General features: G+C 61.1%; 99 protein-coding genes, 2 tRNA genes and 5 pseudogenes (1 of these 106 running past the window's edge). 55 read left to right on the top strand and 51 right to left on the bottom strand.

What is annotated here, in order from left to right; genetic code table 11:
- The 5 genes from B3361_RS14310 to B3361_RS14290 all read right to left on the bottom strand — a co-directional run.
- On the bottom strand, positions 1-85 hold the 5' end (the start) of the coding sequence (locus B3361_RS14310; RefSeq protein WP_009683376.1) for a sarcosine oxidase subunit gamma. Its footprint begins 548 nt before the window's first position; only the first 85 of its 633 coding nucleotides appear in the window; its start codon is at positions 83-85; its stop codon lies off the left edge, out of view.
- Positions 86-264: 179 nt separating this feature from the next.
- Positions 265-3279 (bottom strand): sarcosine oxidase subunit alpha, encoded by a 3015-nt coding sequence (locus B3361_RS14305; protein ID WP_047150218.1) that lies wholly within the window; start codon positions 3277-3279, stop codon positions 265-267.
- Positions 3276-3611 carry a sarcosine oxidase subunit delta gene (locus tag B3361_RS14300; RefSeq protein WP_009683373.1) on the bottom strand — a complete coding sequence of 112 codons (336 nt, stop codon included), beginning with the start codon at positions 3609-3611 and terminating at the stop codon, positions 3276-3278. The genes B3361_RS14305 and B3361_RS14300 overlap by 4 nt, the downstream gene beginning before the upstream one ends.
- Positions 3612-3625: 14 nt before the next feature.
- On the bottom strand, positions 3626-4876 hold the full coding sequence (locus B3361_RS14295; RefSeq protein WP_003255680.1) for a sarcosine oxidase subunit beta family protein: 1251 nt from the start codon (positions 4874-4876) through the stop codon (positions 3626-3628).
- A gap of 15 nt (positions 4877-4891) precedes the next feature.
- Positions 4892-6145, bottom strand: a complete 1254-nt coding sequence (locus B3361_RS14290; RefSeq protein ID WP_009683372.1) for a serine hydroxymethyltransferase — start codon at positions 6143-6145, stop codon at positions 4892-4894.
- A gap of 342 nt (positions 6146-6487) precedes the next feature.
- Between B3361_RS14290 and B3361_RS14285 the strand changes: the two genes are divergently transcribed.
- Positions 6488-7528, top strand: coding sequence for a threonine aldolase family protein (locus tag B3361_RS14285; RefSeq protein ID WP_054906170.1), 1041 nt, complete (start codon positions 6488-6490; stop codon positions 7526-7528).
- Positions 7529-7634: 106 nt separating this feature from the next.
- Here the strand turns inward: B3361_RS14285 and B3361_RS24110 are convergent, their stop codons facing one another.
- The 4 genes and pseudogenes from B3361_RS24110 to B3361_RS14270 form a co-directional block, all read right to left on the bottom strand.
- Positions 7635-8363 (bottom strand): methyl-accepting chemotaxis protein, encoded by a 729-nt coding sequence (locus tag B3361_RS24110; RefSeq protein WP_371105830.1) that lies wholly within the window; start codon positions 8361-8363, stop codon positions 7635-7637.
- 135 nt (positions 8364-8498) lie between these two features.
- Positions 8499-9527, bottom strand: a pseudogene (locus B3361_RS24105) (HAMP domain-containing protein); the annotation flags it as partial.
- Between the two features lie 247 nt (positions 9528-9774).
- Positions 9775-10077 carry a cell division protein ZapA gene (locus tag B3361_RS14275; protein ID WP_029886391.1) on the bottom strand — a complete coding sequence of 101 codons (303 nt, stop codon included), beginning with the start codon at positions 10075-10077 and terminating at the stop codon, positions 9775-9777.
- On the bottom strand, positions 10074-10304 hold the full coding sequence (locus B3361_RS14270; RefSeq protein WP_009683367.1) for a hypothetical protein: 231 nt from the start codon (positions 10302-10304) through the stop codon (positions 10074-10076). The genes B3361_RS14275 and B3361_RS14270 overlap by 4 nt, the downstream gene beginning before the upstream one ends.
- A gap of 279 nt (positions 10305-10583) precedes the next feature.
- Here B3361_RS14270 and B3361_RS14265 point away from each other — a divergent pair.
- Positions 10584-11063, top strand: a pseudogene (locus B3361_RS14265) (MCP four helix bundle domain-containing protein); the annotation flags it as partial.
- Between the two features lie 115 nt (positions 11064-11178).
- Here B3361_RS14265 and gbcB read toward each other — a convergent pair.
- Complete coding sequence (gene gbcB, locus B3361_RS14260) at positions 11179-12279, bottom strand: glycine-betaine demethylase subunit GbcB (RefSeq protein WP_009682911.1); 1101 nt, start codon at positions 12277-12279, stop codon at positions 11179-11181.
- A gap of 295 nt (positions 12280-12574) precedes the next feature.
- Here gbcB and gbcA point away from each other — a divergent pair, with 295 nt between their 5' ends.
- On the top strand, positions 12575-13867 hold the full coding sequence (gene gbcA / locus B3361_RS14255; protein WP_009682910.1) for a glycine-betaine demethylase subunit GbcA: 1293 nt from the start codon (positions 12575-12577) through the stop codon (positions 13865-13867).
- 79 nt (positions 13868-13946) lie between these two features.
- Here gbcA and B3361_RS14250 read toward each other — a convergent pair whose 3' ends face one another.
- The 7 genes from B3361_RS14250 to B3361_RS14220 form a co-directional block, all read right to left on the bottom strand.
- The gene (locus tag B3361_RS14250) at positions 13947-14783 is read right to left on the bottom strand and encodes an RHS repeat-associated core domain-containing protein (protein WP_154211107.1); all 837 of its coding nucleotides are present in this window, start codon (positions 14781-14783) and stop codon (positions 13947-13949) included.
- A gap of 571 nt (positions 14784-15354) precedes the next feature.
- The gene (locus B3361_RS14245; protein ID WP_054905542.1) at positions 15355-16125 is read right to left on the bottom strand and encodes an electron transfer flavoprotein subunit beta; all 771 of its coding nucleotides are present in this window, start codon (positions 16123-16125) and stop codon (positions 15355-15357) included.
- Positions 16126-16135: 10 nt separating this feature from the next.
- Positions 16136-17368, bottom strand: coding sequence for an electron transfer flavoprotein subunit alpha/FixB family protein (locus B3361_RS14240; protein ID WP_029886396.1), 1233 nt, complete (start codon positions 17366-17368; stop codon positions 16136-16138).
- Positions 17368-19320: a dimethylglycine demethylation protein DgcB gene (gene dgcB / locus B3361_RS14235; protein WP_009682905.1), complete on the bottom strand. Its 1953-nt coding sequence runs from the start codon at positions 19318-19320 to the stop codon at positions 17368-17370. The genes B3361_RS14240 and dgcB overlap by 1 nt, the downstream gene beginning before the upstream one ends.
- Positions 19321-19525: 205 nt before the next feature.
- A complete protein-coding gene (dgcA, locus tag B3361_RS14230) occupies positions 19526-21586 on the bottom strand; it encodes a dimethylglycine demethylation protein DgcA (protein ID WP_019096852.1) in 2061 nt (686 codons plus the stop codon).
- 15 nt (positions 21587-21601) lie between these two features.
- Complete coding sequence (locus B3361_RS14225) at positions 21602-22132, bottom strand: DUF5943 domain-containing protein (protein WP_029886397.1); 531 nt, start codon at positions 22130-22132, stop codon at positions 21602-21604.
- Positions 22133-22209: 77 nt separating this feature from the next.
- Entirely contained in the window at positions 22210-23187 is a 978-nt protein-coding gene (locus B3361_RS14220) for a dipeptidase (protein ID WP_009682902.1), read from the bottom strand.
- Between the two features lie 285 nt (positions 23188-23472).
- Here B3361_RS14220 and B3361_RS14215 point away from each other — a divergent pair, with 285 nt between their 5' ends.
- The 3 genes from B3361_RS14215 to B3361_RS14205 all read left to right on the top strand — a co-directional run bounded on the left by B3361_RS14215 (position 23473) and on the right by B3361_RS14205 (position 25407).
- Positions 23473-23889, top strand: coding sequence for a lysozyme inhibitor LprI family protein (locus B3361_RS14215; protein WP_029886398.1), 417 nt, complete (start codon positions 23473-23475; stop codon positions 23887-23889).
- Between the two features lie 134 nt (positions 23890-24023).
- On the top strand, positions 24024-24716 hold the full coding sequence (locus B3361_RS14210) for a hypothetical protein (RefSeq protein WP_054905541.1): 693 nt from the start codon (positions 24024-24026) through the stop codon (positions 24714-24716).
- Between the two features lie 73 nt (positions 24717-24789).
- Positions 24790-25407 (top strand): hypothetical protein, encoded by a 618-nt coding sequence (locus tag B3361_RS14205; protein WP_054905540.1) that lies wholly within the window; start codon positions 24790-24792, stop codon positions 25405-25407.
- A 3-nt stretch (positions 25408-25410) separates the two neighbouring features.
- On the opposite strand, the gene B3361_RS14200 is transcribed toward B3361_RS14205, so the two are convergent.
- Positions 25411-26358, bottom strand: coding sequence for a GlxA family transcriptional regulator (locus B3361_RS14200; RefSeq protein ID WP_054905539.1), 948 nt, complete (start codon positions 26356-26358; stop codon positions 25411-25413).
- A gap of 142 nt (positions 26359-26500) precedes the next feature.
- Between B3361_RS14200 and choX the strand changes: the two genes are divergently transcribed.
- The 4 genes from choX to B3361_RS14180 all read left to right on the top strand — a co-directional run bounded on the left by choX (position 26501) and on the right by B3361_RS14180 (position 30006).
- Positions 26501-27445 carry a choline ABC transporter substrate-binding protein gene (gene choX, locus B3361_RS14195; RefSeq protein ID WP_054905538.1) on the top strand — a complete coding sequence of 315 codons (945 nt, stop codon included), beginning with the start codon at positions 26501-26503 and terminating at the stop codon, positions 27443-27445.
- Between the two features lie 169 nt (positions 27446-27614).
- Complete coding sequence (locus B3361_RS14190; RefSeq protein WP_054905537.1) at positions 27615-28499, top strand: 3-keto-5-aminohexanoate cleavage protein; 885 nt, start codon at positions 27615-27617, stop codon at positions 28497-28499.
- Positions 28500-28562: 63 nt separating this feature from the next.
- The gene (locus B3361_RS14185; RefSeq protein ID WP_286920257.1) at positions 28563-29528 is read left to right on the top strand and encodes an L-carnitine dehydrogenase; all 966 of its coding nucleotides are present in this window, start codon (positions 28563-28565) and stop codon (positions 29526-29528) included.
- A gap of 10 nt (positions 29529-29538) precedes the next feature.
- Complete coding sequence (locus B3361_RS14180; protein ID WP_029886405.1) at positions 29539-30006, top strand: thioesterase family protein; 468 nt, start codon at positions 29539-29541, stop codon at positions 30004-30006.
- A gap of 91 nt (positions 30007-30097) precedes the next feature.
- Here the strand turns inward: B3361_RS14180 and B3361_RS14175 are convergent, their stop codons facing one another.
- Positions 30098-32044 (bottom strand): zinc-dependent metalloprotease family protein, encoded by a 1947-nt coding sequence (locus tag B3361_RS14175; RefSeq protein WP_247722007.1) that lies wholly within the window; start codon positions 32042-32044, stop codon positions 30098-30100.
- A gap of 379 nt (positions 32045-32423) precedes the next feature.
- Between B3361_RS14175 and B3361_RS14170 the strand changes: the two genes are divergently transcribed.
- On the top strand, positions 32424-32681 hold the full coding sequence (locus tag B3361_RS14170) for a hypothetical protein (protein ID WP_054905534.1): 258 nt from the start codon (positions 32424-32426) through the stop codon (positions 32679-32681).
- Positions 32682-32798: 117 nt separating this feature from the next.
- Here B3361_RS14170 and B3361_RS14165 read toward each other — a convergent pair whose 3' ends face one another.
- The 4 genes from B3361_RS14165 to B3361_RS14150 all read right to left on the bottom strand — a co-directional run bounded on the left by B3361_RS14165 (position 32799) and on the right by B3361_RS14150 (position 40584).
- Positions 32799-34457, bottom strand: coding sequence for an ABC transporter ATP-binding protein/permease (locus B3361_RS14165; RefSeq protein ID WP_054905533.1), 1659 nt, complete (start codon positions 34455-34457; stop codon positions 32799-32801).
- Positions 34454-37237 (bottom strand): M16 family metallopeptidase, encoded by a 2784-nt coding sequence (locus B3361_RS14160; RefSeq protein ID WP_054905532.1) that lies wholly within the window; start codon positions 37235-37237, stop codon positions 34454-34456. The genes B3361_RS14165 and B3361_RS14160 overlap by 4 nt, the downstream gene beginning before the upstream one ends.
- Positions 37238-37264: 27 nt before the next feature.
- Positions 37265-40057, bottom strand: a complete 2793-nt coding sequence (locus B3361_RS14155; RefSeq protein ID WP_238783914.1) for a TonB-dependent receptor — start codon at positions 40055-40057, stop codon at positions 37265-37267.
- 374 nt (positions 40058-40431) lie between these two features.
- On the bottom strand, positions 40432-40584 hold the full coding sequence (locus B3361_RS14150; RefSeq protein ID WP_177331340.1) for a hypothetical protein: 153 nt from the start codon (positions 40582-40584) through the stop codon (positions 40432-40434).
- Positions 40585-40786: 202 nt separating this feature from the next.
- Between B3361_RS14150 and B3361_RS14145 the strand changes: the two genes are divergently transcribed.
- Both B3361_RS14145 and B3361_RS14140 read left to right on the top strand, forming a co-directional pair.
- Positions 40787-42034 (top strand): DUF6861 domain-containing protein, encoded by a 1248-nt coding sequence (locus tag B3361_RS14145; protein ID WP_154211109.1) that lies wholly within the window; start codon positions 40787-40789, stop codon positions 42032-42034.
- Complete coding sequence (locus B3361_RS14140) at positions 42034-42339, top strand: DUF3630 family protein (protein ID WP_054905529.1); 306 nt, start codon at positions 42034-42036, stop codon at positions 42337-42339. Before B3361_RS14145 ends, B3361_RS14140 begins: the two co-directional genes overlap by 1 nt.
- A 96-nt stretch (positions 42340-42435) precedes the next feature.
- Here the strand turns inward: B3361_RS14140 and B3361_RS14135 are convergent, their stop codons facing one another.
- The 4 genes from B3361_RS14135 to B3361_RS14120 form a co-directional block, all read right to left on the bottom strand.
- Positions 42436-43389: a FecR family protein gene (locus B3361_RS14135; RefSeq protein ID WP_054905528.1), complete on the bottom strand. Its 954-nt coding sequence runs from the start codon at positions 43387-43389 to the stop codon at positions 42436-42438.
- 97 nt (positions 43390-43486) lie between these two features.
- Positions 43487-43987 (bottom strand): sigma-70 family RNA polymerase sigma factor, encoded by a 501-nt coding sequence (locus tag B3361_RS14130; RefSeq protein WP_054905527.1) that lies wholly within the window; start codon positions 43985-43987, stop codon positions 43487-43489.
- A gap of 186 nt (positions 43988-44173) precedes the next feature.
- The gene (locus B3361_RS14125; protein WP_009682890.1) at positions 44174-45280 is read right to left on the bottom strand and encodes a GlxA family transcriptional regulator; all 1107 of its coding nucleotides are present in this window, start codon (positions 45278-45280) and stop codon (positions 44174-44176) included.
- A 448-nt stretch (positions 45281-45728) separates the two neighbouring features.
- Positions 45729-47105: an L-serine ammonia-lyase gene (locus tag B3361_RS14120; protein WP_054912522.1), complete on the bottom strand. Its 1377-nt coding sequence runs from the start codon at positions 47103-47105 to the stop codon at positions 45729-45731.
- A gap of 451 nt (positions 47106-47556) precedes the next feature.
- Here B3361_RS14120 and B3361_RS14115 point away from each other — a divergent pair, with 451 nt between their 5' ends.
- From B3361_RS14115 to choV, 3 genes are all read left to right on the top strand, one after another.
- Complete coding sequence (locus B3361_RS14115; protein WP_286920256.1) at positions 47557-48504, top strand: choline ABC transporter substrate-binding protein; 948 nt, start codon at positions 47557-47559, stop codon at positions 48502-48504.
- A gap of 81 nt (positions 48505-48585) precedes the next feature.
- Positions 48586-49434: a choline ABC transporter permease subunit gene (choW, locus tag B3361_RS14110; RefSeq protein ID WP_172828412.1), complete on the top strand. Its 849-nt coding sequence runs from the start codon at positions 48586-48588 to the stop codon at positions 49432-49434.
- Complete coding sequence (gene choV / locus B3361_RS14105) at positions 49431-50609, top strand: choline ABC transporter ATP-binding protein (RefSeq protein WP_009682886.1); 1179 nt, start codon at positions 49431-49433, stop codon at positions 50607-50609. Before choW ends, choV begins: the two co-directional genes overlap by 4 nt.
- Before the next feature lie 103 nt (positions 50610-50712).
- Here the strand turns inward: choV and hisF are convergent, their stop codons facing one another.
- From hisF to B3361_RS14075, 6 genes are all read right to left on the bottom strand, one after another.
- Positions 50713-51483: an imidazole glycerol phosphate synthase subunit HisF gene (gene hisF, locus B3361_RS14100; RefSeq protein WP_054905002.1), complete on the bottom strand. Its 771-nt coding sequence runs from the start codon at positions 51481-51483 to the stop codon at positions 50713-50715.
- Positions 51484-51592: 109 nt separating this feature from the next.
- Positions 51593-52324, bottom strand: coding sequence for a 1-(5-phosphoribosyl)-5-[(5-phosphoribosylamino)methylideneamino]imidazole-4-carboxamide isomerase (gene hisA, locus B3361_RS14095; protein ID WP_009682884.1), 732 nt, complete (start codon positions 52322-52324; stop codon positions 51593-51595).
- 114 nt (positions 52325-52438) lie between these two features.
- Positions 52439-52699 carry a DUF2164 domain-containing protein gene (locus tag B3361_RS14090; RefSeq protein WP_009682883.1) on the bottom strand — a complete coding sequence of 87 codons (261 nt, stop codon included), beginning with the start codon at positions 52697-52699 and terminating at the stop codon, positions 52439-52441.
- Positions 52700-53338, bottom strand: a complete 639-nt coding sequence (gene hisH, locus B3361_RS14085) for an imidazole glycerol phosphate synthase subunit HisH (RefSeq protein ID WP_009682882.1) — start codon at positions 53336-53338, stop codon at positions 52700-52702.
- Positions 53339-53932 carry an imidazoleglycerol-phosphate dehydratase HisB gene (hisB, locus tag B3361_RS14080; protein ID WP_009682881.1) on the bottom strand — a complete coding sequence of 198 codons (594 nt, stop codon included), beginning with the start codon at positions 53930-53932 and terminating at the stop codon, positions 53339-53341.
- Between the two features lie 281 nt (positions 53933-54213).
- Positions 54214-55875 carry an OFA family MFS transporter gene (locus B3361_RS14075; RefSeq protein WP_054905003.1) on the bottom strand — a complete coding sequence of 554 codons (1662 nt, stop codon included), beginning with the start codon at positions 55873-55875 and terminating at the stop codon, positions 54214-54216.
- Between the two features lie 252 nt (positions 55876-56127).
- Here B3361_RS14075 and B3361_RS14070 point away from each other — a divergent pair, with 252 nt between their 5' ends.
- The 5 genes from B3361_RS14070 to B3361_RS14050 all read left to right on the top strand — a co-directional run bounded on the left by B3361_RS14070 (position 56128) and on the right by B3361_RS14050 (position 60498).
- Positions 56128-58374 carry an AsmA family protein gene (locus tag B3361_RS14070; protein ID WP_054905004.1) on the top strand — a complete coding sequence of 749 codons (2247 nt, stop codon included), beginning with the start codon at positions 56128-56130 and terminating at the stop codon, positions 58372-58374.
- Entirely contained in the window at positions 58371-59435 is a 1065-nt protein-coding gene (gene mutY / locus B3361_RS14065; RefSeq protein WP_054905005.1) for an A/G-specific adenine glycosylase, read from the top strand. Before B3361_RS14070 ends, mutY begins: the two co-directional genes overlap by 4 nt.
- A complete protein-coding gene (locus B3361_RS14060; RefSeq protein ID WP_009682876.1) occupies positions 59435-59707 on the top strand; it encodes an oxidative damage protection protein in 273 nt (90 codons plus the stop codon). The genes mutY and B3361_RS14060 overlap by 1 nt, the downstream gene beginning before the upstream one ends.
- Positions 59708-59797: 90 nt before the next feature.
- Positions 59798-59873, top strand: a tRNA-Phe gene (locus B3361_RS14055).
- Between the two features lie 184 nt (positions 59874-60057).
- The gene (locus B3361_RS14050; protein WP_009682874.1) at positions 60058-60498 is read left to right on the top strand and encodes a hypothetical protein; all 441 of its coding nucleotides are present in this window, start codon (positions 60058-60060) and stop codon (positions 60496-60498) included.
- Positions 60499-60678: 180 nt separating this feature from the next.
- Here the strand turns inward: B3361_RS14050 and gabP are convergent, their stop codons facing one another.
- A complete protein-coding gene (gene gabP, locus B3361_RS14045) occupies positions 60679-62064 on the bottom strand; it encodes a GABA permease (protein WP_286920255.1) in 1386 nt (461 codons plus the stop codon).
- Between the two features lie 641 nt (positions 62065-62705).
- On the opposite strand from gabP, the gene B3361_RS14040 reads away from it, so the two are divergent.
- From B3361_RS14040 to B3361_RS14020, 5 genes are all read left to right on the top strand, one after another.
- On the top strand, positions 62706-63479 hold the full coding sequence (locus B3361_RS14040) for an ABC transporter ATP-binding protein (RefSeq protein ID WP_054905007.1): 774 nt from the start codon (positions 62706-62708) through the stop codon (positions 63477-63479).
- An 11-nt stretch (positions 63480-63490) separates the two neighbouring features.
- Entirely contained in the window at positions 63491-64243 is a 753-nt protein-coding gene (locus B3361_RS14035) for an ABC transporter substrate-binding protein (RefSeq protein ID WP_029887658.1), read from the top strand.
- 54 nt (positions 64244-64297) lie between these two features.
- On the top strand, positions 64298-64990 hold the full coding sequence (locus tag B3361_RS14030; RefSeq protein ID WP_029887659.1) for an ABC transporter permease: 693 nt from the start codon (positions 64298-64300) through the stop codon (positions 64988-64990).
- Positions 64990-65679, top strand: coding sequence for an ABC transporter permease (locus B3361_RS14025; protein ID WP_054905008.1), 690 nt, complete (start codon positions 64990-64992; stop codon positions 65677-65679). Before B3361_RS14030 ends, B3361_RS14025 begins: the two co-directional genes overlap by 1 nt.
- A 126-nt stretch (positions 65680-65805) precedes the next feature.
- On the top strand, positions 65806-67011 hold the full coding sequence (locus B3361_RS14020; protein ID WP_054905009.1) for a methyltransferase: 1206 nt from the start codon (positions 65806-65808) through the stop codon (positions 67009-67011).
- Positions 67012-67241: 230 nt separating this feature from the next.
- Here the strand turns inward: B3361_RS14020 and B3361_RS14015 are convergent, their stop codons facing one another.
- Positions 67242-67517, bottom strand: coding sequence for a DUF3077 domain-containing protein (locus B3361_RS14015; RefSeq protein WP_029885296.1), 276 nt, complete (start codon positions 67515-67517; stop codon positions 67242-67244).
- 500 nt (positions 67518-68017) lie between these two features.
- On the opposite strand from B3361_RS14015, the gene B3361_RS14010 reads away from it, so the two are divergent.
- From B3361_RS14010 to B3361_RS13990, 5 genes are all read left to right on the top strand, one after another.
- Positions 68018-68266 carry a hypothetical protein gene (locus B3361_RS14010; protein WP_009682865.1) on the top strand — a complete coding sequence of 83 codons (249 nt, stop codon included), beginning with the start codon at positions 68018-68020 and terminating at the stop codon, positions 68264-68266.
- 98 nt (positions 68267-68364) lie between these two features.
- A tRNA-Thr gene (locus tag B3361_RS14005) sits at positions 68365-68440 on the top strand.
- A 163-nt stretch (positions 68441-68603) separates the two neighbouring features.
- Entirely contained in the window at positions 68604-69923 is a 1320-nt protein-coding gene (locus B3361_RS14000) for a tyrosine-type recombinase/integrase (RefSeq protein ID WP_182336465.1), read from the top strand.
- A gap of 929 nt (positions 69924-70852) precedes the next feature.
- Positions 70853-71833 (top strand): integrase domain-containing protein, encoded by a 981-nt coding sequence (locus B3361_RS13995; protein ID WP_182336463.1) that lies wholly within the window; start codon positions 70853-70855, stop codon positions 71831-71833.
- Positions 71830-72105 carry a hypothetical protein gene (locus B3361_RS13990; protein ID WP_182336461.1) on the top strand — a complete coding sequence of 92 codons (276 nt, stop codon included), beginning with the start codon at positions 71830-71832 and terminating at the stop codon, positions 72103-72105. The genes B3361_RS13995 and B3361_RS13990 overlap by 4 nt, the downstream gene beginning before the upstream one ends.
- 128 nt (positions 72106-72233) lie before the next feature.
- Here the strand turns inward: B3361_RS13990 and B3361_RS13985 are convergent, their stop codons facing one another.
- From B3361_RS13985 to B3361_RS13960, 6 genes are all read right to left on the bottom strand, one after another.
- Positions 72234-73241, bottom strand: coding sequence for a hypothetical protein (locus B3361_RS13985; RefSeq protein ID WP_182336459.1), 1008 nt, complete (start codon positions 73239-73241; stop codon positions 72234-72236).
- A 285-nt stretch (positions 73242-73526) separates the two neighbouring features.
- On the bottom strand, positions 73527-74321 hold the full coding sequence (locus B3361_RS13980; protein ID WP_182336457.1) for an SIR2 family protein: 795 nt from the start codon (positions 74319-74321) through the stop codon (positions 73527-73529).
- Positions 74318-74878, bottom strand: a complete 561-nt coding sequence (locus tag B3361_RS13975; protein ID WP_182336455.1) for a non-canonical purine NTP pyrophosphatase — start codon at positions 74876-74878, stop codon at positions 74318-74320. Before B3361_RS13975 ends, B3361_RS13980 begins: the two co-directional genes overlap by 4 nt.
- Positions 74875-75912, bottom strand: a complete 1038-nt coding sequence (locus tag B3361_RS13970; RefSeq protein WP_182336453.1) for an adenosine deaminase — start codon at positions 75910-75912, stop codon at positions 74875-74877. Before B3361_RS13970 ends, B3361_RS13975 begins: the two co-directional genes overlap by 4 nt.
- A 309-nt stretch (positions 75913-76221) precedes the next feature.
- Positions 76222-76707, bottom strand: coding sequence for a toll/interleukin-1 receptor domain-containing protein (locus B3361_RS13965; protein WP_247722006.1), 486 nt, complete (start codon positions 76705-76707; stop codon positions 76222-76224).
- Positions 76708-76990: 283 nt separating this feature from the next.
- Positions 76991-77137, bottom strand: coding sequence for a hypothetical protein (locus B3361_RS13960; protein WP_177323902.1), 147 nt, complete (start codon positions 77135-77137; stop codon positions 76991-76993).
- Between the two features lie 397 nt (positions 77138-77534).
- Here B3361_RS13960 and B3361_RS13955 point away from each other — a divergent pair, with 397 nt between their 5' ends.
- The gene (locus B3361_RS13955) at positions 77535-78446 is read left to right on the top strand and encodes a helix-turn-helix transcriptional regulator (protein ID WP_182336449.1); all 912 of its coding nucleotides are present in this window, start codon (positions 77535-77537) and stop codon (positions 78444-78446) included.
- A 505-nt stretch (positions 78447-78951) separates the two neighbouring features.
- On the opposite strand, the pseudogene B3361_RS24190 reads toward B3361_RS13955, so the two are convergent.
- Positions 78952-79068: pseudogene (locus B3361_RS24190) on the bottom strand (IS110 family transposase); the annotation flags it as partial.
- 278 nt (positions 79069-79346) lie between these two features.
- On the bottom strand, positions 79347-81644 hold the full coding sequence (locus tag B3361_RS13950; RefSeq protein WP_286920254.1) for a TonB-dependent siderophore receptor: 2298 nt from the start codon (positions 81642-81644) through the stop codon (positions 79347-79349).
- A gap of 139 nt (positions 81645-81783) precedes the next feature.
- On the opposite strand from B3361_RS13950, the gene B3361_RS13945 reads away from it, so the two are divergent.
- Complete coding sequence (locus B3361_RS13945; protein WP_054905024.1) at positions 81784-82506, top strand: response regulator; 723 nt, start codon at positions 81784-81786, stop codon at positions 82504-82506.
- Positions 82499-83875, top strand: a complete 1377-nt coding sequence (locus tag B3361_RS13940) for an ATP-binding protein (RefSeq protein WP_286920253.1) — start codon at positions 82499-82501, stop codon at positions 83873-83875. The genes B3361_RS13945 and B3361_RS13940 overlap by 8 nt, the downstream gene beginning before the upstream one ends.
- 187 nt (positions 83876-84062) lie before the next feature.
- Here the strand turns inward: B3361_RS13940 and B3361_RS13935 are convergent, their stop codons facing one another.
- The 3 genes from B3361_RS13935 to aguA all read right to left on the bottom strand — a co-directional run bounded on the left by B3361_RS13935 (position 84063) and on the right by aguA (position 87294).
- Entirely contained in the window at positions 84063-85382 is a 1320-nt protein-coding gene (locus B3361_RS13935) for an OprD family porin (protein ID WP_029885603.1), read from the bottom strand.
- A gap of 420 nt (positions 85383-85802) precedes the next feature.
- Positions 85803-86000, bottom strand: coding sequence for a hypothetical protein (locus B3361_RS13930; RefSeq protein WP_080709188.1), 198 nt, complete (start codon positions 85998-86000; stop codon positions 85803-85805).
- Positions 86001-86187: 187 nt separating this feature from the next.
- Entirely contained in the window at positions 86188-87294 is a 1107-nt protein-coding gene (gene aguA, locus B3361_RS13925) for an agmatine deiminase (RefSeq protein ID WP_009684781.1), read from the bottom strand.
- A 277-nt stretch (positions 87295-87571) separates the two neighbouring features.
- On the opposite strand from aguA, the gene rfbC reads away from it, so the two are divergent.
- From rfbC to B3361_RS13905, 4 genes are read left to right on the top strand one after another with little or no spacing between them, the layout of a single operon-like run.
- Positions 87572-88117, top strand: a complete 546-nt coding sequence (rfbC, locus tag B3361_RS13920; protein WP_029885604.1) for a dTDP-4-dehydrorhamnose 3,5-epimerase — start codon at positions 87572-87574, stop codon at positions 88115-88117.
- Between the two features lie 42 nt (positions 88118-88159).
- Positions 88160-89974, top strand: coding sequence for a sensor histidine kinase (locus B3361_RS13915; protein WP_009684783.1), 1815 nt, complete (start codon positions 88160-88162; stop codon positions 89972-89974).
- Positions 89971-91377, top strand: coding sequence for a sigma-54-dependent transcriptional regulator (locus tag B3361_RS13910; RefSeq protein ID WP_054905026.1), 1407 nt, complete (start codon positions 89971-89973; stop codon positions 91375-91377). Before B3361_RS13915 ends, B3361_RS13910 begins: the two co-directional genes overlap by 4 nt.
- Positions 91377-91832: a YiiD C-terminal domain-containing protein gene (locus B3361_RS13905; protein ID WP_054905027.1), complete on the top strand. Its 456-nt coding sequence runs from the start codon at positions 91377-91379 to the stop codon at positions 91830-91832. Before B3361_RS13910 ends, B3361_RS13905 begins: the two co-directional genes overlap by 1 nt.
- A 148-nt stretch (positions 91833-91980) precedes the next feature.
- Here the strand turns inward: B3361_RS13905 and cysQ are convergent, their stop codons facing one another.
- Together cysQ and nudE are read right to left on the bottom strand one after the other, a co-directional pair.
- Complete coding sequence (gene cysQ, locus B3361_RS13900) at positions 91981-92799, bottom strand: 3'(2'),5'-bisphosphate nucleotidase CysQ (RefSeq protein ID WP_054905028.1); 819 nt, start codon at positions 92797-92799, stop codon at positions 91981-91983.
- Entirely contained in the window at positions 92796-93362 is a 567-nt protein-coding gene (nudE, locus tag B3361_RS13895; RefSeq protein WP_029885608.1) for an ADP compounds hydrolase NudE, read from the bottom strand. Before nudE ends, cysQ begins: the two co-directional genes overlap by 4 nt.
- Positions 93363-93426: 64 nt before the next feature.
- Here nudE and yrfG point away from each other — a divergent pair, with 64 nt between their 5' ends.
- Entirely contained in the window at positions 93427-94089 is a 663-nt protein-coding gene (gene yrfG, locus B3361_RS13890) for a GMP/IMP nucleotidase (protein ID WP_054905029.1), read from the top strand.
- A 130-nt stretch (positions 94090-94219) separates the two neighbouring features.
- On the opposite strand, the gene lysM is transcribed toward yrfG, so the two are convergent.
- Positions 94220-94660: a peptidoglycan-binding protein LysM gene (gene lysM, locus B3361_RS13885; protein WP_009683781.1), complete on the bottom strand. Its 441-nt coding sequence runs from the start codon at positions 94658-94660 to the stop codon at positions 94220-94222.
- 177 nt (positions 94661-94837) lie between these two features.
- On the opposite strand from lysM, the gene fdhD reads away from it, so the two are divergent.
- The 12 genes and pseudogenes from fdhD to B3361_RS24090 all read left to right on the top strand — a co-directional run bounded on the left by fdhD (position 94838) and on the right by B3361_RS24090 (position 109113).
- Positions 94838-95668 carry a formate dehydrogenase accessory sulfurtransferase FdhD gene (fdhD, locus tag B3361_RS13880; RefSeq protein ID WP_054905030.1) on the top strand — a complete coding sequence of 277 codons (831 nt, stop codon included), beginning with the start codon at positions 94838-94840 and terminating at the stop codon, positions 95666-95668.
- Positions 95669-95673: 5 nt separating this feature from the next.
- Positions 95674-98019 (top strand): FdhF/YdeP family oxidoreductase, encoded by a 2346-nt coding sequence (locus tag B3361_RS13875; protein ID WP_286920252.1) that lies wholly within the window; start codon positions 95674-95676, stop codon positions 98017-98019.
- A 294-nt stretch (positions 98020-98313) separates the two neighbouring features.
- Positions 98314-98792: pseudogene (locus tag B3361_RS13870) on the top strand (glycine zipper domain-containing protein).
- A gap of 552 nt (positions 98793-99344) precedes the next feature.
- Positions 99345-100196, top strand: a complete 852-nt coding sequence (locus B3361_RS13865; RefSeq protein WP_054905951.1) for an STAS domain-containing protein — start codon at positions 99345-99347, stop codon at positions 100194-100196.
- A gap of 4 nt (positions 100197-100200) precedes the next feature.
- Complete coding sequence (locus B3361_RS13860; protein WP_054905950.1) at positions 100201-100563, top strand: STAS domain-containing protein; 363 nt, start codon at positions 100201-100203, stop codon at positions 100561-100563.
- On the top strand, positions 100560-100964 hold the full coding sequence (locus B3361_RS13855) for an anti-sigma regulatory factor (RefSeq protein ID WP_029885914.1): 405 nt from the start codon (positions 100560-100562) through the stop codon (positions 100962-100964). Before B3361_RS13860 ends, B3361_RS13855 begins: the two co-directional genes overlap by 4 nt.
- Entirely contained in the window at positions 100961-101974 is a 1014-nt protein-coding gene (locus tag B3361_RS13850) for an ATP-binding protein (RefSeq protein WP_054905959.1), read from the top strand. The genes B3361_RS13855 and B3361_RS13850 overlap by 4 nt, the downstream gene beginning before the upstream one ends.
- Positions 101967-102815 (top strand): sensor histidine kinase, encoded by an 849-nt coding sequence (locus B3361_RS13845; protein ID WP_144189331.1) that lies wholly within the window; start codon positions 101967-101969, stop codon positions 102813-102815. The genes B3361_RS13850 and B3361_RS13845 overlap by 8 nt, the downstream gene beginning before the upstream one ends.
- Positions 102805-104748 (top strand): response regulator, encoded by a 1944-nt coding sequence (locus B3361_RS13840; protein ID WP_054905948.1) that lies wholly within the window; start codon positions 102805-102807, stop codon positions 104746-104748. Before B3361_RS13845 ends, B3361_RS13840 begins: the two co-directional genes overlap by 11 nt.
- Positions 104749-104864: 116 nt before the next feature.
- Positions 104865-107258, top strand: coding sequence for a TonB-dependent siderophore receptor (locus B3361_RS13835; RefSeq protein ID WP_054905947.1), 2394 nt, complete (start codon positions 104865-104867; stop codon positions 107256-107258).
- Positions 107259-107481: 223 nt separating this feature from the next.
- Positions 107482-108258, top strand: a pseudogene (locus tag B3361_RS24095) (CHASE3 domain-containing protein); the annotation flags it as partial.
- Entirely contained in the window at positions 108250-109113 is an 864-nt protein-coding gene (locus B3361_RS24090; protein ID WP_414703933.1) for a methyl-accepting chemotaxis protein, read from the top strand. The pseudogene B3361_RS24095 and the gene B3361_RS24090, both read left to right, overlap by 9 nt.
- 126 nt (positions 109114-109239) lie before the next feature.
- Here B3361_RS24090 and B3361_RS13825 read toward each other — a convergent pair whose 3' ends face one another.
- Together B3361_RS13825 and B3361_RS13820 are read right to left on the bottom strand one after the other, a co-directional pair.
- Positions 109240-109503 (bottom strand): DUF3077 domain-containing protein, encoded by a 264-nt coding sequence (locus B3361_RS13825; RefSeq protein WP_054905945.1) that lies wholly within the window; start codon positions 109501-109503, stop codon positions 109240-109242.
- 16 nt (positions 109504-109519) lie between these two features.
- Positions 109520-109762 (bottom strand): hypothetical protein, encoded by a 243-nt coding sequence (locus tag B3361_RS13820; RefSeq protein WP_009683501.1) that lies wholly within the window; start codon positions 109760-109762, stop codon positions 109520-109522.
- A gap of 971 nt (positions 109763-110733) precedes the next feature.
- On the opposite strand from B3361_RS13820, the gene B3361_RS13815 reads away from it, so the two are divergent.
- From B3361_RS13815 to B3361_RS13800, 4 genes are all read left to right on the top strand, one after another.
- The gene (locus tag B3361_RS13815) at positions 110734-111006 is read left to right on the top strand and encodes a hypothetical protein (RefSeq protein ID WP_238784013.1); all 273 of its coding nucleotides are present in this window, start codon (positions 110734-110736) and stop codon (positions 111004-111006) included.
- 401 nt (positions 111007-111407) lie between these two features.
- Positions 111408-111983, top strand: coding sequence for a hypothetical protein (locus B3361_RS13810; protein WP_238784012.1), 576 nt, complete (start codon positions 111408-111410; stop codon positions 111981-111983).
- Between the two features lie 705 nt (positions 111984-112688).
- Positions 112689-114764, top strand: coding sequence for a hypothetical protein (locus tag B3361_RS13805; RefSeq protein ID WP_154211861.1), 2076 nt, complete (start codon positions 112689-112691; stop codon positions 114762-114764).
- Positions 114761-115327 (top strand): hypothetical protein, encoded by a 567-nt coding sequence (locus B3361_RS13800; RefSeq protein WP_286920251.1) that lies wholly within the window; start codon positions 114761-114763, stop codon positions 115325-115327. The genes B3361_RS13805 and B3361_RS13800 overlap by 4 nt, the downstream gene beginning before the upstream one ends.
- Positions 115328-115343 lie beyond the last annotated feature (16 nt).

The following is a 115343-nucleotide window of genomic DNA, read 5'->3' as shown; positions in this document are numbered from 1 at the left end:
GGCTGGCCAGGTCGGCGTGGTGCAGTGGCGACTGGGCTTTGGCCTCGGCGCCGGGGTTTTGCTGGAAGACGTTGATAGCGCTCATTTCTTACCTGCCTTGAATTCTGGTTCGTCGATGCGACGCAGCGTTTGTGTTGGGGCTACCGGCCCTGTCGCCGGCAAGCCAGCTCCCACAGGGAACTCACCAACCTTCAAAGCTGCATCGATCCTGTGGGAGCTGGCTTGCCGGCGATTGGGCCTGGCCTGCCCCCACAGGGCCCGGAGTCAAACGTTCTGCCGCTCACCCTTCGGATCGAAGAACACCGAAGACACGATTTCCGCCTCGATCACGCTGCCATCCGCCTGCGGCGAGTAGACGCGCTCGCCCATGCGCTTGAGGCCGCCTTTGACCACGCCCATGGCGAACGAGTAGCCCAGCGAGTTGGACGCATAGCTGGAGGTCACGTGGCCAACCATGTCCATCGGGATCGGCTGCTTGGGATCGAATACCAGCTGGGCGCCTTCGGGCAGCCACTTGGTCGGGTCGATCGGCTTCAGGCCAACCAGCTGCTTGCGGTTTTCACGCACGCAGTCTTCGCGGTTCATGCCACGCAGGCCGATCCACGAGAACGGCTTGTTGCGGCCCACGCACCAGCTCATGTTCAGGTCGTCCGGGTTCATCGAGCCGTCGGTGTCCTGACCGACGATGATGAAGCCCTTCTCGGCGCGCAGAACGTGCATGGTCTCGGTGCCATACGGGGTCAGGTTGTACTTCTTGCCCGCCTCGATGATCTGTTCCAGCACGCCCATGGCGTAGTTGGCCTGCACGTTCACTTCGTACGACAGCTCGCCGGTGAACGAAATACGGAACACCCGGGCCGGTACACCGCCTACGTTGCCTTCCTTCCAGGTCATGAACGGGAAGGCTTCCTTGTCCATGTCGATGTCGGTCAGCTCGCTGAGCAGCTTGCGGCTGTTGGGGCCGGACAGGGTCATGGTGGCCCAGTGGTCGGTGACTGAAGTGAAGTACACCTTCAGCTCTGGCCATTCGGTCTGGTGGTACAGCTCCATCCACTGCAGCACGCGTGCAGCGCCGCCGGTGGTTGTGGTCATGATGAAGTGGTTGTCGCCGACGCAGGCGGTTACGCCATCGTCGAAGACCATGCCGTCTTCCTTGCACATCAGGCCGTAGCGGGCCTTGCCCACGTCGAGCTTGGTCCAGGCGTTGGTGTAGATGCGGTTCAGGAACTCACGGGCATCCGGGCCCTGGATGTCGATCTTGCCCAGGGTGGAGGCGTCCAGCAGGCCCACGCTGTCACGCACGGCCTTGCATTCGCGGGCCACGGCAGCATGGATATCTTCACCTGCCTTGGGGAAGTACCACGGACGCTTCCACTGGCCGACGTCTTCGAACTCGGCGCCGTTCTTCACGTGCCAGGCATGCAGGGCGGTGAAGCGTACGGGCTCGAACAGATGACCACAGTGGCGGCCCGCTACCGCGCCGAAGGTGACCGGCGTGTAGTTGGGGCGGAACATGGTGGTACCCATTTCCGGAATGGTAATGCCGATGGAACGCGCGGCAATGGCCAGGCCGTTGATGTTGCCCAGCTTGCCCTGGTCGGTACCAAAGCCCAGCGCGGTGTAGCGTTTGACGTGCTCGACCGACTCGAAACCTTCACGGGTGGCCAGTTCGATACCGGCGGCGGTCACGTCGTTCTGCTGGTCGACGAACTGCTTCGGCCCTTTGGTGCCCTTGTCGTGCGGTACCAGGAACAGCGCCACGGTGGCCTCTTCCTTGCGTGCAACGGTTTTCGGCAGGGTGCCAACGGTGGCCTTGAAACCGGCTTCGGTGGCCGCGCGAACGCCGCCTTCGAAACCATCGGCAATCACATCGCCCAGGGCGTAGACGCCGTTGATGCCACCCACGCATTCGCGTTTTTGCGGCGCATCGCCCGGTACGAAACCGAGGATGTCGTCACGCCATACCGGGCGACCGCCCAGGTGCGATGCCAGGTGAACGATCGGGCTGTAACCGCCCGACGAAGCGATCAGGTCGCACTCGAGGGTTTCGCCAGGGCTGGTGACCTTGTGCGCCTGCACATCGATCGCCGCCACACGGGCGCCGGTCACGTGCTTGCTGCCCTTGGCCTCGATCACGGCACTGGAGGTAAGGATGCGGATGCCTTTGGCACGCGCTTCTTCAACCAGCGAACCACGCGGGTTGTGGCGGGCATCGGCAATGGCGACCACTTGCAGGCCGGCATCGTGCCAGTCCAGCGCCGCGCGGTAGGCGTGGTCGTTGTTGGTCGACAGCACCAGCTTGCGGCCCGGGGCCACGCCGTAGCGGCGTACGTAGGTGGACACGGCACCGGCCAGCATGTTGCCCGGCACGTCGTTGTTGCCGTACACCAGCGGGCGCTCGTGGGCGCCGGCAGCCAGTACCACGCGCTTGGCGCGCACACGGTGCACGCGGTGGCGTACCTGGCCGATCGGGGCGCGGTCGCCGAGGTGGTCGGTGAGGCGCTCGTGAATGGTCAGGAAGTTATGGTCGTGGTAGCCGTTGACCGTGGCACGTGGCAGCAGGGTCACTTCCGGCAGGCCTTCCAGCTCTTTGACCACGGCGCTGACCCATTCGGCGGCAGGCTTGCCGTCCAGGGTTTCGCGGGTATCGAGCAGGCTGCCGCCGAACTCTTCCTGTTCGTCGGCCAGGATCACCCGGGCACCGCTGCGCGCGGCGGCCAGTGCTGCTGCCAGGCCAGCAGGGCCGGCACCGACGATCAGCACGTCGCAGTGCTGGTTCATGTAGTCGTAGCTGTCCGGGTCGTTCTGCAGCGGTGCACGGCCCAGGCCGGCTGCCTTGCGGATGTACTTCTCGTAAGTCATCCAGAACGATTTGGGGTACATGAAGGTTTTGTAGTAGAAGCCCGGCGGCATCATGCTGCCGCCGACCTTGCCCAGGATGCCCATGACGTCGTTGTTGACGTTCGGCCAGCCGTTGGTGCTGGTGGCGACCAGGCCTGCATACAGCGCCTGCTGGGTGGCACGCACGTTGGGGATCTGGGTGGCTTCGCTGGAGCCGATCTGCAGGATGGCGTTCGGCTCTTCGGTACCGGCGGCGATGATGCCGCGGGGGCGCGAGTACTTGAAGCTGCGGCCAACGATGTCGACGCCGTTGGCCAGCAACGCGGCGGCCAGGCTGTCACCGGCATAACCCTGGTAGGTCTTGCCGTTGAAGGTGAAGTTCAGGACCTTGCTGCGGTCGATACGGCCGCCGCTGGCGAGGCGATAGGTCTGGCTCATACTTTTTCCCCTTGGCCTTTGACGGCGGACGGTGCGCTGGCGGCTTTACCGTTGGCGGTCACTTGCGGCTTTTCGCCAATCTTGTAGGTTTCCAGAATTTCGTAGGTCACGGTGTCGCGGGTGACGTTGAAGTACTGGCGACAGCCGGCAACGTGGTCCCACAGTTCGTGGTGAATACCGCGTGGGTTGTCACGGTAGAACATGTAGGTACCCCACTCCTCGTCGGAGCACGCAGCCGGGTCCAGCGGGCGGGCGATGTGCGCCTGGCCAGAGGCGTGGAACTCTTCTTCGGAGCGCAGCTCGCCGCAGTGGGGACAGAAAATATGCAACATGACGGTGTCTCCGGTTAGTGGGCGACGGCGGCGGCGCCGTGTTCGTCGATCAGTGCGCCGTTGTAGAAGCGGTCCATGGAGAACGGCGCAGCCAGTGGGTGCATTTCGCCCTTGGCCAGGCTCGCGGCAAAGACGTTGCCCGAACCCGGGGTCGCCTTGAAGCCGCCAGTACCCCAACCGCAGTTGAAGAACATGTTCTTGACCGGGGTCTTGGTGATGATCGGGCAGGCGTCCGGCGAGGTATCGACGATGCCGCCCCACTGGCGGTTCATGCGAACGCGCGACAGGTTGGGGAACATTTCGACGATGGCTTGCAGGGTATGCTCGATCACCGGGTACGAACCGCGTTGGCCGTAACCGACCCAGCCGTCGATACCGGCACCGATCACCAGGTCGCCCTTGTCGGACTGGCTGATGTAGCCATGCACGGCGTTGGACATGATCACGCTGTCGATGATTGGCTTGATCGGCTCGGATACCAGGGCTTGCAGCGGGTGCGATTCCAGCGGCAGGCGGAAGCCGGCCAGCTTGGCCATGTGCCCCGAGTTACCGGCGGTGACCACGCCGACGCGCTTGGCGCCGATGAAGCCCTTGTTGGTTTCCACGCCGATGACGGCACCGTTTTCCTTGCGGAAACCGATCACCTCGGTCTGCTGGATCAGGTCCACACCCAGGGCGTCGGCGGCACGGGCAAAGCCCCAGGCCACGGCGTCGTGACGGGCCACGCCGCCGCGGCGCTGCACGGTGGCGCCAAGGATTGGGTAGCGGGTGTTCTTCGAGCAGTCCAGGTAGGGGATTTCGGCCGCGACCTGGGCGGTGTTCAGCAGCTCGCCATCCACGCCGTTCAGGCGGTTGGCCGATACGCGACGCTCGGAGTCACGCATGTCCTGCAGGGTGTGGCACAGGTTGTACACGCCGCGCTGGGAGAACATGACGTTGTAGTTGAGGTCCTGGGACAGGCCCTCCCACAGCTTCATGGCGTGCTCGTACAGGTGGGCCGACTCGTCCCACAGGTAGTTGGAGCGCACGATGGTGGTGTTACGGGCAGTGTTGCCACCGCCCAGGTAGCCTTTTTCGATCACGGCCACGTTGGTGATGCCGTGTTCCTTGGCCAGGTAGTAGGCCGTGGCCAGGCCATGGCCGCCACCGCCAACGATCACCACGTCGTAGACCTTTTTAGGGGTCGGCGTGCGCCACATGCGCTGCCAGTTCTCGTGGTGGCTGAGGGAGTGTTTGAAAAGGCCGAAGCCCGAATAGCGTTGCATTGTCGTTTACTCCACTCAGCGGTAAACAGGGAAATCAGCGCACAGCGCCGCGACGTTCTTCGCCACATCGGCTTCCACGTCTGCGTCACCGAGGTTGTCGAGGATGTCGCAGATCCAGCCGGCCAGGGCCACGCACTGGGTGACCTTGAAGCCGCGGGTGGTGACGGCCGGGGTGCCGATGCGCAGGCCCGAGGTCACGAACGGCGATTGCGGGTCGTTCGGCACGGCGTTCTTGTTGACGGTAATGTGCGCGCGGCCCAGGGCTGCGTCGGCATCCTTGCCGGTGAGGCCCTGACGAATCAGGCTGACCAGGAACAGGTGGTTGTCGGTACCGCCGGACACCACGTCATAGCCACGGTCGATGAACACCTGGGCCATGGCCTGGGCGTTTTCGATCACTTGTTGCTGGTAGGCCTTGAAGCCAGGTTCCAGGGCTTCCTTGAAGCACACGGCCTTGGCGGCGATCACGTGCATCAGCGGGCCGCCCTGGGCGCCCGGGAAGACCGCGGCGTTGAGCTTCTTCTCGATCTCTTCGTTGGCCTTGGCCAGGATCAGGCCACCACGCGGGCCACGCAGGGTCTTGTGGGTGGTGGTGGTGACCACATCGGCGAACGGGATCGGGTTCGGGTACAGGCCAGCGGCGACCAGGCCTGCCACGTGGGCCATGTCGACGAACAGCAGTGCACCCACTTTGTCGGCGATGGCGCGGAAGCGCGGGAAGTCCAGGGTCTTGGAGTAGGCCGAGAAACCGGCAACGATCATTTTCGGCTTGTGCTCGACGGCCAGGCGCTCGACTTCGTCGTAGTCGATCAGGCCAGTATTGGTGTCGATGCCGTATTGCACAGCGTTGTACAGTTTGCCAGAGGACGACACTTTGGCGCCGTGGGTCAGGTGGCCGCCGTGGGCCAGGCTCATGCCGAGGATGGTGTCACCAGCCTGCAGCAGGGCCAGGTAGACAGCGCCGTTGGCCGACGAGCCGGAGTGCGGCTGAACGTTGGCGTAGTCGGCGCCGAACAGTTGCTTGGCGCGCTCGATGGCCAGGGCCTCTACCTTGTCGACGTGCTCGCAGCCGCCGTAGTAGCGCTTGCCTGGGTAGCCTTCGGCGTATTTGTTGGTCAGGCCGCTGCCTTGGGCCTGCATCACGCGCTTGGAGGTGTAGTTTTCCGAGGCGATCAGCTCGATGTGGTCTTCCTGGCGCTGCTCTTCGGCATTCATCGCCGCCAGCAGTGCATCATCGTAACCCTGGATCTGGTCTTGCTTGCTGAACATCGTGTATCTCCCGGCAGCGATCGTTTTTTGTCGTGGGGCACTGCGGCCCTTTGTGGCGATGTTATGACTGGGCGGGGTAGGTCAGATGCCTGCGCACGCCTTGCAATGGCGCGTTTACGACATACGTTTTTTTGCCGTTGCTGCCGGCCCGTTCGCGGGCATGCCCGCTGCCACAGGTATGGCGGTGTTCTGAGGGCTTGAGGTAGCCCTGTGGGAGCGGGCTTGCCCGCGAAGCGGCCAGCACAGGCAACCCAGCAACCGACTGTTGCACAGCTTGTATAGGCAACCGCCGAATCGATGGTTTAGAGTGCTGATCTGCGTCGTTCACAGGACAGTAGTGTCATGACAGACAAGAGCCAACAATTCGCCAGCGACAACTATTCCGGCATCTGCCCCGAAGCCTGGGCGGCGATGGAGAAGGCCAACCACGGCCACGACCGCGCCTATGGCGACGACCAATGGACCGAGCGCGCGGCCGAGTACTTCCGCAAGCTGTTCGAAACCGATTGCGAAGTGTTTTTCGCCTTCAATGGCACTGCCGCCAACTCCCTGGCCCTGGCCTCGTTGTGCCAGAGCTACCACAGCGTGATCTGCTCCGAGACCGCCCACGTCGAAACCGACGAATGCGGCGCACCCGAGTTCTTTTCCAACGGTTCCAAGCTGCTGACCGCAGCCAGCGTGCACGGCAAGCTGACGCCGGCGTCCATCCGCGAAGTGGCGCTCAAGCGCCAGGACATCCATTACCCCAAGCCCCGCGTGGTCACCATCACCCAGGCCACCGAGGTCGGCACGGTCTACCGCCCCGACGAACTCAAGGCCATCAGCGCCACCTGCAAGGAACTGGGCCTTAACCTGCACATGGACGGCGCGCGCTTCACCAATGCCTGCGCGTTCCTGGGCTGCAGCCCGGCGGAGCTGACCTGGAAGGCCGGCGTCGACGTGCTGTGCTTTGGCGGCACCAAGAACGGGATGGCGGTGGGCGAGGCGATCCTGTTCTTCAACCGCCAGCTGGCCGAGGACTTCGGCTACCGCTGCAAGCAGGCGGGGCAACTGGCGTCGAAAATGCGCTTCCTGTCGGCGCCGTGGGTGGGGCTGCTGGAAGGTGGCGCCTGGCTGCGCCATGGCAGCCACGCCAACCAGTGCGCGCAGCTGCTGGCATCTTTGGTGAGTGATTTGCCGGGGGTCGAGCTGATGTTCCCGGTGGAGGCCAACGGGGTGTTCCTGCAGATGCCGGAGCACGCCATTGAAGCACTGCGCGGCAAAGGCTGGCGGTTCTATACCTTTATTGGCAGCGGCGGGGCGCGGTTCATGTGCTCGTGGGATACCGAGCAAGAGCGGGTGCGTGAGCTGGCGGCGGATATCCGCAGCATAATCACCGCCTGACAGATTGCATTCGCGGGCATGCCCGCTCCCACAGGGTTACCGCCGCCTTCGAGCGCTGTGCAGTACCTGTGGGAGCGGGCAAGCCCGCGAAGAGGCCAACCCCAATCTAAAGTTTGAACCCACCCATCTGCCGCGCCAGGTCATCAGCCAAGCTACGCAACGCCTGACATTCCTCCCGGCACCCTTGCACCTCGGCCGCCGTCTCCCGCGCCAGATCGGAAATCCCCTGCACCGTGCGGTTGATTTCCTCGGTCACCGCCGACTGCTCTTCAGTCGCCGTAGCCACCTGGTGGTTCATGTCGCTGATGTGCTCCACCTGATCAGTAATCGCACCCAGCGACGCCCCTGTACGCTGGCTCGCTTCCACACCGGTGCCCGTCGCCTGCTGCCCTGCCTGCATCGAGGTCACCGCAGAACCTGCCCCTTGCTTGAGGCGCTGGATCATCTGCTGCACTTCATCGGTGGACAACTGCGTGCGCCGGGCCAGCGTCCGTACTTCATCGGCGACCACGGCAAAACCGCGACCCATGTCCCCTGCCCGCGCGGCTTCGATGGCAGCATTCAGCGCCAACAGGTTGGTCTGCTCGGAAATACTGCGGATTACCGCCAATACTTCATCGATCGAGGCCACTTCATCAGCCAACTGGCTGACTGCATCGGCGGCCTTGCCAATGTCGCCCGACATGCCCTCGATGCCCCGGACCGACCGCTGCACCACCTCGCGCGCCTGCAATGCCTCATCCCGTGCCGCCTGCGACGCTTGAGCTGCCTGACCGGCGTTGCGCGCAATGTCCTGCACGGTCAGGCCCATCTCGTGCACGGCGGTGGCGACCATTGCGGTCATGTCTTGCTGGCGCCCAGAGCGCTCGGCGGTGTTGTCCACTACCTGCGTCACCTGCTCCACGGCCCGGTGCAGGCGCTCGGAAGTATTCAGTACCTCGCCGATCAGGTCGCGCTGGCTGCCCTGGAAGCGGTTGAAGCCACGGGCCAGGTCGCCCAGCTCATCCGGGCGTGAGTCATCCAGGCGCTGGCTGAGGTCGCCCGCACCGCTGCCAATCTGCACCAGCGCAGCGGTGACGCGCCGCAGCGGCCGCACCAGGCCGCGTGCCAGCAACACCACCAGCAGCAACGATACCAAGGCTACGGCGCCACCAATCAGGCTGGTCAGCCATACCGCCTGTTGCATGGGGGCGTAGATTTCCGCTTCCGGCACTTCGGCGACCAAGGTCCAGTTCAGGTCACGCAAAGGCAAGCCAAAGGCCAGGTATTGTTCGCCGTCACGCTCGAAGCGGCCGCTGCGCAGGCTGGCGCCGCCGCTCAGTACCGCCTTGGCGGCCTGGGCGCCAAGCTGCTCGCCGAGCTGGCGCTTGCCACTTAACGCTGCTTCCGGGTGCACCTGGACAAGGCCATCGTTGCGCACCAGAAATACCTTGCCATGCTCGCCGAAACTGAAGTCGTGGATCAGTTTCGACAGCTCGGTCATTTGCAGGCCCATACCGGCCACGCCGACCAACCGGCCGTTCTTTTCCACGCGGTAGTCGATGAACAGCGCCAGCTCGCCCGTGGAGCCGTCGACATCGATGTTGATGAACCGCTCGGCACCGCTGTCGACGTAGCCGTAGAACCAGCTGTCCTTGGGGTTGCTGCGGTCGAGGGTTCGGTCCAGGCCATTTTCGTTGTAGTAATGGCCGGTTTCGGTCGCCACGAACAGGGTGGTGAACGCCCGGTTGCGCTGCTTGGCTGCCGTGAGGTATTCGAGAAACTGCGGGACCTGGGCGGGGTCTTCACCGGCGGCAAGCCAGTCGCGCAGCAGGGTATTGCCGGCAATGTCCGCCGCTGCCACCAGCGGCTGGCCCAGCATGTGTTCGATTTCGTTGCGGATGGCCTCGATGCTGGCCGGCAGGGCGGTGTCCACCAGGTAACGCTCGGTGAGGCGATTGAGCGCCACGGTGAAGATGATGACCACCACCAGGATGCTCGCCAGCAAGGCACCACCCATGCTGGTTATCAATTGCCACTGGATGCTCTTGCGCCAGAAACCCATGCCCTACCCCCCCGCAACATTATTGTTTTGCGAGAAGTGTATACACTTGAGTATTCAGTTAATCCAGTCGTTGGAGACAATGCACTGGAACTTGGGGCTGCTTTGCAGCCCATCGCGACACAAGGCCGCACCTACGGGGGTCGGGTCAACCTGTAGGTGCGGCCTTGTTTGGCGGAGGGGCGCGCAGCGCCCAAAGGACCGATCAGGACTCTGCGATTGTGCGGACGATGGCATCCACGGTCGCGTCGATCTGCGCCTGGGTGCGCGCCAGGGTTTGCTGGTGTTCTTTCTGCAACTCGACCTGCCTGGAGCAAAGGTTGAGGGCAGCCAGTACCAACAGCTTGTCACCGATCAATGTCGGGTACTGGCGCTTGGTTTCGTTAAGGGCAGTGTTGAGCATCCGTACCGCCTGGGCCAAGGTTTCTTCCTGGCCTTCGGGCGCCTTGATCGAATAGTCGATGCCGAGAATCGACACGACATTGATCGGCTGCTCTTGCAGTCTCATGCGCCGACAACGCCCGCACTGGCGCGCTCAACCAGGGCCTGGATGCGTGCGGCGGTGGCGCCATTCTTTTCTTCCTGCTCCATCAGCGACAGCTGCAGGGTTTCGTTTTCTTCCTTGGCCTGGGCCAGTTCCTGGCCAAGGGCGGTGTTCTGCTCGGCAAGTTGAGCGTTCTTCTGCATCAGGTCGCTGACCAGTTGCTCGATTTGATTCAGGGAAGCTTCCAGCATGGGTCTATCTCAGGTTGTTGCGAGGGGCGCACACGATAAAGAAAACTGCCGCCCATCGCCATTAAATATCGGATTCACAGGGTTGCTGACCCGCAGATTGACAGAGGAACCACCCCCTTGTTCCGACCTGGGTCAACCGCCGGTCAGGAAATGGTTAGCGCCCTCATAATTATTTCGCAGCCGCACTCAAGACTCGGCGGCCACGTCCAATAGCCCGGCAAGCCCCATTTCGTCGCACCTCCAGCACCCCTCCTCTTCCTTGCCTGGAACCCTTCTGCCATGTCTCTACGCAACATGAATATCGCCCCGCGTGCGCTACTTGGCTTCGCGTTGATTGGCCTGTTGATGCTCGGCCTCGGCATCTTTTTGCTGGTCCAAATGGGCAACATCCGCTAGGCAGGCGAGGTCATCGAGCAGGACAACGTACCGAGCATCAAGATTCTGGATGAGCTGAACCTGCGCATGCGCACGCTCTCGTACCGCCTGCTGGTCAACCGCGATGCCCAGACCCAGCGCGATACCCTGAACCTGCTCGACCAGCGCAATGCCCAGATGGACGGCGCCCGCGAGGCCTACGTGCCCATGATCCGCGCCGACGACGAACAGGCAGCCTACGACAAGCTCAGCCAATACCGCCAACTTGAGTCGCGTATGCGCACCCTCAGCCAGGAGAACCGCCTCGATGAACTGAGCGACATGCTGAACCGCGACCTGATGGCCAACTCCGAGCAGATGAACAAGGTCATGGACACCCTGCTACCTGGGGCCGCTTTGCGGCCCATCGCGACACAAGGCCGCTCCTACAAGGGACCGCGATCGCCTGTGGGAGCGGCCTTGTGTCGCGATGGGCTGCGCATCGCCCCCCGATTTCGGATCAGTAATCGATCCGCACATCCCCTTTCGGCACGCTGCAGCACGACAGGATGTAGCCTTCGGCTTCGTCCTCTTCGGTGATGCCGCCGTTGTGCTCCATTTCCACTTCGCCACCCAGCTTGAGCACCTTGCACGTACCGCAAATGCCCATGCCGCAGGCTTTCGGGATCATCAGGCCAACCTTGGCTGCCGCGGCATGCACGGTCTCGCCCGGGGCAATGCGAATGCTCTTCTCGCTGCCGATGAACTCCACCAGGTTGAGGTCGGAGACGTCCAGCTCTGGGGCGTCGGCCGCCTGCTCGGCGTGTTCCACGGCGTCGGCCTTGGCCTCCGGCGGCGTGGCGCCGAACGATTCCTCGTGGTAATTGGCCATGTCGAAGCCGACCGCTTCCAGCAGGCGCTTGACCGCGTTCATGTACGGCGTCGGGCCGCAGCAGAACACCACGCGCTCCATGTAGTCCGGCGCGATCAGCTCCATCAGCCGCTGGTTCAGGTAACCGCGGTAACCCGCCCACGGCTCACCCAGGCCGTGCTTTTCGCAAATGATGTGCAGGCTGAAGTTGGGGATGCGCGAAGCCATCTGCTCCAGCTCGCGGTGGTAGATGATGTCCTTCGGCGAGCGGGCGCTGTGCACGAACACCATGTCGACATTGGCGTTGGTGTCGTAGAACCAGCGCGCCATCGACATCACCGGGGTAATGCCCACGCCGCCCGACAGGTACAGCACCTTGCCCGAAGGGAAGTCGATGGCATTGAACAGGCCCACAGGGCCGTGTACCGGCACCTCGAGGCCTTCGTGCATGGTGTCGTGCAGGAAGTTCGAGACCAGCCCGCCCGGCACGCGCTTGACGGTGATCGAGAAGCTGTACGGCACCGATGGCGAACTGGAGATGGTATAGGAACGCATCACCGGCTTGCCTTCGATCTCCAGCTCCAGGGTGACGAACTGCCCTGGCTTGAAGAAGAACATGATTGGCTGGTCGGCCATGAAGCAGAAGGTGCGCACGTCCCAGGTCTCCTGGATGACCTTGACGCAGCGCACGATGTGGCGGCCATTGGCCCAGGTCTGGGTAGTGACCGGATTGAGGAAGGTATCGGACATGTTCATCTCCAGCGGCCGACTATGGCCCTTTTTATGGCTGCGATAATGCGCAAGCTGAACACGACGCACATTCCTGCCTGCGACATCGACGTGCTTATCGCGACCAGGCCCGTGGCACAAGGCCTGGCGCGTCGTTATTCAATTCGGCCATGTCGCCCATGGATACGGTTCACGACGTCTTCGGACGCACACTCCACGGCAAAACAACATGCTGTTTTTTCAACGACAGCCTTGCGGCACCACCACAACGATTAGCCACCTTTTGCCGGCCGCGCACGGCCCCGAGGAATACACGATGGACGTCACCGCAACCCTGAGCCTGGGCGATCCACTTGAACCTGCACGCAAGGCTACCGCCGAGATGCTGCAGACCCGCGAGCGCACCTACTCGCTGCCCCAGCCGTTCTATACCGACGAGCGTCTGTTCCAGATCGACATGCAGGAAATCTTCCATAAGGAATGGTTGATTGCCGGCATGACCTGCGAGATCCCGGCCAAGGGCAACTACATCACCCTGCAGATCGGCAAGAACCCGATCATCGTGGTGCGCGGTGCCGAAGGCAAGGTGCATGCCTTCCACAACGTCTGCCGCCACCGCGGCTCACGCCTGTGCGTCAGCGAAAAAGGCAAGGTGGCCAAGCTGGTGTGCCCATACCACCAGTGGACCTACGAGCTGGACGGCCGCCTGCTGTTCGCCGGCACCGAGATGGGTGCCGACTTCGACATGAACCAGTATGGCCTCAAGCCCGTGAACGTGAAGGTCGCTGGCGGCTACATCTTCATCAGCCTGGCGCAGAACCCGCCAGCCATCGACGAGTTCCTGGCCACCCTGGACCACTACATGGAACCGTACGACATGGAAAACACCAAGGTGGCGGTGCAGACCACCTTGATGGAAAAGGCCAACTGGAAGCTGGTACTGGAAAACAACCGCGAGTGCTACCACTGCAACGGTTCGCACCCGGAGCTGCTGCAAACCCTGCTGGAATGGGACGACACAAACGACCCGCGCGCCAGCCAGGAATTCAAGGACCACGTGGCCGCCTCTGCCGCCGCCTGGGAAGCCGAGAAGATCCCTTACCTGCACAAGAGCCATGGCCTGCGTAACCGTATCGTGCGCATGCCGCTGCTCAAGGGCACCGTGTCGATGACCATGGACGGCAAGCAGGCCTGCCAGAAACTGATGGGCCGCATCAAGAACCCGGACCTGGGCTCGATGCGCATCCTGCACCTGCCGCACTCGTGGAACCACTGCATGGGCGACCACATGATCGTGTTCACCGTATGGCCGATCAGTGCCCAGGAAACCATGGTCACCACCAAGTGGCTGGTGCACAAGGACGCTGTGGAAGGTGTGGACTACAACCCGGAAAACATGCGCAAGGTGTGGGACGCCACCAACGACCAGGACCGTCGACTGGCCGAAGAGAACCAGCGCGGGATCAACTCCACCGCGTACCAGCCAGGGCCGTACTCGAAGACTTACGAGTTTGGCGTGGTCAACTTCATCGACTGGTACAGCCAGCGGGTGTTGAACAACCTGGGAGCGGAGCCGGCGCCGTACCTGAAGGAAGTGCAGGCGCAGTAAGAATCACCCGCCACCTGACAACGCTCTGCCTGCTTTGGGCGGAGCGCGTCAGGCTTGCCCAAATCACTGTAAATCACTGCTATTCAGGGACGTCATAGGGGCCCGTCCTCCAAGACCTTATGCTGGCCGCAGCTGCTGCAACCCCTCGCCCTACATAAGTAAATGCGCGGCCTACGCTAGATAGCATCTCATCCAACATCGTGACATCCATGACCGTCTCCAGAGCTACTCCTGGGATTTCCCTCGGGTATTGCCACAGGTACTTGACCAGGTCACTGGCTGACACATAGTTGCCAAAGTATCCGCCGCTCAGATTAGTGCCTGCATTGAACAAGCCCAGTACATCCGTTGCCGTCTGAGAGGCCGGGCTCAGACCAGAGATCGCAGCGTACAGCTGCGCTGCAGTACCAGTGCCCCCTGTAAAGAGGAATTGCTGGTTTGCAACCCTGCTGAAATGGGGCAACTCGCTATGAGTAGCGCCACTCTCCATCCCCCGATTGGTAGCTGCTTCCCGAAAAGCGGCTCTGCGCTTCACTACATTTTGACCAGTACGTGCCAACGCCCCACCCAAGGTGGCACCGCTTGACAGGAAGGCGATGGTTCTTAGCACAACGCTCCAGAATGCGCCGCTTGGGTCATGGCGGTTTACCGGATCTGCCCCACAGTACACATACCCATTGATACCTCCCTTGGAAAAGGGGCTGAGTGAGTCGCAAGTCGTGAAGCGCATCAGGGTCGGGCTATAGAAACGATGGCCATTGCCCAACGGGTAGCTGCCCGTGAATGGATCGCGACGCTGGCCAGCAAAAGCCAGGACGGGTGCTGGGCTGGTTTTCCGGAAGCCGTAGGGTGAATAAGCGTGCAGACTTGGCAACACCGAGCACTGTAGATCTGTCGTCAATAAATAAGTTGCCATAGGTTATCCACAGGTATGAGCTGGCAGGAATACCGTAGCGGTCACAGGAAGGTTTGCCTACTGGCATAAATGTCAGGGGAAATGGCTGATCATTTTTTGGTCAAATCCACCAAGGCGCCATGACTGTAGGGCTACAGAAGACTCCGTACACCTTACCCACAGAAACACCAACAGAGTTTGTGGGCAAAACGCGAAAGCGCAGCGATTGGGTTGTGGATAAGCGATTCAAGACCTTGATAAACATGAATCAGAAGGCCACCGATTCAATTTGATTATTTTTTGATCAATTCTTCTCAAGCCACGACCTGCGCGGGTTTCAGATAGTACCGAACAGATTATCCACAGAGCAGCTAACAGTGATTGTGGGCAAAACCCTAAAGAGCCAGGCTCATCCATGACTTATAAGCCGAGTCAGCGCTGATCAAGCCTGCGCGATTCATTGTAGGAGCGGTCTTGTGTCGCGATGGGCTGCGCAGCAGCCCCTGGATTTCGAGCCTGACTCAAGATTGCCGGGGCTGCTGCGCAGCCCATCGCGACGCAAGGCCGCTCCTACAAGGGATCGCGTGAAGCCTTAACGCAGCACGCCCTCTTCCACCAGCAGCTTGAGGATGGCTTCGGCGCCTTCCTGAGGAGAAACGTCCTTCAACACCTTGCCACCGCCGCCACTGGCCTTGGCCGTCGCTGCCTTCATGCGGTCGGCACCGCTCTTGGCCTTGATCACCTTCAACCGCTTGGGCCGTGGGCGGGCCGGTTGCAAGTCGGCCTCGGCCAGCAGTTCGTCTTCGACGATGGCCACGTTACGCGCCGCCAATACGCCCCGGCGTGCCGGGCCAAAGGCACTCTGGCGTGGCTTGGGTGCGGCGTTATCCACAGTCGCCAGCAGCGGCAGGCGAACCTTCAGCCGGCGCCGCTGGCCACGTGGCAGAGCCTGCAGGACCTGGGCGGTGCCGTTGTCGATCGACTCCACCTCGGCCAACCCTACAATCAACGGCCAACCCAGCTTCTCCGCCAGCAGGAACGGTAACATGCCCGACCCCTCGCCGGTCTCGGCCTGGCTGCCGGTCAGCACCAGTTGGGCCCCGGCGTCGCGCAGATAATCGCCCAGCACGCCCAGCACATCGGCACCGGCCGGTTGCTCCAGCACATCGAGGTGGTCCAGGCCCATGCCCAGGTAAGCGCGCAAAGCCTCTTCCTGTGGATCGCCAGCATGCACCACCTGCAAGTTATCCCCAGCCAGCTGCAAACCCAGCTCCACGGCGCGGGCATCCTGTTCGGCGCGGCGGGCGCGGCCGGAGCTGGGGTGGGCACCGATGGAAACCAGGCTGATCACTTTCGTACTCATGCTCGTGCCCTTATGCCGCGTCGCGCTGGCCGCCGCTGCGGTAGTTGTCCACAGCTTCGATCAACGCCTTGAGAATCGCCGAGCTGTCGCCAATTACCGACAGGTCAGCCCGTTTGATCATGTCGCAGCCCGGGTCCATGTTGATCGCCACCACCTTGTCGCAGGCACCGATACCCTGCAGGTGCTGGATCGCGCCCGAGATACCCACAGCCACGTAAACCCGTGCAGTCACCCAGGTACCGGTGGCACCCACCTGACGGTTGCGCGGCATGAAGCCATCGTCCACCGCCACCCGCGAGGCGCCTTCAGTGGCGCCGAGGGCGGCTGTGGCCTTGTGGTACAGGTCCCAGTCCTTGACGCCGTTGCCGCCCGACACGATGAATTCGGCTTCGGCCATGGCGATGGTGGCCGGGTCTACAGCCACCGAGCCAAGGTCCTCGATGCGCGACAGGCTGCGCGCGATGCTTGTGGACAACTCTACCGGCAACGCTTCATGGCGGGTTTCGCTGACCGGCTCGGCACACTCGGCCGCCGCCAGGATCAGCCGTGGCACGGCGCGTTGCAGGTCTTGCTGGCCAGCACCGGCCCGGCCAATGCACTGGCCGTCCTTGACCTGCCAGACCCGCGTCGCCGGGCGCTCGCCCAGGGACGCACCCAGGCGCCGGCCCAGTTCGCCGCCACCGCTGCGGCTGTCGGGCAGCAGCCAGTGGCGCGGGGTGAACTGGTTATCCACAGCGCGCAGGCCCTGCACCAGTTGCTCCGGCGCATAACCTGCGAATTCCTCGCCTTCGAGCACCAGCAGGCGATCGACACCGGCTGTGGAAAAGTTGCTTTCCTTGTGTTCGCCAAACACCACTGCCAGCACGGCGCCGTCGCTGCCGGCCAGGCTATGGGCCAACCCGAGCAGGTCGCGGTCATGGCTGCTCAGGCGGCCGCCGACCATGTCTGGCACCACGGCAATGTAGAACGCCGGCTCAGGCACCTGGTGCAGCGGCAACTTGACCTCGGCCGCCGCGGTGCGTCGGCCGCCCACAGCCGTGCCCTGCTGGGCGCCACTGCGGTCGATACGCTTGAGGCCGGCCGGGCCCACAAAGCCTGCGGCGAGCGCATGTGGGTTCTTGCGGATGATGCCGTTGGGGCCCATCCAGCTGGTCTGTTGCGTCTGCATCGCAGCATGCAGCGGATGCAGACGGTTACGGGCGATCCACTCGGCGCGTGGGTCGCGGCGGACAATGTCGCTCATCAGTGCACCTCCGCAGGTTCACGTTTGGCCGCTTGCGGCTTGGCGGCGGCAGGCGCGTCTTCTTCGATCAACACATCAGCCACCAGCTCGGCCAGGTCCTTGATCTGTGGGCGCGGTTCGACCACGCCTTCGAGCATGGCAGTGCACTGTGGGCAACCCACGGCTACCAGCTCAGCCTTGGTTTCGCGGATGTCGTCCATGCGCATGTCCGGAATACGCTGCTTGCCGGGGATGTCGGTGATCGGCGCACCGCCGCCACCGCCACAGCACCGGGAACGGAAGCCCGAGCGCTCCATTTCGCGCACTTCGATACCCAGCGCCTTGAGCACCGCACGCGGGGCTTCGTACTCGCCGTTGTAACGGCCCAGGTAGCACGGGTCGTGGTACGTGACACTGCCACCCTTGTGCTGGCCCAAATTCAGCTTGTTGGCCGCGATCAGCTCGGCAATGTAAGTGCTGTGGTGCTGCACCTGGTAGTCGCCGCCCAATGCACCGTATTCGTTCTTCAACACATGGAAGCTGTGCGGGTCGCAGGTGACGATACGCTGGAACTTGTACTTGGCCAGGGTCTGGATATTGCGCTTGGCCAGTTGCTGGAAGGTCGCTTCGTCGCCCAGGCGGCGCGCCACGTCGCCGCTGTCGCGTTCTTCCAAGCCAAGCACGGCAAAGTCGACACCCGAGGCCTTGAGCACTTTGACGAACGAGCGCAAGGTGCGCTGGTTGCGCATGTCGAATGCGCCATCGCCCACCCAGAACAGCACCTCGGTGGTTTTCACCTCCGACAGCAGTTGCAGGTTGAGGTCGGCGGCCCAGTTCATACGCCCGCCAGGCGCGAAACCGCCAGGGTTGTCGGTGGCGATCAGGTTGTCCAGCACCTCGGCGCCCTTGTTCGGCGTGGCACCCTTCTCCAGGGTGAGGTGGCGGCGCATGTCGACGATGGCATCGACGTGCTCGATCATCATCGGGCACTCTTCGACACAGGCACGGCAGGTGGTGCACGACCACAGCGTTTCAGCGTCGACCAGGCCATTGACGATTGGCTGGTGCGGGCTGCCGCCGTGCTCGCCAATCGGCTTGCCAGGGTACGGGCTGCCGGCGAACTGGGCGTCGGTGCCACCGGCCAGGCCGATGACCATGTCCTGGATGAGTTTTTTCGGGTTCAACGGCTGGCCAGCGGCAAAGGCCGGGCACATGGCTTCGCACTTGCCGCACTGTACGCAGGCATCGAAGCCAAGCAATTGGTTCCAGGTGAAGTCCACCGGTTTTTCCACGCCCAGCGGCGCGTTGGGGTCTTCCAGGTCCAGTGGCTTGAGGCCGGTGGAGCGGCCACCGCCAAAGCGTTCGGCGCGGCGGTGCCAGGCCAGGTGCAGGGCACCGGCGAAGGCGTGCTTCATCGGGCCGCCCCAGGTCATGCCGAAGAACAGCTCGGACACGCCCCACAGCACGCCCAGGCCAAGGATGCCGACCATCACCCAGCCACCGGTGTTGGCCGGCAGGATGCCAGCAACCGGCAGGGTGGCGATGAAGAAACTCACGGCAAACGCCAGGAGGCTCTTGGGCAGGCGCATCCACGGGCCCTTGGACAGGCGCGAAGGCGGGTTGAGGCGGCGCTTGAAGACAAAGATGGCACCGCTGAACATGATCACCGTGGCGACCAGCAGCGCGTAACCAAGGATCTTGCTCTGCAGGCCAAAGCCGTGCACCAGGATCGCCAGCACGGCCGACAGCACGAAGCCGCCTGCGGTGGCCACGTGGGTCTTGGACATGTACTTGTCGCGCTCGACCACATGGTGCAGGTCCACCAGGTAGCGGCGCGGCATGGCCAGCAGGCCGCCGATCAGGTCGACCTTGGAGGCCCGGCCACGTCGCCACATACGCACCCGGCGCAAGGCGCCGAGCACTGCCAGGCCAAGGGCAGCGAACAGCAGGATGGGTAACAGGGTGTTCAACATGGGAGGCTCCCACAACAGCTGGATTCTTGCGCCACCTCAAGGGCGGCGCGGACCCCTGTAGGAGCGGCCTTGTGTCGCGAAAGGGCCCTGAAGCGGCCCCAGCATTCTCAGCGCTGATGAATTGCTGGGGCCGCTTCGCAGCCCTTTCGCGACACAAGGCCGCTCCTACAGGGGGGCCAGTCCCGTCTCTAGATAGACGGTGCGATCAGAAGTCCTTGCACAGGCGCAAGGCGTCGTAGATCGCCGCATGCACGTTGCGCTGGGCCACGCAGTCACCGATGCGGTACAGCAGGTAGCCTTCGCCCGGCTGGCTGAGGATCGGCTGTGGCTTGATGGCGAACAGCGCCTCCACGTCGATCTGGCCTTTGTTGCGCGAACCTTCCTTCAGCGCGTAATACAGCTGCTCGTCAGGGCGCACGCCGTTTTCCACCACCACCTGGTCAACCACGCGCTCTTCCTTGGCGCCGGTGTACTCGTTCTCCAGCACCGCCACCAGCTTGTCGCCTTCGCGGTAGACCTTTTCCAGCATCATGTCGCCGGTCATGATCACTTCTTTCGGGTACATGCTGCGGTAGTAGGTCGGGAAGGTAGTACCGCCCATGGCGACGCCCGGCTTGATATCGTCGGTGACGATCTCGACCTGGCTGCCCTTGTCGGCGATGAAGTCGGCCACCGACATGCCGGTGAACTCGCAGATGGTGTCGTACACCAGCACGTTCTTGCCCGGCGCAACCTTGCCGTCGAGTACGTCCCAGCTGCTGACCACCAGCCCTTCGGCGGCGCCCCAGTGTTCGTTCTGCTCAAGGAACGAGTGGCCACCTACCGCCAGCACGATCACGTCCGGGCGCAGGTCCTGGATCGTCGCCACGTCGGCGGCGGTGCCCAGGCGCAAGTCGACCTTCAGGCGCGCCAGTTCCAGCTGGTACCAGCGGGTGATACCGGCAATCTGGTCACGTTGCGGTGCCTTGGCGGCGATGGTGATCTGCCCGCCGATCTGGTCCTTCTTCTCGAACAGGGTCACATCGTGGCCACGCTCGGCGGCCACGCGGGCCGCTTCCATGCCCGCCGGGCCGGCACCTACCACCACCACCTTGCGCTTCACGCCAGTGGTCTTCTCGATGATGTGCGGCACGCCCATGTATTCACGGGAGGTGGCGGCGTTCTGGATGCACAGCACATCCAGGCCCTGGTACTGGCGGTCGATGCAATAGTTGGCACCGACGCACTGCTTGATCTGGTCGATCTGGCCCATCTTGATCTTGGCGATCAGGTGCGGGTCGGCCATGTGCGCACGGGTCATGCCAACCATGTCCACGTAGCCGCCTTCGAGAATGCGCGTGGCCTGGTTCGGGTCCTTGATGTTCTGTGCGTGCAGCACGGGGACCTTGACCACTTCCTTGATACCGGCCGCCAGGTGCAGGAACGGCTCTGGCGGGTAGCTCATGTTTGGGATGACGTTGGCCAGGGTGTTGTGGGTGTCGCAACCCGAGCCGACCACACCGATGAAGTCCAGCATGCCGGTCGCGTCGTAGTAGGCCGCGATCTGCTTCATGTCTTCGTGGCTGAGGCCATCGGGGTGGAACTCGTCGCCACAGATACGCATGCCCACGCAGAAATCGTCACCGACTTCGGCGCGCACAGCCTTCAGCACTTCCAGGCCGAACTTCATGCGGCCCTCGAACGTGCCGCCCCATTCGTCGGTACGCTTGTTGACCCGCGGGCTCCAGAACTGGTCGATCATGTGCTGGTGCACTGCCGACAGCTCGACACCGTCCAGGCCGCCCTCTTTGGCGCGACGCGCGGCCTGGGCGTAGTTGCCGATCACCCGCCAGATCTCTTCCACCTCGATGGTCTTGCAGGTGGCGCGGTGCACCGGTTCGCGAATACCCGAAGGCGACATCAGGGTCGGCCAGTTGAAGCCGTCCCAGCGCGAGCGGCGGCCCATGTGGGTAATCTGGATCATGATCTTGGCCCCATGCTTGTGCATGGCGTCGGCCAGGTTCTGGAAGTGCGGGATGATGCGGTCGGTGGAAAGGTTGACCGATGCCCACCATTCCTGGGGGCTGTCGATGGCCACCACCGACGAACCGCCGCAGATCGCCAGGCCGATACCGCCCTTGGCCTTTTCTTCGTAATACTTCACATAGCGGTCGGTCGTCATGCCGCCGTCAGTGGCGTAGACCTCGGCGTGCGCGGTGCTGAGCACGCGGTTGCGGATGGTCAGTTTGCCGATCTGGATCGGCTGGAACATTGCTTCGAATGCCATGACGCTATCTCCGGCTTACAACGGCTTTGTAACGAACAGGCCATCTTCGTGGCCTTCTTCCGACCCGCCATAGACCTGTTCGGCCACAGTGCGGATAGCGCTGCCGCGGGCAGCGAGAATCTGGTCCATGGCGCCGGCGAACCAGCCGGTGAACATGTAGTCGACCTTGCGGCCGCACTTGCCATAGACGTACACGAACGCCGAGTGCTTGAGCTTGACGCTGCAGGTGCCCTTATCCAGGTCGATGTCCTGGATCTCGAACAGGCCCCAGCCACGCTGGCTCAGGCGCTTCATGTAATGCTCGAACACCGCCACGCCTTCCAGGCCATGGCATTCGGCTTCTTTTTCACACCAGTGCCAGGCGGACTTGTAGCCGGCCTTGTAGAGAATCTCGGCGTACTTGTCGGCGCCCAGTACCTCTTCGATACCCATGTGGTTGTTGACGAAGAAATGGCGCGGCACGTACAGCATCGGCAGGGCGTCGCTGGTCCAGACACCGGTCTCGCTGTCGACTTCGATTGGCAATTGCGGGGCGATTTTGGCCATGGAAACTCAACTCCATAAAAATTTTTGTTTGGGTGCCCCGGCGTTGCTGGCAGGGGCATTCAGGCTTGGAGAGCGGCTTATTCGCCCCACACGTCCTTGAGGACGTTGACCCAGTTCTCGCCCATGATCTTGCGCACCACGCGCTCGGAGTGGCCGCGCTTGAGCAAGGTTTCGGTGAGGTTGGGGAATTCACCCACGGTACGGATACCCAGCGGGTTGATGATCTTGCCGAAGTTGGTCAGGCGGCGGGCGTAACCCTTGTCGTGGGTCAGGTACTCGAAGAAGTCCTGGCCGTGGCCTTGGGTAAAGTCGGTACCGATGCCGATCGCGTCTTCACCCACGATGTTCATGGTGTACTCGATGGCTTCGGCGTAGTCGTCGATGGTCGAATCGATACCCTTGGCCAGGAACGGGGCGAACATGGTCACGCCAACGAAGCCGCCGTGGTCGGCGATGAACTTCAGCTCGGCGTCGGACTTGTTGCGCGGGTGCTCCTTGAGGCCCGATGGCAGGCAGTGCGAGTAGCACACCGGCTTTTTCGATTCGAGAATGACTTCTTCGGAGGTTTTGGAGCCGACGTGGGACAGGTCGCACATGATGCCGACGCGGTTCATTTCGGCGACGATCTCGCGACCAAAGCCCGACAGGCCGCCGTCGCGCTCGTAGCAACCGGTGCCCACCAGGTTCTGGGTGTTGTAGCACATCTGCACGATGCCAACGCCCAGTTGCTTGAACACGTCGACGTAGGCGATCTGGTCTTCGAAGGCATGGGCGTTCTGGAAGCCGAAGAGAATGCCGGTCTTGCCCAGTTCCTTGGCCTTGCGGATGTCGGCGGTAGTGCGCACCGGCATTACCAGGTCGCTGTTGTCGCGGATCAGCTTCTGGCTGGCGGCGATCTGGTCGACGGTTGCCTTGAACCCTTCCCACACCGATACCGTGCAGTTGGCCGCAGTGAGCCCGCCTTTGCGCATGTCCTCGAACAGCTCGCGGTTCCACTTGGCAATGATCAGGCCGTCAATGACGATACTGTCGGCGTGAAGTTCGGCTGGGCTCATCAGGCTGTCCCCTTTTATCGAATGGGTTGGCGCCAAACCTTGTGCCGGCGCTTTGGGGCCAGCATATGCCTGTGCCCAAAGGCGCCCCGATGCAAAAACGACAGGGGGTTTGCCGAAAGCGTCAATGCGCGACAACAGGGCATCTGGCGCGCGGGCTGGCGATGCGAGACAGTCTCGACAACGGCATTTGCGGCCACTTCATGAACATTTGGTCAGGTAGCTACCGCCAGAGCGCAGGCTGAGCGAGAATCCCTGCGATTCGACAGCCAGGTGAGGAGAAAAAGGATGAAATCAATGGCATGGCTGGCGCTGCTGGCCGTTGTGAGCGGGGCCCAGGCCAGCGAGGAAGAAAGCACGCCTTGCGACAATGTGGAAACCGACCAGCAAACCTTCGCCTGCGCAGCATTCAACAAGCAGGTCGCCGAGCGTGAGCTGCAGTCGGCCTACGACGAACTCGCCGCACGCATGCGTGACCAGTTCGGCGACGAAGCCGGCCTGATGTCGCGAATAGAGGCAGCCGAGCAACTCTGGCGTCAACTGCGTGATGCAGACTGCAAGGTCGAAACCCACGCTGAACAGCCAGGCAGCAAGGCCTACCAGACTGCCTGGAACAGCTGCATTGCACAGCGCAGCGATGAGCGGGCGGAATACCTGCGCGGCCTGGGCCTGCAAGACGGTGACGAGCCAGCCCCCGAAGATTGATCAGCACCAGAGAAGGACCAACGCCCGAGGAACAACATGCCGCTGATGCTCCCTGCGTCGTTGCTCGATAGTGCCCTCAGACCACGTGCTCAGCATGTGTGTCTTGAAATTCAAAACTATCAAGGAATTACAAAGTGGCTGACATCAAAGTTGAAATGGAAAAAATCCGCAAAGAGGGGCAGGAGCGCGTTGCCGCTACCGGCCAGGCCATCTGCGTTTTCGCTGACAATGTGCCCGCCGACGTTGCCCAAGACATCCTGTCCGGCCTGGGCTTGATGACCGCACTGGCCAACAAGAAGTTCGACAAGGAAACCCAGCAGCGCGAGTGGTACAACTTCTACAACGATGGCCTGATTAAATTCGGCTGGACCATGACAGGTACTGCACATGCCGAAGATGCCATTGATGAGGACAACCTGACCCTGGCAGAGCTGATCACCAAGTCCGTCACCATCAGCGTTGCCGCGGACCCTCGCCGCGCCGCTTGCGCCAGGCGTGCTCTGCAGGTTGTCGTGCAGAAGCCGGAAGTCAAGGCACACCTGGAAAAGCACAGCCATAGCGAATCCGGCAAATCGAGCAACTTCGTGGTAGCCCAGTGCGAAATGACGCCACAAGGCCTGCCCGCCATGTACATGACCAGCTTCCAGGCCAGCTACGACTCGAAGATCGAGCGTGAGGGCGCCCTGACCCGCAAGGTCGACAGAACGTCTACCCGCGTCTACCGCGCTTCGCAACAAGGCACGTTCAGCGTTCGTCACTTCGACGCTGCGCGGGAACTTGTGAACGAGAAAGTCAAAAAAGACCTCGGCGAGTTTTTCACTAGCTGATGAGCGAGGCCGGGTACCAGAAGGTGCTGGTACCCGGTTCTGGTCATGTGCAGCCATCGAGGAACTATGCCACATGAGCGATACAAGCCTGGACACCCGAATATTCGAGGAGCGGCTAAGAATAAAGCCTGCCCCCTGGCTGACACTCGAGACATGGGAAGATTTGCAGCTCTGCCTGCGTCATTCACAAGCATTGGCCAATGAAAGCTACTCGATGGAGACCCAGCCTCGGCAATGGTTCGCGCACGCCCTCGCCACCTTGAAATCATTGAAATTCAGCCTGTGTGAACATACACACAAAACCATTGTGTATGAGCCGCACTTGCTTGCGCTCAGCGATGTATACAATGGCTTTCTACCGCCACTGCGCGTCAAAGGGCCTTGGTTCAAAAGCCTGGAAGAAAATATTCAAAACGCCCTGCAGTCGGCGGGTGCACGTAAATTCACCGTCATGAACGCTTCTTCACACCTAAGTATCGAAATGGACCATGAAGGTGACCAGGTTCCGGTGGCGATCCTGTTTTATACCTACTGCGTTACCGACCCGGTCGAGCCCACCCGAAAGTTGAACCTGACATTCGACCATCTGGGTGCACGCTTCAATGCAGAAGGTTTTGCCCCGCTTCGCAAGGACCTGCAAGCGAGCAACCGGGAAAAACTGAGGGCGATTCTCGAGCGCGAGCTTGAGTGAAGCTCATTTGGGGCCGCCCGGCCGACGTTCCTCCCGCGGGCACCGCCCAAACTTCAGCTTGTAGCGCCGCGTAAAATACGATGGAAGTTCAAACCCGCACGCAATGCTGACCTGGGTCACCGACATGTCGGTCTGGGCCAACAGCTGACGCGCCTTGTCCAGCCGTAACGCGAGATAGAAACTGCTGGGTGTGGTATCCAGGTGTATGCGAAACAACCGCTCCAGTTGACGCCTCGTGACCTTGATCGCGGCTGCCAGATCCAGCGTGGTCAGTGGTGGCTCGAAGTGTTTTTCCATTTCGCCAATGGCATGGATCAGCTTCTTGTTACTGATGCCGTAACGCGCGCCGATCTGCATGCGCTGGTGGTCCTGGCGCTGACGGATACGCCCCAGCACGAACTGCTCGGAAACTTTCACCGCCAGTTCGCTGCCATGAGCCTGGGCAATCAAGTACAGCATCAGATCGATCGAGGCCGTTCCGCCTGCGCAGGTGATGCGGCTGCGGTCAATCTCGAACAGCTCCTGGGTGGCCTGAAGACCTGGATAGCGTTCCTTGAAGGCCTCCAGCGCCTCCCAATGCAACGTCGCCCGGTAACCCTCGAGCAGCCCCGCCTCGGCCAAAACCATCGCACCGGTGTCGATGCCCCCAAGCATGACAGCGTCATGGTTGAGCCGGCGCAGCGCATGCAACAGTTTGGGTGCGACATTGGCAAGTGGTTCGAAGCCCGCAACCACCAGCAGGATGTCGGGCGGCTCGCCCTCCCCCAGAGCGGCATCGGCATTGATGGACATGCCATTGCTCGCCAGCACCGCCTCACCGTTCAGGCTCAGCACCTGCCACCGGTACAACGGCCCGCCAAAACGGTTGGCTACCCGCAGTGGTTCCACCGCGGAAATGAACCCCATGGCGGAAAAACCGGGCACCAACAGAAAGGCAATCGTCTCCATCATCCCCCTCCACAGAAACTGGTCGCCCAGGTGCTAATTCCTGTCGCTAGCGTGCGCTTGGGCAAGATGGCGCCAGCGTAGCGTATTCACACGGCCCAGAGAGACCGAACCCTATAACAATATGCACTGCCGATGGAGAGCCACCATGCACAGCTTGATCCGCCGCAGCCTGTTGACCCTTGCCCTGAGCAGCATCGCCACTTCCCCACTGTTGGCCGCCGAACCCGCGGCCTGCAAGAACGTCCGCCTGGGCGTGGTCAACTGGACCGACGTCATTGCCACCAGCGCCATGGCTCAGGTGCTGCTCGATGGCCTGGGCTACCAGACCAAACAGACCAGCGCTTCGCAGCAGATCATTTTTGCCGGCATCCGCGACAAGCGCCTGGACATGTTCCTGGGTTACTGGAACCCGATCATGACCCAGACCATCACCCCGTTCGTCGACGCCGGGCAGGTCAAGGTGCTCGACAAGCCAAGCCTGGAAGACGCCCGCGCCACCCTCGCCGTGCCGAAATACCTGTATGACAAGGGCCTGAAAACCTTTGCCGATATCCACAAGTTCGAAAAGGAACTGGGCGGCAAGATCTATGGCATCGAGCCAGGCTCGGGGGCCAATACGCAGATCAAGGCCATGATCACCAAGAACCAGTTTGGCCTGGGCAAATTCCAGCTGGTCGAGTCCAGCGAAGCGGGCATGCTCGCCGCGGTCGACCGCGCCGTGCGGCGCAAGGAAGCCGTGGTGTTCTTCGGCTGGGCACCGCACCCGATGAACGTGAACATCGACATGGCCTACCTGGGTGACAGCCAGGACGCCCTCGGCCCCGACGAAGGCCGTGCCACGGTGTGGACGGTGACCGCGCCGGACTACGCCGAACGCTGCCCCAACGCCAACCGCCTGCTGGCCAACCTGAAATTCAGCGCCGAGGACGAGAGCCGCATGATGCAGCCACTGCTCGACCACAAGGACGCACTGGAATCGGCCCGCCAGTGGCTCAAGGACCACCCCGAGGACAAAGCCCGCTGGCTTGAGGGTGTGACCACCTTTGACGGCAAGCCGGCTGCGGACAACCTCAAGCTCACCGCCAACTGATCCGGCCTCTTCGCCTGTAGGAGCGGCCTTGTGTCGCGAAAGGGCTGCGCCAGCAGCCCCAGGATTTGTGCGCGCTGCTGAAATCTGGGGCCGCTTCGCGGCCCTTTCGCGACACAAGGCCGCTCCTACAAGCGAAAGGGCCAGCACAAACAACACAAGGAACAAAGCCATGAACCACGACGTCATCATCACCTGCGCCCTTACCGGTGCCGGTGATACCGCCTCGAAAAGCCACCTTGTCCCCGTCACCCCCCGGCAAATCGCCGACGCTGCCGTAGAGGCTGCCAAGGCGGGCGCCACCGTGGTCCACTGCCACGTGCGCGACCCGCAAACCGGCCGCTTCAGCCGTGACGTGGCGCTGTACCGCGAAGTCATGGAGCGCATTCGTGAAGCCGACGTGGACATCATCGTCAACCTTACCGCCGGCATGGGGGGTGACCTGGAAATCGGCCCGGGTGAAACGCCACTGGAGTTCGGCGCCGGCACCGACCTGATCGGCCCGCTGGAGCGCCTGGCCCACGTCGAAGCCCTGCTGCCGGAAATCTGCACCCTCGACTGCGGCACCCTCAACTTTGGCGACGGCAACTCGATCTACGTGTCCACCCCTGCGCAACTGCGCGCCGGGGCCAAGCGCATCACCGAACTGGGCGTGAAGGCGGAACTGGAAATCTTCGACACCGGCCACCTGTGGTTCGCCAAGCAAATGATGAAGGAGGGCCTGCTGGACGACCCTCTGTTCCAGCTATGCCTGGGCATCCCGTGGGGCGCGCCGGCCGACACCACCACCATGAAAGCCATGGTCGACAACCTGCCGGCCAATGTTACCTGGGCGGGTTTCGGCATCGGCCGCATGCAGATGCCGATGGCAGCGCAGGCCGTATTGCTGGGCGGCAACGTGCGGGTGGGGCTGGAAGACAACCTGTACCTGGACCGAGGCGTGCTGGCCAGCAATGGCCAGCTGGTCGAACGGGCGGTGGAGATCATCTCGCGCCTTGGCGCCCGTGTACTGACCCCGGCCGAGGGCCGGGAAAAAATGAACCTCAAGCGCCGCTGACCCCGCCCGCTCCCCCAAGGACTGGCGCCAATCCAGAGCATTCTTTTAGCCTGAGGACTCGATATGCCCTTCATCAACGAGATCAAGACCTTCGCCGCGCTGGGTAGCGGCGTGATCGGCAGCGGCTGGGTTGCCCGCGCCCTGGCCCACGGCCTGGACGTGATCGCCTGGGACCCTGCACCTGGCGCGGAGCCGGCGCTGCGCAAGCGTATTGCCAATGCCTGGCCAGCGCTTGAGAAGCAGGGGCTGGCGCCCGGCGCGTCACAAGCCCGCCTGAAGTTCGTCGCCACCATCGAGGAATGCGTACGCGGTGCCGATTTCATTCAGGAAAGCGCGCCAGAGCGGCTGGACCTGAAGCTCGACCTGCACGCAAAAATAAGCGCCGCGGCCAAGCCCGAGGCCATCATCGGTTCCAGCACTTCCGGCCTGCTGCCCAGCGAGTTCTACGAGTCTGCCACGCACCCCGAGCGCTGCGTGGTGGGCCACCCGTTCAACCCGGTGTACCTGCTGCCGCTGGTGGAAATCGTCGGTGGCAAACGTACCGCGCCCGAAGCCATCGAGGCGGCGAAGGTCATCTATACCGCCCTGGGCATGCGCCCGCTGCACGTGCGCAAGGAAGTGCCTGGTTTCATTGCCGACCGCCTGCTCGAAGCACTCTGGCGCGAGGCCCTGCACCTGGTGAACGACGGCGTGGCGACCACCGGTGAAATCGACGACGCAATCCGCTTCGGCGCCGGCCTGCGCTGGTCGTTCATGGGCACCTTCCTCACCTACACCCTGGCCGGTGGCGATGCAGGCATGCGCCACTTCATGTCGCAGTTCGGCCCGGCGCTGAAACTGCCGTGGACCTACCTGCCCGCACCGGAACTGACCGACAAACTGATCGACGATGTGGTGGACGGCACCTCGGCGCAACTGGGTGAACGCAGCATTGCCGCACTGGAACGCTATCGTGATGACACCCTGCTTGCAGTGCTTGAAGCCGTAAAGAGCAGCAAGCAAACGCACGGCATGTCGTTCGGCGAATGAGGAGCCCCCAATGCCCGCACTGATCACCTATCGCACCCCAGTCCAGGAGGACTGGGTGGACTACAACGGGCACCTGCGCGATGCCTTTTACCTGCTGATTTTCAGCTATGCCACCGATGCGCTGATGGAGCGCATCGGCCTGGATGCCGACAGCCGGGGGCAGAGTGGGCATTCGCTGTTCACCCTGGAGGCGCACATCAACTACCTGCATGAGGTGAAGCTTGGCACCGAGGTGTGGGTGCAGACGCAGATCGTCGGTTTTGATCAAAAGCGCCTACACATCTACCACAGCCTGCATAGGAAGGGATTCGACGGAGTATTGGCGGCTAGCGAGCAGATGCTGCTGCACGTCGACCTGGCAGGGCCTAAAGCCGCACCGTTCAGCCCAATAAGCATTCAGATACTCCAAGAGCTGCTCCATGACCAACACGACCAGGCGGCAGCTTCCTTCGTAGGCCGCCAAATCACGTTATCTTGAACGGCAGCAGCTACCAAACCAGCGCAGACGGGTTACTATTTGATTTCGTCTGCACTGGTACGACCTCCAAGCAGCGGGTACCCAACCTGGGCTATTGCATGCCGAAGGAGACGCGGTGCACTAAGCCGTTCATGTAACCACCTCCTGCACGAGTGCGAACAAGCCCTGGCGGCAAGCCACTGCCCTCGTCCCAATTTCTGATCTGGAAGTTGCCCTTATAGCTACCTGTGAAGCAAAGACTTCGACGGTCGTCGGCGTTAAGGAAACAAAGCTTGGTATTAGCCCCGGGGAAAGCATACACCTTCGCGGAGCGTGATTTTCCGCCGGCTACTACGTCGCATCCTGGAAAATCTGAAATATTGGCCACCTTGCCTTGGTACAGGCGAAACGTACAGGTATCACCTTGATAGTCTGCGAGAGAATAAAGTTTAATAGTTACGGAAGTGTCCAGAGTGTACACGATGTTTCGAACTTTTCCGATCAACGGTTCATGACCAGGAAGGCTTTCTCGCCCCAGCCCATCAGGCAATGTGCCTGATGCATCAAGGTCCGCCACCTGAAAGTTGCCCGTGTAAGACCCGCGGTAACAGGCATAGTCAAAATCGGTGGCGTAGAAACACAACCTCATTCCAGCTTTGAAATTCTGAACTTTAACCGAATGTACTTCATTGCAGTTGGGGCGTATGTCATTGGGGAGAAACTCTAGGCTGCAATGGCGCCCAGAAAAATTCTTTTCGGGGTAGAATTCCAACTCCATAGGTGGCGCAAGCGGCACGGGATAGAAATTCTCTACCGTTTCCCTGCGTTCGTTAAAGAGGCGCGCGACATCATGATGTGCCTCAGTCCCAAGAGGAATGCCCTGATACGTCAGCCGAGGGTTTGAGTGGTACGCAACGCCCGGGCACGTTGGCGAGCAGCCGTACGACATCTGCGTGCGGAACCTGGGCGATCCTGTATATCGATAGCCATACATATAGGGCGGATCGCCCTCCTCCTTACCTTCCTTCCAGTTATGGCTGGCGCCCAAGTTATGACCGAGTTCGTGAGCAAGCGCGTCGGTACAACTAATGACCGAGTGAGCCCGGGCTTTACTCGACGCAAGCCAGGCCTGACCGCATAGCGCAGTCGCTGTAGAATACATCGACACCATATCCGCTCCCAACGCCTCTCTCCTGCGCAAGACATTCCCCGCGAACGGTTGGGCTAGACGGATATCATTCAGTTGCTGTTTGTAATCTCTTCCGGTTTCGTCGTAAGGCTCATCAAAAAAGCCGGCCAGTTCATATGTGATCTGCACGTCACTGTTTTTCATGTACTGGTTAGCAGTGAAAAGCGCCAGGGCGAGTTCAAGCCGATAGTAGGGGCTTTTGGCCCTTCGTTGATCAGTGGCCAGAAACATCACGCGTATTGTGCTGTGCGCGGACTGCGGAACTTTCCCTTGGGTTTCATCGAGCGCCTGCCCTGCTGGGTCGACGAGGGGTTCGCCTTCCGCAGGAAGCTTGGATTCATCAACCTTGATCAGCACATACTGACCCGAGCCGATTGAATCCAGCCGATAACGCTGCCCTTCGACAATTACGCGGCCCGCCAACTTGTCACCCTCACGCACCAAAGAGAGGTAGTAAAGCGGATCGTTTTCGATCTCCGAAGCAGATGCCGCATGGGCCGCTTTCCATGCCGACGGCTTGTAGCCCACCCAACCGTCAATACCCGGTGTGATGGTGGTGAAATCGCGTAAATGAAACTGCGCGGTTTTACCGTCCGGTAAGCTCACCGCCAAATCCTGCGTTTGCTGGCTGATAAGTGCCGGGTTGATCTTCACCAGCGTAAACTCTGCGTTCGCAGGGTCGGCCAGCAATGTGGCCAGGTTGCCGCTAGCCGTGTCTAGCAGGCCCTTGCGCGTAGGGGTGGGTTCTAGGGTGAACAGTTGGGCTGGGGTACTTGTGGCTGCAGTGACGGTGGGACCAGAGGACGAACAGCCCCCAAAAAACATCACTGTTGAAGCCAGCAGAATCCTGTTCCAGATTGCCGTTTTCACATTGCCGCTCCTGAGGACATTCATCACCCTCAGCAGATCATTACCCCAGCTTTACTGTCACCTGACAGAAATGCCAGGTGGATGGATGTGCAGGAACACGCAGTTGGTTTAAAACAAAAAAATAACCCCGGAAAGCCGTGAGCATCCGGGGCCAAGAGCGAGCAACATCCACTGTGCATGATTGAGGGTGACCAAACCCTCGTGGACCGTGAATGGATGCAGTCTGCTGGCTTCCCGGCACCTGCAATTAGCCGGGAGCGACCTGTTCTTAGCCAAACCAGCCATTGCGACATTCTGCCCTTGCGGGCGTGTCGCTGCAGACACAGAATCGGTCGTAAATCACAGCAGCACTCTCTTAGCGATAAAAGGGACAACAGCCATGATGCATGCGGATTTGATAGACCAGGACGACCTGGCAGACCACCTGCGCGCACGCGGGTTCGACATTCCCGCCGGGGCCAGTGCCGAGCAGGCCTGCGAAGCGGTGGTGCGCGGGCTGACCGAGCCCAATGCGCGGGCGCTCAAGGGCATGGTCGAACAGATGTACACCGGTAGCGCGACGATCTTGCCGGCGGTTCGCCAGGCCATCGACAAGCAGCTGTTGCCGGCGCTGGCCCAGTTCAGCCGCCGCGCCTGATTTCGCCAGTTCCGGCCCTTTCGCGGGGCAAGCCCGCTCCTACAGGGAAATCACCATCCGTGGACGGGTGGATAACCTGTAAGAGCGGGCTTGCCCCGCGAAGAGGCCAGTACAGGCTTACGCAGGTTCGGCCAGTTTCTCCAGCTCAACGGTCCGGTCGAACAACCGTGCCAACCCCTGCTGATGAGTCACCCCCACCACCGTACACCCCGGCAATTCCCGCCTGAGCATCTCCAGCAACGACCGCGCACTCTCGATATCCAGCTGGCTGGTCGCCTCATCCAGGTACAAGGTATCCGGCCGATACACCAGCGCCCGCGCCAGGCTAAGCCGCTGCTGTTCGCCCCCTGAAAACACCCGCTCCCACTCCTGCTCGTCATCCAAGCGGCCACTGAGCCCGACTTTGGACAATGCCTCCAGCAGCAATCGGTCATCCCCAACCACTAACTGTGGATAAGCCAACAACCCACGCAAACTCATGCGCGGCAGGTAAGGCTTCTGCGGCAACAGCAAGCTGCGCCCCGGCGGCAACTGCCACTCGCCTAGGCAGTAAGGCCACAGCCCCTGCAAGGTCCGCAGCAAGGTCGACTTGCCCAGCCCGCTGCGTCCACCCAGGCGCACCCATTCGCCCTGCCCGACGCGCAGGTCGAGTGTTTCCAGCAGCACACCACCATCAGGCTTGCACAGCGTCAGCCCCTGGGTGCACAGGCAGTGCCCCTGTGGCGCCGCAAGCACTTGCTGGCGGCTCGCGGCAATCGCCTGCTCGAACTGCTCCAGCCGCTGCAATGCCGCACTCCAGCGCACCAGCTTGTGATAGAGCTTGATGAACCAGCTGAGCGAGCCGTGCACAGCGTTGAAGGCACTGCGGATCTGCATCAGCCCACCCAGGGTGATGGTCTTGGCCATGAACGCTGGCAACGCGGCGAACACCGGGATGATCAGGCTCAGACGCTCGTAGGAGACGGTGAACAGGCTGAGGTTGCGCTCGCGCCCCATCAGCTGCCGCCAGTTGTCGGCGATGGCGCGAAAGCGCGTGGCCAGGTGCTCGCGCTCGACGGCCTCGCCCCGGTACAGCGCGATCTGCTCGGCATGGTCGCGCTTGCGCAGCAGGCTTGCGCGAAAATCGGCCTCGCGATGCTCACGCTCGTAGTTCAGTGCATGCAGCGGCCTGCCGATCAGGTGCGTCAGCAGGCTGCCGGCCAAGGTGTAGGCCAGAACGATCCACACCAGATAGCCATGCACCGTGAAGGTCTCGCCGAACAGGCTGAAAGTCTGCACACCCGACAGGTTCCACAGGATCAGCATGAACGCGCCAACCTGCGCCAGGTTGATCACCAGGGAGGCCACCAGCTCGATGCTCAGGCCGACCATCAGATCGATGTCCTGGGCGATGCGCTGGTCGGGGTTGTCCGGCTCGCCGGTCAGCCCCAGACGGTAGAACGCCTGGTCGGCGAGCCAGGTGTCGGTCAGGCGCCCGGTCATCGCCTGGCGCCAGCGCAACTCCAGGCCTTTGCGGATGTAGTCCATGGCCACGATGATCAGCACATAGCTGCCCAGGTACAGCGCGTATTCGCCGACCAGGCCATACAGCCCCGCCGTGTCGAACGCGGCCAGGGTGTCATAGAAGGTCTTGCTCCAGCTGTTGATCAGCACATTGATCTGCACCACCAGCAGCCCCAGGCCGATCACCGCTGCCAGCATCAGCCTGGCTGGCCATTGCCGGCGGCTGGCCCAGAACGGGCGGCTCAGGCGATAGAACGTACGCAGGGTTTTCACATCGCCTGCTCCAACGCCGCAGGCGATGGCAGCACGCGCAGTTGCACCTGATTAGCACGAGGGAACAGCTGTTTCGCTTGCTGTTGCAGCGCTGGCAGGCTCAAAGCTTCAGGCAGTTGCGTCTGAGTCTGCAAGTAGCGCGGGTCATGCCAGCGGCGGTCACTCAGGATCAGGCGCTTGAACTGGGTTTGCGGGTCTTCGCGGCGTTTGCTCTCCTGGCGCTGGAACTCGGCGCGCTCACTACGCAGCCATTGGGCATCCGGATGCAGCTCGGCCAACGTCTGCTGGGCCATGGCCCACAGCTCGTCGACCCGCGCCGGGTCGCAGGTGAAGCTCAGGCTGCTCTCGATGCGCTGGGTGTCGGCATTCAGTTCGCTTTCGAACCGCAAGCGATACACGCCGGCAGCCTCACCCCGCAGCTGGGCTTTCAGCCGCTGGTTGGCCAGATCGCGCAGCACCGCTACCCGTGCCGCCGCTTCCGGGCTCCAGGCCTGGGGCTGATAGCTGCTGGCTTGCAGAACGGCACGCGGTTCCAGCGCGATCGCCAGGTCATCACGACGCTGGCCGGGCTGTTGCAAAGCCTGCTGGCTACCCAACGGCGCTGTACGCGGGATGGTCGCGAGCAGTTCACCGACCATTTTCTCCAGCGATTCCGGCGCCGTGTCCGCCATCAGGTAATAGGTCACCGGCGCACCCGCCAGGCGCTTCCAATCGGCACTCAGCTGTTCGGCGCTCAGTTGTTCAAGGGCGTCGATATCCGGTGACCGCCAATGGTCGAGGCCGTACTTGAGCACACGCTGCCGGCTTTCCTGCAGCCCGCGTACGTCATCCGGGCGGCTGCGCAGGCGTTGCAGCAAGGCATCGCGCGTGGTGCTGAACACTTCCGGGTCGATGCTGGCCAGTTGGCTTACCCGATAGCTCTGCATCAGCGCCAGCAGTTGCTCCGGTGCTGCGCCAAGGTTGAGTTGCAGGCGCTGGGGCTGCTGGTCGAAGCCAAGCGTGGCGTGCTGTTCCTGGCGCCAGGTTGCCAGAGCCTGCTGATCCATCCCGGGCAGGCCGCTGTGCATGGCCAGTTGCGCGGCCATCTGCAAGCGCCACGCCGGGGTACCGGCAAGGTGATAGCCAGCGGACGAATCGACCTGCAGTAACCACTTGCCTTCCGGGCCATTACGCTTGAGCCAGACCAGGCGATCACCGTTGCTCAGTTGCCAGTACTCGACCTGCTGTTCAGGGAAAACCTTGCGCTCAACGATGCTGCCAGTACCCACCGCTGGGGGCATGACCAGCCTGGGCGGCGCAAGCGCAACCTTTGCTTGCCGGGCTGGCGCGCTGAGTGCGCGAGCGGCCAGTTCGGCCTGCTGCTGCTCAACCTCGGCGACACTCGGCAACACCACGTCGGCACTGCCTGCGGCGCTGAACTGCAGCACCCGGTCCGGACTGGCGAGCCAACGCCGCAGGCGCGCATCGAGATCAGCGCGCTCGATGCTACCCAGCACCTCAAGATAGCGCTCGGCGACAGCCTGGCGTTCGCTGAGCGCATTGCCCTGCACGGCAGCATTGTTAAGCTGCTCGACCCATTGTTCGAAGGTACGCAGCCCGTGGTTGGCCAGCGTCTTGTCGCCCAGCTTGCGAATGTGTTCGCGCTCGCGCTGCAGATCTGCCTGGGTGAAGCCGTGCTGGCGCAACCGCTCGATCTCGGTCAGCAATTGCTGCAATGCCTGGGCGTGAGCCTGGCCTTGGACACTGGCGGCGACGCCCAGCACACTGGAATGCTCGCCGATCAGGGTCTTCTGCACGATCAGGCTGCCCACACCAGGCTCGCGCGGCTGGCGGCGCAGGCTGTCGAGCATGGCGGCCAGGGTCATGCGGTCGATCAGCCGTTCGCGCAAGGCGGCACGCGTTGTGCCGCGGCTGTCGGGTTCGTGGGCGCGGAACAGCATCGCCACCTGGTTGCTGCCCGACTGCGGGTCCTGCAGGCGGAATACCTTGAGCTTGTCGTCCAGCGGCAACTCACGCTGCTCACGGCTCGGCACTGCACCAGCCTTGGCCGACCCGAAGGCCCGTTCGATCTGCGCCAGCATCACCTGCGGATCGAAGTCGCCCACGGCTGACAGCACCATGTTGTTCGGCAGGTACCAACGCGCCTGATAGGCCTTGAGGCTGTCCAGGCTGGCCGAGCGGATTGCCGCTTCGTTGCCGATGGTGCGGTGCCCGGGATAGCGCGAGCCGACCCGCTGCGAAGCGGTGCGTTGCTCATTCATGCGTTGTGCCACGCCCAGCCCGCCACGCCATTCCTCGATCACGATCGGGCGCTCGCGCTCCAGGTCCTGGGCGTTGTAGTCACCGGCGAAGGCCAGATCGGCCAGCGCCTGCAATGCCTGCGGGGCCTGGCGAACGCCAGCGGGCGGGCCGATCAGGTATTGGGTGCGCTCGTAGTTGGTCACCGCATTGAAGTGGCGGCCCTGCACCCAACCCAGGCCGGTCATGCGCTGGCGCAGGTTCTGGCTGCCGCCGGCGCGGCTGTGGAAGGTCAGGTGCTCGACCATGTGCGCCACGCCGACCTGGTCGTCGGCTTCGTCCACCGAGCCGGCCTTGACCGTCAGGCGCAGGTCCAGGCGGCCGGTTTGCGAAGGTTCGCGCACCAGGCGATAGGCCAGGCCGTTGGCCAGTTGGCCATGCACCACCTGGGCATCCCAGGGCAGAGGCGCGTCGGGTTCGTTCACTGTGGCGCAGGCGCCGAGCAGCAGGGGGCCGAGCAGGCCCGCGATGAGCTTGTTCATCAGGTTATCCACGGTGTTGTTATGGGGTCAGAAGCGGTAGCCGACTTCCAGCCAGTACTGGCGGCCGACTTCGTAGCTCACCAGGCTCACCGACTCACGGCTGGTGATCTTGTTGACCTTGTCGGTGACGTTGGTGATATCGACGTTGACGAAGAACGCCTGGTCCTTGCCGGTGGGGATGTCCCAGGCCAGTTTCATGTCCCAGGTCGGGGCCGCCGGCGTGGCCACGGTCTCGTAGCGGCTGAGCACCTCGCCGTCGACCTCGATGTCCTCATCCAGGTTGACGACCTGGTCGTACGCACCGCGATAGCGCAGGAAGTTGCTGATCGACAGGTTCCACTGGGGGATGTCGGTGATGGTAGTCAGCCGCGCGGTCCAAGGCCGGTTGTAATCGCTGCCCGGCAGTTCGTTGTAGGGGATGCGCTTGCCGTCGAGCACCACATCGTTGCCGGCCAGCTCGTCACCGTCCAGGCCGGCCTCGTAGGTCGAGCCGTAGCCACTTTTCGTCCGCGACCAGTCCAGGGCCAGCTGCACACTGGTGCTGGTGCCCCTGAAACGCAGCGGCTGCATCGGCGTGACGGTCAGGCTGAGGTTCTCGGTTTCGCTGGTGCCGGCGTTGAGGTAGGCGTAGTAGTCCTTGCTGTAGCCCTCCGGAATATCCTTGGCATCCAGGTTGTAATAGGGCCGAGTGCGGTAGATCTGGCCCTTGCCCTTGCGGTTGACGTACTTGAGCTGAAACTCGGTGTCGAACCAGCGCTGGTTGAGCCCCAGCATCAATTCATCGTCATAGGGGATGTCCATGCTGGAGAACTTGCTCATGTTCTTGTTCTGGCTGGACAGGACCCAATCGCTGGTCTGCGTGGCGCGGGTATAGCGCGAGGTGAACTGCTGGCGGCCATCGGCCAGGCGATACTTGAACAGGTTGCGGCCGTAATAGCGGTTGGCACCGAACACCAGTACCGTGCTGCGGTCGCCGAAGAAGTCGTAGTCGCCGGCAAAGCGTGGCGCCAGGCTTTTCTTCTCCATGTAGTCGTCGCCCTCAAAGCGCAAACCGGGGCGCAGGGTGAGGTTGCCGTAGCCGATCTCGTCCTGCGCGAACAGCGCGTACTTCTTCTGCGTCATTTCGATCTCGCCGGCGCCGTAGACCATCATCGCCGAGCCCCACTGGCGGTTGTTGCCGTTGAGCAACTGGCCGTTCGAGCACCAGCGGTCGCCGCCGTTGCACACGCCGTTGTCGCGCTTCAAGGTGGTGATCGACAGGGCGTCGTCCTCACGTTCCCAGCTCGCCCGCTGATAACCCAGCTCCAGGCCAGTGGTCAGGCTGTGCGCGGCCGCGCCGAGGCTGAAGGTCTGCCAGTCGGCCTTGAGCTTGTAGTCGAGGCTGCGCTGGGTCTGGTACAGGCTGCCGAACCCACCCTCGGCGCTGCGCGCGTTGCTGTCGTCAGGGTTGCCCCAGTCCTTGGTGTCGGACCAGTACCACTTGATCTCTTCATTGCGATCGGAGTCGCGCGAGGCATACAGGTTGCTGACCGCCAGTTGCTGCGTCCAGCGCGCGTTGTCGCCCTCAAAGATGGCCTTGAACGAGCCCTGCCAGCCACCATTGATGTTGGTGTAGCCCGAGTCGCGGTAGTCCTCGCGGTAGTAGGTGTTCTCCTGCGGGGCGTAGACGATCGAGGTGTCCAGGGTCAGGCGGTCGCTGACGTTCCAGTACGTTTTGAGCAGGAAGTTGTCCAGCGCCCGGGTCTGCTCCTGTTCGTTGTCGTTGTCAGGGCTGTTGTAGCCGTTGGCATAGGTGCGCAGCGGCAGGTACGAGCGCTTCTGCGAGAAGTTGAACAAGGCGCCGAAATCGTCGGTGAAGTGCCCTTCGAGCGTGCCGCGCAGGGTGGTCTTGGTGAACTCGGGCTGGTTCTTCTCGTTCGACGAGGTGTCGAAGGTTTCCTTGTTTTCCCGGGTGATGTGGTAGCTCGTCCACTCCGAGCGGGTCATGGCGTAGGACAACTTGCCATGCAGGTCGTGGCTGGGGCGACGGGTGATGGCATCGACCACGCCGCCATTGAAGCCACCGTACTCGACCGGCACGTTGCTGTCGTAGACCTTGATCTCCTCGAGCAGGTCGGCGTCCAGGGCGATGCCGTGCGAACGGCTGGGCGCCGAGTCGAACTGGCGGGTTTCGTTGTAGCCGTGGGCACCGGGGTCGAGGTCGTTGTTGATCGAGATGCCGTCGATCATGAAGTTGTTCTGGTAGAACTTGGCGCCGTTGATGCTGATGTCGGCAGGGTCGATTTCGCCTGGCGTGTTGGAGCTCTTCTGCGCAGTGCTGAACTGCACGTTGGGGTGCATCTGCAGCAGGGTGGTGATGTCGCCGTTGGCACCAGGGAAGGCCTGGATCGCCTTGCGGTCGATGACCTTGGCGCCCATGTAGCTGTTCTCTTCGGTGTCGCCGAGGATCACCGTGTTGTGCAGTTCGACGGCACCGTTGTCGGCCTGCAGCAGGCGAAACATCAGGGTGCCGTATTCGTAGTCCCAGGTGATGCCGGTGCCCAGCAACAGCTGCGCCAGCGCAGCCTCGCTGCTCAGATGGCCACTGACGGCGGTGGAGTGCTGGCCTTCGAGCAGGTCCGGGTCGACCGACACCTGCAGGCCGCTTTGCTGGCCGAAGGTGATCAGGGCGATGGCCAGTTTCTGGGCCGGAATGTCGAACGCGTGGACCTGGGCCAGTTCCGAACCTGGCTGGGTCGCTTCTTCGGCAGACGCAGGCAGCATCGCCAGCACACTGCACATGCCGAGCACCCCGGCCCCCGCCACAGATTTCAGGCGCAACGACCAACCCCGCGCACCGCGCGGCTTCCGGCTTGTTGTTTGAGTCATCCCACATCCCCGCCCCGGACAGTCGCCGGGCAGCAAAATTGAATACGAATCGATATCAGTTGTTGCGCGCGAGGGAGAAGACGGGGCAGTGCGGGGAATTTTCAGGAAATTGTGAAATTATTTTTTTGGGGATCGTGGTGGGTTTTAGAAGGGCCCGTCTTGAGTGCTCTGGCGCCTGTGAGATCGAGCGCCGCCCGTGCGGCGCTCGATCTCACAGGCGCTGAAAATCTCACGGTGAACACACGGAGGCCCCCGCTGATCTCAAGGCTTACCGAGCACCAACAGCCAGGGCCCATAACTGCGCACTTCTCAACCATGCGGCCGGATCACCGCGCGCAAGGCCGTCTCAGGCTTGCGCAGGTCATAAACCCCAGTGACACGCTTGTTGCCAACGCTTCATCGCGCAGCACCACCTGTCCCGGCAGGTATTGCGCCAGCACCTGCACCACCTCAGCCACACGCTGGTCATCGGCGATCAACTGCGAAGCCTGTCAGCGAGATCGGCCATCGATAAACGTAACGTTTATAGCCGAGCCCTTCAAAAGCCGCCAAAATCCAGCTAGAAACTATAATCCCGTCAACTCATGCAGATGTAAAGCAAGGCAACAAAATGCCAGCCAACCCAAAACGTGTGGAAGGCCCCAACTAGCTGAACTGGATGTAACAAGGAAGATCGAGTAAATGGACTTTTTAAACAGGATCCCAACATGGGACGAAATAGAGCGAAATCTTGAAACCAAATTTGGCGAGTTAAACCAAGGCATTCAAACGTCTTGGTATGATACTACCCACAGCTGGGATGGATTTACACGACGTTTAAACCATCAATTTGATCGAGCTTATGGGAGCATAGGAGGAGATCGAATTGATGCCGTCCGCGAGGCACTTTACCGCGCAGAGCCTATTTTTTTAGAGCGAGTCAGGCAACATTGGTCAGCGATTAACATAAACCAGATAATCGACATACTTCGCACGCTTGCAAAAGAAGTATCCATGATTCTTGGAGGCAGCATAGCCATTGGTTCCATTGTAGGCGGGGCTGCTGGCTCACTGGCGTTTGGTGCAGGAGCAGCTCCCGGTGCGATTGCCGGAGGCGCTATTGGACTGGAAGTTGGCAATCTCGTACTTGTCGGCTTAGGCTTATCAGCAATCACTGAGTACTTCCTTCTTGGAGCACCTCAATGCCTAGCCACACTTCAAGATGGTATTATTACTGCCTGGCAGTCCGAGGATGGATTACCGAGTGGGCTTGATCCAACCGGAGGATCTGCAGCTCGACGAGAGGAGATGATAAGCCGAGCCGCCAACCAACTGGCCAGAGGACAGGAGCAACTGATCCAATTGCTACTCTCTGCAATAGTCGCTTACCTATTGCGCGGTCCGATCAACTCCGGCATTTCCAACAGCATGGAAAGCATTGCTTCCAGAAGTCTGAATTTCCAGGCTGAACTGACAAACAGCGCACTAGCCTCTTGGCTAGGCAAGAACCAGATCGCAATATTGTCGCACCCGGAACTGCAGCCACCATCAGGACAAGCCTTAACAAAAATCAGGACATCAACCGAATTTGAGGCCCCAAAATGGGAGAACGTTCGATTTAGAGCCGATGGTGATTTCGGGAACCTACCTGCACTGAGACAGCTGTATGTCCGAGAAGTTTTCGATCTGCAGCAACGTGTAGCCGCAATGAGAGGCTCGACAGAGAGCCTTGAGGCGATTGCAAAATTCGCCTATTCCTCCCGCACAAAAATCAAGTTAAAGTACAGAGAGTTTACACCTCCAGACCTTTTGAAAACAATTGACGAGCGCAACATAGGAAAATACGGCGATAAACTCGGACCAACATTTGAATGGCTTGTTGAAAAAGGCAAGTCTTTTGAGCAAATCATCGAGAGCGCAACTCGCTCCGGCGGTGGAGACTTATTTTAATGAACAGCCTAAGACTGGACGCTTTAAACATAGAAACCATGCACTCTGGGCGAGCCTGCCTCAATTTAACTTCACACATAAATTGGGATGACTTCCCGGAATATGCAAAAGCAGTACTTAATCTACTTGATGGCAACATCGATAAAAAAACTGACGCTATCGACATAAGAGTATGGGAGGTGACTATTGACAAAGAGAGATTTTATCTGACCTACGATGACTTCCCGGTGATGGTTTCCATCGAGTCCTTGAGCTCAAGAGGGGACGTATTACTATCCGACTTCAAGATCAAACTAGAAAGTTAGGCTACCTAGCAGTGCGATGTACTATGTAATTCTCTAGAGAGCCCTCTCTGCGCCGAGGCTCTCTCCCCCTCTCTTAGCTAGCGGCGCCCTATATCATCAAGGCTTCGCTGATACCAACAGCCAAGGCCCATAACTGCGCACTACACCCCCATGGGGCCGAATCACCGCTCGCAGGGCCGCCTCAGGTTTGCGCAGGTCATACACGCCAGTGACACGCTTGTTGCCCAACGCCTCATCGCGCAGCACCACCTGTCCCGGCAGGTACCGCGCCAGCTCCTGCACCAGCTCTGCTACGCGCTGGTCATCGGCAATCAACTGCCCCTGACGCCAAGCCGCTGCCTGCGAAGGCACGAAGGTTTTTACCTGTACGATGCCCTCGACATAACGCAAGCGCTCTCCGGCCGTGAGGGCATCCGAGAGCACATGCCCATCAGCAGCATCTTCTACCCGCACCGAGCCATGCTGCACATCCACCCCCGCCCTGCCCGGCCGCAGCGCTACGTTGAAGGCGGTGCCGGTCACCGTCACCTTGATCGCATCGGCGCGCACATGGAACGGCTTGGCCTTGTCGGGCTTGACCTCGAAGAACGCTTGGCCCGTGAGCAGCTTCACGTCGCGATGACCGCCGGAATAGTCCACGGCAATGGCTGTGTCGCTGTCCATCTGCACCACGCTGCCGTCGGCCAGGGTGATATCGCGGGTTTCGCCCTGGGCGGTGCGGTAGTCGGCTTGCAGACGCAGGCTCAAGGAGGGCGCGACGGCGATCAGCAGGCAGGCCGCAACAGCAGCGCCCAGCCACCAGCGACGCCGCCGCGCAGGTAGTTGCACCACCGGCGCCTTGGGCCATTGCTCGGTGGTGGTCGGCGCCAGCTGCCCAGTGAGCTGCCAGACCCGCTCGGCCTTGCGATAGGCCTCGGCGTTGGCCGCGTCGCTCGCGCACCACTGCTCGAACTCACCGCGCAGCAGCGGATCGTGCGGGGCCTGCTGCAAGCGCAGCAACCAGTCCAGGGCCTGCTCGCGGCGACGGGTGATGAGGTCTGCTGACGTCATGTCGGGCAAGGCTCCTGGGGGCTCGAAGGTGCGAAGGCCGCGAAGGGTCGCACAGAGTCGCCCCGTTCAGCAAAAGACGCGGCAGCCTGGTGTTTTTTCACAGGTCATCCTCCAGCCGCGCCATGCAGTGGCTGAGGGCGTCGCGCACCAGCTGGTGCACCAGGCTGACCGAGACGTTCAGGTGGCTGGCCACCTCTTGCAGGGTATGACCGCCCAGGCGGTGCATCTCGAAGGCCACGCGGGTGCGCAGGGGCAGTTCTTCAAGCGCGCGGCTGATGGCGCTGAGTTCGTTCTGCTGGGTGACCGCCTGTTCGGGCGATGCACTGCTGGACGGCAACTCGGCGAGGATCTCGTCGCCGCCAGGCTGGGCCTTTTCGGTGGCACTGCGGCGGGTCTGGTCGAGGGCCAGGTTGCGCACGATGCGGTACAGGTAGCTGGCCGGGTGGCGGATGTCGGCGTCGTCCTGCTGCCGGCTGAAGCGCAGCCAGGCTTCCTGCACCACATCCTCGGCACGCGCGCGGCAGCCGACGATCGGCGCGGCATAGTCGAGCAATGCCGCCCGATGGGCCAGGTAGAGCTGGAGTTTGTCGTCCGCCACGGGGTGGTATGCCAGAGTGTTTCGGGGGCGGCGATGTTACCCGTAGTCGAGAATCATTATCAACCAATGTATTTATATTGCCAGTGCGGGCCTCTTCGCGGGCGCGCCCGCTCCCACAGGGACCGCACAAGTCTCGAGGATTGCACCTTACCTGTGGGGCGTGCCCGCGAAGCAGGCGACTCGGTATCAGAGCCTTACGCTGGCAAAAGTCGACTCGTTGCGCGCCTGGCTCAGGGCAGCCATCGGCCCGCTGTGCGGCGACAAGGTCATGGCCTGCGGAATCGGCATCATTGCCACCTGCTGCGTGGTGTTGGAGCCCACGCGCTCATCACGCGGCGGAATGCCGAAGTACTCGCGGTAGCATTTGGAGAAGTGCGGCGTGGAGACGAAACCGCACACCGATGCCACTTCGATGATCGACATGGGTGTCTGTTTGAGCAGCTGCCGGGCGCGGATAAGGCGCAGCTTCAGGTAGTAGCGCGACGGCGAGCAGTGCAGGTACTTCTGGAACAACCGCTCGAGCTGGCGCCGCGACACCGACACATACACCGCCAACTCGTCCAGGTCGATCGGCTCTTCCAGGTTGGCTTCCATCAGCGCGACGATTTCCTGCAACTTCGGCTGGTTGGTGCCGAGCATGTGCTTGAGCGGCACGCGCTGGTGATCCTGCTCGTTGCGAATGCGCTCGTAGACGAACATTTCGGAAATGGCCGCCGACAGCTCGCGGCCGTGGTCGCGGCTGATCAGGTGCAGCATCATGTCCAGCGGCGCGGTGCCGCCAGAGCTGGTGAAGCGGTTGCGGTCGAGGGTGAACAGCCGGGTACTCATGTTGACCCGTGGGTAGGCCTCCTGCATGGCGGCCAGGCATTCCCAGTGCACGCTGCAGTCAAAGCCGTCGAGCAGGCCGGCACAGGCCAAGGCCCAACTGCCCGTGCACACGGCACCCAGGCGCCGCGACTGACGCGCCTGGGCTTGCAGCCAGGTCACGTGCTCGCGGGTCACGGTGCGCTGAATGCCTACACCGCCGCAGACGATCACAGTGTCGATCGCAGGGGCGCTGTGCATGGCCGCGTCCGGGGTAATCTGCAAACCATCGCTGGCCCACACTTGGCCGCCATCGACCGTCAGCGTGTGCCAGCGGTACAGTTCGCGGCCGGACAGCTGGTTGGCCATGCGCAGGGGCTCCACAGCCGAAGCCAGGGAAATCAGGGTGAAATTGTCCAATAGAAGAAACCCGATGGACTGGGGTGCTGTGCGGTTCTGGGACGGGGTCCCGGAGGTGTAGGACGTCATCGCGGTTTCTCCTCACACAAATGCTGGATGTGCCTCAGGCGGGCACTCATTTTCTTGTTATTGCCCCCGCCACATGCCGGGGGGTGGGTGACCATTACCTACGCAAACGCCGTGCCTGAAATTGAATGGCCATCCAAAAAAACCTGAAAACGACCCCTTTGTCAGGCAAATCATAGGCTTTGGAGGTGCTGGCCAAGTTGTCTCAAACAGCCGTGCTAGGCGCCGTGCGGGTAACGGCTGAGCAGTTTGGTGACACGCCATGGGGCAGTTGCCCAGAAACGACACTGTTTAGTGTCACCGACAAGCCCCACACTGATTACGACATCCGGCAATTGGCAGATTCGAGCGCACCATAAAGGAGCATTGGCAGGCATTTTGCGCTGCCTTGAAACGCGAGGGCCTCTTGCCGGGTTCAACCGCCAAGAGGCCCTGGGTGCCTACTGGAACATCAGCATTCGATGGCACTGACCGCCAGGCCACCGCGGGAGGTTTCCTTGTACTTGTCGTGCATGTCGGCACCGGTGTCGCGCATGGTACGGATCACCTGGTCGAGGGAAATGAAGTGCTCGCCATCGCCACGCAGGGCCATTTGCACCGCGTTGATGGCTTTTACCGCAGCAATCGCGTTGCGCTCGATGCACGGCACCTGCACCAACCCGCCCACCGGGTCGCAGGTGAGCCCCAGGTTGTGCTCCAGGGCAATTTCCGCGGCGTTTTCCAGCTGCGCCGGGGTCGCGCCCAACACTTGCGCAAGGCCGGCAGCGGCCATGGCGCAGGCAGAGCCGACCTCACCCTGGCAGCCTACTTCGGCGCCGGAGATGGAGGCGTTCTTCTTGCACAGGATGCCGACCGCCGCAGCGCCCAGGAAGAAATCGGTAACACTGGACTCATCCACCTCATCGCTGAAGCGCATGTAGTAGTGCAATACCGCCGGGATGATGCCCGCCGCGCCGTTGGTCGGCGCCGTCACCATGCGCCCGCCTGCGGCGTTCTCTTCGTTGACAGCCAGGGCGAACAGGTTGACCCACTCCATGGCACTCATGGTCGAGCCGATCACGTTGGGCTTGCCGATCTCCTGCAGGCTGCGGTGCAGCTTGGCGGCGCGGCGGCGCACATTGAGCCCACCGGGCAACGTACCCTCGTATTTCAGGCCGTTGTTGACGCATTCCTGCATGGCTTGCCAGAGCTTGCGCAAGCCGGCGTGAATCTCTTCTTCACTGCGCCAGACCTTTTCGTTGGCCATCATCAATTGCGACACGCTGAGGTCGTTTTGCTTGCACAGCTGCAGCAGCTCGGCGGCGCTGTTGAAATCGTACGGCAGCACGGTCTGGTCGGCATCCAGCACACCACTGGCGGCCTGCGCGGCATCCACCACAAAGCCGCCACCCACCGAGTAATAGGTGTCACGGTGCAACTCGCCCTGCTCGCCTTCGGCAACCAAGGTCATGGCGTTGGGGTGGTAGGGCAGGTTCTCGTCCAGCAACAGCATGTCGCGCGCCCACACGAACTCGACAGGCAGGCGCCCGTCCAGCTTGAGGGTATTGGTTTCGCGCAGGTCGGCGATGCGCGGCACGATCTGGGTCGGGTCAATGGCGTCTGGCCATTCCCCCATCAGCCCCATGATGGTGGCGTTGTCGGTGCCGTGGCCGACGCCGGTGGCCGACAGCGAGCCATACAGGCGCACCTCGATCCGCCGCACCCGTTCCAACTCGCCGCGCTCGCGCAGCCCTTGGACAAACAGGGCGCCAGCACGCATGGGGCCGACGGTGTGGGAGCTGGAAGGCCCGACACCGATCTTGAACAGGTCGAACACGCTGATGGCCATTACCGAATCACCTCTTGCTGGGCTTGTCTGTGCGCGCCATGCGCACGGCGGGGTAGCTGCTAGGCTCAAGCAGGGCCGCCTTGAATTGCCAGCATCATCGGGCTTTTACCGGCCGCCTCGCCGTCTGCAACCGACGCCATTTTGTCCAGCAGCGCCGCACCGGTTTCACCTGGGGAATGGGCCCGACACGCCGTTTTCCATCGGCCTGTTGACGCAAAAATGCGGGCGAGGGGTTGGAAAAATCCATAAGCGACATCGCCCATACTGGATACGACCCGTTCCGTACTGGATACGACCCTACCAGTAGGCGATTGCCCGGCGGTGGAGGATTATCGAAAGCGACTCGTAAAGCACGGCCACGCATCCTGCCCTCTGCAGGCCTGGTCGACCGGACCGTCAGAACGTTCGGCGACCCACGCGAACCCGAAGACAAAATCTCAGGAGTCCACCCATGAAAGGTACACCCTCGCTGTTGCTGGTTGCGTTGCTGTCCGCACCGTTGCTGGCTCAGGCCGCCGAGCCCGAGCAGTGCCAGACGGTTCGTTTCTCCGATGTCGGCTGGACCGACATCACGGTCACCACTGCGACCACCAGCGTTGTGCTCGAAGCACTGGGTTACAAAACCCACACCACCATGATCTCGGTACCAGTGACCTACAAGTCGCTGGCTACCGGCAAGGACCTGGACGTGTTTCTCGGCAACTGGATGCCGACCATGGAAAACGATATCAAGCAGTACCGCGACGCCGGCACTGTGGACACCGTGCGCGCCAACCTGGAAAACGCCAAGTACACCCTGGCCGTGCCCCAGGCGCTGTATGACAAGGGCCTGAAGGATTTCAGCGACATTGCCAAGTTCCAGAAGGAGCTGGGCGGCAAGATCTACGGCATCGAACCCGGCAACGATGGCAACCGCACCATCCAGAGCATGATCGACAAGAACGCCTTCGGCCTGAAAGACGCCGGCTTCAAGCTGGTGCAGTCCAGCGAGGCCGGCATGCTGTCGCAGGTCGACCGGGCGCAGAAACGTGGCGAAGCCATGGTGTTCCTGGGCTGGGAACCGCACCCGATGAACACCCGCTTCAAGATGCAGTACCTGACCGGAGGGGACGAATACTTCGGCCCCGACTTCGGCAAGGCGACCGTATACACCAACACCCGCAAAGGCTACGTGCAGGAGTGCAGCAACGTTGGCCAACTGCTGAAGAACCTGTCGTTCGAGCTCAAGGATGAAAGCATCATGATGGGCTACGTCCTGGACGACAAGATGAAGCCCGAGGCCGCTGCCAAGAAATGGCTCAAGGACAACCCAGGCAAGCTGGACACCTGGTTGGCCGGCGTGACTACCGTGGATGGCAAACCCGGCCTGGAGGCGGCCAAGGCCAAGCTGACGCAATAACGCAATTCGCCATAGCGCTACCTCGGGGCAGGACCGTGCCTGCCCCGGGTTGAGTTCAATCTATGCAGGTGGAAGCTCGCTATCATGCTTATCGATCAGAAAATACCGCTGGGTCAGTACATCGCCTCGTTCGTTGAATGGCTGACCCTGCACGGCGCGAATTACTTCGACGCCATCGCACAGGGCCTGGAGTTCATGATCCACGGCGTCACCAGTGCCTTGACCTGGTTCAACCCGTTCGTCCTCACCGCCCTGTTCGCCGCCCTGGCGCACCTCATCCAGCGTAAATGGTCGCTGACCGCATTCGTCGCCCTGTCGTTCCTGTTGATTCTCAACCTGGGTTACTGGCAGGAAACCATGGAAACCCTGGCACAAGTGACCTTCGCCACCGTGGTGTGCGTGGCCATCGGTGTGCCGCTGGGCATCGTCGCCGCGCACAAACCCATGTTCTACACCGCCATGCGCCCGGTGCTCGACCTGATGCAAACGGTGCCCACCTTCGTGTACCTGATCCCCACCCTGACGCTGTTCGGCCTGGGCGTGGTGCCAGGGCTGATCTCGACCGTGGTGTTCGCCATCGCCGCCCCTATCCGCCTCACCTATCTGGGCATCTGCGACGTACCGCAGGAGCTGATGGACGCCGGCAAGGCGTTTGGCTGCTCGCGCCGCCAACTGCTCACCCGTATCGAACTGCCGCATGCGATGCCCAGCATCGCCGCCGGCGTTACCCAGTGCATCATGTTATCGCTGTCGATGGTGGTGATCGCCGCCCTGGTCGGCGCTGACGGCCTGGGCAAACCTGTGGTCAACGCACTGAACACCGCCGATATTTCCCTGGGCTTCGAAGCGGGCCTGGCGATCGTGCTGCTGGCGATCATGCTCGACCGTATCTGCAAGCAACCGGAACTGCCGGTAAGGGGTGAAGCATGAGCATCATTCGTTTCGAAGACGTCGACGTCATTTTCTCCAACAAGCCACGCGAGGCGCTGGCACTGCTGGACAAAGGCCAGACTCGCGAGCAGATCCTCAAGCAGACCGGCCTGGTGGTGGGCGTCGAAAAAGCCAACCTGGACATCCAGAAGGGCGAGATCTGCGTGTTGATGGGCCTGTCCGGTTCGGGCAAGTCGAGCCTGCTGCGCTGCATCAACGGCCTGAACACCGTCAGCCGCGGCAAGCTGTTTGTCGAACATGAAGGCAAGCACATCGACATCGCCCACTGCACCCCGGCCGAGCTGAAAATGATGCGCACCAAGCGCATTGCCATGGTGTTCCAGAAGTTTGCCCTGATGCCCTGGCTGACGGTACGCGAGAACATCAGCTTTGGCCTGGAAATGCAGGGCCGGCCAGAAAAGGAACGGCGCAAGCTGGTCGACGAGAAGCTTGAGCTGGTGGGCCTGACCCAGTGGCGCAACAAGAAGCCGGACGAACTGTCGGGCGGCATGCAGCAACGTGTTGGCCTGGCCCGCGCGCTGGCGATGGACGCCGACATCCTGCTGATGGACGAACCCTTCTCGGCACTGGACCCGCTGATCCGCCAGGGCTTGCAGGACGAACTGCTGGGCCTGCAGGCCAAACTGAGCAAGACCATCGTGTTCGTCAGCCATGACCTGGACGAGGCGTTGAAGCTGGGTAGCCGTATCGCGATCATGAAAGACGGCCGGATCATCCAGTACAGCAAGCCGGAAGAAATCGTGCTAAACCCGGCCGACGAGTACGTGCGTACCTTCGTCGCCCACACCAACCCGCTGAACGTACTTTGCGGCCGCAGCCTGATGCGCAGCCTGGACAACTGCAAACGGGTCAATGGTTCGGTGTGCCTCGACCCGAGCGGCGACTCGTGGCTGGACCTGGGCGAAGGCAACTCGATCAAGCGCGCACGCCAAGGGCAAAACGGCCTGGAGATGCAGCAATGGGCGCCGGGGCAGTCGGTGGAAGGCCTGGGGCGTCGGCCGACGCTGGTGCATGCGGACATCGGCATGCGTGAAGCGCTGCAGATTCGCTACCACACCGGCAACAAGCTGGTGCTGCAGGAGAACGACAAACTGGTGGGGATTCTGGGGGATACCGAGCTGTATCACGCACTGCTTGGCAAGAACCACGGGTGATGCAATTGGGGCCGCGTTGCGGCCCTTTCGCGGGCACGCCCGCTCCCACAGTGTAGGAGCGGGCGTACCCGCGAAGGGCTGCCAAGCAGCCCCAATCAATGTTTCAGCGAACGACGATCCCGCGCGCTGCCATGTAGGCCTTGGCCTCCGGCACCGTGTACTCGCCAAAGTGGAAAATGCTGGCCGCCAACACCGCGCTGGCATGCCCTTGCACAATACCGTCAGCCAGGTGCTGCAGGTTACCCACCCCGCCCGAGGCAATCACTGGAATACCCAGCGCATCGCTGATGGCCCGGGTAACACCCAGGTCGAAGCCGCTCTTCATGCCGTCCTGGTCCATGCTGGTCAGCAGGATTTCGCCGGCACCCAGGCCCTCCATCTTCTTCGCCCATGCCACCGCATCCAGCCCGGTCGGCTTGCGCCCACCGTGGGTGAAGATTTCCCAGCGGGGTTCTTCACCCGGCCCGGACACCTTCTTGGCGTCGATGGCCACGACAATGCACTGCGAGCCAAAACGGTCTGCCGCCTCGCCCACGAACTCCGGGTTGAACACCGCGGCGGTGTTGATCGACACCTTGTCTGCCCCGGCATTGAGCAGGTTGCGGATGTCCTGCACGGTACGCACGCCACCGCCCACGGTCAGCGGGATGAACACCTGGCTGGCCATGCGCTCGACGGTATGCAGGGTGGTATCGCGGCCATCGACGCTGGCGGTGATGTCGAGGAAAGTGATTTCGTCGGCACCCTGCTCGTTGTAGCGACGGGCAATTTCCACCGGGTCGCCGGCATCACGGATGTTCTCGAACTTGATGCCCTTGACCACCCGGCCGTTGTCCACGTCCAGGCAAGGGATGATGCGTTTAGCTAAAGCCATGGAAGCTCCTGGGGGCAGCTGCAAGCTTCAAGCGGCAAGCTGCAAGATAAAGCAGTACGCGGTCCGGCTTTTCTCTTGCAGCTTGCAGCTTGCAGCTTGCCGCTCCTATTCAATAGTTGTCGCAGAAGGCCTGGGCCTCGGCCACGTCGAGGGTGCCTTCGTAGATGGCACGGCCGGTGATGGCGCCGATGATGCCAGGGGCCTTGGCGTCCAGCAGAGCCTTGATGTCACCCAGGTTGTGAATGCCGCCCGAGGCAATTACCGGAATCGAGGTGGCTTCGGCCAATGCCTTGGTGAATGGCACGTTGCAGCCTTGCATCATGCCGTCCTTGGCGATGTCGGTGTAGACGATCGCCGAAACGCCATCGGCCTCGAAACGCTTGGCCAGGTCGATCACCTGCACCGAGCTGACTTCGGCCCAGCCGTCGGTGGCGACGAAGCCGTCCTTGGCATCCAGGCCAACGATGACCTTGCCCGGGAAGGCCTTGCACGCCTCGGCGACGAACGCTGGCTGCTTGACCGCCTTGGTGCCGATGATCACATAGCTGACGCCAGCCTTGACGTAGTGCTCGATGGTTTCCAGCGAACGAATGCCGCCGCCGATCTGAATCGGCAGGGTGGGGTAGCGCTTGGCAATGGCAGTGACCACTTCACCGTTGACCGGCTGGCCTTCGAAGGCGCCGTTCAGGTCGACCAGGTGCAGGCGGCGGCAGCCACCCTCGACCCACTTGGCGGCCATGCTCACCGGGTCGTCGGAAAATACCGTGGAGTCTTCCATACGGCCCTGGCGCAGGCGCACGCAGGCACCGTCCTTCAGATCGATAGCGGGGATAATCAGCATGCTCTTTCCTTCGTCAATTCAAGCGGCAAGTTGCAAGCGACAAGCTGCAAGCAATGCGCGTCGTGTATTCGATAGGCGATCCAGCTTCGGCTTGCAGCTTGAAGCTTGCAACTTTCAGCTTTTTTCAAGCGCCCACAGATCGCTTTCGATGCTCTCGAACCGCTCCTTGAGGTGCAGCTGAACATCGGCAATCGCCCTGTTGTAGTAATGGGGTGCAATTTCTTTGCTGAACAGCTCAAGGACCTCAGCCACCTCGAAAGACCCCAGCTCCAGCTCGAAACGGTCTTCGAGGAAGCGTTTGAGCGTAGCGAGCGCGTCGCGCTCCTGCTCAGGGGCCAGGGTGATGATCGGGGCCTTGGTCTTTGACCTGCTCATTTACCAACGCCCGTCCCAGGCGACGAAATTCTGCAGCAGCTGCAGGCCATGGGTATGACTTTTCTCTGGGTGGAACTGCACGGCGAAGCGCGAGCCATCGGCCAGTGCGGCAGCGAAATCGACGCCGTAGTGGCCACGGCCGACCACCTGGCCCGGCTTGCCGGCATTGATGTAGTAGCTGTGCACGAAATAGAAACGTGCGCGGTCCGGAATGTCGTGCCACAGCGGGTGGTGGATGGTCTGGCTGACTTCGTTCCAGCCCATGTGCGGCACCTTCAGGTGCTCGCCGTCTTCTTGCAGGTCTTTGCCGAAGAAGCGCACCTGGCCGGGGAACAAACCGATGCAGTCGACGCCGGTGTTCTCCTCGCTGTGTTCGAGCAGTGCCTGCATACCCACGCAGATGCCCAGGAACGGCCGGTCCTGGCTGACTTCGCGCACCAGGCTGTCGAAGCCCAGGCGGCGGATTTCGGCCATGCAGTCGCGAATCGCACCTACCCCAGGGAACACCACGCGATCCGCCTCGCGGATGACCGCCGCATCACTGGTCACCAGCACTTTACCGGCACCGACGTGCTCGAGCGCCTTGGCCACCGAGTGCAGGTTGCCCATGCCATAGTCGATTACGGCTACCGTCTGCATTTACAGGCACCCTTTAGTGGACGGCATCTGGCCGGCCATGCGCTCGTCCAGGGTGACCGCCATGCGCAGGGCACGGCCGAACGCCTTGAACACGGTTTCGATCTGGTGGTGAGTGTTGTGGCCACGCAGGTTGTCGATGTGCAGGGTAACCAGGGCGTGGTTGACGAAGCCCTGGAAGAACTCCTGGAACAGGTCGACATCGAAGCCACCGACGCTGGCCCGGGTATACGGCACATGCATTTGCAGGCCTGGGCGGCCCGAGAAGTCGATGACCACGCGCGACAGCGCTTCGTCCAGCGGCACGTAGGCGTGGCCGTAGCGGAAGATGCCCTTCTTGTCACCGATGGCCTGGGCGAATGCCATGCCCAGGGTGATGCCAACGTCTTCGACGGTATGGTGGTCGTCGATATGGGTGTCACCCTTGCACTCGATATCCAGATCGATCAGCCCGTGGCGGGCGATCTGGTCCAGCATGTGTTCCAGGAAAGGCACACCGATATCGAATCGGGCCTTGCCACTGCCATCGAGGTTGATCGAGCACTTGACCTGGGTTTCCAGGGTATTGCGCTCGACGGAAGCCTTACGTTCGACCATCACCAGCTCCGCAAAATCATTGGGCGAAAAGGGTGCCATTATAGGCCCAGAACGCGCCAGCTTGAAACGCGGATGACATATGGCAAAGCGAGCAATGACGGGGGGTTGATAGCGCTACAGGTCTATACAACCGGGTGAAGGGGGCTGCTTTGCAGCCCATCGCGACACAAGGCCGCTCCTACAGGCCCCACCGTGTTCAAAGCCTAGGGTGGACCTGGGGGAGCTGGCTTGCCGGCGATAGGGCCGGTACAGCCGGCAAATTCAGCCGGCTGTATCACTCATCAATGGAACAGTACCGCCGTCTTCTGCAGGGTAATCCACACCCCCCAGGCCAACGGTACAACCACCACTGCCCAGGCCAACAGCACCAGTGGCAGGCTACCAGGCGCGGCTTTCCACTCCAGCGAGCGCGCGCCATCGGCGCCCTTGTCATGGCTCAACGCCCGCTCGGCCGCCAGCTCGGCATCGCTCATGAAGTGCTTGTCGGCAACCGGCCGCACCAGCATGTTGCAGATAAAGCCCAGCACCAGCAGCCCGGCAAGGATATACAGCGTCATGTCATAGGCTGCCGCGCGTTCTACCCCGGCTGCCAGCTGCGACTCGCGCAGGTAGGTGATCAGCACTGGCCCCAGCACCCCTGCAGCCGCCCAGGCGGTCAGCAGGCGCCCATGAATGGCACCGACCATCTGCGTACCGAACAGGTCGGCCAGGTACGCCGGCACCGTGGCGAAGCCACCGCCATACATCGACAGGATGATGCAGAACGCCGCCACGAACAGCGCCACATTGCCCAGGTGGCCCATGTTCGGCACCAGGCTGTACAAGCCCACGCCCAGGGCGAAGAAAGCGAAGTAGGTGTTCTTGCGCCCGATGTAGTCGGAGAACGATGCCCAGAAGAACCGGCCACCGATGTTGAACAGGCTCAGCAGGCCGGTGAAGCCGGCGGCGATCGCGGCGATCTGCGCCAGCTGCGCGGCGTTCAGCTCGCTGAAGGTCAGCTCGTTGCCCAGCAGCTTGCCAGCGAACACTTCCTGCAGCAGCGGCGAAGCCATGCCGATGATACCGATGCCGGCAGACACGTTCAGGCACAGCACCAGCCAGATCAGCGCAAATTGCGGGGTTTTCCACGCCACGCTGACGTGCACGTGGCGGTCGGTGACCATGGTGTTGCCGGCTTTTTTCAGCGGCGCAGTCCAGCCTTCAGGCTTCCAGCCGGTGGGCGGCACGCGGTAGGCCAGGGCGCCGGCAGTCATGAACACGAAGTAGATCGCCGCCATGGCAACGAAGCTCTGCCACACCCCCACTTCCTGCGCGTTGCCAAAGTGGCCCATCAGTGCGGTGGCCAGTGGCGCACCGACCATGGCGCCGCCGCCAAAGCCCATGATGGCCATGCCGGTGGCCATGCCGCGCTTGTCCGGGAACCATTTGATCAGGGTCGACACCGGCGAGATATACCCCAGCCCCAGGCCGATACCGCCGATAACTCCAGAACCCAGCCACATCAGCCACAGTTGGTGGGTTTTGACCCCAATGGCCGAAATCAGCATGCCGCCACACCAGCACAGCGCCGATACCAGGCCGGCCTTGCGTGGGCCGGCGTGCTCCAGCCAGCCACCCAGCACGGCCGCCGAGCAGCCCAGGAAGACGAAGAACAGGGTGTAGATCCAGCTCAGCATGGAAATCGGCCAGTCGCATTCGGCGCTGAACAGGCGGGCCACGAAGCCCATGTCGGCCGCGCACGCCACTGGGGCGGTGATACCCAGGGCTTGCGACAGTGGCAGCCAGAACACCGAGAAGCCATAGGCCATGCCGATACACAGGTGAATGGCCAGGGCAGCTGGCGGAACCAGCCAACGGTTGAAGCCCGGGCGGGCGATGATGCGCTCCTTCGACAGGAAGCTTGGCGTACTCGCCGGGGCGCCCGTCGTGACGGTACTGGTCATGAACGTGATCCTTTTCTTATAGGGTGAAGGCAGGCAAAGCGGCGCAAGGTTAGCAGGATCGAGTCGCGTGAAAGCAATCTGATATCGTGTTTTTTTTGCTTGGCTGAATCGATCATGTCCCCCTTTTAAAGCCGTACTACCGACTAAAAGCGTAGGAAATATCCTGCATCTCTGGTCGAATACGCAGGGATATCCATGGCGGCGCTATACTCAGCCGCTTGAATTTCAAAATCGGACTACAAGGATTCGCCCATGAAAGCGTTCGGCAAAATCCTGGGACTGGGGCTTCTCGGGTTGCTGCTGATCATCGTGGCGCTGGGCTTCGCCCTGACCCACCTATTCGATCCCAACGACTATAAAGACGAGATTCGCCAACTGGCGCGCGACAAGGCACATGTCGAACTGACCCTCAACGGTGATATCGGCTGGAGCCTGTTCCCATGGCTGGGCCTGGAGCTGCACGAGGCCAGCATCGCCACCCTGGCCAAACCCAAAGAGCCGTTCGCCGACCTGCAAATGCTCGGCTTGTCGGTACGGGTACTGCCGCTGCTGCGCCGCGAGGTGCAAATGAGCGACGTGCGCGTCGAGGGCCTGAACCTGACCCTGGCCCGTGACGAACAAGGCCATGGCAACTGGGAAGACATTGGCAAACCGCTGCCTGCGCAGCCTGGCACTGCCACCGACGCGCCGGCCCAGGCCCCCTCCGAGCAGAAACCCGCGGCCGCCGACGGCAACGAACGCCCTGTCAAGCTGGACATCGACAGCCTGACCGTCAACAACGCCCGGGTGCAGTACACCGACGCCAAGACCGGCCAGAGCTACAGCGCTGAAAGCATCCAGCTGAGCACCGGCCCCGTGCATGAAGGCGCGAACATCCCACTCAAGGCCAGTGCTTTTGTCAGTGCCAACCAGCCGAATATCAAAGCCCGCACCGAGCTGGCCGGCGAGCTGCGTTTCGACCGCAAGCTCAAGCGCTACAACTTCGAGGACATGCGCCTGTCGGGCGAAACTTCGGGTGAACCGACCGGCGGCAAAACGGTGGCCTTAGTTGCCCAAGGCCAGCTGCTGGTCGACATGGCCGCCAATGTCGCCTCCTGGAACGGCCTGAAAGTCTCGGCCAACCAACTGCGCGCCCTGGGTGAACTGAACCTGCGCGACCTGGACAAGACCCCCCAGTTGAGCGGCGGCCTGTCCATTGCCCAGTTCGACCTGCGCACCTTCCTGGACGGCATCGGCCACCCGCTGCCGGCAACCAACGACCCGGCAGCCTTCGGCAAGCTGGAGCTGGTGACCCGCCTGCAAGGCACACCCAGCAGCCTGAGCCTGGATGACCTGGCGGTGAAGCTGGACGACAGCACGTTCAGCGGCCGCGTCGCCATCGAAGACTTCGCCAGGCAAGCCCTGCGCCTGCAGCTGAAAGGCGACAGCTTCGACGCCGACCGCTACCTGCCAGCCAAGAGCGAACAAGCCAAAGGCGCCACGGCGGCGCGCCAGGCCGAGGTCAAGCAACAGGAAGCCAGCGCGGTTGCCGGTGCCGGCACCACACCGCTGCCCAACGCACCGACCCAGGTAGCCTGGAGCGATGACAAGCTGCTGCCGGTCGACCGCCTGCGTACGCTGGACCTGCAGGCCGAGCTGGCCTTTGGCTCGCTGACCCTGGACAAACTGCCGATCGTCGACGCCCAGCTCAAGGCCAGCGGCCAGGGCGGCCTGTTGACCCTGCAAACCCTGCGCGGCGGCCTGTATAACGGCACCTTCGACGCCAAGGGCACGGTCGATGTGCGCCCTGCCGTGCCACAGCTGGGGGTCAGCACCCGCATCCAACGGGTGCCGGTGGAGCACTTCATCAAGGCCGACGGCAAGGAGCAGGCGCCACCGGTCAAGGGCCTGCTGACCCTGACCAGTGATCTGACCGCCACCGGCAACAGCCAGAAGGCACTGGTGGACACGCTCAATGGCAGTGCAAACTTCACCATCAACGACGGTGTGCTGGTCAATGCCAACCTTGAGCAGCAACTGTGCCAGGCCATCGCCACCCTCAACCGCAAAACCCTCACCGGCGAGCCACGCGGCAAGGACACCCCGTTCCAGGAACTGCGTGGCAGCCTGGTGGTGCGCAATGGCGTTGCCAGCAACCCGGACCTCAAGGCACGCATCCCGGGCCTGACCGTGAACGGCCATGGCGACCTCGACCTGCGTGTACTGGGTATGGACTACAACATCGGCGTGATCGTAGAAGGCGACCAGCGTGCCATGCCGGACCCGGCCTGCCAGGTCAACGAGCGCTATGTGGGGGTTGAAGTACCGCTGCATTGCCGCGGCCCGCTGGAGCTGGGCGCCAAGGCCTGCCGCCTGGACCAGAACGGCCTGGGCAAGGTCGCAGCCAAGCTGGCCGGTGACCGCCTGAAAGACAAGATCGACGAAAAACTCGATGAAAAACTCGGAGACAAAGTGAGCCCGGAATTGAAAGACGCGCTCAAGGGGCTGTTCAAGCGATGACCCCCGAGCAGTTCTCCAGCGCTGTGCTGAACTGGTACGACGAACACGGCCGCCACGACCTGCCCTGGCAACAGGGCATAACCCCGTACCGGGTGTGGGTGTCGGAAATCATGTTGCAGCAAACCCAGGTCAGCACCGTACTGAACTACTTCGACCGCTTCATGCAGGCGCTGCCGACCGTGCAGGCGCTGGCCGAAGCGCCCGAAGACGAAGTGCTGCACCTGTGGACCGGGCTGGGTTACTACACCCGCGCCCGCAACCTGCAAAAAGCCGCGAAGATCGTCGTGGCGCGACATGGTGGCGAGTTCCCACGCAGTGTCGAGCAGCTCACCGAGCTGCCCGGTATCGGCCGCTCCACGGCCGGTGCCATCGCCAGCATCAGCATGGGCATCCGCGCGCCGATCCTCGACGGCAACGTCAAGCGCGTGCTGGCCCGCTTCACCGCCCAGGGCGGCTACCCGGGCGAACCGAAGGTGGCCAACCAGCTGTGGGCCACGGCCGAGCGTTTTACCCCGCAGCAGCGCGCCAACCACTACACCCAGGCCATGATGGACATGGGTGCCACGCTGTGCACGCGCAGCAAGCCCAGTTGCCTGATCTGCCCGCTGCAACGTGGCTGCGAAGCCCACCTGCACGGTGAAGAAACCCGCTACCCCGAACCCAAACCGCGCAAGGCGCTGCCACAGCGCCGCACGCTGATGCCACTGCTGGCCAACCACGAGGGCGCCATTCTGCTTTATCGGCGCCCGTCCAGCGGCCTGTGGGGTGGCTTGTGGAGCCTGCCAGAGCTGGACGACATCGCCCAACTCGACGACCTGGCCTACCAGCACGGTTTGCGCCTGGCCGGCAGCCAGGCCATGGATGGCCTGACCCACACCTTCAGCCACTTCCAGCTGGCGATCGAGCCCTGGCTGGTGCGTGTCGCGCCGCTTGGCGAGCACGTGGCCGAGGCTGACTGGCTCTGGTATAACCTCGCCACCCCGCCGCGCCTGGGCCTTGCCGCCCCGGTGAAAAAACTGCTTAAGCGCGCGGCCGACGAACTGATTGCAGGAGATGCCTGATGACCCGCACCGTGATGTGCCGCAAATACCAAGAAGAACTGCCAGGCCTGGAACGCCCGCCCTACCCCGGCGCCAAGGGCCAGGACATCTTCGAACACATCTCGCAGAAAGCCTGGGCCGACTGGCAGAAGCACCAGACCATGCTGATCAACGAGAAGCGCCTGAACATGATGAACGCCGAGGACCGCAAATTCCTCCAGGCTGAAATGGACAAGTTTTTCGCCGGTGAGGAATACGCCCAGGCGGAAGGCTACGTGCCACCCTCGGAATGACCCCACGAACCGTAAGCGACGGAATTAATTTAAAATTTTTTGAAAAAGTCGTTGACGGCCCGGGAGAAAATCTATTTAATTCACCTCGTCGCCCAGATAGCTCAGTCGGTAGAGCAGAGGATTGAAAATCCTCGTGTCGGCGGTTCGACTCCGTCTCTGGGCACCACCTTCAAGCTTCTGGTGGTTGCAAAGTTACCCGAAGCGACAACAAGAAACCCGCCTAGTGCGGGTTTTTTGTTGTCTGGCATTTCTCAGCCGCGGGGGCCTCTTCGCTCTCCGGTGCTTGGGTTTCCTAGGCAACTGCGCTTCAATACGCGCACTTTCCAGACACACCCAAGGATTCAAGCCTCATGGCCACCCCTACCAAGCAACAAAAACGCGCCAAGCGTGCCGCCAGCAAGGCCAAGCAGAACCGCATGGTACGCAGCGGGCAGGCGGTCAAGGCCAGTGCCGGTGACAGCGCCAGCGTCGAGCAGGTGTACAACAAGGCGATGGAGTCGGGCAGCTACGACGCCATGTTCACCAAGATGAAGGAAGCACAGGAGAGCGGCGGCCTGGTGCCGATGATTTCGGTATTCCTGGTAGACCCGCTTCTGGCGCTGGTTCTCAAAGGGCACAAGGAAGAACACGCCACCGACTATATCGTACTGGTGTTCACCGCCTACCGCGCGTGGCTCGACGGCGCCGATGAAGAGGCGACCATGGCCTGGCTGGAGAGCGATGAGTTCCAGGCGGCCTATGTAGCGGCCTCCGAGCTGGTGGCCAAGCAGCAGCAAAAACAGTTTGGCTGACAGGGCCATGCAGCCTGTACCGGCCTCTTCGCGGGCTCGCCCGCTCCCACAGGTCAAGCCAAGCCCGAGGGCAACGCCGCCCATGTGGGAGCGGGCATGCCCGCGAAAGGGCCGGCCCAGGCAACAAAAAAGGCCGCACCCCCTCTCAGGACGCGGCCTTTTCAGTGCAGCCAGCGTGGATCAGTTATCCAGCGCCACCCGCCCGGCAGCTTCACGCTTGCGGTGCACCAGCAAGCCAGCCGCCACCACACCAATGCTCAGCAGCGCCGTTGCGATAATCTCGGCACGGTGGTCCTCGCGCAGGGCCATCACCACCAGAATCGCCACGATGAAGGCAATGGTCGCCCAGGTCAGGCCCGGGAACAGCCACATCTTGAAGGTGATCTTCTCACCACGGGCCTCACGCTGTGCGCGCATGCGCAGTTGCGACACGGCAATCACCAAGTACACCAGCAGCGCAATCGCACCCGAACTTGCCAGCAGGAACTCGAACACCTGGGCCGGGGCCACGAAGTTGGCGAACACGCACAGGAACGCTGCAGCCGTGGACAGCAATACCGCCACATGCGGCGTAGCGGCCTTGGTGGTCCGCTGGGCAACAGCCGGGGCATCACCGCGCTTGCTCAGCGAGAACAGCATGCGCGAAGAGGTGTACAGCGCCGAGTTCAGGCAACTGGTCACCGCAACCAGCACCACGATGTCGACGATCAACTTGGCATTCGGCACGCCGATGCGGCTGAGCACGGTCTGGTAGGAACCGGTTTCGGCAAGCGCCGGGTCGTTCCACGGCACCAGAGCCACCACCAGGGAGATCGAAACCAGGTAGAACAGGCAGATACGCCAGATCACCGAATTGGTCGCGCGGCTGATCTGCTTGCCCGGGTCTTTCGATTCGGCAGCGGCGATAGTGACGATTTCCGTACCCATGAACGAGAACATGGTGGTGAGCATGGCCGCCAGCACAGCACCCAGGCCGTTCGGCATGAAGCCCTGGGTGTCGAACAGGTGGCTGGCACCGCTGACCTGGCTATTGGGCACAAAGCCGAACATGGCCGCGCAACCCACAGCAATGAAGCCGATGATGGCCAGCACTTTCAACAGGGCGAACCAGAACTCGAACTCACCGTAGTTCTTTACGCTGCACAGGTTGGTCAGGGTCAGCGCCAGGGTGATGACCAGGGAGAAGGCCCACAGGTCTACGGCCGGGAACCAGGCATGCAGAATGGCCGCAGCGGCGTTGGCCTCAAGCGGGATTACCAGCACCCAGAACCACCAGTACAGCCAGCCAATGGTGAAGCCGGCCCAGCGCCCGATGGCACGGTCGGCATAAGTAGAGAACGAACCGGTGTCAGGCGAGGCGACCGCCAATTCACCCAGCATGCGCATCACCAGCACCACCAGCGTACCGGCGGCGGCATAGGCCAGCAGCACGGCCGGGCCGGCGGCCGCGATGGCGTGCCCAGAGCCTACGAACAGGCCGGCACCGATGACGCCAGCGATGGACAGCATGGTCACATGCCGTTGTTTGAGCCCCTGAGCGAGGTCATTGGAATTGTTACCGCTCATTGAAACTACCTTTGTAAGGAGTGGACCACTGCGACTGCGGTTACGGAGCGCGCCTGGGGTTGGACTAGGCGTCGCTGCAATCGGCGGTTTCCTGCTGGCAATAAGCGCGCCAGGTGCGCAATGCATTCGTCAGAATGCTCGCAGGGCCTTGCACGGCGTGGTTTGGAGGGCATTCGGCCAGGAAGTGACCGAAAGGCCGCTAATAAGGCAGATTACTGAAATACCCACTTACAAACGCACCAAAGGTGCCCCTCGGTAACACCCGTGCACCGCTGCAATGCAAAAAAGTGCAACCGCCAGGTACAACCAGAAACGCCGGACAGGCCTTCGCGGTCAAACCCGCAGCTGCGAGTGGCGCGCAACCTGGAACGTCGGGTTTACCGGCGAATGGTCTAAAACCGCTTCCATGAGCTGGCCAAAGCTGGCACCATCGCGCCTTTTTTCATCAAGGCACTGGTGCTGGGCGACACCTTCGCAGACATCTGCGCGACGTTACGCTGTAGCGATGCGACAAACTGCCCCACCAGCGCCCACAGTCCCCGGCGACCCTGTTGGCCGTCATAATGCCGCTATGCTAGCTTGGCGCACGCCAGGAAGGCCGCCAACAGCTGGGAACGCACCCGTACACATGAGGACCGCACATGGCTCAGGCCACGCCCGCGCTGGAAATCCGCAATCTGCACAAACGCTACGGCGAGCAGGAAATTCTCAAGGGTATTTCGCTGACCGCTCGCGACGGTGACGTGATCTCCATCCTGGGGTCGTCAGGCTCCGGCAAGTCCACCCTGCTGCGCTGCATCAACCTGCTCGAAAACCCGCACCAGGGCGAAATCCTGGTCGCTGGCGAAAGCCTCAAGCTCAAGTCCGCCAAAAACGGCGACCTGATCGCCGCCGACAACCGCCAGATCAACCGCCTGCGCAGCGAAATCGGCTTTGTCTTCCAGAACTTCAACCTGTGGCCGCACATGTCGATCCTCGACAACATCATCGAGGCGCCACGCCGTGTACTCGGCCAAAGCAAGGCCGAGGCTGTAGAAGCCGCCGAAGCGCTGCTGAACAAGGTTGGCATCTACGACAAACGCCACTGCTACCCCGCCCAGCTTTCCGGTGGCCAGCAACAGCGCGCCGCCATTGCCCGTACCCTGGCCATGAAGCCCAAGGTCATCCTGTTCGACGAGCCAACCTCGGCGCTCGATCCGGAAATGGTCCAGGAAGTGCTTAACGTTATCCGCGCACTGGCCGAAGAAGGCCGTACCATGCTGCTGGTGACGCACGAGATGAGCTTCGCCCGCCATGTGTCCAGTGAAGTCGTCTTCCTGCACCAAGGCCTGGTAGAAGAGCAGGGATCGCCGCAACAGGTCTTCGAAAACCCGACCTCGGCGCGTTGCAAGCAATTCATGTCCAGCCACCGCTAACGGAGCAATACATGCACACCTACAAGAAGTTTCTCCTGGCAGCTGCTGCCACGCTGGTGATGTCGGCGAACGCCATGGCCGCAGAAAAACTGCGCATGGGTATCGAAGCCGCCTACCCACCGTTCAACAACAAGGATGCCAGCGGTAATGTGATCGGCTTCGACAAGGACATCGGCGACGCCCTGTGCGCCAAGATGAAGGTCGAGTGCTCGGTCGTGACCTCCGACTGGGACGGTATCATTCCGGCCCTCAACGCCAAGAAGTTCGACTTCCTGGTGTCGTCGTTGTCGATTACCGACGAGCGCAAGCAGGCTGTCGACTTCACCGACCCGTACTACTCCAACAAGCTGCAGTTCATCGCACCGAAGAACGTCGACTTCAAGACCGACAAGGCCTCGCTCAAGGGCAAGGTCATCGGCACCCAGCGCGCCACCCTGGCCGGCACCTACCTTGAAGACAACTACCCGGGCGTAGACGTCAAACTCTACGACACCCAGGAAAACGCCTACCTGGACCTGGTGTCCGGCCGCATCGACGGCATCCTGGCCGACAAGTACGTGCAGTACGAGTGGCTGAAAAGCAAAGACGGCTCCAACTTCGAGTTCAAGGGCGAGCCGGTGATGGACAGCGACAAGATCGGCATTGCCGTGCGCAAGGGTGACACCCAGCTGCGCGACAACCTGAACAAGGCCCTGGCAGAAATCAAGGCCGACGGCACGTACAAGAAGATCAACGACAAGTACTTCCCGTTCAGCATCGAATGATCCGCCCTGACCTGCGCGCCCCTGCGGCGCGCAAGTCCCTAGAATGACCTGCCCATGAATATCGACCTGCACGGATTCGGTCCGGCCATGATGGCTGGCACCCTGATGACCGTAAAACTGGCGCTATGCGCCTTGCTGCTGGGCCTGGTTTTGGGCCTGCTTGGCGCCCTGGCCAAGACCTCTTCGATCAAGCCGCTGCAATGGCTTGGCGGTTTCTACTCGACCCTGGTGCGCGGCGTGCCCGAGCTGCTGTGGGTACTGCTTATCTATTTCGGCACCGTCGGGCTGATGAACACCCTCGGCGAAGCCCTGAATATGCCGGGCCTTGAGCTCAGCGCTTTCGCTGCGGGGGTGATTGCCCTGGGCCTGTGCTTCGGCGCCTACGCCACCGAAGTGTTCCGCGGGGCGATCCTGGCGATCCCCAAGGGCCACCGTGAAGCCGGCCTGGCGCTGGGCCTGTCCAAAGGCCGCATCCTGTCGCGGATCATTTTGCCGCAAATGTGGCGCATCGCCCTGCCCGGCCTGGGCAACCTGTTCATGATCCTGATGAAAGACACCGCCCTGGTGTCGGTGATCGGCCTGGAAGAAATCATGCGCCACGCGCAAATCGGCGTGACCGTGACCAAGGCACCGTTCACCTTCTACATGGTCGCGGCCTGCATCTACCTGAGCTTGACGATCATCGCCATGACCGGCATGTACTTCCTGGAAAAACGCGCCGCTCGCGGCTTTGCGAGGGCCGAATAATGAACTGGGAAGTCATCTTCAAATGGCTGCCACGCCTGGCTGAAGGCGCCGTGCTGACCCTGGAGCTGGTGGCCATTGCGGTGGTTGCCGGGTTGATCCTGGCCATCCCCCTAGGCATCGCCCGTTCCTCGCGCCGCTGGTATGTGCGCGCCGTGCCGTTCAGCTATATCTTCTTCTTCCGTGGCACGCCGCTGCTGGTGCAGCTGTTCCTGGTGTACTACGGCCTGGCGCAGTTCGATGCCGTGCGCTCCAGCGCGCTGTGGCCGTACCTGCGCGATCCGTTCTGGTGCACGGTGCTGACCATGACCCTGCACACGGCGGCCTATATTGCCGAGATCCTGCGTGGCGCCCTGCAATCGATACCCAAGGGCGAGATCGAGGCCGCACGGGCGCTGGGCATGTCGCGGGGCAAAACGCTGTTCTACATCATGCTGCCGCGCGCTGCGCGCATCGGCCTGCCGGCGTACAGCAACGAAGTGATCCTGATGCTCAAGGCCAGTGCCCTGGCCAGTACCGTGACCCTGCTGGAACTGACCGGCATGGCCCGCACCATCATCGCGCGCACCTACCTGCCAGTGGAGATATTCTTCGCGGCCGGGGTGTTCTACCTGGCGATCTCGTTCTTGTTGGTGCAGGGCTTCAAGCTGCTGGAGCGCTGGCTGCGCGTGGATGCCAGCCAGGGCCGTTGATCGCTCACCGACTGCTTCGCGGGCACGCCCGCTCCCACAAGGTATAGCGCCATATTCAAGGCCGGCGCTGTACTTGTGTGCGGGCGTGCCCGCGAAGAGGCCCTTAAAACCTACACACATCTACCCATGGCCAACTACCTCCACAGCGACCAGCTAAGCACCCGCTTCCAGGCCCTCGACCAGTTCCTGATCGAGCACCAACAGCTGTGGAAACCGCGCCCCTTCACCACCCTGCAACTGGACTGGGAAACCACCCACCCCGAGCTCGCCGCCCACTTGCGCAAGTCCTCCCTGGCAGATGCAGAACACCCCGACGCTGCCGATGTGTTGCCGGCCCCGTTCCCGCAACTGGCCCGGCAAGCCGAACAGCTATCCGCCCTGGGCAACCTCCCGGCAACCGACCTGCGCCCCGCCGCCCACCGCTTGGACGTAGCGGTTCCCGGCCGCAAGTGGCAGCAGATCGAAGCCTTCGCCAGCCACCTGGCCTTCCGCAACCAGCCCCGCCACTGGCTGGACTGGTGCTCGGGCAAAGGCCACCTCGGCCGCCGCCTGCTGCAACCCGGCCAGCAACTGACCTGCCTGGAATACGATGCCGAACTGGTCGCCGCTGGCCAAGCCCTGAGTGCGCACCATCACCTGCCAGCCGTACACGTACACCAGGACGTGATGGCCGGCGACAGCGCCCGTCACCTTGACGGTGCAAAAAGCGTGGTTGCCCTGCACGCCTGTGGCGACCTGCATGTACGCCTGTTGCAGCTGGCCAGCCAGCAAGGTTGCCTACAACTGGCCGTGGCGCCGTGCTGCTACAACCGGATCGCGCAGCAGCAGTACCAGGCGTTATCCACAGCCGCGCAAGCCTCCCGCCTGCAACTGTCGCTGGACGACCTTGGCCTGCCCCTGAGCGAAACCGTGACAGCCGGCGCCCGCGTGCGGCGCCAGCGCGACGCCTCCATGGCCCGCCGCCTCGGTTTCGACTTGCTGCAACGCCAGCAGCGGCAACATGACGAATACCTGCCCACACCTTCCCTGCCAGTGGCCTGGCTGGAGAAGCCCTTCGAGCACTACTGCCGTGACCTGGCGCAGCTCAAAAACCTGCCGCTAAGCGGCAACCCTGATTGGGTAGCGCTGGAAGCCGCAGGCTGGCAACGCCTGGCCGAGGTACGCAACCTGGAGCGGGTGCGTAACCTGTTCCGCCGGCCCTTAGAGCTGTGGCTGGTGCTCGATCGCGCCCTCTTCCTGAAAGAGCAGGGTTTCGACGTGCGGCTGGGGCTTTTCTGCGACTATCCACTGACCCCACGCAACCTGTTGATCCTTGCTGAACGCGACCGTTAGCCGCAGCACAACCTGTGGATAACTCTGTGAACAAGCTTGTGATTACCTGTTGGAGCCAAGCGCTATTTCAACCGCTTGGCTTATTCCGCCGCGCACCTGCAGCCCAGCAAAAACAGGCATTTGCGCAAAGACAGGCGGTGTTGCGATGCGGCATGGCTTTCGCTAAAGCTGCGAATGCCACTTGTGCATAAACATTTCTTGTGGTTAGCACAGGGAGCGTTTGCGGGGTCCTAGTGCGCCTTGTTCTTGGCGATCTCGATATCGTTCATCAGCGCCTTGGCCATGTCGCACAGGTAATCGGCAGCACCCAGGAATTTATGGTCGTCTTCCATATCGCCCTCACGGACCAAGTGCTTGATGTAGCCCATCAGGATGGAGACATGCTCATAGGCGGCATCGACCGGGATACCGGGCTCGACGCGGAGCAGATTGAGGGAGGGGTTGCCGGCGGGGAGGAAGGTTTCTACGCCTGCGGTGGTGATGGGGTCAGTAATTTCTTTCTTCATGGCAAAACCTTATTCGAGGAAAAGGGACTGCCAAAAATCTTTCTCACGGATTTCAGGTGGCAGCCGTACGCGGGGTGAGAAACCGGTCGAATAAGGAAGCCCGGCCAGACCGAAGTCTGCCCACGTACGGCCGCCATAAAGGGGTAGCGCATTATTCGAAGCAGGGTTCTCACACCCGGTCGCCTGAGCGACCCGGAAACGTTATCCGTGAGCCATTTTCCCGACAACAGCGATACTTCGGCGGCGCGCGTAGGATACGTCTGAAGCCTACAGATCCTGAAGCCTTCAGGTCCCAGGTTCAGAATTTTCGTACCTGCAGGCTAATCGATAAGTGTAGGAGCGGGTTCACCCGCGAAGAGGCCCTCCCAGGCAATCCCATGCTAAATCCACCCTCATCGGTGTATCATCCGCGCCCCAAATCATTAAAAAGTGAATCGCGCGCTGCCCAGCGGCCCTGCGATCTTCTGGCATTGCGCCAGATTCGACATTGGACCCACCCCATGCCACTAACCAAACCCCTCGCCCTGCTCAGCTTCGCCCTGGCCCTGACGGCCTGCTCCCAACACCCAGCGTCGCACCCCAGCGACAACCTGGGCTGGAACCACCCCGGCATGCAGCTGGGCGGTGACAACGGCCTGCCCATGCGCACCGAAAGCCCCTGCCGCAAGCGCGGCTGCGACAACGACAAGCTGTTTTTCAACCCAGGTAAAAGCGAGCCAAGCGTCACCACCCTGCACCGCGGCTGGTAAGAAATTTCTTCTTTTAGGTCGGTGACTTAGCTCTTTTACGAACAATCGCAACGAAGTGGTTTACAGGCGCCAACCGATCGCTATAATGACGCCCCATTGCCGGTATAGCTCAGATGGTAGAGCAACTGACTTGTAATCAGTAGGTCCCGGGTTCGATTCCTGGTGCCGGCACCATTCAAGGTTCCATAGAAAGCTTTCAAAATCTCTGGAACCCCCGAAAAACCCGCCTTCTGGCGGGTTTTTTCGTTTTGGCGTTCCGTCGGATTCCGAGGGTAGCCAGCGCTAATAAGGGTAGTTTTAAGGATAGAGGTCCGTTTCGATATCGGAGACTACCCTTATGGCCCGCACCACTGCCCCGCTTACAGACACCGCCTGTCGCACGGCAAAGCCCAGAGAGCGCGAGTACAAGCTCTTCGACGGCGACGGTCTTTACCTGCTTGTGCAACCCAACGGCCGCAAAGGCTGGCGGCTCAGGTACGTGAAACCCGATGGCCGCGAAGGCCTGACCGCCCTCGGCAGCTACCCGGTGGTCGGGCTGGGCGACGCACGCCGCAAGCGCTTCGACATCAAGCAGCAGCTCGCAAACGGCATAGACCCGATCCAGTCCAAGCAACAAGCCAAGACCCAGGCCGTGATCAATGGCCGCACCTTCGAAAGCGTTGCGCTCGACTGGCACGCGAGCATGGTGCCCAAGTGGGCGCCCGGCCACGCCAAGACAGTGCTCAGCCGTTTGAAGACTCACGTATTCCCTTTGCTCGGTGCCAGAGCAATCGTTGAGTTGGACACCCACGACCTCATGCAGCCACTGGAAGCCGTGACGAAGCGCGGCACCATCGACGTGGCGCTCAGGATCAAGAACTACCTGCAAAGCATCATGCGTGAAGCCAAACGGCTGCGGCTGATCACAGCGAACCCAGCTCACGACCTCGATGGCTCGATCAAGACACCACGGGTAACTCACAGACCCGCACTACCCTTATCGCGGCTGCCAGAGCTACTGGCATGCATCGAGGACTACAAAGGTCGCCCGCTCACGCGCCTCACGGTAATGCTATCGCTGCACGTGTTCGTACGATCCAGCGAACTGCGCTTCGCCCGCTGGAACGAGTTCGACCTCAAGCGCGGAATCTGGGAGATCCCCGACACCCGCCCGGCGCTGGACGGAGTGCCCTTCTCCACAAGGGGTACGAAGATGGCCGGTGACATCCACGTTGTACCCTTATCGCCACAGGCTGTGGCCTTGCTTGAGCAGATCCACACGATCACCGGCAAGTTCGACCTGGTGTTCGCGGGGGATGCCAAACCGTGGAAACCGATGTCCGAGAACACGGTGAATGCTGCGCTCAGGACGATGGGCTACGACACCAAGGTGGATATCTGCGGCCACGGGTTCCGAGCCATGGCGTGCAGTGCGCTTGTCGAATCCGGGCTGTGGTCGGAGACGGCCATCGAGCGGCAGATGAGTCACAAGGAACGCAATAACGTACGGGCCGCTTATACCCACAAGGCCGAGTTCCTCGAAGAGCGCCGGATGATCATGACCTGGTGGAGCCGGTTTCTAGAGGCGAACCGCGAGGACCATGTGACGCCGCATGAGTTTGCCAAGCAGACGGGCAAGAACGTCACGCGGCTTCGCAGTGCCAAAAGGACCGAGTAATCCGCCGCACCACCACCTCAACTCGCAGTAAAGTTACCCACAGCACCGCATGAAGCTCCTCCGCGCGGGTCCTTTCAAACGGGGCTGCAAAGCCGCCCCGCTTGAAAGGACCATACCTAAGAAAAAAACTGCTGGCACAGAGTGCGTCTGTGGAAAACCACTGATGTCCACCGGGGGATAGTTTTATCCACAGGCGCTAAATCCCTGAAATCGCTTTGCTTGACGAATATTGTCCACAGGCGTAGACCGGGAGTTGCAAGCGCTGTCGATGACAGCACCCCAGGTGACCCGAGCCTTCAAGGTCACGCCGCTCCTGCGGTGGTTCTCCCCAAGGGCGATTCGCATCCGGCAGCTCGCCCGGTCACTACCCATGTGATGGATGCTCTTACACATATAGCGCTCGTGCGCCAGATACACCGTACCTCGCTGCCCTGCAGCAACCTATCCGCTTGGCCGAATATTGCGCCAACCTGTGCCCGTCTCTTTCTTCTGGAAAGAGACGGGCACTTCTACCACTGCTGCAGCCCTGATCGCACAAGGCTTTGCGGCATTCCCCCTCGTGACAATCGGCGTGACAAACGCGATGTCACCAGCAACAGCGCTGTAGATGATGGTGCCGCAGACCAAAGGAATGGACTGCACCTGACTGACAGTCAGGTATGCCCCGGTCATCGCATTGCTGCTTGCACATGGCTCAGGATCTTCAGGCGCTGGTCTCGTCAGCCAGTGCTGCCTCCACCCGCCCACCGGTAACGGTGTTCAGGAGGCCAGATCATGAGATGCCCTTGCTCCCGGACGTAAGGAGCCGCCAGTCCCGCGTTAGAGGACATCCCCACAGGTCGCAGGGGCCTTGATCCCTGATAACACTCAACATTCTTGGCGGGATGACGTGGGGCGAGGATCGGAGAGCGAACGATGAGGTGACCGACATGGCATTGGTGGGTAGGCGCGACGGCCGCAATTTCGGCTACGGCAGGCAACTGAGCTATGCAGGGCCGCAGGCACTGAAAGACATGTTCGGCGGTGGCCATTACGGAACGGTCAAAGCGCACTGTGACCGGTGGTTGGCATTCGTAAAGTGGTGCCGCTCCGAACAGGGGCCCGGTATCAATGATGCGCGGCAGATTGATCGAAAGGTATTGGCCGACTACGCGGCGTATCTGCACGACATTGTTAAGCGCGGTGATCTCGCCGTCAGCACTGCACAAAACCGGCTATCCAGCGTTAACAGAACCATGGCAGCGCTTCGCGGTGATCAGTACGTGAAATTGCCCAGCCCAAGTAAGGCGCTGGGTATGCAGCGCACCGGGGTTCGCAAGTCTGTGCCACAAGGCCAGGACCGCAAGCAGGTTACGCAGATCGTCGATGCACTTTGCCGCCATCATCACCCACGCGCTGCCGCGATCGTTCTATTGGCGCGAGCCATCGGCATGCGCTTGCGTGAGGCCATCCTAGCCGACCTGCCACGGCTGAACCGTGAGGCGAAAGAGCTAGGCAGGATTAACATTCAGGATGGCACCAAAGGCGGCCGTGCCGGGGCAACGGCTCCCCGTTGGATTGCGGTGGACGACCATGTTCGCGAGGCGCTTGGGTTTGCACAGCAGGTTTCGCCAGTTGGTAGCCGCAACCTGATAGCGCCACACCAAAGCTACCTATGCCTTCTGCAAGACATCATCCGCCCTGCGCGGGACATCCTGCATGCACACAACCTGAAAGGCTTCCATGAGCTACGAGCGGCGTATGCATGTGAGCGCTACGAGCAAATCACCCAGCACCTCGCACCTATCAACGGCGGCCAATGTGTCCGGGTTGATCGGAGCCTTGATAGTGAAGCTCGGACACAGATCAGCTACGAGCTGGGGCACGGTCGGATCGATGTGGTCGCGGCCTACATTGGAGGGCAGGCATGAGCAAGCCCTTCGATATGGAGTTGTTCTTGGCTGGTGTGCTGAGCGGATCGCATGCGACGCGGCAACGCCATTTGCGGCAGGCGACGCTCATCCAGGCGGAAATCGCAAAGCGCTGGCAGCGGAAAACACCTTGGGCCTGGCAACGGAAGCACTTGGCTTGGTTTCTTGAACATTGTCTTAACGGCCGCGACGAAACGACACGCTATTACTATCTACTTACTATTAGGCTACTCGCTCGGCGCCTAGAAATGCCATGGACTTTCAAAATCTGAATGTGCTGTGACCCAGACATTAATGATCCGCAGCAATCTACCTAAAATGGTCGGTAAGTATGCCAGCGAGCCTCCCACGGGCGCAGGCATCGCCGAGAACTCTTCCAGCATAAAACCTTAGGCTATAGTTAAGAAAAGACTCGAACCTGCCCCCTCTCATCCTCTATTTCAACCCCAGCATCGGTAACTTTAACCGTAAATACATGCCGAATATTTTTGCTAATCTCTGACGAGGAAAATACTCCGTATTCGGTCAAATTCTCGAACTCGTAGTGCACGAAAATTCTATTTATCTTTCGCTCTTCGGAAAGTCTTCGCAGGTTCTTCGCGAGTTCTGCCAACTCATTTTTCTTGTTTCTATCCTGGCCCGCTGCATCGAAATATAAAATAAAGCACTTTTCGATTATTTTACCTTCTAAGTCCACGTTGACCTCGTCAGTCATGGCATTTGCCATGGCGAAGTCGAGCATGAAATTCTCGTTGCTTGCCCGGGTGATGACCTTAAAGAGATTGAAGTAGATAAGCGAGTCCCGGCTATCGTCTGCTAACCTGTGAAGCGTATGATTGAGCCCCGTGTGCTCGCCATTTGTAGGTCGGGATTCGGGATTTTTAGTGTAACCGACGTACTCAACCCGGCTATCCAAGCCAAGAAAAATATTAGCGTCCTCAAGGAAGTCATGGATCGAACGGGTGTACAGGTTACCTTGCGTGTCAGTGACGGTAATATACTTCTCACAGAGCTCTATCTTAGGCTTGCAAAACCTTTGTCGCTGCACATCAAAAAATCTGCAATGAACAGCTCTTTTTATCTTATCTTTACCTATCAACAAGTGCAATTTAACAGAGCGAGTAAGCGGATTATAACGTGGTGATTTTTTAGTATTAAAGCGAACGCGCTCCCGGGAGCAAATAAAATACACAAATCGCTTTTCTAGTACATCCTCAACCTCTTGCTTGACACGCTTTAGATAATCTATGATTAACTGCCTACTATCGAAATATTCCGCTACCTCGTGAGGATTTACTACAAGGTCATACCAGTATCGATCAAATCGCTGGAGGTTGACGACCCATTTTTTCTCCGAATCTCTATAAGCCGCAGTATCGGCCATAAAAGAAAGAAAACCCCTACTCATCAATTTTCACCACTCAACCTAACTCGCCTACAGATACGGCTATAGCGATGTAACTGCAAATCGCGCATCTCCGCTGGGCGCACCAACCCAAAACGGCTGCGTACCATTTTTAGCCAAAGAAATTGATCATCCGACTAATTAGTGTCGAAAATTAGGAGCTTTCCATCTCGGCGCTACTGTTGCCTATCGCGAATGGTGGCTCTCAAACCCAAACCGCCAAACGCGAGCCCTACGCAGCCATATGAGATAAGTTTTAACACCCTAGATCGTACCCAAGTGAAACTCTTACATCACAAGATCTTGAAGAAAATCAGTAAGTGCTTTCTTTGGATCGTCCTCTTCCGAAACAATCATCTCAATTCCCCACTGCCCCAATACCTCCTGCGCTACGGGGTTTGGTCGATTCGTAAAAACGTAAGACTTTGGCCTAGCGGACGGCAGTACCGAGCGTCCCCACATTTCTGTCAGCCTATAAAAAAGCAGACGTATATTGATATCTGAAATGCTGTACCCGATAAAAAGAACAGAACTCCCCAAAACATCATTACTGAGTTTTATATCTAACGGAGAATCATAGTTCAATCGCTGAAAATAACTGGTTTCGTCAAGAACGATTGATGTCTCGTCATCGAAGTCGCCATGAAACTTCACTATTTGACGACGCCCCTCAGTGGCAGATACAAGATCGGCAACGTTTGCAATCTTATCGTACGGTACCTCAAACCTATCGTGAGCCATTTCCAACCAACGATCATAGTTAGTTGTGTAAATTCTCGAAAATCGTCCTTGGGTAATTAGCCGATGTATTTCAGATGTGGAGATATCCGTAGTAGGTTTGTGCCACTCACGGTCCATCCAGCTCCGAAGCGGCCCAAGGGTACCCTTCTTCCTCTTGTAGTACTCAGCAAGCGCAAGTGCTGTTCCATAGGTAGAAAATATCTTTGGGTCATAGCCCAGGTCCTGAGCGATCCGTGCGATAAGCTCGCTCCAAGTAGGCAAGCTTAGATTTGCAGAGACCCCCGCGCCTACAAAAAGCATTAGTTTTCCGGTGCGATGTGCACGCAGCAACTCAGCGTTCATTTCATACCCTCACAAGTTTTGAGATAGTCTGCGAATTGATCAAGAGCTTTTCGACGCATGGAAATCTCATCTTTGCCCGATCCCATCTCAGCAAAAGTTTGGGTATAACCGTTTGGGACGAAAACACAGTCCCATTGAAAGTCCGTTGGGCCGGCCGGCACAAGAGGCACTGTTCCGTCTATGGCGCCTTCAAATAGACGAATCTCGCGTCCATCGCAATAGCCGAGCACCGTTTTTGCGGTCACTGCGGCATCTTCAAGACCCGCTACCAGCTTTACGAATCGATCTGCCTCAAGCTTGTCCCAGAATATCTGGGTCAAGCCTGCAGGAAGCCCGTTGAGCCCGCTCAGGTAAAGCCCGGTATGCTCGACGAATAGTGGGCGACCGATAGCCTCAAATGCCTTTGTCAACTTATCCCGCACCAAGCTGTGGACATCCTCGGTCTGGAGCTCTTCTATTTTACGAGAAACCGACACCACTTCCACGCCAACAGGAGCAAGAATTCTCTGCACCTCTTGGACCTTATGCTGATTCCCAGACATGAATCGGATTTTCAATCTAGACCCTCTATAAATGAGTATCGCTTGGCGACGTCGAATTGCTCGTAAATATCATTTGCCGAGAGCCCCTCAGTCATTGCCATCGCATGATCATCTGCTAGTCCTTGCTGATGAATTTCTGGATTGTCAGAGCAAATTACAAAAGGAACTTCATGACGCTTGAAATCCAATAGAGGATGGGCTTCATCAACAGGAACAGCTCCTGTTAGTCTGTTACTGATCGGACATACTTCAATGCAGATATCCTGCTTTGCCAAAATATCAAGCAGGTGAGGATCTTTACTTGCCGCCGTTCCATGCCCAATACGGTCTGCATCAAAAAGTTCCATGGCTGCCCGAACATTTTCCACCCGACCAGTTTCACCCGCATGGATGGTCACCCCAAGCCCGAATCGATCCTTCGCCTTCCGGAATAGCGATGGTAGCTCGGCTGGATAAGAAATTTCCTCGTCACCCGCCAGATCAAGCCCCACTACATCACTCGGTTCACCGAGATCTTGGTAGGCTTTAAGAAGTGTAGACAAACTAACCGAACTGTAATCTCCGCGCGTCACCGTTAGAATCAAACCGAAACGCATGCCGAAGCGATTTGATGCAGCTCTGTAGGATTCTATAAGACGCTCCAGCGCTTGGGCAGGCGAGCATTGTTGCAGAGTTGCAAGGTACAAAACGCTGCTTCGGAGTTCTACCAGGCGAACGTTATTTTGCGCAAGCCTCGAAAAGACTGCCCAGCAGAGACGGTCTAGGTTCTCGCGTTTTTTGGGGAAGAGTCGCAACACCTGCCAAGGCGTCAGGTATGACGCCAACGACTGACATGGCGTGCGCCGAGACATATCTCGCTCAATGGAGAAACTAGGCGGTAGCTCTGTCAACTCGTCTGCAAGAATCTCCTTAATAGTCGAAAGCGGGATTGCGCCGTTCATATGTACATGAAGTTCTGCGCGCGCGCGCTCGCTGGGTTCGTCCACCGAGATTTTGTGCACCACGGCCCCGCCCTGCGGCTTTGCAAAATCAATCTGACACTGATTCAATCGCTATCCTTAGTCGCTAGTCTAGTTATTCCACCCCAGCGCCTAACCTCTTCAGGTCATGACAAGCCCGGTAAATTATTAAGCGATCAGGTCTATACGTTAAGTCGCAGCTCAAGTATCGCCTCCCGACCAAAGGACAAATGTGGACTCTAGAGTGGCTTAAGCCGAAAACCCCCAAGCCACCTGAGCGCAAGACCAACTTATATGATCATTGGCTGTTACAAAATTTTCCTGGCCACCCTCTAGATAGAGCAGAGGATTATTTTTTCACAAAAATAGCAGAATAACTAAACCGTTTGATAGTTGAAGTTATATCGCTACTAACTCGGCGATTTTTTCTGCTATCACCGCCATTGAGTCTTCGGAGGTATCCAGACCGCTTCGAGAGGCAAGTAATGGGCTGACATTGCGAAGAGCGTCGTATGTAGTATTGTGCACGATAGGAACCAATTGGTTACCCGCCAAAAGTGTCGATAGCTCTTTGTCGGCGACGCTTTCTTTGGGGAGGCGAGCCAGCAGCGCGGGGGTTACCAGCACAAGTCCAATGCGTGAATTTGCTAGACCTTTGTCGATGGCACGCATCATCGGAACGCCAAGGCCCAAATCTTTCTCGCTGAACCAAACTTTGACACCGGCCGCTACGAGTAGCTCGTGCAGCTCTTTCGCCGCCCCCTGCCGATCGTCCCACGCGTGGCAGAGAAATACATCACGCAGGTCTGGTTGTGCCGCTGCTCGCGTCTCAACGGTCTGGCGAATTGGTTGAAGTGATTGCACTTGACCCAATGTGTATGACACGGACGAACCAGCTTTGGACCAGCGTGGCCTTGCCGTCCCGCCCGACCTGGTAGCCCCACTACTGGAGCTGTAGCCGCTATAGCTGCTCCCACTGCTACCAAACGATGTGGAGTAGGAGCGAGAGCTGGTGCGGTAGCGGCATGCAGGGCAGGCTGCCGCCGCTGCCGCTGAACTATGTCCGCGTATCGGTGCTGTGCATCTAGACATTTCTTGACCCTTTCATATAAGGAGCGAGTGGCCTTCAGGACACAAAAATGTGTCCTGGGCTCTGTTTAAGCGATTATCAACTGGTCGCTTTCGGGCGAATCACGATACGGAACGGCTGCCCGTTAGCACGTCGAATCACCTTCCCCGACTTGGTGGTGATGGTCATCCGGTAGATAACCTCGCCTTCCCCATCGGGCTTTTCGAACATCTCAAGCTGGGACATGGAATGTCCTCCTCTGAGATGGCTCAAACACAGAACTCGCTCCCTTGCGAAAGGACCCCATTAGGGCTACCATCCACAAGCTTTTTCCACAAAGCGCGAGAGACATCTGGAGCCTGTTCAGACGTCTTTTTCCGAAGGCCGGTCAAGTTCGTACCTTGACCGGCCTTTTTGTTTCTGGCGTTCTGACATTTCATCTGAACCACCGTTTTGAAGCCCATGATGTGCTACATAAAGGCACATCAGTCAACCACAACGCAAATGTAACATCGACTTTTTGATTACGTCAAGCGCTCTCATGTGCTAACGTAGAATTCCAGATGCGCCCGAGCAGACGATCGGGTGCGTTCCGCAAGGCAGGTAAGAAGGCAAGACCGTGAGAAAGCAAGACGGAGAGCAGATGATCGACTTGAGCGAATACAGCCAGGCCCAACGAGAGCGCCTGGTGTACATAGATTTCCGGCTGTACTTCACGGGAACCGCTTCACGCACCGACCTCATGGACAGATTCGGGGTGGGAGCGGCGGCGGCTACTCGTGATTTCGCTCAGTATCGAGAGATTGCTCCTCAGAACACTGAGCTCGACACCGTGACCAAGCACTACGTAATGCGCGAGACGTTCTCGCCTGTAGTCGAGCATTCGCCTGAGCGCGTGCTCACAGCTCTCTCTCATGGATACGGATACGGTCTGGATGGAGAGAAGCCATTCATCCTCAATGAGTCGGTTACTCTCCTCAGCAAGCCAAGAGTGGAAGTTTTGGCGCCAATTTCACGAGCAATTAGCCTCAACCAAGTAGTGAAAATAAGCTACACCTCAGGCTCGGGGAAATCTGAACGGGAGATTGTGCCGTTCGCTATAAGTTGCGACGGTTTGCGTTGGCACGTCCGCGCGTATGATCGAAAACGCGAAAAGTTTGTGGACTTTGTTCTAGCTCGAATTGGGTCTGCTCAAGTGCAACTAGAAGAACAGCCACTCACCCATGAGAACAAGAAAAACGATGACCAGTGGAATCGAATGCTCGATCTCCCTCTTGTCCCTCATCCTGATAAAGATTGTGCACAGATAATGATGTGCGACTTCGACATGCCCGACGGAGTTCTACGGCTTCGAGTACGTGCGGCAATGGCGGGATACGTTTTGCAGCAGTACCATGTGGACTGCTCGCCTGACCACAGCATCAAAGACAAGGCTTACCGCTTATGGCTTAGCGATCCATTAGCTCTTTACGGGGTGGAGAGCTCAATGTTTGCACCCGGATACAGAACTCCTAATCTTGACGAGTTGGAAAGATTTAAGATTGAGAAAAACTGAACGAACTACGCTTTACGTAAAATCGAATTCAGGCACCTTTATATTTCGAGACTGAGTTATCTTCTGACTCAATATCATCTCCGCGATCACTTGGTGGTTTGGCTCTGATGCAGAGCCTATCACGCCTATTGAACGACAATCGATTGAGTGTCTGAGGATACTTTTAGAGATAGAAACGAATACCCCTGACAATAAATAGCTTATTAATCATATGAATATAAAGCCGTTCGACTCCTGGTGCCGCACCATACGCAGTACTCAAAAGGTTCACCGCAAGGTGGGCCTTTTTGTTTCCAGCCCACGCCCCAGAACCCCCCTCAACTCGCTTGATGCAGGTGCAGCTGTCTTTCTCAAAATTTGAAAAGCCGGTGCGATTCATTGTGGGAGCGGGCTTGCCCGCGAAGCAGGCGACGCGGTGTCTGGCACCGGCTGCGCCGGTGTTCGCGGGCACGCCCGCTCCCACAGGAACCGTGTAATCGTCGAGTCCTACATTTTGGCTGTTGATCTACGCCCTCTTCGGCTGAGGCAGCACCAGATCCAGCCAAGGCTCGCCATTCCTGAGCATGGCATTGAGTCGCACCAGGAAGATCCGCATGCAGGCCACGATAGCGACCTTGGCAAGCCGGGCTTCAAGCCGCCCCCCCTGAAATAGAGCGTTTGCCTACGGATTTTCCGCTGTCGTGGTTGAAGCTCTCATAGAACGATACATAACTGCTTGATTTAGCAGGGCCCTTGTGGGAGCGGGCGCGCCCGCGAACACCGGCGTAGCCGGTGCCAGCCACCGCGTTGGATTCTTCGCGGGCACGCCCGCTCCCACACCGACCGCGTCGCGCTTACGAATTGAGTTCTCTGCGCGACAGCGCAACTCGTAGGGCTGCGACGCAAGGCCGCCCCTGCATGTCAGAAGGCAGTGCTTACCGTCAGCGACAGGTTGCGCGGGTCACCGTAGATGCCGCCGGCATAGAACCCGTACTGGGTGTAGTAGTGCTTGTCGAACAGGTTGTTGGCGTTAAGGGTAACGCTGGTGGCATCGGTTACCTGGTACTTGGCCATGGCGTTCCAGATGGCATACCCCGACCAGTTCACATCGGTTGCACCGTTGCTCACGCCGTTGACCGGCTGGCCTGCAGGGCTGGAAATAGCGCGGATGTTGCTCTGCGCTGTTACACCGGCACCTACGGTCAGGCGGTCGAGCGGACCGCTCAGGCGGTAGGTGGTGGTGGCCTTGAACAGGTGCGACGGGTCGCTGCGGCCGTCGCTGTCGACACGGCGGAAGTGCAGGTAGGTATAGCCAGCGTACACGTTCCATTCAGGCGTCAACGCGCCTGCCACTTCCAGGTCGATACCGTCGGTTTCCACACCCGAGCCGGCCTTGTAGGCGCTGGCACCGGTCGGGGTGGTCAGGTCGCCATCGAGCACGGCTTTGTTTTCCTGCTTGGTGCGGAAGTACGCTGCCGAGGCGTTCAGGCGGCCGTCGAACCATTCACCCTTGATACCCGTTTCATAGCTTTGCCCACGAATCGGCTCGACTTTGCTGCCGCTCACGGTTTCCGATGTTTGCGGGGTGAAGATGTCGGTGTAGCTGGCGTACAGCGAGTAGGTGTCGTTGAGGTCGTACACCGCGCCCAGGTATGGGGTGACGATGCCGTTCTCTTCCTGGCTGCTGCGCTCGCCGGCCACGCTGCGGGTCACCGACGCGTAGTTGCTGGTGCGCACGCCGACAATCACCGACAGCGGGTCGGTAATGCTCAGGCGGGTAGCGGCGTACATGCCTTGCAAGCGCGTGGTGGTCTTGCTGTGCAGGCCGGTGCGCGAGGCGATGAGGCCGTAGTCGTCATCCACGCCGTTGTGCCAATCGGTGACCGGGAAACCGTTGTTGGCGCGGAACTGGCAACCCAACGCCGGTGCACTGGCCATGCCGTCGCCCACCATGGTGCAGGTGTACTGCGGCGACCAACCCACGGTGCGGCTGTCGTTATAGCCCACCATGGCCTGGTGGGTGCGGCCGAACAGCTGGAATGGGCCAGACAGGTCGATCTGCGCCGACTGCTGGGTAGTGTCGGTGGAGCTGTGCAGGCCGTTCAGTACGGCGCCGCTGCCATCCTGGTCCCAGTAGCCGCCATAGGTGCCGCGCCCTGCCGAGTTCACCTTGGCCAAGCCGCGGTGGTTGAGGGCTTCGGTGGTGGCCTGGGAGGCCTTCAGGTCCAGCGTCCAGTCGTTGTCGAAGCGGTGCTGCAGCGAGCCGAAAGCGGTGCGGGTGGTGTACTCGCCAAAGCTCCAGCTGGGCACCACGTTGGTGCTGCGTGGCAGGTCGGTCTTGCTGCCGTCGCGGTACCACAGCGGAATGTTCGCGCCCCAGCCGCCACCCACCACCTTGTTGTATTCGTACTGGTAGCCGGCACCGAGGGTGGTGGCGTCGTCCAGGTCAAATTCGAAATTGGCCAGCGCCGCGCGGGAGCGGTCGGACTGGTTGTCGCGGAACGAATTGGCGTCCTGCTGGGTCATCACGAAACGCGAGCGCAGGCGCCCGTCCTCGGACAGCGGCAGGTTGAGGTCGGCACCCAGGCGGCGTTTGTCCCAGCTGCCGTACGTGGCGTAGGCGCTACCGCCAAAGGTCTTGGTCGGCGCCTTGCGGATCAGGTTGACGGTGGCCGAAGGGTCACCGGTGCCGCCAAGCAAGCCGTTGGCCCCGCGCACGATGTCGATGCGCTCGTACAGGTCCATGTTCAGGGCATTGCCGCTGCCGCTGAAGTCAGAACCGCCTTGGGTCTGCAGGCCATCGACCTTCCAGTTGCTGATCGAATAGCCACGGGCGCGGTAATCGGTACGCCCGCCCACTTCGGACTTGTTGGCCGTTACCCCTGGGGTGGTTTCCAGGGCCTGCTCGATGGTGTGGATGCCACGGTCTTCCATCTGCTGGCGGGTGATGGTGGTCACTGACTGCGGGGTCTGCCGGGGCGTCAGGTTCAGGCCGGTGGAGCTGCGTGTGCTCTCGACGGTGTAGCCCAGCTGGCCTGCAGCGTCGGCGGGCAGCAGCGCGCTGTCTTCGATTTGCGTGGCGTCCAGCTCCAGGGGTTGGCTGTCGGCGGCCATGGCACCACCACTGATAGCCACGGCAATGCAGAACGCCAGTGGCTTGAGGCGGTTGCCGTTTGCAAGGGTGGGGGTGAGCGCGTTCGGAATGCTGTAGGGATTCATTTGGGAAGACTTCGTATTTGCAGATGATTTTTTGTTAGGATTCTAGGGATCGGCCCTCCCGGCGCCAGACCCGACATGTACGGGGATGTAATTGAATGTAATGAGCGCCCCTGGGCCTCACCCGACAGGTGTTTTCCGCATGAGCACGACCCTGCTGGTCGTCGACGATGACGACGAGATCCGCGAACTTCTTTGTGATTACCTGGCCGACGCCGGTTACAACGTGCTGGAGGCGGCCGACGGTGAGCAGATGCGCGCACAAATGGCCAGGCACACGGTGGATCTGGTGGTACTCGACTTGATGCTGCCCGGCGAAGACGGGCTCAGCCTTTGTCGCCAATTGCAGGCCACGCCCGGGCTGGCGGTGATCATGTTGTCGGCCAAAGGCAGCACGCTGGACCGCATCATCGGCCTGGAGGTGGGTGCCGACGATTACCTGGCCAAGCCCTTCGAGCCACGCGAGCTGATTGCCCGGATCAAGGCGGTGCTGCGTCGCCCGCAACGCCTGGAAACCCAGGCGCAGGGCACTGCAGGGGCCGACGCACAACTGTTCGCCGGCTTCCGCCTGGAGCACGTCAAGCGCCTGCTCACGCGCCCCGATGGCCAGACCCTGCCCCTGCCACGCTCCGACTACCGGGTGCTGCGCGAGTTGCTGGAGGCTAATAACCGCGTGGTCTCCCGCGACCAGCTGACGCGCAGCGCATTTGGCCGCGACCACATGCCTGATGACCGCTCGGTGGACATGTGCGTCAGCCGCCTGCGCCAGCACCTGCGGCGCGCACCGGACGGGGCCGCACAGATCCTCACCATCCGCAACGAAGGTTACTTGCTGACCATGGGCCAGCACCAGGCCGATGCCTGAGGTGCGCTGGCTTCGCCGGCTGTGGCCGCGCACCCTGTTCGGCCAGCTATTGCTGATCATGGTCAGCGGCACGCTGGTGGTGCAGCTGATGTCGAGCAGCATCTGGTTCGATGTGCGCTTCGCCCAGGTGTTCGAAGCCCCCGTGCGGCTGATCGCCGCGCGCAGTGCGCCCCTGATCGCCCGGGCCGACTGCCACGATGCCGCGCTGCCAGTGCCGGCTCATTACCAGGTGCGCTGTGCCGAGCACCTGCCCGAGCCAACGCATGATCAGCGCCGTGAGCGCCGGCGGGTCGAATTGCTGCTGCGCCAGGCCCTCAAGTACGAGCTGGGGCATACTCAGGCGGTACGCCTGATGAATGTGCAACTGACCGACGCGTCGGGCCAACCGATAGTCTGGCGCAGCCTGTTCGGTTTGCGTACTGCCCAGGCCCATATGCAGTTTGCGGTGCCATTGGCCGATGGCCACTGGCTTATCATCGAGGGCCAGGAGCTGCAGGGCTGGAGCGGCGAGTCGGCCTGGGTGCTGATCAGCGATTACCTGTTGCGGGTGTATGCACTGCGCATTGTCGCGGTGCTGCTGGTCTGCCTGATTGCCGTGCGCCTGTGTCTGCGCCCGTTGCAGCGCCTGGCTGATGCTGCCCGTGGCCTGGGCACCAATCTTGAGCAGCCGCCACTGGTGCTGGATGGCCCGCAGGAGGTACGCCAGGCTGCCCAGGCGTTCAACGCCATGCAGCAGCGCCTGATTGCCATGGTCAACGACAAGGCCTACTTCCTCGCCGCTGTGTCCCATGACCTGCGCACCCCCTTGACCCGCATGCGCCTGCGCCTGGAGCGCTTGCCGGAGGATGAACACCACCAGCGCCTGCGGCAGAACATCAGGCAGATGGACGACATGATCGGCCAGGTGCTCGACTACCTGCGCGCCGGGGAACAGCAGAACTTGCAGCAGGTGGACCTGGACCGACTGGTGGCACGCCTGTGCGCCGAACTGGCGACCGAAAAAGAGCCATTGCCGGTGCATGGCCAGGCAGGCGGCGTGCATGTGGATGCGTTGCTGTTGCAGCGTTGCCTGCAGAACCTGCTGGTCAATGCACTGCGTTATGCCAAGGAGGTTTCGGTCACACTCGAACGGGCGAACAGCGGGGTGCTGATCCATATCGACGACCGTGGCCCGGGGATTGCGCCGGGGCTGCTGGCGACCATTACCGACCCGTTCGTACGCGGCGAAGGGTCGCGCAACCAGCCCTCCGGGGGATACGGGTTGGGGTTGAGCATTGCGCAACGCATCGCTGGCAGCCATGGCGGTGAGCTGCTGCTGATGAACCGCGAAGGGGGTGGATTGCGGGTTAGCGTGGTGCTACCGGGTTGAGCCGTGCCGCTAGGGTCGGCGTGGCAGCTCGATTTTTGGGGTTGGGGCGCAGATCGCCGGGGCCGCGGTGCGGCCCTTTCGCGACACAAGGCCGCTCCCACAAGGGGCCCGGTTCGGGGCATGCCTGTAGGAGCGGCCTTGCGTCGCGATGGGCTGCAAAGCAGCCCCCAGCACCCTCAGCTCAGCATCAGAAGATGCTGATCGGGTACTCGACGAATACGCGTACTTCGTTGCCATCGTCGTTGTAGCCGTTCTGCTGTACGGCGTTGTTGGTACGCACGAACGAGCTACGCAGCTTGATGGACAGGTCTTTGGCCGGGCCGTCCTGCACCACGTAACGGACCTGGTTGAAGATCTCGCGTTCCTTGCCTTCGCCGAAGCCCTGCGGGTTGGCGTTGTTGCGGGTGTTGATGTTGTCACCCACTACGTAGGCCAGCTTGTAGGTCAGGCCAGGGATGCCGTAGGCACCGAAGTCCAGACCGTAGCCCAGCTGCCAGGAACGCTCGTCCTCGGCGTTGAAGTCGGACCAGTACGAGTTGGCCAGGTAGATGGTCGAACCACCGTCACCCACGCCGCCCTGGTTCTGATACCAGCCGTAGTTGTAGCCGGTGCTGCCAGTGCTGCGCTGGTGGGCGAGGGTGAACGAGTGCGCACCATACGCGTAGGTGGCCGCCAGGCTCCAGATGGTGTTGGAGTCGCCGTTCAGGCCGGCGGCCTTGACGTACTTGTTGTTGATGTCCGACTTGTAGCCGTTGAAGTCCAGGGTCAGGGACTGGTCGCTGGCGATCGGGAAGACGTAGTTCAAGCCCAGGTAGTGCTTGCGCATCACGTCTTCGTTGTCTGCGGTGTACAGCGAGCCGGTGAAGTTGTCGCTGAACTTGTAGCTACCACCCAGCACGTTGATCGACTTCAGGCCACCACCATCACGACGCTCGGCGCTTTTGCGCGCTTCCTGGGTGAAGCGGCCGGCGTTCAGCTCCAGGCCCTTGATTTCCTTGGAGGTGATCAGGGTGCCGGTGAAGCTTTCTGGCAGCAGACGTGCGTCGTCGTACTGCAGCACTGGCAGTGCTGGCATCTGGTCACCGTACTTGAGCACGGTATTGGAAATGCGGAACTTCACGGCTGCGCCACCACGCGCCAGGTTGTGCGGCGAGCTGGCGTTGCCGTCGGCGTTGGTGGTTTCGTGCGGCTTGAAGAAGTCGACACCCGCGCCACCGTTATGGCCTTTGCCGCCATCGAGGCGCAGGGCATACAGACCGAATGCGTCGACGCCGACACCGACAGTGCCTTGGGTGAAACCGGAGGAGAAGTTGCCGATGACTGCCTGGCCCCATTCGATCTGGTCGTCGGTGCCGTGCTTCTTGTCACGGTTGATGTAAGCGTTGCGCAGAAGGACGTTGGCGTGGCTGTCCTCGATGAAGCCCTTGCTCTCGGCCTGATCATTGGCCTGTGCCTGGGTCGCGGCGATCATCGCCAGGGCGACCAGGCTGATCCTGGTTTTCAACATGTTATTTTCCTTATCGCTTAATCAAAAACGCGCTGCAATACAACGCCAGGAACCAACGCCCCTTACGTAGGTTCGACGCTATGCGGATCCAGACTTGAAGGCCGGCCGGCAATTGCACGGGCGGCCTCTGGCAGCAGCATGGCCAACGGAAGTGGCCAGCAGGCGTTGGGCCGAATCCTAGCCGTGTGCGATTACAAATGTCAAAAATTCGTGAAATGCAGGTTGATATAACCAAGATCATCCCGTGATACGAGGCATTTCAATGCATGTCGGCGCTATAGGAGGGGATTTTATCTTTTTGTCAGAAACGGCATCTTGACTGCCCCGACAATTTACCGGGTGCGTGTGGGGAGGGGCGTGTGGCAGGTACCGGCCTCTTCGCGGCTATCGCCGCCAAGAGGTCGGCACAGCTGTAGTCGATTAGTGCCACACCGCCATCAGCGCCTGCATTTCAGCATCGCTGAGCAAACCTTGCGGGTAGCGTCCGGCAAGCAGACGTCGTGGGTCGGTCGTCCTGACCCTGATGCTTCCATGGTGTTTCAACCACGCCGCGACCCGCTTGAGCGATGGGTGACCAACTGCCGATGGGCGCAAAGCCGACTCACTTGCTGCGTTCATGTCTACACGTACTCCCTAACCCGTGAGCGGCTAATCTACGTAGGTAATGTTACAGCTCGGATAACCTGGCAGACCCAAGCTATCTCCTTGAAAAACAATACAAAGCCTATGCCAAACCAGCCGCCGGGCGTCGCCCGAAAAAAAAAGGCCCGTCTACTGACGGGCCTCATTGTCACCGGGCTGGCACTCAGCGCGTCACCGGTGCCGGCTGCTGCTGGGTCAGGCAGTGGATGTTGCCACCGCCCAACAGCAGCTCGCGCCCGGGAATCATCACCACTTCGTGGTCGGGGAATATCCGCGCAAGGATCGCTCTGGCTTCGGCATCTGCCGGGTCATCGAAGCTTGGCGCAATAATGCCGCCGTTGACGATCAGGAAGTTCACGTAGGAGCCGGCCAGGCGCACCGATGGGTCACGCTCCTGGCTGCCGGCAACGTGGTCGACACCGGCACATTCTTCAGCCGTGGCGTACAGCGGCCCGGGAATGGGCATTTTGTGCACGATTAGTGCTCGGCCCTTGGCGTCACGGGTGTTCTGCAACACCTCCATGGCGGCGTGGCAACGGGCGTAATTGGGGTCGTTGGAATCATCGGTCCAGGCCAGTAACACTTCGCCCGGGCGCACGTAACAGCAGAAATTGTCGACGTGGCCGTCGGTTTCATCGTTGTACAGGCCATCGGGCAACCACACCACGGTATCCACCGCCAGGTGGTCGCGCAGCACCGCTTCGATCTGCTCGCGGGTCAGGTGCGGGTTGCGGTTGCGGTTGAGCAGGCATTCCTCGGTGGTGATCAGCGTGCCTTCACCGTCCACGTGGATCGAACCGCCCTCAAGCACGAAGCCTTCGGTGTGGTAGCGCTGGCAGCGCTCCATTTCCAGCACCTTGGCCGCCAGCTCCTCGTCGCGGTTCCATGGCGCATACAGGCCACCATCGAAGCCGCCCCAGGCGTTGAAGCCCCAGTCCACACCGCGCACTTCGCCTTGGTCGTTGATGACGAAGGTCGGGCCGGTGTCACGCACCCAGGCGTCGTCGTTGCTGATTTCGACCACCCGAATGTTCGGCTGGTCGAGCTGGCGACGCGCGTTCTCGTACTGGCCAGCGGAAACCGCCACGGTAACCGGCTCAAAACGGGCAATGGCCTTGGCCAGGGCTACATGGGCTGCCTGCGCCGGTTTGCCGCCCAGGCGCCAGTTGTCCGAACGCTCCGGCCAAACCATCCATACCTGGGTTTGCGGGGCCCACTCGGCGGGCATGTGGAAACCATCGGCACGTGGCGTGGAGTTGAGGGTTTTCATGGTTGACCTCTGTGATGGCCCTGGGCCGGATTGCGGTGAGACGTTGATCTATTTATAACCGATACATATCGATATTTAAAGCCTTATACGTCGAATTTTCAGGAGAACCTCCATCCTAATATCGATAGAAATCGAATTTAATGCGTGTTCGCCCGTTAGCACCCGTCGCTTGGCCGCCTACCCTGGCCATATCGTACGCATCCTGTCACTGCTGCATGCGGAAATTTCCAGTAAGGGCGACTAGGGTCAATAGTTAACGAACGGCAAGCGAACCGCCATGAACATCATCCCGACTGAAATCCCCGATGTACTGATCATCGAGCCCACGGTTTACGGTGACAGCCGTGGCTTTTTCTTCGAAGCGTTCAACGCCCGCGAGTTCGCAAGGCAGACCGGGGTGAATGTCGAATTCGTCCAGGATAACCACTCGCGCTCGGTCAAGGGCGTGCTCCGCGGGCTGCATTTTCAGGTGGAGAATACCCAGGGCAAGCTGGTGCGCGTGGTTCAGGGCGAAATCCGCGATGTCGCCGTGGATGTGCGCAAAAGCTCGCCAACCTTCGGCCAGTGGGTCGCGGTGGATCTGTCCGCAGCCAACCATCGCCAGTTGTGGATACCCGCAGGCTTCGCCCACGGCTTTGCGGTGCTGAGCGAGTCGGCCGAGTTCCTCTACAAGACCACCGATTACTACAACCCCGGCGCCGACCGCTGCATCCGCTGGGACGATCCGCACCTGGCCATCGACTGGGGGCTGCAGCAACCACCGCTGCTGTCAGACAAGGACAAGCTTGGCCGGGCATGGGCAGAGGCGGAACTGCTGCCGTAACTAGCGCATAATTGCGCCAGACCTTTCTGGCGCATTTACGTGATGATTGCTAAACCCACGCCCCCACGCCGTCCCCGCTGGCGCAGCCTGGCCTTGCTGGCCCTGTGCCTGGCGCCGTTACTGTGGCCCTTGCACCACCTGGCCGAACGTTACTACCAGCAGGAATTGGCCTCGCAGAACCGCCAGACCCTGGACCTGTACGTGGCCAACCTGCTCGGCACCCTGCACCGCTATGAAACCTTGCCGCAGATCCTCGGCGACCTGCCGGCACTGCGCAGCGTACTGGCCGACCCCTTCCGCCTGGAGGCGGTGACCAACGCCAACCGCCTGCTCAAGGGCATCGTGCAGCAGACCGGCGCCGAGGTGATGTACCTGATGGACGTCAGCGGCAACACCCTGGCGGCCTCCAACTGGGACAAGCACGACAGCTTCGTGGGCCGCAACTTCGCCTTCCGCCCGTACTTCAACGAAGCCATGGCGGGCCACCTGGGCCGCTTCTTCGGCCAGGGCACAACGTCGGCCAAACGCGGCTACTTCTTTGCCGCCGCCGTACGTGATCGCGAGCGCATCGTGGGCGTGCTGGTGGTCAAGGTCGACCTCGACCACACCGAAACCCTGTGGGGCCGCACGCCGGAGCAGCTGTTGCTGACCGATCACAATGGCGTGGTCATCCTCACTTCGCGGCCCGATTGGCGCTTCCGTGCCACCCGCGCACTGAGCGATGCCGAGCGCCAGGCCATCATCGCCATCCAGCCCTACCCCACCCAGGCCCCGCAACCGCTGGTGCTCGCCCCGGATGCCTGGATCACCCAGACCCGCGACATCAAGGAAACCGGCTGGCAGGTCAGCATCCTTGCCCCGCGCATGCTGGTAGACCGTTCGGTGCAAACGGTAATGGCCATTGGCGCCGGCACCCTGCTGGTAGCAATGCTGCTGGCCGGGCTGGTGATGCAACGGCGCCGCCACTACATCGACCGCATCGACTTCGAAGCCCGCGCCCGTCAGGAGCTGGAAAAGCGCGTAGCCGAACGCACCGCCGACCTCGAGGGCCTCAACACCCGCCTCAAGCGCGCCGTACTGGAGCGCGAAAATGCCCAGCAAGAGGCGGTGCGCGCCCAGGACGAGCTGGTGCAGGCCGGCAAGCTGTCGGTGCTTGGCACCATGTCGGCCAGTATCAGCCACGAACTCAACCAGCCGTTGGCGGCGATTCGCAGCTACGCAGAAAATGCCGAGATCCTGCTCGACCACCAACGCACCGAGGACGCCCGCGGCAACCTCAAGCTGATTGGCGAGCTGACCGGGCGCATGGCGTCGATCATCGCCCACTTGCGGGCCTTCGCCCGCCGTGACCGGCACGCCCCGGAAAGCGTGGCCCTGCAGCCAGCCCTGGACGATGCCCTGGCGCTGCTGGCCAAGCGCCGCCGGGCAATGGCCGTGGAGCTGATCCGCGACCTGCCGGAAGCCACCTTGTGGGTACAGGCCGGTGAAACCCGCCTGCGCCAGGTGCTGGGCAACCTGCTGGCCAATGCCCTGGACGCCCTGACCGAAAAAGCCAACCCGCGCCGCCTGTGGCTAAGTGCCGAACAGCGTGATGACTGCGTCTACCTGTACATCCGCGACAATGGCCCCGGCTTCAGCCGCCAGGCCCTGGAGCATGCCAAGGAGCCGTTCTTCACCACCAAGACCCGCACCCAGGGCCTGGGCCTGGGGTTGGCCATCTGCGAAAGCCTGATGCGCGCCCTGGGGGGTGAACTGCTGCTGGCCAACCACCCGGAAGGTGGTGCTCTGCTGACCCTGCAGCTACGCAAGGCTGCGCCTGGCGCAACCTTGCCCAATTCGGAGGACCCCTCGGCATGACTCCCGAGACACAGATCGACAGCCAAGCCCAGGTCATCCTGGTCGACGATGACCCACACCTGCGCCAGGCCCTGAGCCAGACCTTGGACCTGGCCGGGCTGAAAGTGGTCGCGCTGGGCGATGCCCAAGGCCTGGCTGAGCGTATCGAGAGCGACTGGCCCGGCGTGGTGGTCAGCGACATTCGCATGCCCGGCATCGATGGCCTGCAGCTGCTGGAGCAACTGCACGGCCGCGACAGCGAACTGCCCGTGCTGCTGATTACCGGCCACGGGGATGTGCCCCTGGCGGTACAGGCAATGCGCGCCGGTGCCTATGACTTTCTGGAAAAGCCTTTCGCCAGCGACGCCCTGCTCGACAGCGTGCGCCGTGCCTTGGCCCTGCGCCGCCTGGTGCTGGACAACCGCAGCCTGCGCCTGGCGCTGAGCGACCGCCAGCAACTGGCCACGCGCCTGGTCGGCCATTCGCCGGCCATGCAGCGCCTGCGCGAGCAGATCGGCGCCTTGGCCGGAACCCGCGCCGATGTGCTGATCCTGGGTGAAACCGGTGCTGGCAAGGAGGTGGTCGCCCGTGCGCTGCATGACCTGTCCAGCCGTCGTGACGGGCCGTTCGTGGCGATCAACGCCGGGGCACTGGCCGAATCGGTGGTCGAAAGCGAACTGTTCGGCCATGAGCCCGGGGCGTTCACCGGGGCGCAAAAACGGCGCATCGGCAAATTCGAGTTCGCCAACGGCGGCACGCTGTTCCTCGACGAAATCGAGAGCATGAGCCTGGACGTGCAGGTCAAGCTGCTGCGCATGTTGCAGGAGCGGGTGGTGGAACGCCTGGGCGGCAACCAGTTGATCCCGCTGGATATCCGCATTATCGCCGCCACCAAGGAAGACCTGCGCCAGGCCGCCGACCAAGGCCGCTTCCGTGCCGACCTGTACTACCGGCTGAACGTAGCGCCACTGCGTATCCCGCCGCTGCGGGACCGCGGCGACGACATCCTGGTGCTGTTCCAGCATTTTGCCGACGCTGCCAGCCAGCGCCACAGCCTGGCGCCACACGCCTTGCTGCCGGCGCAGCGGGCGATGCTGCTGCGCCACACCTGGCCAGGTAACGTGCGTGAATTGCAGAACGCCGCCGAGCGTTTCGCCCTGGGCCTTGAACTGGCGCTGGATGGCCAGCTGCCAGCGGCTGCGGCTGCGGCGCCTTCGGTGTTGAGTGGCAACCTGAGCGAACAGGTAGAGCAATTCGAGCGCTCGCTGATCGCCGCCGAGCTGGCCCAGCCCCACAGCTCCATGCGCAGCCTGGCAGAGGCGCTGGGCATCCCCCGCAAAACCTTGCACGACAAGCTGCGCAAGCATGGCTTGAGCTTCGAGGGCGGTAGCGGCGGGCACGACGACCATGAGGACAACCGTTGATGAGCACCGATAGCCAGTACCTGCAGTCCGTACTGCATGGCGACATCCCGCTGACCCGCGAAATGGGCCTGGAGGTCATTGATTGGCAACACCACACCCTGCGCCTGCAATTGCCGCTGGCGGCCAACGTCAACCACAAGAGCACCATGTTCGGCGGCAGCCTGTACTGTGCAGCGGTGCTGGTGGGCTGGGGCTGGTTGCACATGCGGCTGCGCGAACTGGGGATAGATGACGGGCATATCGTCATCCAGGAAGGGCAAATCAGCTACCCGCTGCCGGTTACCGGGGCGGCAATAGCCCGTTGCCCGGCGCCGGAAGAGAAAGCCTGGGAACGCTTCCTCAACATGTACCAGCGTCGTGGCCGGGCGCGGTTGACGCTGCAGACCACGGTAAGCAATACCGGGAGTGATGAGCCGGCCGTCACCTTCAGCGGCCAGTACGTGCTGCACCGCTGAGAATGAAGGCTGTCGCGCCCCCTGTAGGAGCGGCCTTGTGTCGCGATGGGCTGCAAAGCAGCCCCAGGGTTTGGGCATGGTGCACAAATTGCCGGGGCTGCTTTGCAGCCCATCGCGACACAAGGCCGCTCCTACAAGGCCAGGCCCGCTAGATCAGCTCAAGAAAGGCCTGGCGCCACGCTGCCTTGGCCGGCAACGCCAGGAAATACGGGTTGAGCAAAGACTCGCGCGCCGGGTAACGGAACGGCAAACCGTCCAGCCCGATCACTTCACCCCCCGCCCCTTCCACCACACCCTGGGCCGCCGCCGTATCCCACTGCGAAGTCGGCGCCAGGCGTGGATAACAATCGGCGCTGCCCTCGGCCAACAGGCAGAACTTCAACGAGCTACCAATGTTGGCCAGCTCCAGTTCACCCACTGCCGCACCCAGGCCCGCCAACAATGCTTCCTGTTCGGGGCTGGAGTGCCGGCGGCTGGCAACCACGGTAAACCGCTCACCCGCTGGCGGAGCGTTGCGCACCTGGATCGGCCGGGCCGCCTCACCCGCGTCTGCCCGCCAAGCCCCCAATTCGCGGCCCCCAAAGTAGCAGCGGCCATTCGTGGGCATCGATACCACGCCGAACACCACCTCGCCTTTTTCGATCAAGGCGATATTGACTGTGAACTCCTCGCTGCCGGCAATGAATTCCTTGGTGCCATCCAGCGGGTCCACCAGCCACCAGCGGCCCCAGCCCTGGCGCTCGGCCAGCGCAATATTGCAGTCCTCTTCGGACAACACCGGAATCTGCGGCGCCAGCGCCAGCAGGCCATCGGCAATCACCCGGTGCGCTGCCAGGTCGGCGGCAGTCACCGGCGAATCATCGGCCTTGTTGGTCACTGCCACATCGGCACGCCAGTACGGCAGGATCGCCTCGCCCGCAGTCAACGCCAACTTGACCACTTCACGCATCAGTTGATTGTCGTTCATAGCGCCAGCAGCCCCCGCTGAATCATCAGGTCACGCGCCAGGTACAGCGCCGCCAGGGCGCGGCCTTCGGTGAACTGCGGGTGCATGGCCAAGGCCGACAGCTCGCGCAGGTTGACCTTGTCGACCCGCATCGGCTCCGGCTCATCGCCCTCCAGGCGCTCTTCGTACAGATCGGTGGCCAGCACCACCTGGATTTTCTGGCTCATGTAGCCCGGCGAAAGCGACAGCTCGGTAAGGTGCTCAAGCTGGCGCGCGCCAAGCCCGGCCTCTTCCTTGAGCTCGCGGTTGGCGGCTGCCAGCACATCTTCGCCGGGCTCGATCAGGCCCTTGGGCAGCGACAGCTCGTACTCGTCGGTACCACCGCAATACTCTTCCACCAGCACGGCGTGCTCGGCGTCGAGCATGGCCACGATCATGACCGCGCCATAGCCGTTACCCCGGCCTACCAGGCGCTCATAGGTGCGCTCGGCACCATTGCTGAAGCGCAATTGCACAGCCTCTACGCGGAACAGGCGGCTACTGGCGACGATTTCGCGGCTGAGGACGGTGGGTTTCTGGCGCATGGGGCGGCTCCTTGGCGTGAACGGGTTACTATACCGTGGCTTGCCGACTGATCGAGAGTTTCCCATGCCTGTTCTTCCCTGGTCTGCCATCGATACCGTCCTGCTGGATATGGACGGCACCCTGCTCGACCTGCATTACGACAACCGCTTCTGGCTCGACCACCTGCCCCAGCGCTATGCAGAGCTGCATGGCGTGAGCCGGGCCATGGCGGAAATGGAGCTGCAGCCGCTGTTCGAGCGCAATGCCGGCACGCTGAACTGGTACTGCCTGGACTTCTGGAGCCGGGAGCTGCGCCTGCCGATCCGGGAGCTGAAACGGGAAATTGCCGACCTGATCGCGTTGCGCCCGGATGCCGACACGTTCTTGGCGGCGATTCGAAATGCCGGCAAGCGCGTGGTGATGATCACCAATGCCCACCGTGATTCGCTGTCGCTGAAGCTGGAACGGGTGGAACTGGCACCGTATTTCGAGCGGCTGATCAGCTCGCATGATTATGGTTACCCGAAGGAAAGCCCACAGTTCTGGGACGCCTTGCAGGCGGACATCGGTTTTGAGCCGGGGCGTAGCCTGTTCATCGATGACACCCTGGCGATACTGCGCAGCGCACGGTGCTTTGGTGTGGCGCACCTGCTGGCTGTACGCCAGCCCGATAGCCAGGCGCAGCCGCGCGATACTGAAGAGTTTGCTGCGGTCGAGGATTACCGGGAGCTATTGATTGGCCTGTAAGCGCCCTGGCACCGGCTACGCCGGTGTTAGCGGGGACGCCCGCTCCCACAGGTGACCACCGGCCTCACGCCTTGCAGCAACCTTGTGGGAGCCGGCTTGCCGGCGATAGGGCCGATAAAGCCTGCAAAAATCAGTCAGGAATACGCAGTACCTGCCCCGGATAGATCTTGTCCGGGTGCTTGAGCATCGGCTTGTTGGCCTCGAAGATCTTGTTGAACTGATTGGCATTGCCATACACCACCAGGGCAATCGCCGACAGCGTGTCACCCTTCTTGACCGTGACCAGGCGTGCGGCTGTCACGACCGGCCCGGTCACAGTGATCTGGTCATCGACGCTGGCCACACCCTCGATGTTGCCCGCTGCCAGCACAATCTTCTCCTTCTCTTCCTGGCTGGCGACTTCACCCTTGAGGATCACTTTGTCGCCCTCCACGGTCGCCGTGATGTTCGGGTTGCCGAGGCCGACATTCTCCACGTGTTTCTTCAACTGCTCTTCGGCTTTGGCATTGCCCGGGGTCAGCAGGTCGATCAACTTCTCGCCTGCTTCCTTCACGAAACTGATCAAGCTCATAGCACTCTCCTTGTTCACGAAACCTCGAACCCAGCAGTCTAGGCCAGCTTTGCTCATGCCGCCCGCCTGCGACCAATCGACGCGCTCTATCAAGGGATAGAGGCTAGCGATTAGACGCCACAGGCCCACGCGCCTAGGCTTGTGCTACACCAAGCCGCCGAATGAACAGCCTGCCCGATGAACAGCAAACCTCCGGTCTGCACGGCCTCATCGCCCTTGCCCCTGCCGGCCGCCAGCAACACCTACGCATACGTCCAGCTCAGCGACAGTAAAGGTGACAGCACGCCGCTGGCCGAAGAGGTTGCGTTGGCCATCGTCTACAACGGCCTCAACCAGGCAGTGATGCTGGTCAGCCCGACCGACCTGGAAGATTTCGCCGTCGGTTTCAGCGTGGGCAGCGGCATCGTCGGAGGCACCACGGAAATCTACGACCTGAAGCTCTCGGGCAGTGGCTCGGCCCTGTATGCAGACCTGGAAATATCCAGCCGAGCCTTCTGGAACCTGAAAAACCAGCGCCGGCAGCTGGCCGGCACCAGCGGCTGCGGCCTGTGCGGGGTCGAGGCGCTGGAGCAGGCGCTGCCAGAGCTGGCCGTGCTGCCCGGTGCGCCGCTGCCACCGGCAGCGTGGCTGGTGGGCCTGCGCGAGCGCATCGATGCATTTCAGCCGCTGGGCCAGCACTGCGGGGCGGTGCATGCCGCGCTGTTCATGGACCGCCACGGCGAACTGCTGCTGGGCCGTGAAGACATTGGCCGGCACAACGCCCTCGACAAGCTGATCGGCGCGCTGCTGCGCCAGGGCATCGACAGCCAGGGCGGCCTTGCGATCGTCACCAGCCGCTGCAGCCTGGAACTGATCCAGAAGGTGCTGCGCGCCGGCATCCAGACCTTGGTCAGCCTGTCCGCCCCCACCGGGCTTGCCCTGCAGTGGGCGCGCAAGCACAACCTCAACCTCATTCATCTACCCAAGCACAGCGCACCGCGGGTCTACAGCCCGGCGGCGGAGTCGTAACAGTCGTGACCTCGTACCAGCACCTACCGGACAATGCCCCAGCCTCAACCCCTCGCTACAAGCCCTACCACGGCCCTGCCGGTGGCTGGGGTGCGCTGCGCAGCGTGGCCAAGGCCTGGGTCGGCAGCGATAACGCGCTGAAGAACATTCGCGCCCTGCTCAAGACCAACCAGAACGGCGGTTTCGACTGCCCAGGCTGCGCCTGGGGCGATTCGCCAGAAAGCGGCATGGTCAAGTTCTGCGAGAACGGCGCCAAGGCCGTAAACTGGGAGGCCACCAAGCGCCGTGTCGACGCTGCCTTCTTCGCCCGTTACAGCGTCACCGCCCTGCTGCAGCAAAGCGACTACTGGCTGGAGTACCAGGGCCGCCTCACCGAGCCGATGGTCTACGACGCGACCAGCGACCGCTATCAGCCGATCAGCTGGGACGCCGCTTTTGCCCTGGTCGCCCGCGAGCTGAACAAGTTGGCCACACCTGACCAGGCCGAGTTCTATACCTCGGGGCGGGCCAGCAACGAAGCAGCCTACCTGTACCAGCTGTTCGTGCGCGCCTTCGGTACCAACAACTTTCCCGACTGCTCGAACATGTGCCACGAAGCCAGCGGCGTGGCGTTGGGGCAAAGCATCGGGGTGGGCAAGGGCACGGTCACGTTCGACGACTTCGAACATGCCGACGCGATTTTTGTCTGGGGCCAGAACCCCGGCACCAACCACCCGCGCATGCTCGACCCGCTGCGCGACGCGGTGAAACGTGGCGCTCAGGTGGTTTGCATCAACCCGCTCAAGGAGCGGGGCCTGGAGCGCTTCCAGCACCCGCAGAACCCGCTGGAAATGTTGACCAACAGCGACCGCCCAACCAACACGGCATTCTTCCGACCGGCGCTGGGTGGCGACATGGCGCTGCTGCGTGGCATGGCCAAGTTCGTCCTGCAGTGGGAGCGTGAAGCCCAGGCCAAGGGTGAACCGGCGGTGTTCGACCATGCCTTCATCGCCGAGCACGGCCATGGCGTGGACGATTACCTGGCCGTGGTAGATGCCACGCCATGGGACCACATCCAGGCGCAATCCGGCCTGCCCATGGCCGACATCGAACTGGCGGCGCGCATGTACTGCCGCGCCGAGCGGGTCATCATGTGCTGGGCGATGGGTATCACCCAACACCGCCACTCGGTGCCGACCATTCAGGAAATCGTCAACCTGCAGATGCTGCGCGGCAATATCGGCGCACCAGGCGCAGGCCTGTGCCCGGTACGTGGCCACAGCAACGTGCAGGGCGACCGCACCATGGGCATCAACGAGCGCCCACCCATGGCGCTGCTCGAGGCCATGGAAAAGCGCTTCGGCTTCCCCGTGCCACGGCACAACGGCCACAACACGGTCGAAGCGATTCACGCCATGCTCGACGGCCGGGCCAAGGTGTTCATCGGCCTGGGCGGCAATTTCGCCCAGGCCACGCCGGACACCGAGCGCACGGCGCAGGCGCTGCGCAACTGCGAGCTGACCGTGCACATCAGCACCAAGCTCAACCGCAGCCACCTGGTTCATGGCAAGCAAGCGCTGATTTTGCCGTGCCTGGGCCGTACCGACATCGACCTGCAGGCCGACGGGCCGCAAGCGGTAACGGTCGAAGACTCGTTCAGCATGGTGCACGCGTCCAATGGCCAGCTCAAACCGCTGTCTTCACAGATGCGCTCGGAGCCGGCGGTCATTGCTGGCATCGCCGCCGCTACGCTGGGCAAGAAACCCGTGGACTGGCACTGGCTGGTCGCCGACTATGCGCGCATTCGCGACCTGATCGCCGACACCATCACAGGCTTCAGCGGCTTCAACCAACGCCTGCAACACCCAGGCGGCTTCTACCTGGGCAATAACGCCGCCAGCCGCACATGGAAGACCAACACGGGCCGCGCCAACTTCAAGGCCAACCTGCTGCCCGATACGCTGCTTGACGAGCGTGTGCGTGCCAGCGGCCAGTTACCGGACCTGATCATGCAGTCGATGCGCTCGCACGATCAGTACAACACCACCATCTACGGCCTGGACGACCGCTACCGTGGCGTGCGCGGCCAACGCGAGGTGCTGTTCGCCAACGAAGCCGACATCATCCGCCTGGGCTTCCAGCCGGGGCAGAAGGTCGACATCGTATCGTTGTGGGGGGATGAACACGTCCGCCGGGTGCACGGCTTTACCCTGCTGGCGTTCGATATTCCGGCCGGGCAGGCGGCGGCGTATTACCCGGAGGTGAACCCGCTGGTGCCGCTGGAGAGCATTGGCGATGGCAGCCATACGCCAACCTCGAAGTTCATCGCCATCAAGCTGGAGCGGGCGCGGGACGACGGGCGTATCCTGTAATGGAGGTGCCAGCCGTGTTCGCGGCTATAACCGTATCTACAGGCTGGAGCAAAACCCTGTAGGAGCGGCTTCAGCCGCGAATAGGCCAGAAGCGCCAAAAACGAAAAAAGCCCTGTTCCGCAAGGTTCAGGGCTTTTGCCATAAAGACCTCAGACAGCCGAAAATGGTTTAAGTTTCACAACAAATACAGTCACTTACAGAATTGTGTACAACTCGTGTTACTCGTCGGATTTCCGTTGCCAGCCACCTCGCTTACCCTCAAATTCGCCTCGTCATCCTTATGAGGCTCTCTTGATGAAGAAGTACTCCTCGATTTTGTTGTTGTCTTTCAGCTTGCTCAGCGGCGTTGCCATGGCAGGCGGCACCACCGAGGCCGGCATTGGCGGCGCATTGGGTGGGGTACTGGGCTCCGTTGTCGGTAACTCCATCGGCGGTAGCACTGGCGGCGCCATTGGTGCCGGTCTGGGCGGTGCGGCCGGCGGTGCGCTGGGTGCCGACAAGCGCCAGCGCGGTGAAGCCGCTATTGGCGGTGCCCTGGGCGCGGCAGGCGGTAACGTGGTGGGTCGTCGGTAGGCGGTACTACCGGGAGCTACATCGGCGCGGCTGCCGGCGGCGGTGCTGGTGGTGCGCTGGGTAACTACCTGGGCAACAAGGCCGACGCCGATGAGCGCCATGACGACCGTCGCTACCGCCGTGGCTACGATGACCGTCGCCACTACGACCGTGGCCATCACTACGGCCACCGCAAGCACAAGCGCCACTGGCGCGACTAACGCCTGAGGGCCCTGCCCCGGCAACAAGAACCCCGCCCCTTCCGGCTAATGCCTGTCAGTTAAGCGTTACTGGGGCTGCTTTGCAGCCCTTCGCGGGCACGCCCGCTCCCACAGGCGCTGAACTCAAGAAATGCGCGATCCCTGTGGGAGCGGGCGTGCCCGCGAAGGGTCGCAAAGCGGCCCCAAATTACTTAACTGACAGGCATTACCTATGGGTAGGTGCCTTTTTTTTGCGCTGGAGTTGCCTACCGAGTGCGCCAGGCGGTTTCCGAGCGCCTTGGGCATCTTGCTTCCGCCCCGCCGCCGATTACCGGGCGGGTACTTGCAATATGAGGTACGGTTCAAGGTTGCATCGATGTCATGCCGTGATGGTATGCATTCCTATAAAACCGTTTCGCAGTAGGCTGCCGCAATCCGAAGCCGTTGCGCTATCCTAAATGGCTGAATGCAATTATCTTTTCCCGCTGCACAACTAATCGAACCGGCAAATGTCATTCACAGCAGGCCGGCCATTCATCGGGACGCCGGCCTTCACCACTGGAGCGAAGGCACATGGCAACACTGCAAGGCAGCACGTTGGAGGCTATCCAACATAGCCAGGCACAACTGCGCGAGGAATGGACAGCCGGCCTCGAAACCAACGGCGCCACGCGCAATATCAAAGAACAGGTACTGGCACAGGAAACCCAGGAATTTCTGCAGTTGCTGGTGGACGGCCTGCGCGCTGGTGGCGGCAGCCACCTGGCCGGCAGCGAGTGGGAGGCGTCGCGCCGGTTCCTGGAGAAGCTTTCTGCCAGCCGCGCTCAGCTTGGCCACGATTCGCACCAGGCCGCGTTCTTCATCTTCGCTTTGAAAGGGCCGCTGTTCGGCTTGCTGCAAACACAGTACAGCAGCGAGCCGGCACGCCTGGCCGAGCAACTGTGGCTGGTGTCGGAACTGCTCGATGGCATGGGCATGCACACCATCCGCGCTTTCCAGAAAACCCGCGAGGAAGTGATCAGGCGCCAGCAGGAAGAACTGCTGGAGCTGTCTACCCCCGTGGTCAAACTGTGGGACGGGGTGCTGGCGCTGCCACTGATCGGTACGCTGGACTCGCAGCGTAGCCAGACGGTCATGGAGTCGCTGCTGCAACGCATCGTCGACACCGGCTCGGAAATTGCCATCATCGATATCACCGGTGTACCCACCGTCGACACCCTGGTCGCCCAGCACCTGCTGAAGACCGTCACGGCCATCCGCCTGATGGGCGCCGACTGCATCATCAGTGGCGTGCGCCCGCAAATCGCCCAGACCATCGTGCACCTGGGGCTGGACCTGGGCTCGCTGACTACCAAGGCCAGCCTGGCCGACGCCCTCAAGCTAGCCCTTGCACGCCTGGGCTGCGACATCAGCAAGCAGGGGTAAGCCCATGGAGCGTATCCCGATCCTGCAGATGGGCGAGTTCCTGCTTGTGACCATTCAGGTCGACATGCACGACCAGCTGGCGCTGACCCTGCAGGAAGACCTTACCGAGCGCATCAGCAGTACCTCGGCCCGGGGCGTGTTGATCGATATTTCCGCGTTGGACATGGTCGACTCGTTCATCGGCCGGATGATCGCCAGCATCTCTGGCCTGTCACGCATTCTTGATGCCGAAACCATGGTGGTCGGCATGCAGCCGGCCGTGGCCATTACCTTGGTCGAACTGGGCCTTACCCTGCCGGGCGTGAGTACGGCGCTCAATGTGGAGCGTGGCATGCAAGTGCTGCGTCAACGAGTGAGCCAAAAATGAATGTGCGCGAAAGCGGCAGCCAGCCGGTACGAATCGAACAGGATGTGGTATTGGCGCGTCAGTTGGCGCGCAAGCTGGCCGGCGAATGCGGCATGCGCCTGGTGGACCTGACCAAGCTGGTGACGGCAGTCAGTGAACTGGCGCGCAACACGGTGGTGTATGGCGGTGGTGGCGATATGGACTGGGCTGTGCTGGAGGATGGCGGGCGCACCGGTTTGCGCCTGTTGTTCCGCGACGAGGGCCCCGGCATCCCCGACATCAAGTTGGCGCTGACTGACGGCTGGACCTCGGGCGGTGGCCTGGGCCTGGGCCTGACCGGCGCTCGGCGGCTTGTCCATGAATTTGAACTGGACACCGCGCCAGGGCAGGGCACACGCGTGACGATCACCCGATGGGCATGAACCTGTTCGCCAGCCAGACCCAGGTGATGGGCCTGGCAGACCCGAGCGATGTTGGCCACGCCCGGCGTACCGCACAAAAGCTGGCCAAGCGGCACGGCTTTGACGAAGAGGACTGCGGCCGTGTGGCGCTGCTGGCCACCGAGCTGTGCAGCAACGTGCTCAAGCATGCAGGCTGCGGTGAACTGCACCTGCGGGTGCTGCCCCGTGAGCACGGGGGTTATGCCATTGAACTGCTCACGGCGGACCGTGCCCAGGGCTTTGATGCACAGGCCTGCCTGACCGATGGTTATTCAACCGCAGGCACCCAGGGTATTGGCCTGGGGGCCTTGGCGCGCATGGCCCAGGTATTCGATGTGTACGCCGATGCGCGCGGCGCGGTGGTGCTGGCGCGCGTGCACGCCCAGCGCGACCACGCGCCAGACCTGCGCGTGGGGGTAAGCCAGCATGCCCTGCACGGCGACCCTGCCTGTGGCGATACCTGGCACCTGGCGATCGAAGGGCAGCGTATCAGCGCCCTGGTGATCGACGGCCTGGGCCACGGTGTGGATGCCCAGGCTGCAGCCAGCGCGGGCGCGGCAGTGTTTGCCCAGGCCCCGTTCGCCGGCCAGTTGGAGCAATTGCAGGCCATGCACCATGCCATGAATGGCAGCCGTGGTGGCGCGGTGGCGATAGCATGCTATGACGGTGCCCGCGACCACCTCGGTTTTGCCGGCATCGGCAATATCGGCGCCAGCCTGGTGAGCGCCACCCAGGTGCGTGGTTTGGCTTCGTTGCCCGGCATCGTTGGCGGCCAGTATAGAAAAGCCCAGGTATTTGACTACGCTCATGCAAATGGAAAACTGTTGATCATGTACAGCGACGGCTTGCAGTCCCGTTGGAATCTTGAGAATTACCCTGGCCTGGTGCACCGCCACCCGGCCGTGATCGCGGCAGTGCTGCACCGCGACTTCTGCCGGGGCCGGGATGATGTAACCGTGCTGGTCATCGACCTGGAGGCGGCGCATGGCTGATGCAGAGGTAATTGCCCGGCTGCAGGCAGAAAACGATGCCCTGCGTGCCGAACTGGAAGAAACCAACCAGGGCGTGCTGGCCCTGTACGCCGAGTTGGACATACAGGCCGAACAGCTGCGCCAGGCGTCGGACTTGAAAAGCCGCTTCCTGTCGTACATGAGCCACGAATTCCGCACGCCGCTGGGTTCGATCCTGAGCATCACCGGCCTGCTTACCGACGAGCTCGACGGGCCGCTGTCGGCTGAACAGCACCGCCAGGTCACCTTCATCAGCACCGCCACCCGCGAGCTGTCCGACATGGTCGACGACCTGCTCGACCTTGCCAAGATCGAAGCCGGGCGCATCAGCATCTCGCCGGCCTGGTTCGACATGCTCGATCTGTTCGCGGCCTTGCGCGGCATGTTCCGGCCGATTGTCGACGCTACTGCAGTCGACCTTATCTTCGAGGAGCCTACAGGGCTGCCGCGGCTGTACACCGATGACAAGAAGCTCGCGCAGATTCTGCGCAATTTCATTTCCAACGCGCTGAAGTTCACCGCCCAGGGTGAGGTGCGGGTGTCGGCCCAGCTGTATGGCGACGACCGCATCCGCTTTGCCGTCAGTGATACCGGCATTGGCATTGCAGCAGAGCTGTTGGATACGTTGTTCGAAGATTTCACCCAGGTAGATTCGCCACTGCAGAAGCGCTTTCGCGGCACTGGCCTGGGCCTGTCGTTGTGCAAGCGCTTTGCCATGCTGCTGGGTGGCGAAGTGGGGGTGCACAGTGAACCAGGGGAAGGCTCTACCTTCTTCGTGGTGATACCTCTGGCCCTGGCTCAGGAGAACGCCGATGAAACCTGAGGTGCGCTTGCTGATCGTGGACGATAACGTCGCCACCCGCTACGCACTGCGCCGGCGCCTGGTAGTGCACGGCTACGAAGTGCTGGAGGCAGGCACCGGCGGTGAAGGCCTTGCGCTGATTCGCGACGAGCAGATAGATGCCTTGATACTGGACGTGAACCTGCCCGACATGAGCGGGTTCGATATCGTACGGTTGCTGCGCAAAGATGCCCGCACGGCGTTGTTGCCGGTGATTCACGTGTCGGCCGCGTCGATCCAGAGCGGTGACATCATCACCGGCTTGAACGCTGGCGCCGATGCCTACCTGGTGCACCCGGTAGACCCGGATGTGTTGCTGGCAACCTTGCGTACCCTGTTGCGGGTGCGGGACGCCGAGCGCGCTCTGCGCCAGAGTGAGGCGCGCTTTCGCGAGATATTTACCGGTGTATCAGCGCCCATCGCGGTGCTCGACGCCGAGTTCAAGGTGCACGAGTGCAACCAGGCATTCAGCCATCTGACCCAGGAAAACAGCAACCCCGGGCAACTGCTGGAATGCTTTGCCAGCGGCCAGGAGCCAGCGTTGGCTGACCTGCGCCGGCACCTGGCGGCTGGCGAGCGCTGGAAGGGCACCCTGAGCATGCTGGTGCACGGGCATGTACGCGAAACCGAGTGGCAACTGTCGCCCTACCAGGCGCCAGGGCTGTGCCTGGTGTTCATCGAGGACATCACCGAGCACCGCCACCGGGAGCGCTCCCACCTGGCCCGCCTGGACGATGCCACCAACCAGTTGGCGCGGGAAGTCGCGGTGCGCGAACGCACCGAAGCGCAACTGCTGCAACTGCAGAAAATGGATGCCCTGGGCAGCCTGACCGGCGGCATTGCCCACGACTTCAACAACTTGCTCACCGGCATCATCACCAGCCTGGAGCTGATCTGCAAACGGGTGGCGGAAAACCGTATCGAGAAAGTGCCCAGGTACGCCGAAGCCGCACTCAGTTCAGCCACCAGCGCGGCCTCGTTGACCCACCGGTTGCTGGCCTTCGCGCGCCAGCAGCCACTGGATACCCGCCCGGTGGACGTCAACCAGCATGTACGCTCGCTGGAAGAGCTGCTGAACCGCACCATCGGCGAGCGCATCAAGCTTACCCTGGACCTGTCGACCCACCCGGCCATCGCCCTGGTCGACCCGGTGCAACTGGAGAGCGCGGTGCTCAACCTGGTGATCAATGCGCGCGATGCCTTGGCCAAGGGGGGGCGGATCTGGGTGAACACCGCAGCCACCTGGTCGCAGGGCAACCCCGACCTGGCAGACGGCCATTACATTGCCGTCAACGTGCGCGACAACGGTAGCGGCATCGAGCCGGAGCTGCTGGAAAAGGTGTTCGACCCGTTCTTCACCACCAAACCGGTGGGGCAGGGCACCGGGCTGGGGCTGTCGACCATCTATGGCTTCGCCCGGCAGTCCGGCGGGCATGTGCTGCTGAGCAGCGTGGTGGGGCAGGGCACGGAGGTGACCCTGTTGCTGCCGGCCAGCGCGGAGGCCGCGGTAGCGGTGGAGCCGGCCAACGTGCAGAACCTGCAAGGCAATGGCGAGCACGTGCTGGTGGTGGAAGACATGGCTTCGGTGCAGGTGGCGGTGGCAGAAGCGCTGACCGATGCCGGGTACCGCTGTACGGTGGCCACCACCACTGACGAGGCGTTGCGGCACCTGCGCGACGACGCCAGCCTGGACATGATGCTGACCGATGTTGGCCTGCCGACCCTCAGCGGCCGCGAGCTGGCCGACCTGGCGCGTTGCTACCGGCCCCAGTTGCCGGTGCTGTTCATGACCGGGTACGCCGATGCGGCCCAGGACCGCCAGGCCTTTCTCGGCGCGGGCATGGACATGCTGGTGAAGCCGTTTCAGCTCTATGAGCTGCTGGTGAAAGTGCGCCAGGCGGTCGGTACACGCTGAGGCAATTACCCCCGTCCATTTTTTCTGAAAATAAATGAGGTGTTTTCTCATTCTCGTTCGGCCTTTGCACAAGGCCGGAATACAGGCCAGCCGCCGACCCTCTACGGAGCGAGAAAATGAGTTCGACACCGGTTCCACAGCGCCACCCCCTCAGCCGTGCCATGCACGCGGCGATTCTGGGTTTGGTTGTCAGCAGCCCGGCATTGCCAGCGCTGGCACAACCTGCTGGCGCTGATCACGCCCTGCAACTGCAGCAGTGGAACATCCCTGCTGGCCCGCTGGCACCTGCGCTGGACCGTTTTGCCCGCCAGGCGGGTGTGAGCCTGGCCTTCGACGCGCAGACCGTGGCCAACCGCACCACCCCGGGCGTGCAGGGCGGCCTGGCGACGCCCGCCGCGTTGTCGGCGCTGTTGCAGGGGACCGATCTGCAGGTTGAACAGCAAGGCCCCCAGGCCTACCAGATCATTGCGCAAGCGCCGGCTGCCGGCCCGCTGGAGCTGGGTGCGACCGAGGATTACCGGCTGGCGCCGGTCATCATCAATGCCAAGGTCAAGGCCAGCGCCGATGACGACCTCAATTCAGTGGTGGCCAAGGAACTGTGGGTCGGTGGCAAGGTGGCCACCAGCATCCTCAACACCCCGGCCTCGGTGTCTGTGGTGACCCGCAAGGAAATGGAGCAGCGCAGCGTCAGCACCACCGAGGAAGCGTTGCAGTACAGCCCGGGCGTGGTCAGCGACTTCTACGGCTCGGACGACCGCAACGACTACTTCCAGATCCGCGGCTTCCAGGCCACCACCTACCGCGACGGCCTTACCCTGAGCTCGATGCGCGGTGTGCGCGAAGACCCCTATGCCTATGAGCGCATCGAGATTCTGCGCGGCGCCAACTCCACCCTGTTCGGCCCGGCAGACCCGGGCGGCTCGGTGAACTTTGTGACCAAACAGCCGCGCTTCGAGAAGTTCGGCCAAGGCTACGTGACCTACGGCTCCTACGACCATGCCGAGACCGGCATTGACGTGGGCGATGCCCTGAACGACGAGCAGACCCTGGCCGGCCGCTTCACGGCCAAGCTGCAGAACAGCGACCGCGAGTACGACCACTCGCAAGACGACAACCGCTTCGTGATGGGCGGCCTGACCTGGGCGCCCAGCGACTTCACTTCGGCCACGGTGATTCTCGATTACCTCAAGACCAACAGCTCGCCCAACAGCGGTGGCTACCCGCTGGACAAGGAATACGACCGCAGCGATTTCTACGGCGAGCCCGGCTACAACTTCCATGATGTGGAGCGCACCAGCCTCAGCGCCAGCATCACCCACGACTTCGACAACGGTTTCACCCTGCGCAGCAACCTGCGCTACAGCGAGCTGAGCGATGACTTCGGCTACGTCTACCTGAGCGACAGCGCCGAGCGCGTGGGCACCGTGATCCCCCGCTACGTGTTCGGCACCGACAGCGACGCGGACCAGCTCAATGGCAACCTGATGCTGCAGTACGATGCCCAGTTCGAGCACATCGACAGCAGCACCCTGGTGGGCGTGGAATACCTGGACTCGACCAACAAACAGCGCTCGGTGTACAGCCTGGCGCCGTCGATAGACATCGCCAACCCCGTGTTCACCGGCGTACCCGGCGGCATCACGCCGTATAGCCGCGAGAAAAACGACGCCACCACCAAGGCCGTGTTCCTGCAGCAGAACCTGTCCTTCTACGACCGCGTCATTGCCACGGTGGGTCTGCGCAATGACTCGATGGACCTGACCAGCACCGAGTATGTGGGGGGTGTGAACAGGCAGAGCGATACCTTCTCGGAAACCTCTTACCGCGGCGCGCTGACCTACATCGTCAACGATGAAGTGTCGACCTACGTCAGCATGGTGGAATCGGTTTCGCCGCCGCAGGTAGGGGTTACCCCGCAGACCGGCAGGCAGTACGAAGTGGGCGTGAAGTACTCGCCGCTGGGCATGGATGCGATGTTCTCGGCCGCCGTGTACGACCTGACCCAGGAAAACGTCACCATCGCCGTGGTGCTGCCCAGCGGCATCATCGAGCAGCAAACCGTGGGCGAGTCCCGCGCGCGCGGCCTGGACCTGGAAGCCAAGGCCCAGGTCACGCAGAACCTCAGCCTGATCGGGGCCTATTCGTACATGGACACCGAAGTGCTGCGCGGCTCGCTGTATGACGGCAGCTCGCTCAAAGGCAAAGAGTTCACCGTTGCGCCCAAGCATACGGCTTCGCTGTGGAGCTACTACGACATACCCAACACCGACGTGAGCGTGGGCTTGGGGGCGCGGTACGTGGGCGGTTACTTCATGGACGCGGCCAACACCAAGAAAAGCGACGGCACTACCCTGTTCGACGCTGCGCTGAACTACAAGATCGCCAAGGGCACCGACCTGGCGCTGAATGTCAGCAACCTGTTCGACGAGCAGCATGTGGTGGGCTCGGGTACGGCCGATTACTACAACCCAGGGCGGGAAGTGACCGCCAAGTTGAGTTACAGCTGGTAACCCAGCCCAAGCTCATGATCGTCACCCAGCCCCAGAGCTGGGTGACGCCCCTCCCAATCCAACCCCCGCATCGCCCAATCAAATAAAATTGTACAAAGAACTTTTTCTGTACAAGATAATCATAGGCCTGATATCAAAACGTCACTACGCCAGAACCCGTCCGCATCCTTGTGCACGGGACCCAGCGTAGCGTCCAGCCAGGCCTTGAAGGGTTGCCCCCACGATGCTCAACAATCTCAGTATCTCGAAAAAACTGTACACCGGTTTCGGTCTTGTACTGCTCATCATCGCCGTATTGGTACTGACTGCCTTGCGAGGCTTCGACCAGGTCAGCAGCAGCGTGAAGCGCAACATCCACAGCTACGACGTGCTCAACAGCTCCAGCAGCATGCTCAACAGCCTTGTCGACATAGAAACCGCCATGCGCGGTTTTGCCCTTACCGGCCAGGACAGCTTCCTTGAGCCCATGAACACAGGCGAAGAAGCGTTCACCGACGCTTTCAATCGCCTGAAGCAGGCCACCGCCGACAACCCCCAGCAGCAAGCCCGGCTGGCCCATCTGCAACAGCTCTACCAACAGTGGCTGCAACAAGACATGCAAACCAGCGTGAACCTGCGCCGCGAGGTCAATGCTGACCGCGCGCCGCTGACAACGCTGGTCAGCCAGATAAGCTCGGGCCAGGCCAAAGCCAAAATGGACGCCATGCGCGCCGTGATCAACGAATTCCAGGCGGCCGAGAAATCCCTGCAGGACGAGCGCAGTCTGCTGATGGACCAGGCGAAATCCACCGCCTTCACCATCCTGATCGCCGGCGGACTGGTCGCTGCAATCCTGGCTGTGCTGATCGCCACATTCCTCGCAAGAACCCTCACCCATCGCCTGGGTGAAGCGGTAACGCTGGCGCGCAACATCGCTGATGGGCGCCTCGACAACACCATAGCCATTGAAGGAACGGATGAAGTCAGCACCCTCCAACAAGCATTCGTGGCCATGCAAGACCGCCTGCGCACCATGATTGGCGAGATCAGGGCCAGTGCCGAACAACTGGTGGGGGCTGCCGATAATATTTCGGCGGCATCGGTACAGCTCTCCGCGTCAGCCCAGGAACAGTCGAGCTCGGCCTCCTCGATGGCGGCCACGGTCGAGGAGCTGACCGTGAGTATCAACCATGTCTCTGACAATGCGGTGGAAGCGCATGCCCAGTCCAGCGAGTCGGGTCGCCAGTCCAGCGAAGGCGGCAGCGTGATTCAGGAAACGCTGTCGCGCATGAACCAGATCGCCCAGACCGTAGAAGCTTCTGCCGGCCAGATCAGCGAACTGGACAGCCATGCCGAGCAGATCAGCAGCATTGTCAGCGTGATCAGCGGCATTGCCGAGCAAACCAACCTGCTGGCCCTGAACGCCGCCATCGAAGCCGCCCGCGCCGGCGAACAGGGCAGGGGCTTTGCGGTGGTGGCCGACGAAGTACGCTTGCTGGCACAACGCACGGGCAACTCGACCCAGGAAATTACCGAGATGGTCAAACGCATCCAGTCCGGCACCCGCGAGGCCGTGGGGCAGATGGAGGTGGGTGTGCAGCAGGTCAAAGGCGGTGTGACCCTGGCGCAACAAGCGGGGGAGGCGATCGTCAGCATTCGGCAGTCTTCGGGGGACGTGGTGCGCATGGTGGATCAGATTTCCCTGGCACTGCGCGAACAGACCGCGGCTAGCCAGGATGTGGCGCGCAACGTTGAACGGATTGCGCAGATGTCGCAGCAGAATAGCCAGGCGGTGGAGCAGACGGCCGAGACCGCGGGGGCGTTGCAGCGGTTGGCCCAGGGGTTGTATGGGCAGGTGGGGGTGTTTCGGATTTGAGGGGGGTGATGCCCCTGCGCGTGCAACGTCCACATTCGCCGTGCGCACAGGGGCCCTAGGCGGGCGATAGCGTCAGTGATTGATAGCTGCGAGCCGACTGACTTCTATCGCCTTTGGCCCTGGGGTTCAGTGCATCATTCCCAACTCCGCATCATCCAGCAGCGCTTTCCCCAGAGCGCAAAGATAGTGCGCTGCCCAGATCAGCTTCGGCTTGTCTTCCATCAGGCCATCAATGGTCAAATCCCGCGCATAGCCCATCAGCTCGGACGCCTGTTCACGGGCGTTCTGGCAGGGGATGCCGGGTTCGATGCGGAACAGCGGGTGGGTCTGGTTTTCACCTTGGAAGAAGATGGTTTTGCCGACAGTGCATTGGGTGTTTTCGGTGGTCATCGAGCAATACCCCTGGTCAATGCATGGTTTGCGGGTCGGCTGGCCTTTGTATTTGCGCCAGTGCCGATTCGAGCAAACGGCGAAGTGTTTCCAGCTCGTGCATCGACGCCATGATCAACACGGAGGCGGGTGATCTGGGTTGCATCAGCATTGCTTGCTGGGCAACGGCTTCGGCGCAGAGCGCGTAGTCGGTTGCAAGCATGAGGGTGTCTTCCAGGGAGTGGGGGAGGTGGGGTGGGTCGGGGACGATTTTTAGCATTGGACTGTGTTCTCGATAGGGGCTACCGCCAACCCGCTGTCAAACGGAATGGTGGCAGCTGTGCATGGGTTGACAGACCGGCGAACACAGAAACCGGCGCACGCGAGCGTGCCCCATGCACAACCGCCATTAACGGTTATGCGCGCTGTGTATCGTTGCGGCCTGTCAAAGCCGGTCGTTGATGGGTAACGACCTACCGAGCCTAGAACTCTGAACTAGCGATCGCAACGGAAAACAGGCGCAGGGAGTATGTTTGGGAAACGTCCTACGCGGAAGGGGTAAGATCTGATTTTCTGGCACCGGGCCAGCCACAGGCATAAAAAAGACGCCTGGGGGTAATGTCTGTTAGTTACGCGATTGGGACCGCTTTGCGGCCCATCGCCGGCAAGCTGGGCTCCCACAGGGAAGTGGAGACCTCAAGCTTTGCGCGGTACTTGTGTGTGGCTTGGTACTTCGATCATATCCAGCAGATGGTCGACCTATTCTAAGGTCGTACCGAGTGCAGCTACAGCGAGCACCTGCAAGCGTTCAAGGCTGTTGGAGCGCCACCCTGATGGCCCTGCCTGTCTGAATGAGGAGGGTACGGCCTACCTGGATCATCATCGCAGCATGAACGTCGTGGTCGCCCGGATCCGCTAGTTGACTCGTGAGCGGTGGTATCTCCGCAGGAAGCATGACCTCCGCCACCAGGCTAAGGAGCAGGAGATCCAAGCCTGCGACTATGCCGATGCCTTATGTGAGCTCTACTCGCGCATCACCATCATCAGGGTCGACTTCCACTACCGCTCTGAGGCGCATGGCAGGCTGCGAGTCGAGCACGTGTTTGATGACCTGGATAAACTAATTGCCAAACAAAAGCGCAATCCGATTTCTGACCACCTCATCGGCCACATCTATTCGGTGGAGCAGGGAGACAAGAATGATGGCGGGGCTACCACATCCATTCTGCCTATTTCTTCAATGGCAACGTGGTGCAGGGCGATGTCTACAAGGCCATCCAGCTCGGCGAGCTATGGGAAGACATCACGCATGGTCAGGGCTACATCTACAATTGCAACCACGACAAGGAGAAATACGGTGACGAGTGTGGTATCGGCCGCATCCTGAGGAGTGATCGAGCAATTCGGCGTCATGTGCACAAGGCGGTGAAATATTTCGTCAAAAATGCGCAACATCTGCGCTTGAGACCCGCGGGGGGCACGAGGCTTGAGGGCGGGGCAACTGAAGCGATCTCGCCGGGGTGACAGGTGACGCAGTTGTTGCTGAGTTTTTGCTACGCGCAGCCCGAAGCATCGAGTAGGGTAGGTTGGCGATAGTCACAGCTCACATTGATTGCATACTCGTCACGTGAGTGTGCGATCTACCTCCTTTGTTTACGGATGAGAAATGGGCAGGTCGCATTGGTCACGAAGTCTCGATATGGTTGAGGCTCGCCAGTGATCAGGAGGCTCCACCATGCTAATCGCTGATAACAGTAAGTGAGCCCTTGTCGATACTGGTCGTCCCACTGTTGTTGCTGGATTTGGCACGCCAGACATATGGCGGCTGCGTTGATTAAGGTGAAGCGGCGCAACGGTGATGTCCGGTGTGCATGGCGGTGGTGGCGACGCGGTAAGCTGAAGAAAATGTGACGGTAGGGGGCATTGTGCCGATTTACATTGGTTGGGATGTTGGTGGTTGGAACTGTGACAAAAATCCGGCCAGTCGAGATGCTCTGGTGGTTCTTGATAAGCAGTGCCGAATCTTGGGAGCGCCTTGGCGAGGCAATTTGCGCAGAGTGGTCAATCAGGCCAACGATAGTGTCGATTTCATCGCGCGGCTGCTGGCGTTGTGCGGGCTGGAAGATCATGAGTATTTCCAGGCCCCGGTGGTGCTGGCTATCGACACCCCACTGGGGTTCTCTGTTGCGCTGAGGGAGCTCTTCGCAGGAAAGCCATCCGGTCCCATCGGTAACTCCTCTAGTAACCCCTATCTGTTCCGGTATACCGAGCGTCTCCTGTTTGAAAGGGGGCTATCGCCGCTGTCGTCCATCAAGGACATGATCGGCAGCCAGGCCACCAAGGGCATGCATGTGGTGGCGCGCTTTGATCCGGTGATTGAACGCTGTGGTGTCTGGACAGACACGCTGCGATTAAGGGTCATCGAACCTATCCGGCTGCTTGCAAACATTCGCCAGCCATGGCCGCCCTCCGTGCTGCCAGTGCTACGGACACTGGCCTAGGGCATGCCGACCAGGACGATGCCTTGACCTGTGCGCTGCTTGCGTGGTTCTTCCATTGCCAGCCGGAACAATTGGTACAGCCGGATCCTAGCGTGGATCTGGGGGAGGGCTGGATCTTCGTGCTAGCTGATGGCTTGGTACCTGCGGGCTGAGCTTCTCAGTCCCAGAAGTTGTTGCTGATTCTCTGTACAGCTGTGTTTTCCGCCCGTCGATCAAAGCAGCCACCAGCCCTCTTCCGAGCATAGCTTTGTGACCTTTCTCGCTGTTGAGCTGTTGGATGCTCTACCGGAAATTCGGATATGTTTCCCTGCTTGGCGGGATAAACCAGTTCATGGAGCTGCTGTTCGAGTTGGTTGTGGCCTATGCCAAATATGCGGCGAGATTGCAATCGAGCATGAATATCAGACGGGTGTGCATAGGGCGCCTCGATGTAGCGAGAACATCCGTGTCCAAAACTGCCTCCCGGTGAATTGACTGAATCGGCAAAAAAACGCAAAGCATCGCTTTACCCATGCTTTGCCAGTGGATAAGGTGATCGTCATCGCGAAATGCTGGGTTGAAATGTTCCAGGGATGGCTCTCTATAGGCGCAGGTTTCTGCCAGGCCCCTAGCGTCAGTTTCCCTCTGATTCCTTCCGGTCTATTTGTCGCCATATTTTGCTTTTGGCTGGCCCGTGTTGCGGCGGGCGGTAGGGGAGTGTCGTGGATGAATGAGTTGGTTGAGGCCATACTGGCCGCCGTTCCTGCCGATGGTTCCACTATCGGTAACCAGTCGCTATTAGAGCGGCTCAGAGTTCAGTTCCCTCAGTTAACTGATGAGCTCTATTGGGAAGCACGCGGCGCTCTGATAAATCAGGGGGTGCTGCAGACCGGTAAAGGTCGTGGTGGTTCCGTGCGGCGCACTGACGTTAAGGTTCCGCCGGCAAGTGATTGGGTTCACTTTCTGCGTAGCTATGGACCATCATCGTCCAACTTGGCGATGTTCGACGAGTATGTTTCGAGGGCGTTGGCGCAGGCAGGAGTCCAGCCGATTAGCCTGTCAGCTCCTTTGTTAGAAGACATGGTGCGGCACATTGAATCCAAGGTACCAGGGTCTATTTTGATCGCTGGAACAGCTGGTGATGGTAAGACCTACCACTGCCGTGCCCTGTGGGAGCGCATTGGTGGAAACCCTAAGGATTGGGCCGCCAAGGGCAACGTGAAAGAGTTGCAACTGGCGGATGGACGCTCGGCTGTCTTCATCAAGGACCTTTCCGAGCTCAATGGTGAGGAGAGCGATCTGCCGTTGCAGCGTCTGGAAAGATCGGTGCTAGAAGGCGATGACTCCGCGGTCGTGATCCTTGCTGCAAACCATGGTCAAATCCTTGATCGTCTCCGTGATTTAGGCAGGCGCCAGGAGCGTGATCACCCACTTCGAAAGCCTCTGCAAGAGCGCTTCTTACAGGCTGGCCCAGCTCCTGAGCGCTTAGCGGTGTTCGATCTCAGTCGCTCGACTAGCCGTAAAACGTTAGACGAGGCGGCTATGGCTGTGGCAGGGCATCCCGAGTGGGACAACTGCAAGCACTGCGCACTTCAGAGCGACGGTAAAAATTGTCCCATTGATGAGAATCGCCGCAGACTTTTGGGTGAGTTAGATGGTGGTCAGCTCTCTCGCCGCTTGGGCGATTTGGTTGAAATTGCCAGGCACAATGGGCTGCACCTCCCTATACGCGACTTACTTGCGCTTTGTTCGAACATGATTCTCGGTTGCTCCGATGCCAAGCAGGCAAAGGACAACCTCATGACCTGCGCTGATGTCGCGAAGATCCAGGAAGGAGGCGACCTTGGCAAAGCTAGTGTCTATGCCAACGTCTTCGGAGCCAATCTCCTTAAGCGAAGGACCTCTGACCGTCCTATCTTCAAGGCGATGTCCAGCTTTGGTGTGGGCGATGAGTCCACCAATGCTGCTGATGGATTGCTTGTTTATGGCAAGGATGATTCGCGACTGCAAGCCGACTTCAGCCGCTTGGTCGCGAGCGATCCGATCTACGGGGCTACGACTGCTTTTCGCGCAGCTCAAGACGCCTATTTGGAAGGGTATGAGGGGGCTCGCTTGGAAGAAGGGGCCACCGAGTTTCTAGCGATGCTCGAAGACCAGCGACGCAGGCTTTTCTTCACACTTCCTGATGGGGAAAGGGGCTATCCGCATTGGTCGATGACAGCCTTCTGCTTTGCTGGGGACTACTTGGAAATCATCGAGGCGCTCAAAGCGCAGAAGCCTGTGAGCGAGGCGGTTCGTGGACGCATCGCTAAGGGCCTCAACCGAGTATTAACAGGCCTTCTTCTCGAAAACGAAGATCGCATCTTCATCGCCAGTTCGGGCGGTTTCACTCAAAGCCGGGTGAGTGTGCTTTGTGACTACGAGACGCTTTCCCGGAGGCAGAGCGGTGTTGGTATGGCGATCAGGCTTGCCGAGGAGACAGGCCGTCCTCGACTCGACATTTCGCTTGCTGTGGGAGCGGGCAATTCGGTCGCTTTCGACTTAACCCCTATCCGCCATGAGTTTCTCTCGCGTGTGGCTGAGGGTGCTTTGCCCGCTAGCTTCTCCAACGAGTGTCTCGAAGATCTGTTGGCTTTCAAGGCAAAGCTCTTGCGTAAGGTTGAGATCGTCAAGAAGGCCAGCATGACTGGAGATGATGACGAAATCGGTGGCGAGAACTCCGTGCTGACACTCAACTTCATTGATATTGAGCCCGGTGGTCGCGGTTTTTCGCGCCCTGTGACTGTGAGGGTCTCTGAATGAGTGCAATTATCAAGAGGCCTGAGATTAAAAGCGTCGATTTTTGCGTCGACGAGAACATTTGGGGACATCGTCTTTACGATGAGCAGCTTCCTCACCTGACTGTTCTGGAGTTTTTGGGCGTACTTGGCTCGAACTTGGATCAGCCGCTTAGGCCTCACCAAGAGCGCGGCGGCTCGGTCATGTTCAAGCCACAGCGGCAAGTCCGCTTACGTGGGTTGCTGTTCAACAATCCCTACGTCGAATCGATCGCGGAGAGCACCGCGTCTGATGAGGAGAAATGGAAGCAGTGGTTTGAGCGCTTTAGGCAAGGAGCAACTGGTAATGGTGATGAAGATATGGCCTATCTGCGTCGCTCGTTCACCAGTTTTGACGACTTCGCAAAGGCTATTGAGCTGCTGCGCTCGTCATCATTCGAGTCTCGCAGTAACAAGCGTTGGAGTTCCAAGTTCGTCTTTCCTTTCGGCCCCGATGCTCTTTATGAGGACTTAGCGATCAATGCGAAAGGGAGCATGAGCAACGATCGTCGTTTCTTTGCTCGTACGGGTGAGCTGCTTTATCTGTAAGCGTCCGGCGAACTCA

The sequence above is a fragment of the Pseudomonas sp. UBA6699 genome, assembly GCF_002454615.1.
Classification (GTDB): Bacteria; Pseudomonadota; Gammaproteobacteria; order Pseudomonadales; family Pseudomonadaceae; genus Aquipseudomonas; species Aquipseudomonas juntendi.
This window is presented reverse-complemented; position numbering and strand designations above follow the sequence as displayed.

What these genes read in the sequence shown, in the direction of transcription:
- B3361_RS14305 (WP_047150218.1), bottom strand. Translation starts at nt 3,279, where the DNA reads ATGAGCCAGACCTATCGCCTCGCCAGCGGCGGCCGTATCGACCGCAGC.
- B3361_RS14300 (WP_009683373.1), bottom strand. Translation starts at nt 3,611, where the DNA reads ATGTTGCATATTTTCTGTCCCCACTGCGGCGAGCTGCGCTCCGAAGAA.
- B3361_RS14295 (WP_003255680.1), bottom strand. Translation starts at nt 4,876, where the DNA reads ATGCAACGCTATTCGGGCTTCGGCCTTTTCAAACACTCCCTCAGCCAC.
- B3361_RS14290 (WP_009683372.1), bottom strand. Translation starts at nt 6,145, where the DNA reads ATGTTCAGCAAGCAAGACCAGATCCAGGGTTACGATGATGCACTGCTG.
- B3361_RS14285 (WP_054906170.1), top strand. Translation starts at nt 6,488, where the DNA reads ATGACAGACAAGAGCCAACAATTCGCCAGCGACAACTATTCCGGCATC.
- B3361_RS24110 (WP_371105830.1), bottom strand. Translation starts at nt 8,363, where the DNA reads ATGGTCGCCACCGCCGTGCACGAGATGGGCCTGACCGTGCAGGACATT.
- B3361_RS14275 (WP_029886391.1), bottom strand. Translation starts at nt 10,077, where the DNA reads ATGAGACTGCAAGAGCAGCCGATCAATGTCGTGTCGATTCTCGGCATC.
- B3361_RS14270 (WP_009683367.1), bottom strand. Translation starts at nt 10,304, where the DNA reads ATGCTGGAAGCTTCCCTGAATCAAATCGAGCAACTGGTCAGCGACCTG.
- gbcB (WP_009682911.1), bottom strand. Translation starts at nt 12,279, where the DNA reads ATGTCCGATACCTTCCTCAATCCGGTCACTACCCAGACCTGGGCCAAT.
- gbcA (WP_009682910.1), top strand. Translation starts at nt 12,575, where the DNA reads ATGGACGTCACCGCAACCCTGAGCCTGGGCGATCCACTTGAACCTGCA.
- B3361_RS14250 (WP_154211107.1), bottom strand. Translation starts at nt 14,783, where the DNA reads ATGGCAACTTATTTATTGACGACAGATCTACAGTGCTCGGTGTTGCCA.
- B3361_RS14245 (WP_054905542.1), bottom strand. Translation starts at nt 16,125, where the DNA reads ATGAGTACGAAAGTGATCAGCCTGGTTTCCATCGGTGCCCACCCCAGC.
- B3361_RS14240 (WP_029886396.1), bottom strand. Translation starts at nt 17,368, where the DNA reads ATGAGCGACATTGTCCGCCGCGACCCACGCGCCGAGTGGATCGCCCGT.
- dgcB (WP_009682905.1), bottom strand. Translation starts at nt 19,320, where the DNA reads ATGTTGAACACCCTGTTACCCATCCTGCTGTTCGCTGCCCTTGGCCTG.
- dgcA (WP_019096852.1), bottom strand. Translation starts at nt 21,586, where the DNA reads ATGGCATTCGAAGCAATGTTCCAGCCGATCCAGATCGGCAAACTGACC.
- B3361_RS14225 (WP_029886397.1), bottom strand. Translation starts at nt 22,132, where the DNA reads ATGGCCAAAATCGCCCCGCAATTGCCAATCGAAGTCGACAGCGAGACC.
- B3361_RS14220 (WP_009682902.1), bottom strand. Translation starts at nt 23,187, where the DNA reads ATGAGCCCAGCCGAACTTCACGCCGACAGTATCGTCATTGACGGCCTG.
- B3361_RS14215 (WP_029886398.1), top strand. Translation starts at nt 23,473, where the DNA reads ATGAAATCAATGGCATGGCTGGCGCTGCTGGCCGTTGTGAGCGGGGCC.
- B3361_RS14205 (WP_054905540.1), top strand. Translation starts at nt 24,790, where the DNA reads ATGAGCGATACAAGCCTGGACACCCGAATATTCGAGGAGCGGCTAAGA.
- B3361_RS14200 (WP_054905539.1), bottom strand. Translation starts at nt 26,358, where the DNA reads ATGATGGAGACGATTGCCTTTCTGTTGGTGCCCGGTTTTTCCGCCATG.
- choX (WP_054905538.1), top strand. Translation starts at nt 26,501, where the DNA reads ATGCACAGCTTGATCCGCCGCAGCCTGTTGACCCTTGCCCTGAGCAGC.
- B3361_RS14190 (WP_054905537.1), top strand. Translation starts at nt 27,615, where the DNA reads ATGAACCACGACGTCATCATCACCTGCGCCCTTACCGGTGCCGGTGAT.
- B3361_RS14185 (WP_286920257.1), top strand. Translation starts at nt 28,563, where the DNA reads ATGCCCTTCATCAACGAGATCAAGACCTTCGCCGCGCTGGGTAGCGGC.
- B3361_RS14180 (WP_029886405.1), top strand. Translation starts at nt 29,539, where the DNA reads ATGCCCGCACTGATCACCTATCGCACCCCAGTCCAGGAGGACTGGGTG.
- B3361_RS14170 (WP_054905534.1), top strand. Translation starts at nt 32,424, where the DNA reads ATGATGCATGCGGATTTGATAGACCAGGACGACCTGGCAGACCACCTG.
- B3361_RS14160 (WP_054905532.1), bottom strand. Translation starts at nt 37,237, where the DNA reads ATGAACAAGCTCATCGCGGGCCTGCTCGGCCCCCTGCTGCTCGGCGCC.
- B3361_RS14145 (WP_154211109.1), top strand. Translation starts at nt 40,787, where the DNA reads ATGGACTTTTTAAACAGGATCCCAACATGGGACGAAATAGAGCGAAAT.
- B3361_RS14140 (WP_054905529.1), top strand. Translation starts at nt 42,034, where the DNA reads ATGAACAGCCTAAGACTGGACGCTTTAAACATAGAAACCATGCACTCT.
- B3361_RS14135 (WP_054905528.1), bottom strand. Translation starts at nt 43,389, where the DNA reads ATGACGTCAGCAGACCTCATCACCCGTCGCCGCGAGCAGGCCCTGGAC.
- B3361_RS14125 (WP_009682890.1), bottom strand. Translation starts at nt 45,280, where the DNA reads ATGACGTCCTACACCTCCGGGACCCCGTCCCAGAACCGCACAGCACCC.
- B3361_RS14120 (WP_054912522.1), bottom strand. Translation starts at nt 47,105, where the DNA reads ATGGCCATCAGCGTGTTCGACCTGTTCAAGATCGGTGTCGGGCCTTCC.
- B3361_RS14115 (WP_286920256.1), top strand. Translation starts at nt 47,557, where the DNA reads ATGAAAGGTACACCCTCGCTGTTGCTGGTTGCGTTGCTGTCCGCACCG.
- choV (WP_009682886.1), top strand. Translation starts at nt 49,431, where the DNA reads ATGAGCATCATTCGTTTCGAAGACGTCGACGTCATTTTCTCCAACAAG.
- hisF (WP_054905002.1), bottom strand. Translation starts at nt 51,483, where the DNA reads ATGGCTTTAGCTAAACGCATCATCCCTTGCCTGGACGTGGACAACGGC.
- hisA (WP_009682884.1), bottom strand. Translation starts at nt 52,324, where the DNA reads ATGCTGATTATCCCCGCTATCGATCTGAAGGACGGTGCCTGCGTGCGC.
- B3361_RS14090 (WP_009682883.1), bottom strand. Translation starts at nt 52,699, where the DNA reads ATGAGCAGGTCAAAGACCAAGGCCCCGATCATCACCCTGGCCCCTGAG.
- hisH (WP_009682882.1), bottom strand. Translation starts at nt 53,338, where the DNA reads ATGCAGACGGTAGCCGTAATCGACTATGGCATGGGCAACCTGCACTCG.
- hisB (WP_009682881.1), bottom strand. Translation starts at nt 53,932, where the DNA reads ATGGTCGAACGTAAGGCTTCCGTCGAGCGCAATACCCTGGAAACCCAG.
- B3361_RS14075 (WP_054905003.1), bottom strand. Translation starts at nt 55,875, where the DNA reads ATGACCAGTACCGTCACGACGGGCGCCCCGGCGAGTACGCCAAGCTTC.
- B3361_RS14070 (WP_054905004.1), top strand. Translation starts at nt 56,128, where the DNA reads ATGAAAGCGTTCGGCAAAATCCTGGGACTGGGGCTTCTCGGGTTGCTG.
- mutY (WP_054905005.1), top strand. Translation starts at nt 58,371, where the DNA reads ATGACCCCCGAGCAGTTCTCCAGCGCTGTGCTGAACTGGTACGACGAA.
- B3361_RS14060 (WP_009682876.1), top strand. Translation starts at nt 59,435, where the DNA reads ATGACCCGCACCGTGATGTGCCGCAAATACCAAGAAGAACTGCCAGGC.
- B3361_RS14050 (WP_009682874.1), top strand. Translation starts at nt 60,058, where the DNA reads ATGGCCACCCCTACCAAGCAACAAAAACGCGCCAAGCGTGCCGCCAGC.
- gabP (WP_286920255.1), bottom strand. Translation starts at nt 62,064, where the DNA reads ATGAGCGGTAACAATTCCAATGACCTCGCTCAGGGGCTCAAACAACGG.
- B3361_RS14040 (WP_054905007.1), top strand. Translation starts at nt 62,706, where the DNA reads ATGGCTCAGGCCACGCCCGCGCTGGAAATCCGCAATCTGCACAAACGC.
- B3361_RS14035 (WP_029887658.1), top strand. Translation starts at nt 63,491, where the DNA reads ATGCACACCTACAAGAAGTTTCTCCTGGCAGCTGCTGCCACGCTGGTG.
- B3361_RS14030 (WP_029887659.1), top strand. Translation starts at nt 64,298, where the DNA reads ATGAATATCGACCTGCACGGATTCGGTCCGGCCATGATGGCTGGCACC.
- B3361_RS14025 (WP_054905008.1), top strand. Translation starts at nt 64,990, where the DNA reads ATGAACTGGGAAGTCATCTTCAAATGGCTGCCACGCCTGGCTGAAGGC.
- B3361_RS14020 (WP_054905009.1), top strand. Translation starts at nt 65,806, where the DNA reads ATGGCCAACTACCTCCACAGCGACCAGCTAAGCACCCGCTTCCAGGCC.
- B3361_RS14015 (WP_029885296.1), bottom strand. Translation starts at nt 67,517, where the DNA reads ATGAAGAAAGAAATTACTGACCCCATCACCACCGCAGGCGTAGAAACC.
- B3361_RS14010 (WP_009682865.1), top strand. Translation starts at nt 68,018, where the DNA reads ATGCCACTAACCAAACCCCTCGCCCTGCTCAGCTTCGCCCTGGCCCTG.
- B3361_RS14000 (WP_182336465.1), top strand. Translation starts at nt 68,604, where the DNA reads ATGGCCCGCACCACTGCCCCGCTTACAGACACCGCCTGTCGCACGGCA.
- B3361_RS13995 (WP_182336463.1), top strand. Translation starts at nt 70,853, where the DNA reads ATGGCATTGGTGGGTAGGCGCGACGGCCGCAATTTCGGCTACGGCAGG.
- B3361_RS13990 (WP_182336461.1), top strand. Translation starts at nt 71,830, where the DNA reads ATGAGCAAGCCCTTCGATATGGAGTTGTTCTTGGCTGGTGTGCTGAGC.
- B3361_RS13985 (WP_182336459.1), bottom strand. Translation starts at nt 73,241, where the DNA reads ATGAGTAGGGGTTTTCTTTCTTTTATGGCCGATACTGCGGCTTATAGA.
- B3361_RS13980 (WP_182336457.1), bottom strand. Translation starts at nt 74,321, where the DNA reads ATGAACGCTGAGTTGCTGCGTGCACATCGCACCGGAAAACTAATGCTT.
- B3361_RS13960 (WP_177323902.1), bottom strand. Translation starts at nt 77,137, where the DNA reads ATGTCCCAGCTTGAGATGTTCGAAAAGCCCGATGGGGAAGGCGAGGTT.
- B3361_RS13955 (WP_182336449.1), top strand. Translation starts at nt 77,535, where the DNA reads ATGATCGACTTGAGCGAATACAGCCAGGCCCAACGAGAGCGCCTGGTG.
- B3361_RS13950 (WP_286920254.1), bottom strand. Translation starts at nt 81,644, where the DNA reads ATGAATCCCTACAGCATTCCGAACGCGCTCACCCCCACCCTTGCAAAC.
- B3361_RS13945 (WP_054905024.1), top strand. Translation starts at nt 81,784, where the DNA reads ATGAGCACGACCCTGCTGGTCGTCGACGATGACGACGAGATCCGCGAA.
- B3361_RS13940 (WP_286920253.1), top strand. Translation starts at nt 82,499, where the DNA reads ATGCCTGAGGTGCGCTGGCTTCGCCGGCTGTGGCCGCGCACCCTGTTC.
- B3361_RS13935 (WP_029885603.1), bottom strand. Translation starts at nt 85,382, where the DNA reads ATGTTGAAAACCAGGATCAGCCTGGTCGCCCTGGCGATGATCGCCGCG.
- B3361_RS13930 (WP_080709188.1), bottom strand. Translation starts at nt 86,000, where the DNA reads ATGAACGCAGCAAGTGAGTCGGCTTTGCGCCCATCGGCAGTTGGTCAC.
- aguA (WP_009684781.1), bottom strand. Translation starts at nt 87,294, where the DNA reads ATGAAAACCCTCAACTCCACGCCACGTGCCGATGGTTTCCACATGCCC.
- rfbC (WP_029885604.1), top strand. Translation starts at nt 87,572, where the DNA reads ATGAACATCATCCCGACTGAAATCCCCGATGTACTGATCATCGAGCCC.
- B3361_RS13915 (WP_009684783.1), top strand. Translation starts at nt 88,160, where the DNA reads ATGATTGCTAAACCCACGCCCCCACGCCGTCCCCGCTGGCGCAGCCTG.
- B3361_RS13910 (WP_054905026.1), top strand. Translation starts at nt 89,971, where the DNA reads ATGACTCCCGAGACACAGATCGACAGCCAAGCCCAGGTCATCCTGGTC.
- B3361_RS13905 (WP_054905027.1), top strand. Translation starts at nt 91,377, where the DNA reads ATGAGCACCGATAGCCAGTACCTGCAGTCCGTACTGCATGGCGACATC.
- cysQ (WP_054905028.1), bottom strand. Translation starts at nt 92,799, where the DNA reads ATGAACGACAATCAACTGATGCGTGAAGTGGTCAAGTTGGCGTTGACT.
- nudE (WP_029885608.1), bottom strand. Translation starts at nt 93,362, where the DNA reads ATGCGCCAGAAACCCACCGTCCTCAGCCGCGAAATCGTCGCCAGTAGC.
- yrfG (WP_054905029.1), top strand. Translation starts at nt 93,427, where the DNA reads ATGCCTGTTCTTCCCTGGTCTGCCATCGATACCGTCCTGCTGGATATG.
- lysM (WP_009683781.1), bottom strand. Translation starts at nt 94,660, where the DNA reads ATGAGCTTGATCAGTTTCGTGAAGGAAGCAGGCGAGAAGTTGATCGAC.
- fdhD (WP_054905030.1), top strand. Translation starts at nt 94,838, where the DNA reads ATGAACAGCAAACCTCCGGTCTGCACGGCCTCATCGCCCTTGCCCCTG.
- B3361_RS13865 (WP_054905951.1), top strand. Translation starts at nt 99,345, where the DNA reads ATGGCAACACTGCAAGGCAGCACGTTGGAGGCTATCCAACATAGCCAG.
- B3361_RS13860 (WP_054905950.1), top strand. Translation starts at nt 100,201, where the DNA reads ATGGAGCGTATCCCGATCCTGCAGATGGGCGAGTTCCTGCTTGTGACC.
- B3361_RS13855 (WP_029885914.1), top strand. Translation starts at nt 100,560, where the DNA reads ATGAATGTGCGCGAAAGCGGCAGCCAGCCGGTACGAATCGAACAGGAT.
- B3361_RS13850 (WP_054905959.1), top strand. Translation starts at nt 100,961, where the DNA reads ATGAACCTGTTCGCCAGCCAGACCCAGGTGATGGGCCTGGCAGACCCG.
- B3361_RS13845 (WP_144189331.1), top strand. Translation starts at nt 101,967, where the DNA reads ATGGCTGATGCAGAGGTAATTGCCCGGCTGCAGGCAGAAAACGATGCC.
- B3361_RS13840 (WP_054905948.1), top strand. Translation starts at nt 102,805, where the DNA reads ATGAAACCTGAGGTGCGCTTGCTGATCGTGGACGATAACGTCGCCACC.
- B3361_RS13835 (WP_054905947.1), top strand. Translation starts at nt 104,865, where the DNA reads ATGAGTTCGACACCGGTTCCACAGCGCCACCCCCTCAGCCGTGCCATG.
- B3361_RS24090 (WP_414703933.1), top strand. Translation starts at nt 108,250, where the DNA reads ATGCAAGACCGCCTGCGCACCATGATTGGCGAGATCAGGGCCAGTGCC.
- B3361_RS13825 (WP_054905945.1), bottom strand. Translation starts at nt 109,503, where the DNA reads ATGACCACCGAAAACACCCAATGCACTGTCGGCAAAACCATCTTCTTC.
- B3361_RS13820 (WP_009683501.1), bottom strand. Translation starts at nt 109,762, where the DNA reads ATGCTAAAAATCGTCCCCGACCCACCCCACCTCCCCCACTCCCTGGAA.
- B3361_RS13805 (WP_154211861.1), top strand. Translation starts at nt 112,689, where the DNA reads ATGAATGAGTTGGTTGAGGCCATACTGGCCGCCGTTCCTGCCGATGGT.
- B3361_RS13800 (WP_286920251.1), top strand. Translation starts at nt 114,761, where the DNA reads ATGAGTGCAATTATCAAGAGGCCTGAGATTAAAAGCGTCGATTTTTGC.